Genomic DNA, 112650 nt, shown 5'->3' with positions numbered 1-112650 from the left:
ATTTGGTTACGACGCAACAGCGGAAACCGGGGCGATGTACGGTGACGAGCGCAGCGGGGAAACCGTGCGGTTCACTGATGGCCGGTCCTTTTTCGTACTGGGCAAGAAAGGCTGGCGCGTCTCGGCTGGGGCGTCCGGCACGAAATTCTGGGAATCACCTGAACTGAACTGATCAGCCTGAACAGCTGGCCCCGCCCAGAACACAGAATTTGGCGCAATGGGGATGGTTGAGGTGTACGTCCGCTTCGGCCTCGGCCAGGGTGTGACCCATTTCGAATTCGGGCGCATAAGGTAAAAGTGTGCAGGCCAGAACGGCGGGGCGTTCCGCACCCTTGCGCTTTACCACCATACGGGCGCTGGCGCACATCACGGCGTCGGGTGATTTGTCCAGAATACCCCAGCAAGCTGTGGTGATTTCCGGCACCTCGATGGTTTCGTCCATCTCGGGGAACAGGACCGTCTGGCCCGGGTTTTGGGCGTCAATGTCAAAGCCGTGCTGCTTGAAAAACGCAGCATAGCCAGCGCGGCTTTCCGCGTCGCTGTCACCCCAGACAGTGCGCCCGGCCACGGCCATGTTTAAGCCGTTGTCACGCAGCCACTCCATCCCGGTCACGGTCTTGGCGAAGCTGCCCTTGCCACGTTCTTCGTCATGCAGATCGGAGCAGTAGTGATCGACCGAGATTCGCAGGGTTAGCTTGTTGCCGTAGTCACGCTGCAATTCCAGCAGACCCTCACGCATCTTTCGGCGCATCATTGGTTGCATGGCATTGGTGAGAATCAAAACCTCATACCCACGCTCCAGCGCGGCGCGGGTCATGTCGATCATTTCTGGGTTCATGAATGGTTCGCCACCAGTGAACCCGATTTCCCGAACCGGCCAATTTCGGGCTTCGATTTGATCCAGATAGTACCGCACCTCATCAGCGGTGATATAGACCAGTGCATCGTTGGTCGGGCTGCTTGCGATATAGCAGTTGACACATTCGATATTGCACAAGGTACCGGTGTTGAACCAAAGCGTGTCAGGGTTGCTAAGCGCAACCGAGGCCCGTGTTTGCCCGTCAGCCGTCACCAATGTGTTCTGAAATTTGCCGATATTGGCAATCTGAGAGGCGTTGTCTTTCATTCCGGTATCCGGTTCTTTGCAGTCCTGCTGCTGACTTAGCCTTTCAGACCGAATTAGTTAAGGGTGCCACGGCCGACCTGACAGAGTTTTGATGATGGGAGAAAGTGTAATTTTGTTTGCGCTAACATTGGACATGTCCTCAGGGGTAAGGTAAGGGAAACGCATGGTTTCTCGCGTCATCCCCGTCGACCCGTTCGATCTGGTCATTTTTGGCAGTACCGGCGATCTTGCGCAGCGTAAAATCCTGCCGGCGCTGTTCCGTCGCTATTGTGCCGGACAATGGCCCGAGGATGTTCAGATCATTGGTGCCGCCAGATCGGAATTGGACAGCGATGCGTTTCGGGATGTGGTCGCGCAATCGTTGCGCGAACATGCGCCCGCGCATTGTGCGGATGCCAAGGCATTGAATGCGTTCTTACAACGGGTTGATTATGTCGCGTTAGATGCGCTTACGGATGAGGGGTGGGGTCAGCTTGCAGCGAAGCTCACAATTGATCGGGTACGGGCGTTCTATTTCTCGGTTGGGCCGCGCCTGTTCGGACCGCTGGCCGAACGGATCAAAGCTAATGATCTGGCCACGACCCAGACACGGATCGTTGTCGAAAAACCCTTTGGTCATGATCTGGGCAGCGCGCAGGCGTTGAATGCGACGCTAGCGGCACATTTCTCCGAAGGGCAGATTTACCGGATCGACCATTATCTGGGCAAAGAAACCGTTCAGAACCTGATGGCCGTTCGGTTTGGCAACATGCTTTTCGAACCATTGTGGAACAGTCAGTATGTCGACCACATCCAGATCACCGTGGCCGAATCCGTCGGCATTGACGGGCGCGAAGAGTATTATGAGCGCGCAGGCGCCATGCGTGACATGGTGCAGAACCACCTGATGCAACTGCTCTGCCTGATCGCGATGGAACCGCCGGCCAAGTTCGACCCCGACGCGGTACGGGACGAAAAGCTCAAGGTGATCCGCGCATTGGACCCGGTCGAGCCGCACCACATTGTGCGCGGTCAGTTTGAAGGTGGGCTGAGTGGACGCAGCTATCGGGATACTGTTGGTAATCCACGTTCGACCACGGAAAGCTATGTGGCGCTGCGGGCTCACGTCAGTAACTGGCGGTGGGCGGGTACACCGTTTTATTTGCGCACAGGCAAAAGGCTTGTTGCGCGATCTTCGGTGATCAATGTGATGTTCAAAGACGCGCCGCATTCGATCTTTGGCGCAGATGCCGGGCGCCATGCCAACGTTTTGTCGATCCGCCTGCAGCCGAACGAAGGCATCACGCTGAAGGTGACAATCAAGGAACCGGGGCAGGGTGGGATGCGCCTGGTCGACGTGCCTCTGGACATGAGTTTTGCCGAGGCATTGGGGCCCGAAAACCAGGACCCGCCGGACGCTTATGAGCGTTTGGTGATGGACGTGATCCGCGGCAACCAAACCCTGTTTATGCGCGGAGATGAGGTCGAGGCCGCATGGGCCTGGACCGATCCGATCATCGCGGGCTGGCAGGCGCGCGGGGATGTTCCCAAACCTTATGAAAGCGGCAGCACTGGCCCGGGCGACGCCGAGCTGCTGATGAAACGAGACGGTCGCCGCTGGCAAGGGATAAACCCATGAACATACAGGAATACGCCGACCGGGATATGCTGGCCATCGACGTTGCAAACGTGCTGGCAGGTGAATTGGAATCCGCCTTGCTGCATCACGACTTTGCCTCATTGGCTGTCCCCGGAGGCACGACGCCCGGCCCGATGTTTGATGTTCTGTGCGCGGCGGATTTGGAATGGGACCGGGTGTGGGTTCTGCCCACCGATGAACGCTGTGTGCCGGGTGATCACGACCGCTCGAACGAGCGTCTGATCCGCGAGCGGTTGCTGACAAATCGGGCGTCGGTGGCGCAATATATACCTCTGTATGTGCCGGGGAAGGAGCCCGAAGATGTCTTGCCGGAAATCGAAAGCCTGATCACTCCGATCCGGCCTTTGTCGGTGCTGGTATTGGGAATGGGCGAGGATATGCACACCGCGTCCCTGTTCCCGGGTATGGATGGGCTTGAGGCCGCGTTGGGCGGTCACGCGCGTCCTCTGGCGGTGGCACGGACCGAGGTTCAGCCGGAACCCCGTATCACGCTGACTGCGCCTGTTTTGGATGGTGCCTTGTCAAAACACCTGATCATTTTCGGGAACGCGAAACGGGATGCTTTGGAACGGTCCATGTCCCTGCCACCGGAAGAGGCCCCCATCGCAGCGGTGCTGAGTGGCATGACCGTACACTGGGCGGAGTAGACGCTATGCAACTGGAGACACTCAAAGCACTGGCAGCAGAACGGAAGGGGCAGCCCATTCTGGGTCTGTTCAGTAAGGATGCAAACCGGGCGCAGGGGTATTCGGCCTCAACCGGTGACCTGCTCTTTGATTACTCGAAAACCAGTATTGACGCGGACATCCGTGTCGCTTTGATCGGGCTGTGCGATACGGCGGGTCTGGCGGAACGGCGCGACGCCATGTTCTCGGGTGCCAAGATCAACGAAACCGAAGGGCGCGCGGTATTGCACACGGCGTTGCGTAACCTGGATGGCGGACCAGTTGAGGTCGACGGTCTGGATGTGATGCCTGACGTGCTGGACACGCTGCACCGGATGCGGGTTTTCGCCGAAGAGGTGCGCGGCGGCGCGATTTCCGGGACAGGTGGCAGCTTTACCGACGTCGTGAATATCGGCATCGGCGGCTCGGATCTTGGGCCAGTGATGGCCACGCACGCGTTGGCCCCGTATCACGACGGGCCAAACCTGCACTATGTGTCCAATGTCGATGGTGCGCATATCGCGGATACGCTGCGCCCACTTGACCCGACCCGGACGCTGGTGATTGTCGCATCCAAGACATTCACCACCATTGAAACCATGACCAACGCCCGGACCGCCCGTGCCTGGTTAACGGATGGCGGTGGCGATTGTGGAAAACAGTTCGCAGCCGTGTCGTGTGCGGTAGATAAGACCGATGCCTTTGGTATCGCCCAAGATCACGTATTTGGTTTTGCCGATTGGGTAGGGGGGCGCTATTCGGTCTGGGGGCCGGTTGGGCTACCGGTGATGATCGCCGTCGGTTCGAACGCGTTTGATGCCTTTCTGCGCGGGGGACAGGCGATGGACGTCCATTTCCGCGCTGCTGACTGGATCGAGAACATGCCGGTAATGCTGGCTCTGGTTGGGGTCTGGCACCGCCAGGTTCTGGGATATACCAGCCGCGCGGTTCTGCCCTATGATCAACGGCTGCTGCGTCTTCCCGCCTATTTCCAACAGCTTGAGATGGAGTCGAACGGTAAATCCGTTGCAATGAACGGCAGCGCCTTGACCATGCCTTCGGGGCCTGTGGTTTGGGGTGAACCGGGCACCAATGGCCAGCACGCCTTTTACCAGTTGATCCATCAGGGCACCGATGTGATCCCCTGCGAATTCATGGTGGCCGCCGAAGGGCACGAGCCCGAACTTACCCACCACCACCGCCTTTTGCTGGCCAATTGTCTGGCCCAATCCGAAGCGCTGATGCGCGGCCGGTCGTTGGATGAGGCGCGGCAGCGCATGGCCGAACAAGGGTTGGCCGGTGAGGAACTTGAACGTCAGGCCCGTCATCGTGTGTTCCCGGGCAACCGGCCGTCCTCGACCCTGATTTATCCGAAGCTCACACCGTATATGCTAGGCCAAATCATCGCCTTGTACGAACACCGTGTTTTCGTCGAAGGGGTTCTGCTGGGGATCAATTCGTTCGACCAATGGGGGGTGGAACTGGGCAAGGAATTGGCGACCTCGCTGGGTCCGATAGTGGATGGTGAGGTTAGCACTGACGGCAAGGATGGCTCGACCGCTTCGCTGGTTGCTTATGCGCTAAAACACCGCGATTGAGGGTTCGATTTTACCACCTGCCGCAACGGTAAATCGCATTCTTTTATTGTCAGACAATTAAATGCTTGGCAGGCTCTGCCTAAGGAAAAGCCATATCGCCCGATGTGATTGCGGGCACAAAGTGGCACCGCCATAGGGAGAACGCCCATGCTGGGACAGATGATGACGCAGCCCTTGCTGATCTCGTCGCTAATTGATCACGCCGACCGCTTTCACGGTCAGACTGAGATTTATTCGGTTGAAACCGATGGCACAGTTAGCCATAGCAGTTGGTCGCAAGTGGCAAAAAACGCGCGGAAACTGGCCTCGGCACTGTCCAAGTTGGGATTGGAACCACAGACGCGGATTGCGACGCTGGCTTGGAATAATCGGCGGCATCTTGAGATCTACTATGCCACTTCCGGGGCGGGGTTCGTTTGCCACACCGTCAACCCGCGACTGTTTCCCGAACAGCTGACGTATATCATCAACCATGCACAGGATCGGGTCCTGTTTTTCGACGCAACCTTTATTCCTTTGGTCGCAGCCCTGCACGAGCATTTGCCCGATGTTCAACATTTCGTCCTGATGGGGCCAAGAAACGATGACGCAATTGCGCAGATACCGGGTGTGCAATTTTACGACGATCTGATCGAGACCGGTGAGGCCAGTTTTGAATGGCCGAGCTTTGACGAAAACACTGCATCCGGCCTGTGTTACACATCTGGCACAACCGGCAATCCAAAGGGGGTGTTGTATTCGCATCGCTCCACCGTGCTGCACAGTTTCGGATCGAACACACGCGACGTTATCGGGTTTTCGGCGATGGATGTGGTCATGCCGGTGGTTCCGATGTTCCATGTAAACGCCTGGGGGTCCCCATATGCTTGCGCCATGTCGGGATCGCGGATGGTGTTGCCGGGGCCGGGTTTGCATGGTGAGGCGCTGGTGAATCTGATCGACACTTACGGCGTCACTCTGGCCATGGGCGTGCCGACGATCTGGCAAGGGCTGCTGGCTTTTGCCGAGCAGTCTGGCAGCAAGCTGGCCAGCCTGCAGCGGACGGTGATCGGCGGGGCCGCGTGCCCGCCTTCGATGATCGAAACCTTCCGCGAAACCTATGGTGTCGACACCATCCACGCCTGGGGGATGAGCGAGATGAGTCCGTTGGGGACCGCAAATCACCCTCTGGCCAAGCACTTTGACCTGCCGGAAGACGAGCAGCACGCCATTCGAGAAAGCCAGGGAAGGCCCTGTTATGGTGTCGATCTGAAGATCGTCGACGATGACGGCAATGATCTGCCGCATGACGGCGAAACCCAAGGTGATCTGCTGGTGCGCGGGCCGTGGATTCTGGACAGTTATTTCCAGATGCAAGATGAAGATTTGCTGCGGGATGGCTGGTTTGCCACTGGTGATGTCGCAACGTTGGACTCTGACGGCTATATGACCATCCGCGACCGGTCCAAGGACATCATCAAATCCGGGGGTGAGTGGATCAGTTCGGTCGAGTTAGAGAACATTGCCGTTGCGCATCCCAAATTGGCGACCGCAGCCGTGGTTGGCGTACCGCATCCAAAGTGGGACGAGCGCCCACTGCTGGTGGCCGTACGCGCCGAGGGGGAGGACCCAAGCGAAGAAGAGGTGCTGACATTTTATGACGGCAAAATCGCTAAATGGCAGGTGCCGGACAAGGTGGTGTTTGTGGATGCCTTGCCTCTGAACGCAACGGGTAAGGTTCTGAAACGTAACTTGCGCGCGGAATTCAAGGACGCCTTGGTGGGCTGATCTTAAAAAACGTGGGAAATGGCTCCGGCGGTAGGGATCGAACCTACGACCAATTGATTAACAGTCAACTGCTCTACCGCTGAGCTACGCCGGAACGGTCCGCGCCGTATAGCAACCAGTTTCTGCGGCGTCCAGAGGGCGCATAAGATTTTTCGTCGAAAAATCTTGCGCCGCAAACGACCTTTGGTGATGGGTATTTAAGGTGGGGAGGATTTGGCTCCGGCGGTAGGGATCGAACCTACGACCAATTGATTAACAGTCAACTGCTCTACCGCTGAGCTACGCCGGAACTGAGGGCCGTATAACAATCCCGATTTTTGCCGTCCAGAGGGGAATTCGACGTTTTCGAAAAAAAGTTCCGGCGGCTTAGGTTTGTCTGATGAAACGGGTGTCAGCTGACAGCTTTCCTTCGGAAGTGACCTGAGATTTCCCAATCAGATCAATCAAATGGGCGAAAACATTCCGTTCAGCAGCAGGCAAAAGGGCGGTCGGAGTGTCGACGTAAATTCGCTCGGCCAGTTCTCGGGCCGTACCGGGGTGATCTTCCAGCGCAGACAAAATCTGTGCTTCGCGTGTCAGGCGGTGATTGATCAGCCAGTCCAGCCGCGCTGCGGGATCGGCAATCGGCGCGCCATGCCCGGCGTGAAAGACGGCCCACTCGCGTGAGTCCAGACGATGGCAGGCCGCCATGAAATCCGTCAGGTCACCGTCTGGGGGCGAAACCAGTGAACTGGCCCATCCCATGACGTGATCACCCGTGAAACAGACGTCACCCCAGCCAAGCGCGATGTGATTTCCCAGATGGCCGGGGGTGTGAATCACCTCAAGCTGCCAGCCGTCGCCTGAGATCAAAGCCCCATCCGCAAGTTCGATGTCGGGGCGAAAGTTGGTGTCGATGCCTTCACCGCCACCCACTAAACCGCCCTCGGCCAGTTGAGTCATAACTGCACTACGCCCGGCCTCGGGCCCTCCAAAGGCCATGATCGGTGCTCCTGTACGATCCGCCAAGGGTTGGGCCAGCGGAGAGTGATCCAGATGGCTGTGGGTAACGATGATATGGCTGATCCGCTGTCCGGGTAGTAGTCCCGCCAGAATCGCATCCAGATGTTCATTGCTGAGCGGACCAGGGTCGATCACGGCAAGCTCGCTGCTGCCCACCAGATAAGTGTTGGTCCCGCGATATGTCATTGGGGATGGATTTGGCGCCAGAATACGCCGCAATCCCGGCTGCAGCTCAACCGCCGGGCCGGCGGGCGGATTGAAATCGTCAGGCGCCTGCATTCTGACCTCTTTCTCTTGTCGTAACAGCCCGTTAGGTTTAGCGCATGTCCGCGCTTTGGCTCAAACACTATATGCCGCGCAGCCTCTATGCCCGTGCTGCACTGATCCTGGTCCTGCCGGTGGTCGTGGTGTTGCTGGTGGTGGGGGTCGCGTTCCTGCAAAAACATCTGGAAGACGTCACGGCGCAAATGACACGCGCTGCTTCGCGCGAAGTGATGTTGATCACGGAAGTCATGGAAGAGACGGAAACGCAACAACAGGCGATGGCGGCTGTTCGGCTTGACCTGCAAGCGCTTGAAATGAAGGCCCGGTTTCTGGGCATTAACGACGAACCAAAGGTTGGTCACCGCCGTTGGTACGATTTCATTGCACCCCAGGTAGAGGCCGATCTGCGGGCCTTGCTTCCAGATTTGATTGCGGTTGCCTTGCCCAGCGGACAAGAGGCGCGGCTGTATCTGCAGACGGATCTGGGCATTCTACAGTTGACTTTTGATCGCCGTCGTCTGTCTCCGGTGGCGCCACACCAGTTGATCGTGACAATGGTGTTCTTTGCGGTTGTCATGACCACGATTTCTTTCCTGTATATGCGCAATCAATTGCGTCCGATCACTCGTCTGGCCGAGGCTGCGCAGGCCTTTGGTCGGGGCAGGGTGGTGCCGTATTCTCCTGGTGGTGCCATCGAAGTACGCGCGGCGGGCAGTGCTTTTCTGGATATGCGTGCCCGTATCGAGCGCCAGATGGAGCAGCGCACCATGATGCTGTCGGGGGTCAGTCACGATTTGCGCACACCGCTGACGCGTTTGAAACTTGGCCTTTCGATGTTGCCCGAGGATGAAGCGGCCCCTTTGCAGCAGGATGTCGATGAGATGCAATTGCTGCTGGATGCGTTCCTTGAGTTTTCTCGCGGTGCGGCCGAGGGCGCTCCGGAATCTGTCGATCCGAAGGTGCTGTTGGAGCAAATCGTCAAAGACGCGCGTCGTGCAGGGCATGAGGTCGATTTGATCTCGGTCGAGGGGGAAGGGACGGTCATGTTGCGTCCCACTGCCATACGGCGAGCCGTGGAAAACCTGATTGGAAACGCCGTGCGGTATGGCAATCGCGCGGATGTCAGCCTGTCCATCACACCCAAATCCCTGCGTATCCGGGTCGAGGATGACGGGCCAGGAATTCCACCTGAACAGCGATCCGAAGCGGTCAAACCGTTCGCGCGCCTTGATCCGGCGCGCAATCAGAATCAGGGTACCGGAGTGGGGTTGGGCCTTGCCATCGTTTCAGATATCGCGCGGGCCCATGGGGGCGTGGTGCGTCTGAGCAAAAGTGAGCGGCTGGGCGGCCTCTGCGCTGACATTATCATCGGTCGCTAACGACCCTGTACATGCGCTGCATCACCAGCGGAGTCAGGTACATCGGAATTTGATAGGCCCCGATGAACACCATGATCGGCGCAGTAACCTCGGGCGCTAAAGCCACGAAGAACAGCGCGATATTGCGGTTGCCTGCGATCAGCGACACTGCCGTCGACGCGGCTGTGGGCATACGAAGCCGGGTCAGTCGAAAACAGACGACCTGAACGCCAAAATTGGCCGCGCAGGCGAAGGTAATCCAAAGGAACGCTCGTTTCGGATCGGTCAGGATGACCTCGCTGACTGAGGGCATCAGACCAATGACGAAGAGAGCCAATGTGATGTTGGCAAGGCCTTCGAGCGCACTTTCTGTTGTGGGCGATGGGTCTCGCAACAGCGTTTTGCGAATAGCGACTGCGGTCAGCGTCACCAGCAGGATTGTGATTAGCAGTTTTAACGCGGCCCAAAGCACCGTATCGAATCCGCCCAGTTGCGGCGCGAACCAGAAAACCGGGGCTATGGTCATTGGCAGTACTGCAGTACCGATCACCAAAAGGCGGAGCGCGTATTCAGATGGGTGCCCCATCATCCGACACATATTTGGGCTGCCAGCGATGGAGGGAGCCGCGGTCATGACCAACAAGGCAAACAGGGTGGGGGTGTCGAGCCACCCGCCCAATGCACCGACCGTCAGAACTGTCAGGGGCATCGCAAGCTGTAGACCAAGAACTACCAAGACAACGCGGGGCAGATCACGCAGTGATCCGAATATGCGCGCGGGCTCCATTCGTAGCACGGTGACGAACAGCAACAGCACAACCATCGGCGGCAACAGCGACCGCATCGGTTGCGCCAACCCCGGCAGCAGCAACCCCGACAAAAGGCCCGCCAACAGAACATACGGTCCGTGGCGGGCAGCGATGTGCAGCGGGTTCAAAGGCAGGCTACCCGGTTGGGCCTTGCCGCAGGTTATTCGGTAGCCAAGTGGCCAAATCCGGGAACCAGATCAGGACGAAAACCATAACAACCATGATCAGGAACATCGGAATCGCAGCACGGGCGATATAGCTCATTTCATGATTGGTCATGCCCTGCATCACAAACAGGTTGAACCCGATAGGCGGCGTGATTTGCGCCATTTCGACCACGACGACGATAAAGATACCGAACCAGATCAGGTCGATTCCGGCGTCGCGGATCATAGGCTCGACCACAGCCATGGTCAGCACGACCGAGGAAATGCCATCCAGAAAACACCCAAGGATGATGTAGAACACAAGCAGCACCATCAGCAGTTCGAACCGCGTCAGTTCCCATCCGGCAATCAGATCGGCCAGACCGCGTGGCAGGCCGGTAAAGCCCATCGACAGCGACAGGAAAGCCGCGCCCGCAAGGATCAATGCGATCATCGCGCTGGTGCGAGTGGCCCCCATGAGGCTTTCAGTGAACGTCTTCCAGTTCAACGAACCCTGACCAGCGGCGAGCAACAGCCCTCCGATCACACCAAAGGCGGCGGCCTCGGTCGCGGTGGCATATCCCAGATACATCGAACCGATGACCACGACGATCAACAGGATCACAGGCAGCAAAAAGCGCGAGTTCTTGATCTTCTCGGCAAAGGTCAGTTTGTTTTCCTGGTTCGGGTTCCAGTCCTTGCCGATTTTGGAATAGATCGCGACATAGCCCATGAACATGCAAGCCAGCACCAGACCCGGCAGGATGCCAGCAAAGAACAGCTTGGTAATCGATTCATTGATGGTGACGCCATAAACGATCAGCGTCAGCGAAGGCGGGATCATCAGGCCCAGTGTCGCAGCACCCGTCAGAGTGCCGATGATCATGCGTTCGGGATAATTGCGCTTGCGCAGTTCTGGGATCGACATCTTGCCAACCGTGGTCAGCGTCGCCGCGGACGAGCCCGACACGGCGGCAAAGACCGTACAACCTACGATATTGGTATGCACCAGACCGCCGGGCAGGGGGGCCATCCACGGTGAAAGCCCCTTGAACATGTCTTCGGACAATCGCGTTCGATACAGGATTTCACCCATCCAGATAAACATCGGCAGCGCCGTCAGCGTCCATGAGGACGAGGCTGACCAGATGGTGGTGATCATGACGTCGCCGACGGGGCGAGTAGTGAACAGCTCCATCCCAACCCAGGCGACGCCCATCAGTGCCAGCCCGACCCAGACGCCGGTGCCCAACAGAGTGAATAGAACAAAGAGGAAGAGGATGATGATTGATGCGTTTTCCATGCTCTCACTCTCCGTGGCTTTGATCGGCAAGATCGCGGGTGATGCGGTGATCGCCGCGGAAGATCACGTGAATCAGATGATCAGTCAGGGCGATGGCCAGAATGACCGCGCCGATTAACATGGCCGATTGCGGTATCCAAAGCGCGGTTTTGTCCTGTCCCTGGCTGATATCGTTGAACTTCCAGCTCCAATAAACAAAGCGGTAGGCGTACCAGCAGAAGTACCACATGACGGCCGTGCCGATACCAAAACACCAAATCTCCAGCACCCGGCGAAATTTATCGGGCACCGCATTCAACAGGATCGACACGCGGATATGGCTGCCCCGGTTCAGCGCATTGGCAAAAGCCAGGAATGAGGCCGCGGCCATCGCATACCCGGCATAGTCGGGCGCGCCAGGGAATACCTCGCCGGTCCAACGGGCCAGCATCTGCACCACAATTAGAACCAGTATGGCGATAAGGCTCAACGCCGCTAGTACGCCTGCTGCCAGGTAGATGAAATCCAGTACGGACCGAAGCCCTCGTAACGCTGCCATACTGTCCCCGCTTTTCTTTTGGTTGGATAGAGAACGGGCGGCAGATCGCTGCCGCCCGCGTCCATTTGGTTATTGTTGCGCTTGGAAGGCGTCGACGATGGCTTTGCCTTCGTCCCCGGCGGCCTCGAGCCATTCATTGGTCATGGTGACGCCGATTTCTTTCAACTCGTTGGTCATCTGCTCGGACGCCGGACCAACGGTCATGCCGCCGTCACGCAAGCCTTGCAGGGTGAACCCGGTATATTCCTTGGCCCGCCAGTTCCCCGCATATTCCGCTAGTTCGGCGCAGGCGTTGATGACGTTCTTGTTCGCGTCAGACACGCCCGCCCAGATATCCGAGTTCACCATCACGTAGTTGCGCGGCAGCCAGGCATCTACTTCGTAGAAATAATCCAGGCTTTCCCAAACTTTGCGGTCATACCCGGTTGAGCCAGAAGATACCATGGAATCGGCAACGCCAGTGGCAAAGGCCTGGCTGATCTCGGCCGCTTCGATGGTCACCGGCAGCATTCCGGTCAGCTCGGCCAGACGTGACGTGGCGTTGTTGTACGAGCGGAACTTGATGCCTTTCATGTCAGCGACCGAGTTCACCTCGTCCTTAAAGTACAGCCCCTGCGGCGGCCACGGCACTGCATAAAGCAGCGTTAGGTTCTGTTCGGCCAACAGGTTCTCGATCGAGGGTTTTGCAGCATCCCAAAGCTTGGCGCTGTCGTCAAACGACGTTGCTAGGAAGGGGATCGAGTCAAAGCCGAACAATGCGTTTTCGTTCTGGTGGCCGGACAGCAGACGCTCTCCAATAGGGGCCTGGCCGGTCTGAATTGCGCGTTTGATATCCGCCCCTTTGAACAGGGAACCCGAAGGGTGGGTGACAATCTCGATTTCGCCGCCGGTACCGGTAGTCACGCATTTGGCGAATTCAGCACCTGTGGCCGAATGGAAGTTCGACGCCGAATAGGCCATCGGCATGTCCCATTTTTCAGCAGCGACCGGCAGGGCTGCAGCAGCGGTCAGTGCGGTTGCTGCCATAAGGCTCGTCAGTTTTTTCATTTTAGTCTCCCAGTTGGTATTGATTCTGCCGATGTTGTTCACCGGCTTTGCTAATTTGCGTATCGCGACGGGGCGTAAACGCTGACATCCGTGTTCGGAAGTCTGCCCGCGATCATTTGCGCCAAAAGACGCCCTGTTTTCGGCCCGCCCGTCAGACCGATGTGATGGTGGCCAAAACCCATATACGCGCCGTCAATCCCGGGAACTTCACCGATAACCGGTATCGAATCTGCGGGTGCGGGCCGGTGCCCCATCCATTCCACTTCATCCTTCCATGTCACACCCGGAAAAGCCGCCCGGGCATTCTTGCGCATCAATTCGAACGGCGCCTTCGAGGGTGGCGCGTCCAACCCGCCGAACTCAACAATCCCGGCCAGACGGATGCGACCCTCTAACGGAGTGGCGACGAATTTGCCTGACGCTACCATAACCGGGCTTTTCGGCATCGCGGAAGGTTCCACTAATTCAAGATGATACCCGCGTTCGCTTTCCAGAGGAACAGAAATGCCCAGCTGGTCAGCCAAGGGGCCGGACCAGACCCCCGCCGTTATAATAGCTGTGTCGCATGGGATGGTTGTACCGCCTGCGCGTACACCTGTAACTTTGCCGTTGTTCCGAACCACGTCTTCGACTGCAGCGCGAATAACTTTGCCTCCATTGTCCTCGACATGGGCGGCCAGATCTTTGACATAGCGCCCCGGATCAGTGATGTGGCCATGATCGGCAAGCCGGGCGGCAAACCCGAGGTCTTTGCTGAAAATCGGGTCATAAGCGTGAAAGGCTTCGCCTTCTAATTCGTCCCACGCAAAACCATGCTTGCGCCGGATGTCCCAGCCAAGTGCATCATTCTCAAAATGTTTCCGGTTTTCGTAAAGGAACAGATAGTCGGACGGGACAATCCACTTCTCGGCCCCGGTGCCGTGCGCCAGCGCCTTATGGTCATTCAGGCTATCGCCGACAATAGGCGTCAGCGCAGCAGCAATGCGTTCAACGTCGCTCGCGTTGGCATGTTTCAGATAGCGCAGTAGCCATGGCAACAGCTTGGGCACGTATCCCCATTTCAAGAACAGTGGCTGGGACGAATCAAACAACATCCTCGGGGCCTTTTGCAGCAGCCCCGGAACCGTGACTGGAATGATCGAGCAGGATGCCAGAACTCCGCCATTGCCGTGCGACGTACCCTCGCCAGGTCCAGCCTTGTCGATCAATATGACGTCATGCCCGTCACGTTGCAGCCAGACCGCTGTGGACACGCCAACAATACCGGCACCGATTATGGCAATGGTCTTGCGCTCACTCATGCCGCCACCGCCTTGGCCACGGCATAGTGGTTCAGCTTGTCCAGATCCGGTCGGCCACCAATCCCGGGCATGTCCGGCACGATGACTTGCCCGTTCTGTACCACGAAGGGGTCTTCCAGAATGTCTTCTTTCAGGAAATACGATGCCTGATAGAACTCGCATCCCAGCTTTATTTCGGGTGTTGCAGCGATCATGTGGGTTCCGGCCAGATGCGCCAGACCAGCCTCGAACATATCTCCACCATAGGAGCTGAGCCCATGAGCCGCAGCGATGCGGGCCACAGTCTGACCCCGGCTAAGCCCACCGGACTTCATGATCTTGACCGACACGCCATCGCATATGCCTTCTCGCGCGGCACGCTCCATATCCTCGGGGCCAAACACGCTTTCGTCGGCCAGCAAGGGCAGGTCGATCTGACCTCGCAGTTTGGCCATCATGCCATAGTGATGCGCCCGCACTGGTTGTTCGATGAAATCGGGTTTGAATTGAGCAACATCGCGTACCTGAGCAGGAGCATCCTCGATAGACAGACCTTGATTGTAATCCACGCGCACAGAAAACTCGGGGCAATGTTGCGCCAGATGTTCAAGCCGCATGATGTCGAACGCATGGTCCTTGAACCCGGTCTTCAGCTTGACGATGCGAACCCCGTCCTCGCGCAATTGCTCGAGTAGCGCAATGTCCTGCGCGAAATCAGGATTGGCGATCGAACAACTCAGCGGAATCGAGTCCCGGCATTTGCCACCCATCAGTGCCCAGACCGGCACGCCGCTGATACGCCCTGTCAGATCCAGCAAGGCGGTTTCCAGTGCGGCCTTGGCCTCGGTGCAATGTGCGACCGCATAGGCGACCTTGGCCATGATCCCAGCCCGATCTGCCACACGTGACCCAACAACCAACGGCCGGATATAACGATCCAGCGCTGCGTAAGTTGCTTCGGGTGTACCGGTAAAAACCGACCATGGCGACGCTTCGCCAAATCCTTCTGATCCGCCCTCTGAGGTCAGGCGCAAGATCACAATTTCGCAGCTGCCTTCGACCGAGCCGATTCCATGATCACGCCGTGATGTAACAGGCAGCTCAAGGTGCCAAAGGTCAAACCCTGTGATGGTTTGGTTCAAGTCGGTCATTGGTCCTCCGGTCGTTCGGGGGAACCGTGCCGCGATAGCTATATCATTTCAAATACTATATTGTGGCAAGGGTATCAGAAAAAATGATGTGGGAATGTCAATGTCTTTAAGGTTTCGGCAATTGCAGGCGTTTCACGCGATTATGGAGACGGGAACGGTGACTGGGGCGGCTTCGGTTCTGGGGATATCACAACCCGGGATCAGTAATCTTCTGGCTCAACTAGAACGCGAAGCTCGGCTGCCGCTGTTTGAACGCAACAAGGGCCGTCTGTTGCCAACCCCCGAAGCTGATCTGCTGTATCGCGAGGTAGACACGGTCGTGCGTGGGCTGGATCACGTGGCGCAGGCCGTGACGGATTTGCAGAACAAGCATCCCGGTCAGCTGCAAGTGGCCGCACCGCACATGCTGTCGTTTGGATTCATGCCACGGGAAATCGCGCGCTTCGCCGCCAGCCGCCCCAATCTGTCGGTCAGTTTTCAATCGCAATACTCGTCCAAAATTCAGGAATGGGTGATCTCGGGCCTGTTCGAGGTCGGCATTGTCGAGGTGCCAATTCTACACGATACACTTAATGCTCAGGTGTTCCGCTTTGAGACTGTGGCCACATTTCCCGAAGGCAGCCATTTGGCCCAATACGACGTGCTGACCCCTGAGTTGCTAGAGAACGAGCCCTTTATCGTGATGGGCCCCGAGCATCAGACCTATCGTGGGACACGGGATGTTTTTCAGGCGGCGCACCGGACTTGGCGCACGCAAATTCATACACATCTGTCCGAAAACCTGCTGAGCTTTGTCAAACAGGGCATGGGTGTTGCAGTCATCGACCCATTTACCGTCGCCTTTGATACTGAGCGCGGATATCAGACCCGCCCATTTCGGCCCGCGGTGACGTTGGAACTGGCGATTATCACCGCCAAAGGGCGTCCTTTGTCGACCATCGCGCGAGAGTTTCTGGACCAACTTGTGCCCGCGATGGCGTCTTTTTCCACCAACGCGCATGGCGGCGACAGCGTTTGAATGCCAAGCGCTCAGTTTTTGCCTATTGACCTTTATCCGGTCTGTGCAAACTCTGCCCACGTCGTCGCGTTTCGAATGGCGAACAGACCCCTGCAGAACGTGTCCGGAAATGAAAAGGTTTGAGGAATGATCGCAACTGGTGGCAAATCACTTTACGGCGCATCGGTGGGTATCCTGATGCTGGACGCACGCTTTCCCCGCATTCCCGGCGACATGGGCAACGCGCTGACTTGGCCGTTTCCGGTGCATTTCCGCATTGTCCGGAACGCCTCACCCGATCTGGTGGTGCGTCGTGGAGCGCAGGGGATGCTGGACGCCTTTGTCGATGCCGCGCGCGAGCTGGTTGACGAGGGCGTCGACGGGATCACCACCAATTGCGGGTTCCTGTCGCTGTTTCAGAAAGAGCTGTCTCAGGCGGTCCCGGTGCCCGTTGTCACATCCTCGCTGATGCAGGTCGAAATGGTGAACAAGGTATTGCCTGCGGGCAAACGGGCAGGGGTGCTGACTATCTCGGCCTCGACCCTGACCGAGGCCCATCTGCGCAGCGCACAGGTGCCAGAGGGCACGCCCATCGGCTCGACCGAGGGCGGGCAGGAATTCACGCGCGCGATCTTGGATAATGAACTGACGCTGGACGTAGACAAGGCCCGCGCCGACAATGTCGAGGCCGCCCTGGCGATGAAAGAGGCCCATCCCGACCTCGGCGCGTTGGTGCTGGAATGCACAAACATGTGCCCCTACGCGGCCGATATTCAATCGGCGACGGGGCTGCCGGTGTATTCCATCGTCTCTCTGGTCAGCTGGTTTCAGGCAGGGTTAAGGCCGCCGGTTTACTGAGTGGCTAACGCTGAGCGGCGACGTGTTTTGCATCCATTCAACGCGCTACGTGCCCGTGCAAGTTAAACGATGAATTTCACGCGGATTCGACACCTCGAGTCGGTTTTATTGGCGTAATTGCCGTAGTATATCTTCTTCACTTTGCAGGATATTCTAGTGGCCGGTACCGGCACTTGGAGACGTCATTCGCGCGATCACAGATCACGCGAATGAGATATTGCAGATGATAAGATGATGCAAATTTTTGGTCTAAAGCACCGATCGACCCGTATCCCTTTTGTAATGGGAGGAAGTCATGACCAATAGTTTCGACGTAAAATCGACGTGGGATTCGGTAATGGATGAGACCAAGAACCCACTCAAGAAATACTCTCTATCTACAGCGCATATGCTGATGCAGATGTTGGCGTGGATGTGGAGTGCAATTTTTTCACTTATGATTGGCAGCTATTTCGTTTTCGGAATCACAGCGGTGGGCCACATGCTGCTGATTGGTGGATTGTTTGTAACGTTAGCCGTTTTCCAAAAAGCCGAAGCGGCTGATCCCAAAGAGTGACCTTGCCTCCCCCCAATGATGGGGAGCCATCGTAATCCGGGGCATTTGGTCCAATCCCTGACGTGCTCCGAATAGCCTACACTACCCCAAACTGTCGCCGCGTTGTTTGTAAAGGTACATCTCCGAACAACGCGGTTTTTTTTTAGGGAATGCATGTGAAGGCTCTGCAGTCGAGTATGGCGTTTTGTATCCACTAAACTTGAGACGATTTTTTATCTTATAGTGACGAAATGTTTTTCGCGGTCGGGGATTAGCAATGGACAACACTGTATTATTTTTTTTAGTTGGCATTTTTGTCGTTGGGCTTTTGACGCTCGGTTATTACTCAAGAAGTAGCGGCGCATTGATATCTATTGTGATCGTGATTGGCGTAATTGCCTCGGTAATAGCCTATCTTGGTGGTTATTTTGGTGAGCCTCCAAATTAGAAATCCTACTGAGCATCGAAAGCAGCGAGTGATCCAGCGCCTGCGTTGCCGCGTATCCTTTTTGTCCCTTTAGTCTGGGCAACCCCTGACCAGACTATGGCCCGCGTTGCTCGCCATCCCAGATTTGGGCAACGCGGGCACTGTTAATCCAGTTCCTAAGGTAATCCGCATCGTATTTTTCCCCAACTGCGCTCAGTGTAGGCATTTAAGTATCCTTCAGGTCAGCGCGGGATCTTTGGGTTCTAGGGGTATCTAGCTTCTTGATATGATTGACCGGCCGGGCAAGTGATTTCCGGTCTATCAGTAATACGTGTTGTTCTGGTTCGGTCTCATCCGACTTTGGATCACGCAACAATCAAAGAAACAGCGTTCCCTTGCTTGCCTTCTGAAAACCAGTTTTGCGGTGATTTGGTAGGCCCGGCAGGACTTGAACCCGCAACCAAAGCGTTATGAGCGCTCTGCTCTAACCAATTGAGCTACAGGCCCGCCTGAGCGCTTTGAGTATCACGGTGAACGGCCGCGTCAAGCCTGACCGTTGCAAGATGCCCAACAATCGACTAACCCGCGCGGGAACCATTCATAAGGGGCTGGCCATGACGACGGGCAAGAACGGAATCACCTATGCCGATGCAGGCGTTGATATTGATGCGGGGAACGCTCTGGTCGACCGGATCAAGCCTGCGGCCAAGCGCACCAACCGCTCGGGCGTGATGAGCGGTCTGGGCGGGTTTGGTGCCTTGTTCGATCTGAAAGACGCCGGATATCAGGACCCGATTCTTGTGGGCGCGACCGACGGTGTGGGCACCAAGCTGCGGATTGCCATTGATACCGGTGTGGTCGACGGTGTTGGTATCGACCTGGTGGCAATGTGCGTCAACGACCTGATCTGTCAGGGGGCCGAGCCGCTGTTCTTCCTGGACTATTTCGCCACGGGCAAGCTGGACACCGACACCGCCGCGCGGATCATCGAAGGTATTGCCGAGGGCTGTGTGCAGTCCGGTTGCGCCCTGATCGGCGGTGAGACGGCTGAGATGCCGGGCATGTATCCCGATGGCGATTTCGATCTGGCTGGCTTTTCGGTCGGCGCGATGGAGCGTGGCGCGCATTTGCCTGCGGGTGTGCAGCGGGGCGACGTGCTACTGGGGTTGGCCTCAAACGGGGTGCATTCCAACGGCTATTCGCTGGTGCGCAAGCTGGTTGAAATCTCGGGTCTGGGCTGGGATGCGGCGTCGCCCTTTGGTGACGGGTCACTGGGTGAGGCGCTGCTGACGCCCACACGTCTGTACGTCAAACCTGCGCTGCAGGCGATCCGGGCAGGGGGCGTACACGCGCTGGCCCATATCACCGGCGGCGGTCTGACCGAAAACCTGCCGCGCGTGCTGCCAGAGGGTTTGGGTGCTGAGATCGACCTGAACGCCTGGGACCTGCCGCCCGTCTTCCGCTGGATGGCGGAAACCGGTGGTATCGTCGAGGCCGAGATGCTGAAGACCTTCAACTGCGGCATCGGCATGATTGCCGTCTGCGCCGAAGACAGCGCCGATGAACTGGCCGCTCTGCTGGCCGAGGCCGGAGAAACAGTTGCTCGCATCGGCACCGTGACCGACACGCCCGGCATGGACTATTCGGGCAAACTGTTGTGAGTCACAAGCGCGTCGCCATCCTGATTTCGGGGGGTGGGTCCAACATGGTGTCGCTGGTCGACAGCATGGTCGGCGATCACCCGGCACGCACGTGTCTGGTTCTGTCGAATGACGCTACGGCGGGCGGGCTGAAAAAGGCCGCGGACCGTGGCATCCCGACGGCTGCGGTAGATCACCGCCCCTTCAAGGGCAACCGCGCTGCGTTTGAAGCAGAGCTGCTGAAGCCGTTGGAAGAGGCGCAACCGGATATTGTCTGTCTTGCGGGGTTCATGCGTGTTCTGACCGGTGATTTCGTTTCCCGCTTTCAGGGGCGGATGCTGAATATCCACCCCTCACTGCTGCCGAAATACAAAGGCCTCAACACCCATGCCCGCGCGATCGAGGCCGGGGATGCCGAACATGGATGTTCGGTTCACGAGGTTACGGCAGCGCTGGATGACGGCCCGATCCTGGGGCAGGCGCGGGTAAACATCGAAGCCGGTGACACGCCCGACGTTTTGGCTGCTCGTGTGCTGGTTTGGGAGCATAGACTTTATCCTGCAGTGTTGCGCCGTTACGCCAGTGGCGACCGGACTCCGGTGTTGCTGCCCTGAACGTCCCAGAGTGATTTACACGCGTGTTAAATTCGGCCTATGGTCTGCACTACGGCTAGGTACGGAAGAGACGATCAGCCGAAGAAAACAAGAGCAAGAACAGCACCGCGCATGAAAACCCTGACAACGACGCAAGAGCTGGCCGATTTCTGCAAGGCCGCGGCGGAATATGACTATGTCACCGTAGATACCGAGTTTCTGCGCGAACGGACCTATTATTCAAAGCTTTGCCTGATACAGCTGGCCGTTCCGTCCGATAACGAGGACAGCGCGGTTCTGGTCGATCCGCTGGCTGATGGTTTGTCTCTGGACCCGCTTTATGAGCTGTTCGGCAACGACGATGTGGTCAAGGTCTTCCATGCCGCGCGTCAGGATCTTGAAATTTTCTGGGTCGAAGCCGGTGTCTTTCCGAAACCGCTGTTCGACACGCAAGTTGCAGCAATGGTTTGTGGCTTTGGTGAGCAGGTGGGTTATGAAACGCTGGTGCGCAAGATCTGCAAGCAGGGAGTCGACAAGACCTCGCGGTTTACCGATTGGTCCCGCCGCCCGCTATCCGAGGCGCAAAAGACCTATGCGCTGGCGGATGTCACCCATCTGCGCCAAATCTATGAATATCTCGCAGCGCAATTGCAAAAATCGCAGCGCAGTCATTGGGTGGCAGAGGAGTTGCGCACGCTGACCCATCCTGCGACCTATGACATTCACCCCAAAGATGCATGGAAACGTGTAAAGACCCGGACGAATTCCGCCAAATTTCTGGCCGTGGTGCGGGAATTGGCGCAGTTTCGTGAGGCTTACGCGCAGGAAAACAATGTTCCGCGCAGCCGGGTCTTCAAGGATGATGCGCTGATCGAGCTGGCATCAACCAAGCCCAAATCGCCCTCGGATCTGGGCGGCTCGCGCTTGTTGCTGCGCGAGGCCCGAAAGGGCGCAATTGCCGATGGTATTTTAAGCGCCGTCAAAAAAGGGGTGAATTGCCCTGCGGATCAGCTGCCGCAAGTCGACAACAGCCGGGACAAACTGAAGGTGAACCCGGCGCTGGCGGATTTGCTGCGGGTTTTGCTGAAATCGAAAACCGAAAGCTCTGGCGTGGCAGCCAAACTGATAGCCACCAGCTCGGAATTGGATCAGATTGCAGCGGGTGAGCGGGAACTGCCTGCGATGTCAGGTTGGCGGTTTGAGGTGTTCGGCGAAGACGCCTTGAAACTGTGTGAAGGTAAAATCGCGCTGGCGGCCAAAGGTCAGAACGTCAAAGTTGTATCGCTGTAGCGCCGATTAACGGCGCCGCGATTCCAATGCGTTCTGCTGTCCTACAACCCGCACCAAACGGGTATTTTCCAAGTCTTTTTTGCTGATATTGATGGCGTCGGACACCATTCGAGACCGTTCTGTTCCCGTATTCGTTGCGCGCGCGGGATAGGTTACCCGGAAAGTGAACTCCAAAACGCCGTTCTTCTGGTTTTCTTCACTGTCCACGCGAACCAGTCGGGCGTCATAAGCACCTTGCCGGACTGCCGTCCCCGAGGCGTAGACGATTGCACCGTTCGGGGTCGGCTCAATCCTCAGTTCATCAATCTTGGCGATCGGAACGCTTGTATCCTCAGGGGTCGGTCTTGAGAGCAGTCCACCGCCTTCCCTTGTTTCGGGCACAAGAGCGTTGGCGTCATAGGTCGCTGTTTCCGGCGGCGGGGCTGACGTGCTTGAACCGAACCAGTTGGACGGGTTCACCCGTGACTCGCGCCAGCTGTTGCAGGCAGACAGGGCCAGGGTAGCCACCAAGAGAACAGTAAACGATTTTTGCATGGTCCCAACGTCCAGAGCTGTAAGTCCAGCAATGGGTTATCGCAATTTCTGTTGATTGAAAAGCCGCGTAGGGGGGTGGACAGGCATAGATCGGAGGCATAGTTCACAATTGTGATTGCAACGAAAGGACCGCCGCGACATGGCAACGCCTGCCTTTGAAGAGATCGTCGACGATTTCGAGTTTCTGGAGGACTGGGAAGACCGGTACCGCCACGTCATCGACCAGGGCAAAGCGATGGAGCCGCTGGAGGACGCACTAAAAGTGCCGGCCACCAAGGTCCACGGCTGCGCAAGCCAGGTCTGGTTGCACCCGATCATCGAAGACCGGGTTTTCCGGTTCGACGGGGACAGCGATGCGCTGATCGTACGTGGCCTGATCGCGGTGCTGCGTTCCTTGTATAACGGGTTGCCCGTCAGCGAAGTTCCCAAGGTAGACGCAGGCGGAGAGCTGGCGCGCTTGGGACTGAACGATCACCTGTCCGCACAGCGGTCGAATGGATTGCGGGCAATGATTGATCGTATCCGCGAAGTGGCGCAGGAAAACGCCTGACGCTTTTCAGGCTTTCGGTGTGCGTTTTGCCCAATCGGTCAGGGTGGTTTCCAAATCGCCATAACCGGTCAGGCGACGTTCGAATTCCAAACCCATCCGCTCGGCACATTCACGGGCACGGGCTGTCAGGTCCGGATCGTCAATTTGCGCCTGATAGACCAGCTTGGTATAGTTGCCGAAATACATGCTAAGCAACTCGGGGTGTCGGTCCAGCCCCAGCGGTTTCCACACAAAGGCATCGAACTGCCGGGCCAGAAAATCGGTCAGGTAAAAGGCGGTGGTTTCCTCATCACCATGTGCTTCAAACGCCTGATTTCCTTCGAAGAAGGAATAACAATGGGGGCCTTTGACCATCTCGACACCCAGGTCTTCGCAGGCTTGCTGCAGTAGGCCACCCGTTCCGCAATCGGCATAGACCACAAAGATCTGGTCATAGTCGTCACGGTGTTTGGCGACGGCCTCTTGTACCGCCGGAATGATCTTGTCAGGCTGGATGTGAAAAATCGCGGGCAGGCAGGTCAGCGCCATGTGATCCCAGCCATTGCGTTGCTTCAGGTCCAGAATCTCACGCGCCAGCGCGCCACAGGCCAACAGCAGGATGCGCCCGTGCTCACCGGATTCGTAGCCCTTGGTCGTCAGGCTGGCATCGTCTGGCAATTTATCCTGCTGCATTGGGTGCTTCTCGGATTCTACGCGACTGTCAGTGTAACATAAAAGGCCGCCCGAAACCCGGACGGCCCCAGAATAACCTGCGCGTCCGGTTAACCGGCCAGTTGGTTGTGCTTGCGCGAGACGAAATCCTTGGCGGTTTCAACCGCAACGGCTGCGTCACGGCAATAAGCATCCGCACCGATGGCTTTGCCGAATTCCTCGTTCAGCGGCGCGCCGCCAACCAGAACGATATAGTCTTCGCGTTTACCTTGTTCGACCAGCGTGTCGATCACAACCTTCATGTAAGGCATGGTCGTGGTCAGCAGGGCGGACATGCCCAGAATATCTGGCTCTTCGGTTTCAAGCGCTTCCAGATAGTTTTCAACCGGGTTGTTGATACCGATATCGACCACTTCAAAGCCAGCGCCCTCCATCATCATCGACACAAGGTTCTTGCCGATGTCGTGGATGTCGCCTTTGACTGTACCGATCACCATCTTACCCACGCGCGGTGCGCCGGTTTCGGCCAGCAGCGGCTTGAGGATAAACATACCGCCCTTCATGGCGTTTGCAGCCAACAGAACCTCGGGCACGAAAAGAATACCGTCGCGGAAGTCGTGGCCCACGATGGTCATACCACCGACCAGAGCCTTGGTCAGGATGTCGTAAGGCGTCCATCCGCGTTCAAGCAGGATGTTCACACCTTCTTCGATCTCTTCTTTCAGGCCGTCATAAAGATCGTCGAACATCTGCTCGACAAGTTCGTCGTCATTCAGTTCGGACAGGACGATGTCTTCTTCTTCAGACATGGGGCGTTTCCCTGAGCTGTGCGAGCCATAGGCCCGTGGTGGCATTTTTCCCGTTTTGGCCAAAACGTCGCAGTTTGACTGTGACGATTGCGACCTCAGTCGTTTCGGGACCGACCTATACGTCAAATTTTTGCATCACTCGACAGAATTATCTGCAAGATGATCCTGCATCTGGTTCATTTTACTGGTGGATAACCACACGGTTGATACCTGCGCGGCCTCGAATGCTGTGCTTGCGGGTATTCGGGATTGCCGTTATACCCAATCAAAGGAACATAACGAGAACAAACATGGTTGCACCGCATATTCGCGGCCGAGGAGCCGCCACAAATGCCGCTGGACGGTTCGAACAATTCGACACCATACCTTGTGACGATGGCTGGGATATCGACGAGGACCTGCCGCCTTTGCGAACCGATGTTCGGGACGAGGTCGCCCGCAGCCTTATTACCTATAACCGTTCGCCGGATTTGCCGTTTGATCGCTCGATCAACCCGTATCGCGGGTGTGAGCATGGTTGTGTCTACTGTTTCGCCCGCCCGACCCATGCCTATCTTGGGCTATCGCCGGGGCTGGACTTCGAAACCCGCCTGATCGCACGGCCAAACGCAGCGGATATCCTGCGCAAGGAGTTGTCGGCCAAAGGGTACAAGGTTGCACCCATTGCCTTGGGTACCAACACGGACCCTTACCAACCGATTGAGAAAACCCGCGCGATTACAAGAGGCTGCCTGTCGGTTCTGCAAGAATTCAATCACCCCATCGCCATCGTCACCAAGGGCGCCTTGGTCGAACGGGACTTGGACATCCTGGCGCACATGGCTCAGCAAGGGTTGGTGCGGGTCGGGATATCCCTGACCACTCTGGATGCTAATCTGTCCCGTCGGATGGAGCCGCGCGCGCCCTCACCACAGCGCCGATTGGCCATGATACGCCGCTTGACCGAAGCTGGGGTGCCGGTGCGGGTCATGACGTCTCCCATAGTGCCTGGTCTGACGGATCATGAGTTGGAACACCTGCTTGAGGCGGGGCGTGAGGCGGGCGCGGATGCTGCCAGTTGGATCATGTTGCGCTTGCCGCGTGAAGTATCGACGTTGTGGCAGGAGTGGTTGCAGGATCACGAACCCGCGCGGGCGGAAAAGATCATGTCCAAGCTGCGCGAAATGCACGGGGGCAGGGACTATGACCCGCGCTGGGGCCACCGGATGCGGGGTGAGGGTGAATATGCTGGGTTGATTGCCAAACGGTTTGCCTTGGCGGTCAAGCGCCTAGGCCTTGTAAGGCGGACACCGCCCCTGCGATGCGACCTGTTTGCCCGCCCGGCTCAGATCGGCGATCAGTTGAGCCTACTATGAAAGAAGCCCCGGACGCAGGTCCGGGGCTTAAGCATTTCATCGCTGCAATCAGCGGTTTTCGATATCCACGTAATCACGCATGGTTTCGCCCAGATACAGCTGGCGCGGGCGACCGATTTTGTTCTGTGGATCGGCGATCATCTCTTTCCATTGGCTGACCCAGCCAACGGTGCGCGACAGGGCGAAGATCGGCGTGAACATCGAGGTTGGGAAACCCATCGCCTCGAGGATGATGCCCGAATAGAAGTCGACATTCGGGAACAGCTTTTTCTCGGCGAAATACGGATCTTCCAGCGCTTCTCGCTCAAGCTCTTTGGCGACCTGCAGTTTTGGATTGTCTTCGATGCCCAGTAGATCCAGCACTTCGTCAGCGGATTGCTTCATCACCTTGGCGCGCGGGTCAAAGTTCTTGTAGACGCGGTGGCCAAAGCCCATCAGGCGGAACGGATCATCCTTGTCCTTGGCGCGGGCAATGTATTCAGGGATGCGATCCACTGAACCAATCTCTTCCAGCATCTCCAGACACGCTTGGTTGGCGCCACCATGGGCCGGACCCCACAGACAGGCGATACCGGCCGCGATACAGGCAAACGGGTTCGCACCCGAGCTTGAAGCCAGACGCACGGTCGAGGTCGAAGCGTTCTGTTCATGATCCGCATGCAGGGTAAAGATGCGGTCCATCGCGCGGCTGAGGATTGGGTTAACATCATACTCTTCGGCCGGAACGCTGAAGCACATGCGTAGGAAGTTCGACGCATAGTCCAGGTCGTTGCGCGGATACACGAAGGGCTGACCGGTGTGATACTTGTATGCCCAGGCTGCGATGGTCGGCATCTTGGCGATCAGACGGTGCGACGCAATCTCGCGCTGACGTGGGTCATGAATATCTGTCGAGTCATGATAGAAAGCCGACATTGCACCGACGACGCCAACCATGATTGCCATAGGATGCGCATCGCGACGGAACCCACGATAGAAATACTGCATCTGTTCGTGCATCATGGTGTGGCGAGTGATCGTGGTCTCGAACTTCTCCAGATCTTTTGCGACTGGCAGCTCTCCGTACAGCAACAGGTAGCACACTTCGAGGAAGTGCGATTTCTCGGCCAGTTGGTCGATCGGATAGCCGCGGTGCAACAGTTCACCCTTATCGCCGTCAATATAGGTGATGGTGCTGTCGCAGCTGGCTGTCGAGGTGAAGCCCGGATCATAGGTGAACACACCCGCATCACTGTACAGTTTGCGAATGTCGATCACATCCGGGCCAACGGTTGGCGAGTGAACCGGCAACTCGTAATTTTCACCATGTACGGTAAGAGTGGCTGTTTTTTTGCTGTCGGTCATCGTTGTCCCTTCTTCGTTCATGAGCACGCCGGGTGAGCGGCCTGCGCGCGGTCAGCGGTCACACACTAAAGTGTTGACCGGTCGTAACGAAGCAGCGTTACCTGAATATTAAGCCAGGGTCATTTTGCTGCGTCGGAAAGCCGTGCCAAGGTTTCTTCACGCCCCAGCACAAGCATCATGTCAAACACCGAAGGAGTCACTGCCCGACCCGCCAAAGCCGCCCGCAAGGGCCCAGCCAGCTTGCCGAACTTGATGCCTTTCGCTTCTGCAAAGGCATTGAGGGTTTCCTCCAGTTCGTTCCGCAACCAGCTAGCATTTTGCACATGCGGCGTCAATTCACTTAGTATACCGTCGGATACTGTTTGCAGTGCTTTTGCCGCTTTCTCATCCGGCTCAATCGGGCGGGAAATCAGCGCAAAGTGTGCTTTTTCAAGCAATTCCGGGAAGGTTCGGGCGCGATCCTTCAGACAATACATTGCACGTTCAAGAACACTAGATTGTGTCTGAGTGAGAGCAGGAAGGCCCGCCGCATCCAGATAAGCTTCGATTTCATGCCGCAGCGCAGCATCATCAGACGTCGCGATATGCTGACCGCAGAGATTCTCAAGCTTTTTCAGATCAAAGCGGGCCGGACTTTTGCCGATTCCGTCCAAATCAAACCACTCTTTGGCCTGCTCGTCGGTAAAAAACTCATCGTCGCCGTGGCTCCAGCCCAAACGCGCGAGATAGTTGCGCATGCCAGCGGCAGGATAGCCCATCGCCTGATATTCCTGTGCGCCCAAGGCACCGTGACGCTTCGACAGTTTCTTACCGTCTGGTCCGTGAATCAGCGGGATATGTGCCCATACCGGAACGTCCCAACCCATCGCCTCGTAGATCATCATCTGGCGTGCGGCGTTGTTGAGGTGATCGTCGCCCCGGATCACATGCGTTACGCCCATGTCGTGATCATCCACCACCACAGCCAGCATATAAACCGGTGTTCCGTCCGAGCGCAAAAGGACCATGTCGTCCAGCTGATCGTTGCGAATGGTCACATCCCCCTGCACCTGATCGCGGATCACGGTGGCGCCTTCCTGTGGGGCCTTGATACGGATTACAAAAGGTGCATCAGGATGGGTGGCCGGATCAGCGTCACGCCAAGGGCTGCGAAACAGGGTGGACTTGCCGTCGGTCCGAGCCTGCTCACGAAAGGCTGCAATTTCATCCTGGGTTGAAAAACACTTATAGGCTTTACCTTCGGCCAGAAGCTGGTGAGCGACCTCGGCATGGCGTGTGGCACCCTCAAACTGGCTGATTACATCACCATCGTGATCTAGGCCAAGCCATTCCATGCCTTGCAGAATTGCGGCTGTCGCCTCAGGCGTCGAGCGTTCGCGATCCGTGTCTTCGATCCGCAGCAGGAACTTACCGCCACGACCACGAGCATAGAGCCAGTTGAACAACGCAGTGCGGGCACCGCCGATATGCAAAAAACCGGTGGGCGAGGGGGCGAAACGGGTGACGACCTGATCGGACATTGTGTGGATTAACCTTTTGGTAACCGTGTCGGGCATAGTTTGGCGTCTGTCTAACGAGCCCGAAGGACGGGGGCAACCATGCGTGTTCTGGCACGGGTCGACGCCGCTTTGCTGAACCAGACAGGGTATTTGTTCCAGTGGTCTCCGATTTGTCTGGCAGTTGGCATCGGCCTCTATTTCAGCCTTCGGTTTGAACCGGAATGGCAGGTCTATGCCTGTCTTCTGCTTGGCATCACGTTGCTGGTCTGGGTTGGCCGCACGCGCCGCACTGGCTGGGCTGCGTTGGCAACGGGGGGCGCGATGATCGCGTCCGGTTTTATACTGGCCGGCGCACGAGCCCATACGGTCGCAGAGCCGGTCCTGTCCTGGCGTTACTACGGCCCGATCGAGGGGCGGGTCGTAGCCATGGATCGCTCTGCGTCGGACGCGTTGCGGGTCACGCTGGATCGGGTGCGTATAGGGGATGTGCCCGCAGATCGCAGACCGCAGCGCGTCCGGCTTTCACTGCACGGAGGATCGGTTTCCCTGGCGCCTGGGCAAAGGATCATGACCACCGGGCATCTCTCACCGCCGCAAGGGCCGGTTGAACCCGGAGGGTTTGATTTCCGCCGTCATGCCTGGTTTCAAGGGCTGGGCGCGGTTGGCTATACCCGGGTGCCGGTGATGACCATTGCCCCCGCAACTGACGCGACCGAAGGGGTCCGGGTAACTGCCTGGCGTATGGCCATCTCGGAAAGGGTACGTGCGATCCTGCCTGGTGAGATCGGTGGGTTCGCAGCCGCCGTTACAACCGGAGATCGCAGTGGCATGGGGCAAGAGACGTTAAAATCCCTGCGGGCCTCGAACCTAGCGCATTTGCTGGCGATTTCGGGCCTTCACATGGGGTTGCTGACGGGGTTCGTTTTTCTGGTGTTTCGGTTGGTCTTATCAGCCATTCCTTCAGTGGCCTTAAGGTTGCCCGTCCGCAAGTTGGCGGCAGTTTGTGCGTTGATCGCGGCCGTCCTTTACCTACTGTTGTCCGGGGGCAATGTTGCAACGGAACGCGCTTTCGTCATGGCCAGCGTAATGCTGGGGGCGATCCTGATCGACCGCCGTGCGATTTCTTTGCGGGCCGTGGCCGTGGCTGCCCTAATCGTGTTGATTCTACGGCCAGAAACATTGTTGAGCCCAGGCTTCCAGATGTCCTTTGCTGCCACTACGGCGCTTGTCGCGGTGTTTGGGCTGTTGCGGGACTATGGCCCAATGCCCGGTCCAAAATGGCTGAAACCGGTGACCGGCTTGCTGTTGTCCTCGGCGATTGCAGGGCTTGCGACCGCACCTATCGGGGCGGCGCATTTCAACACGATGTCACACTATGGGTTGCTGGCCAATATGCTCTCGGTCCCGGTAATGGGCACGATTGTGGTGCCCGCCGCCTTTGTCGCGGCATTGCTGGCCCCTTTCGGGCTAGAGGCGGCCGCATTGAATGTCATGGGTCTGGGGTTGGAGTGGATTCTGATCGTTTCAGACAAGGTGTCAAACTTAGATGGCGCGCAAGGCTATGTCGTTAGTCCGCCACATTACGTGTTGCCCATGTTTGCGCTGGGGGCGTTGTGGCTGGCGTTGTGGCAGGGCCGCGCAAAATGGATTGGGATTATCCCGGTTGCGTCCGCATTTTTGTCGTGGGGGCAGGGGCAAAGACCCGAGGTTCTGATCGCGGATTCAGGCGGGTTGGTGGGTGTCATGACTGAACATGGCCGCGCGCTGAGCAAAGAAAAAGGCAGCGGTTTCATCGCTACGGTATGGTTGGAAAACGACGGTGACGGGGTAGATCAGAAGAAGGCGGCCAGCCGCTGGCCTGATGCAGAAAACGCTGTTCAGCGCTTTGATTGGCAGGGCAAGGAAGTGATTCACATCACCGGAAAACGTGCGGCCCAAGGGTTTGAAGAATGCCAATCAAACCAGATCGTGGTGTCTGCAGTTGAGTTGAACCTGAACGGGGATTGCGGTCTTTTCGATCCGAACCGCCTGAAAGAAACCGGAAGCCTGGCGTTTTCAAAAGGACGCATAACAACCAGCCGAGAGGCAATCGGCCGTCGCCTGTGGTCCCCGGCTATCGCCGAGAACCGCAATTTAAAACGGGATCAGTAGCTGCGGATCAGCCCGACCAGCCGTCCCTGCACCTTGACCTTGTCCTCGGGCAGAACGCGGGTTTCATAGGCGGGGTTCGCAGCCTCAAGCGCGATAGCATTGCCACGGCGGAAAAAGCGCTTCAGGGTCGCTTCCTGATCTTCGACCAGAGCCACGACGATATCGCCATTATCGGCAACCCGAGTTTCACGGATCACCACGACATCGCCGTCATTGATACCGGCATCGATCATCGAGTCGCCACGTACCTCAAGCGCGTAATGTTCGCCTTTGCCCGAAACCATGCTGCCCGGGACCGCCACACGGTGCGATACGTGGCTGATCGCTTCAATCGGGACACCAGCTGCGATACGGCCCATGACCGGCAATTCCAAGGCATCTACAGTGACCGGTTCGAAATTCGCCGGGCGGGGACCTTCGGGCCTGTCGCCTTCAATCACGCGAGGTTTGAAAGCGGCTGTTGGTTCGCCGCCGAGACTTTCGGGCAGCTTTACGATCTCAATCGCGCGCGCCCGGTGGGCAAGGCGACGAATAAAGCCACGCTCTTCCAGCGCAGTGATCAGGCGATGAATCCCGGACTTCGACCGTAAATCCAGCGCGGCCTTCATTTCGTCGAAACTGGGCGGAACACCGTCCGCCTGAACGCGTTTGTGGATGAATTCCAACAAATCCAACTGTTTCTTGGTCAGCATTGCTCACACCTCGTCGGTCATGCGTTTTCTTTTGTTCTACGCATGTTCACGTTTTGTGTCAACGGATTTGAGCGTGGCCTATATCGGCAGGAACAGAACCTCATCCCCCGCGGGGCGCGCCTGATCATTCGGCTCACGAACCAAAAGCGCGTTGGCCTGCGCCAGAACGCTGAGAAGCGAGCTGTCCTGATCGGCACAGGCGCGAATGCCATCCTCACCGAGGACAGCTCGCATATAATGTTCGCGTGGGCCGTTTTTGCCGATGGGCTCGGCCAGCTTGGCCTGGCGAAACGGGGTCAGGGCTTGTTCGATGCCCAACATGCGACGCAACATGGGGATCAGGAAGAGATAACCGCAAACCATTGCACTCACGGGATTTCCCGGCAGCCCAACCATCGCTGTGTCACCCAACTGACCCGCCATCAGGGGTTTCCCGGGGCGCATGCGGATTTTGTAGAACGACCGCTCCATCCCCAATTTCTGAGAAACGTCCCCGACCAGATCGTATTCTCCGACCGAGGCACCCCCGATTGTCACGACTAGATCGGCGCCACTTGCCAGCCCAAACGCCGTTTCTAAGGACGCGACAGTGTCGCGCGCGATCGGTAGAATTCGCACATGTGCACCGGCATTCTCTAGCATGGCTTTCAGGCCAAAAGTGTTCGAAGCGATGATTTGATCCGGGCCTGGGATCTCACCGGGCATAACCAGTTCATCTCCGGTCGAAATCAATGCGACCACGGGTTTGCGTCTGACCGGCACTGTTGCAATATTCATTGCTGCCAACAGCGCGACGTCTTCAGGGCGCAAAAGGCGCGGAGCGCTGATCTTGGTGCCGACGGTAAAGTCGACACCTGCAGGTCGGATATTTGTTTTCAGTCCGGGATCGTCGGTGATTGTAAGCAAATCCCCGCGCCGTTCCGTATCTTCTTGAATAACAACGAAATCAGCACCTTCCGGCACCGGAGCGCCGGTAAAGATACGAACGGCCTGACCGGGGCCTACGGTGCCTTCAAAACGACGCCCGGCAGCGGATTCGCCAACTACTTTGAACATGGCGTGTTGTTCGACTTCGGTCGACTTCAGCGCGTAACCATCCATGGAAGAGGCCGAAAATGGCGGTTGATCGCGCGTGGCGCTGAGGTCTTCCGCCAGCACGCGGCCAGCAGATTCGGCAAGCGGAACTGTTTCTGCGTTTAGCGGGGAAACAAGATCAAACAGTAGTGACCGGGCTTCTTCGACTGTAATCATCTCGCCTCGTAACGGCCTGATTTACCGCCATCTTTCAGCAGGACCCGGATGCCGCCGATCTCCATCGCCTTATCGACTGCCTTGGTCATGTCATACACAGTCAGCGCCGCGGTTGAGACCGCAGTCAACGCCTCCATCTCAACCCCGGTCTGGCCTGCGGTCTTGACGGTGGCTTCAATCTGTACGCCCGGCAAATCGGGGTCCAGGGTCAACTCAACCGCAACCTTTGTAACCGGCAAGGGGTGGCAAAGCGGGATAAGGTCGGGTGTTTTCTTCGCTCCCATGATGCCTGCCAGCCGCGCAATACCTAAAACGTCACCCTTCTTGGCGCGTCCTTCTGAAATTAAATCAAAGGTTTTCTTTGCCATCTTGATGTGGCCAGCCGCCACCGCGACGCGGTCAGTAACAGCCTTGTCCGAGACATCGACCATATGGGCCTGTCCCTGCGCGTCGAAATGGGTCAGAGGCATCACATCACTCCGGGGATCAGCGGGTTTGCCAGCAATTGCCGGGTGGCGGCGGTGACATCATCCTGACGCATTAGGCTTTCCCCGATCAGGAAACACCGCGCGCCATAACGGGCGATATCGGCCAGGTCTTCGGGTGTACTCAGACCGCTTTCACAGACAATCGTCCGACCGCCAGGAACCAGTTTCGAAAGGCGGCGTGTAGTATCAAGTGTGGTCTCGAAGGTCTTGAGATTACGGTTATTTATCCCGATCAATAGACTTTTCAGTTGGGTCGCCCGTTCCAGTTCAGCCTCGTCGTGAACTTCGATAAGAACGTCCATCCCCCAGTCAATGGCCGTTTGTTCCAGCTCGGCCGCCTGACCATCTTCGACCGAGGCCATGATGATTAGAATGCAATCGGCACCCAAAGCGCGCGCTTCGACCACCTGATAGGGGTCGTACATGAAATCCTTACGCAGGGCTGGCAGCGACGTTGCTGCGCGTGCCGCGGTTAAGTATTCCTTGGCGCCTTGGAAGCTGGGCGTGTCGGTCAGTACAGACAGACAGGCTGCACCGCCTTCTTCATACGCCTTGGCCAATGCAGGCGGGTCGAAATCGGCGCGGATCAACCCTTTGGAGGGGCTGGCCTTTTTGACCTCGGCGATCAGGCCATACCCCTTGCGGGTCGCTTTCCGCAAGCTTTCGGCAAAGCCGCGCACTTCGGATGCGAACCGTGCCTCACTTTCCAGTGTTTCCAAGGACTTCTCAGCCTTGTCTGCAGCTATTTCTTCCAGCTTATAGGCTTTGATCTTGTCCAGTACCGTCTCGGTCATGCGGTCTCCTGAGTCATGCGGGCTAGTACCGCGATTTTTTCTTTGGCTTTTCCGCTGTCGATGCTTTCGACGGCTTTTTCGACACCATCCCGCAAATCTGTTGCGGCGTCTGCAACCACCAGCGCGGCGGCAGAGTTCAACAGAACCGCATCGCGATAGGCCGAGGGCTGCCCGTCCAGCAGTGCGCGGAAGGCGACAGCATTTTCTTCGGGTGTTCCGCCGATGATATCCTCGAACGGATGAACCGGTAGGCCCGCGTCTTCGGGGTGAAGTTCCACCTCCTTAACGCCACCATCCTCTAGTGCTGCGACCCAACTGATGCCAGTGATGGTCAGCTCATCGGTCCCGTCTGATCCGTGTACCAGCCAGGCGCGGTCAGACCCCAGCAGACCAAGCGTTTCGGCCATTGGGCGTATCAGGTCGCGGCTGAAGGCTCCGGTCAATTGGCGTTTGACGCCCGCAGGGTTCGTCAAAGGGCCGAGAATGTTGAAGATCGTCCGGGTCCCAAGCTCTTGCCGCGAGGGCATGACATGCGCAATGGCTGGGTGGTGCATCGGGGCCATCATAAAGCCGATACCGGCCTCTTTCAAAGCCTTTTCAACTGTTTCCGGGCCAACCATGACGTTGATCCCCAACTGCCCCAAAGCATCCGCTGCCCCGGATTTTGAGCTGAGGTTGCGGTTGCCATGCTTGGCCACGGTGACACCGGCACCAGCGACAACAAATGCCGTGGCGGTTGAGATATTGAGCGTGCCTTTGCCGTCCCCTCCGGTTCCGACGATATCCATTGCACCGTCGGGCGCGGTGACGGCATTGCACTTGGCGCGCATCACGGCGGCGGCCGCGGCGTATTCCTCGACCGTTTCGCCACGGGTGCGCATGGCCATCAGCAGGCCACCGATCTGGCTGGGCGTGGCTTCACCGTCAAACAAGATACCAAAGGCCTGTTCGGCTTCGGCACGGGTCAGAGGCCGATCGGCGGCGGCTCCGATCAGCGGTTTCAGAGCGTCGCTCATGCGGGAACTTTCATCTCAGACAGGAAATTCTTGAGCAGGGCATGACCATGCTCGGAGGCGATGGATTCCGGGTGGAACTGAACGCCGTGAATCGGCAATTCTTTGTGCTGCAGACCCATAATGGTACCGTCTTCCAGCTCTGCCGTGACCTCAAGACAGTCGGGCAGGGTGTTGGGGTCGACCACCAAAGAATGATAGCGGGTCGCCTCAAATGGCGAGGGCAGCCCGGCAAACACACCTTTTCCGGTGTGGTGCATCGTTCCCATTTTGCCATGTACGATTTCGTGGCAGCGGATGACGTCGCCCCCAAAGGCCTGTCCGATAGTCTGATGGCCAAGACAGACTCCCATCAGCGGCGTTTTCGTTTCAGCCGCTGCTTCGGTCAAGGCCAAGCAGATACCGGCCTGATCCGGATCACAGGGGCCGGGGCTGAGCAGGATGCCGGATGGGTTCATGGCCATGGCTTCCTGAACGTCCAAGGCGTCATTCCGCCGAATGACCATCTCGGCGCCAAGTTCGCCTAAATAATGTACCAGGTTGTAGGTAAACGAGTCGTAGTTGTCGATCAGCAGCAGCATTTGGGCACTTGTCTCGGCTTGGGCATTTCGGGCTGGCGATGCAGCCCCGAGCCACGGTATAATGTCGGGACATACATGCTCAGGCTTGCGTGGCAGCGTCAAGGGGACATCCCGTTCTTGGCGCTGCGGCAAGCAAATGCCGCAGCAGACGGCGAACATGTGATCGATGCAGGGCCAAGACGAGAGGCAATTGTTATGGGCGGATTTGTCGGCGGAATGATCGTGGGAACGGTCGCTGTTCTTGTGCTGGGGGCGGTGCTGTCTTTGAACATGCCTTTGACCAGCAAACCGAACGTGGCGGTTTCTGCGCCTGAACCCTCTCTGGCTGATGTCCCGGATACAGTGGCGGACGCCACTGATACCGGGGGTGACCCCGATGTGCTGGACTTGCCACCAACCACACCTGAATCTGTCGGCGAACAGACGGACACGCTGGCTGAATTGTCAGATGTCGAGGTTGAGCCCGATGCCCAGCCCAAAGTCAACCTGGACCCGGCGCAAGTCGATGCGCCCAGCGTTGCTCAATCAGCTCCTGTAATTGCAACCACTGTGGCCCCGGTCGCCCCACAGGCCCCGCCGTTGTCGCAGGTATCCCCAAATGCCGAAGCCTTGCCTGAGGTGTCGCTGGAGGTGCCTGAACCTCAGCCTGAACCGGCCGTCGAACAAGAGCCCGAGGTTGTGGAGGCCGAGCCGAAACCAGAACCCGAGGTTGCCGAGGGGGCTCAGAAATCGGACCCTGTTGTTGCCGACAGTGCAGCACAACCGGAACCCGAGGTCGCCGCAGCCGCCGATCCGGAAACCGAGGAAAACCCATTTGTCGACAGCCCAATCGCCGTAGAAGGTGATGAGGATACAGCACCGCGCAATCTGCCCCGGATCGCGTCGGTTCCGCAAATTGGCGGGGCAAGCGAAGCGACCACAGTCTCGACAGTCGGAACGCGCGTGGTTCCATTGACGGAACGTGATGATGTTATTGAGGTCAGCACAACCAACGTGGCGGCTGCCCTTCCGGGCAAGCCGATCGAGGCTTATGCGGCGGAATTCGAAAACCCCGAATCCAAGCCGTTGATGTCAATCATTCTGATCGACGATGAAGGTGCCTATGGGGCTGAAGCTCTGCATGATTTTCCTTATCCGCTGAGTTTTGCCGTTAGCCCGTCTGATCCGGACGCTGTTGAAAAGATGGCGCGTCACCGCGAAGCCGGGTTCGAAGTTCTGGCTCTTGCTGATCTACACGAAGCCGCCAGCGCGCAGGATGCCGAAGTATCGCTGGCCGTATGGCTCGACACGTTACCGGAAACGGTGGGAATTCTCGAAGGAGTGGATTCGGGCATTCAAGGCAACCGCAAGCTGGCCGACCAGGTGGCCGCGATTGCTGCCGGTACAGGGCGTGGTCTGATCACACAGGACAATGGTCTGAACACTGTCCAAAAACTGGCTGCGCGCAACGGTATTCCATCGGGTGTGATTTTCCGCGATATCGACGGTGCGCGCCAGGACCCCAAGATCATGCGTCGTTTTCTGGACCAAGCGGCATTTCGTGCCGGTCAGGAGGGGACGGTTGTAATGCTGGGCCGTCTGCGCCCTGACACGATCTCGGCTTTGTTGCTGTGGGGGCTTGAAGATCGGGGCAGCCGTGTGGCGATGGCCCCAATCTCTGCAGTGATGATGAAAGAGGTTCAGTAACCTCGGAACAACGAAAACGGCTGGCCCTGAAAGCCCGCCGTTTTTTTATGTGTTGCCCGATCCTGTGAACCGGGACGCATCGGCAGCAGCGCGGCGAATGGCGTTTGATTTATGGACGGTTTCCATAAACTCTGCCTCGGGGTCGCTATCAAAAACAACGCCGCCACCCGCCTGAATATAAAGCTTGTGATCCTTCACGATGGCCGTTCGCAGAGCAATGCACATGTCCATGTCGCCGCCGGCACTGAAATAACCAACGCCGCCGCCATAGATACCGCGCTTTTCAGGCTCCAACTCGTCGATGATCTCCATCGCGCGCACTTTTGGCGCGCCCGAGACGGTGCCAGCAGGCATCCCGGCAAAGAACGCATCCAAGGCGTCTTTGTCTTCGGCCAGCTCTCCGACCACGTTCGACACGATGTGCATCACATGGCTGTAGCGTTCGATGATGAACTCTTCGGTTGGCCGCACCGTTCCGATCTTGGCCACGCGGCCGGTATCGTTGCGGCCCAGGTCCAGCAACATCAAGTGTTCGGCCAGCTCTTTCTTGTCGGCCAGCAGATCGACCTCGTTGGCCTTGTCCTCTTGGGGCGTAGCGCCACGGGGGCGGGTGCCTGCGATGGGGCGGATCGTCACTTCGTCGCCAAAGACACGCACCAGAATTTCTGGGCTGGCACCGACCACCTGAAAGCCGCCAAAGTTGAAATAGAACATGAACGGAGAGGGGTTAGTGCGCCGCAATGACCGATAGAGCGTAAAGGGCGGCAGCGGGAAGTCCTGTGTCCAACGCTGAGCTGGTACCACCTGAAAGATGTCACCTGCGCGGATGTATTCCTTGGCCTTTTCAACCGCTTCCATATAGCCGGATTTGGTGAAATTCGACACCGGAGGCGCGACTTCAGAGGCGTCGCCCAGATCGCGAGTCTCGGCGGGTATGGCGCGTTCTAAATCGCGCACTGCGTCCATCACACGCTCAGCGGCTTGCGCATAGGCAGCCTTGGCGGATTGCCCCTCGGCGACCCAGGCAGGGGAGACGACCGTGACCTCTCCCTTTACACCGTCCAGAACGGCAATGACCGATGGGCGCAGCATAATCGCATCGGGTAGGCCCAGCGGGTCTGGGTTCACATCCGGCAAATACTCTACCAGACGCACCATGTCATACCCAAGATAACCGAACAGCCCTGCGGCAGCTTGAGGCAAATCGTCAGGCAGCTCAATCCGGCTTTCGGCCAGCAGAGCGCGCAGATTGTCCATCGGATTGCCATCCTGAGGCGAAAACGCTTCGGCATCGAACCTGGCCGAGCGGTTCAATTCGGACGTCTCACCCCGGCAGCGCCAGATCAGGTCCGGTTTCATCCCGATGATTGAATAGCGGCCACGCACCTCGCCTCCGGTCACGGATTCCAGCATAAAGGCGTCTTTCTGCGCGCCCGTCAGCTTGAGCATCAGGGACACAGGCGTATCCAGATCGGCTGCCAAGCGGGTGTAAACGACCTGATTTTCGCCAGCCTCATAGGCGCGGGCGAAGCTGTCAAACTCGGGGGTCAAGGCCATGTTCGGTCTCTTTTAATAGCTCGACTGCACGGCGTTCAGCGCGCGTTGGTCAATCACGGGACGGGCGCGGGTCTGCGCGTCGCGCACATAAGCGTCAAAGATGTTCTGGGCCAGCGCCTGATTTAGCTGTGCTTCCAGCGCGGTTTGTACCTGGCGCAGTTCATCAGTTTCGGCGGGCGGTAGCAATTCTTCAAGACGCACGACGAACGCCGTGCCATCGCCAGGAATGACTCGCAGCTCACCAGGCTCCATCTCGAACACCTGACCCATGAAATCTGCCGGCACATCCTCAAGGAAAGCGGTGCGGGTCAGCGCATTTTCAACCCGGAACGGCAAACCGGTGGCGGTGAAATCGCCGTCAGCATTCAGTTGCTCCAGAGCGGAATTTGCATTTTCAGCCAACGCCTTGCCGGTTTCCACCTGCGTCCATGCGGCGGCCACACGATCACGTGCGCTTTCCAGAGGCTCGGGGCGTTGGGGCAGCACCTCGTTCAAACGCAAAGCAAAGATCGAACCATCTTCGAGGAACGCAACCTCGGGGAAATCGCCTTCGTTTACGGCTTCGGCAGCGGCGCGGAAACCGTCATAGGCGGCGACGCCTTCACCGCTTTCGCGGGTCCAGTCGATCTGGCCCAATTCCATTTCGGTCTCGCCGGTCAGTTCTTCCAGCGTTGCACCACCAGCGAGCAGATCGTCAATGTCTTCGGCCTGTGCTTCGATTTGACGACGCGCGCGGTCGGCGGCCAGTTCTTCGCGCAGGGCAGGGGCGGCATCTTCGAACGGCGTGTTGTTTTCGGCCAGCGATCCGTTGATGCGGAACAGCGCGGGGCCGAAGGTCGAGGGCAGCGGGCCAACAACCGCGTCCAGATCGGCGGCAAAGACGGCATCAGCAGCTTCGCCCAGATCTTCGCGGGTGACGTCGCCAAGGTCGATATCGCTCAACTCTAGCTGGCGATCTCGCACGAGGTTTTCGAACGTGGTGCCACCGACCTCAAGCTGCGCAATCGCATGCTGTGCGTCTTCTTCGTTCGGATAAGTCAGACGTTCGACCAGACGTCGCTCGGGCTGATAGAATTCCGAGGCACGCTGATCATAGAGGCGACGCACCGCATCCTCATCAATCTCGACACTGTCCAACAGCATGTCGGGCGACAGAATCGCATAAGTCAGTTGCTTGGTACTGGGCAGGGTGAACTGATCCTGATTCTCATCATAGTAAGTCTGGATCTGCTCATCCGTGGGTGCAGGAACAGGCGATGTCAGGGCGTCGGGCCCGACCGTCGCAACGGTAAAACTGCGGCGTGCGCCGACATAGTCCGTCAGCACTTGCGTCAGAAGCGAAGGCATCTCAACCCCGCTGATCACCGCGTTTTGCACGATGGTGCGCGAGGACTCCTTGCGCAGATCCGATTCGAATTCGGTATCCGTCATGCCAGCCTGTTCCAGCTGGAACTGATAGGCCTCGCGGTCAAACGTGCCGTTGACGCCCTGAAAAGCCGGGATGGCGACGATTTCTTCTTGCAGGTTCTCATCCCCGATCGAAATGCCCAGCTCACCGACTTCGTTGTCCAGCGCGGCCAAAGCGGTCAGGCGCGACAGGGCCAACTGATCCAGACCGAACTCATGCGCCTGCGACATTTGCAAGGGCTGGCCGGTCTGGCTTTCGACCGCGCGAATTTCGCGCTGCAATTCGCGAACGTATTGGTTGATCGAAACCTCTTCGTTCCCAACTTGTGCGACGGTGCGCACGGTGCCGGTCAGGCTTGTTGCGCCAAAGCCCGCAAGGCCCAGCATCAATAGGCCCATGAGAATCCAGACAAAGGTCTTCGATAGGTTTTTCATGCCTGCGGCCATGGTGCCCTCTTAATCTTGTGGCAAGGAACTGCCCTGTCGGTTGCGGCCCTGAATACGACGCGCACCGCCGGGGGGCAAGCTCAGAAGGACAGGGCTTGCAACCGTTCGAACAAATGCTGAATACCGGCGCGGTCGAGATTAGCGAATGCAATGCGCATCTGGCGTTTTCCGGCGGGATCATCCGACGGCATAAACATCGTTCCGGGCAGCAGAAGGATGCCGGCCTCCGCCACCAGACGGCGGGCCAGTTCGTCCGAGGGGATATCGAACGGATGTTCGAAATAGGCGAAATAGGCGCCCAAGCCTAACAGACGCCAACCCTTGTCAGTCAGGTTTGGCAACTGCTCTTGGATAGCCGCGCGGCGATCGAGGATTTCGTCACGCTCTCCGGCGACCCATTGCGACAGGTTCCGCATGCCCCAAAGGGCCGCGAATTGGCCGATCTGACCGGGGCAGATCGCCACCGTATCAAGGAATTTTTCTACCTCGGATAGCAGGTCAGCACCCGTCGCAATGGCACCAATCCGGTGGCCGGTCAGGCGATAGGCTTTGGAAAAGGAATAGAGGTGAACCAGCGTCTTATCCCAGCCGGGCTGCGCGAACAGGTCATGCGGCGGGCCGCTGCGGCTGTCGAAATCGCGATAGGTCTCATCGACCAGCAAGCGCAGACCGTTTTCACGGGCCAGTTCGTAGAACGCGCGCACCAGATCGGCCGGGTATTCCACACCACCCGGGTTGTTCGGCGTCACCAGAGCGATGGCGCGGGTTTTGTCGGTGATCAAAGCGCGGGCGGCATCAGGATTAGGTAACAGATCATCACCGGTCTTCAGGTCAACGGCATGTACCCCGGCCATGTCCAGCCACATTTTGTGATTGAAATACCATGGGGTTGGCAGGATAACCTCATCCCCTTCGTCAGTGATGGCCGAGATTGTGGCGGCGAATGCCTGATTGCAGCCCGAGGTGATTGCGACCTGATCCGGTGCGACCTGGACATCATAGTGCTGACCAATTTGTACCGCCAGTTCGGTGCGCAGATCCGGATTGCCCAGCACGGGCCCATACAGATGGGCCCGATCCTCGGTCACCACAAATTCGGCTATGGCCTGACGCAAGGCCAAAGGGGGCGGATCGACCGGCGCGGCCTGACTGACATTGATCAAAGGCTGGTCGTCAGGGAAATTCGCGCCTTCCAGCCAGCGCCGCGCCTCCATCACCGGAGGGGCGAAGGTGGCGGCGGTGCGTGTCCGGGTCATGCGAGATCCTAGATGTTCAGGAAAAGATCAGTCGGTGCCGCGGTAGGGCTCGACATATTGCAGGGCCATATCCCACGGGAAGAAGATCCACGTATCCTGGCTGACTTCGGTGATGAACGTATCCACCATCGGGCGGCCTTTGGGTTTGGCATAGACAGTGGCAAAATGCGCCTTGGGGTACATCGCACGCACCAGTTCCAGTGTTTTGCCGCTGTCGACCAGATCGTCGATGATCAAAACGCCTTCACCATCACCCATCAGATCGGCATCAGGGGCTTTCAGCACCTCGGCTTCACCTTGTTCCTGATGGTGATAGGACCGCACGCTGATCGTGTCGACGGTGCGTATGTCCAGCTCACGGCTGGCGATCATGGCTGGGGCCATACCACCGCGCGTGATCGCAACAACCGCGCGCCAGGCACCGTCGTCCGGTCCTTGACCATCCAGCCGCCATGCCAGAGCACGGGAATCGCGATGGATTTGGTCCCAACTGATGTGAAAGCCTTTTTCGTGGGGCAGACGGTCCTTGGCGCTCATTGCGTTAACCCTTTTCAACGTCCGGGGCGTCGACGGCTTTCATACCGACGATGTGATACCCCGAATCTACGTGCAGATTTTCGCCCGTGACACCGCTGCTGAGATCGGACAGCAGATACAGCGCCGATTTACCGACATCGTCAATGGTCACGTTGCGGCGCAGGGGCGAGTTATACTCGTTCCACTTCATGATATAGCGGAAGTCACCAATACCGCTGGCGGCCAGCGTCTTGATCGGACCGGCAGAGATCGAGTTCACCCGGATACCGTCTTTGCCCAGATCCTCGGCCAGATATTTGACCGATGCTTCCAGCGCGGCCTTGGCGACACCCATGACGTTATAGTGCGGCATAACCTGCTCGGCACCGTAATAGGTCAGAGTGATTGCACTGCCGCCTTCGGACATCATCTTTTCCGCACGCTGCATGACGGCGGTGAAAGAGTAGACCGAAACATCCATGGTCAGCTTGAAATTCGCCCGGCTGGTATCGACGTACCGACCACGCAGCTCGTTCTTGTCGGAAAAACCAATTGCGTGAACGACGAAGTCCAGCTTGCCCCATTTCTGTTCCAATTCCGAGAACAGAGCATCAATCGAGTCCTCGTCACCCACATCACAGGGAAGAACAATTTCACTGCCCAGCTGCACCGCCAGCGGATCGACCCGCTTTTTTAGGGCATCGCCCTGATAGGAAAAGGCCAATTCGGCCCCGGCATCGGATAAAGCGCGGGCAATGCCCCATGCGATCGATTTATCATTGGCCAGTCCCATGATGAGGCCGCGCTTGCCGGCCATCAACTGATTTGACATGTTTGGTTCTCCGCCTGTCTTCGCGATTTGTTGCGTTGGTTTATGCCATTGGATGCGCTGCATCAAGGCCGCGTACTCTTGCCCGCAGCGGGTTCTCGCCCTAGGGTGGCCAATAATAGTTTCCGGGGGATGGAAATGACCGAGCGTGACGGCATCTTCGCCGGCTCCGATCCGTTTGAAATAGCGGGGCGGTGGCTGGGTGAGGCCAAAGACAGCGAACCGAACGATCCCAATGCAATAGCGTTGGCAACCGTCGATTCTGACGGCATGCCGAACGTGCGTATGGTGCTGTTGAAAGAAATCGAATCCAGCGCTTTCGTATTTTACACCAATTACGAAAGTGCCAAGGCGGCCGAATTGGATTCGGCGGGCAAAGCAGCTTTTGTAATGCATTGGAAATCATTGAGGCGGCAAATCCGTGTTCGTGGTACAATAACCCGGGAAAGCGGGGCGCAAGCCGATGAATATTATGCGTCGCGCTCGCTAAAAAGCCGTCTTGGGGCTTGGGCTTCGAAACAGTCTCAGCCTCTTAGCAGCCGGGCTGCTTTGATGGCAGAAGTTGCAAAGGTGACCGCGAAATTGGGGCCGAACCCACCGCGACCACCGTTCTGGGGCGGGTACAGGTTAGTGCCGAGCGAGATCGAGTTTTGGGCCGATGGTGCATTCCGGTTGCACGACAGGTTTCAGTGGCGCCGGGATCAGGAAGACTCGGCATGGGATGTACAAAGGTTGAATCCATGACATTCGCGTATCGTGAAATGCAACATAAAGGAATCAAAGGATTTTTTCAGCTTGAATTTGCGAGCCAATCCCATACACATCGGACCCTTAACGAACTATTAATTTTCGCGATAGGAATGCTGTGCCGGAAGACCTGAACAATATGTACCGCGTTCGAGGACACGTGAAATGGTTTGACCCCGCTAAGGGGTACGGGTTCGTTGTGTCCGACGAAGGTGGCCCGGATATTCTGTTGCATGTGAACGTGTTACGTAACTTTGGTCAAAGCTCGGTCGCCGATGGCGCCGGGATCGAGATCATGACGCATCGCACTGACCGCGGCGTTCAGGCGGTTGAGGTTGTCAGCGTAGACCCACCGGCGCGCACCGACTCAATGATGTTGGCGGATTTCGCGGAACTTGATCCGGTTGTGATCGCGGAGGCTCCTTTGGAAGCGGCGCGGGTGAAATGGTTCGACAAGGGCAAGGGTTTTGGCTTTGCCAATGTTTTTGGTCGGGACGAAGACGTTTTCCTGCATATCGAGGTGCTGCGCCGATCTGGTCTGGCTGATCTGCAACCAGGCGAAGCGTTGGCGATGCGCGTCATTAATGGCAAACGCGGGCGTATGGCGGCTCAGGTCTTGGCCTGGGAAGCGGCACTGGACGAATAATACCAGATGATCAGACTGTTAACGGTTCTTGCAAGTGTGACAATGCTGTGGGCCGGTAACGTGCTGGCTGCGTGCCAGGTGGATCGTGTCGGGCTGCGGAACGACAAAACTCAGGTCAGTTTCAACGTCGAGCTTGCAATCAGTCCGCAAGACAGGGCGCGTGGATTGATGTTTCGCGAGTCGCTGCCGCAGCGGTCTGGAATGCTGTTCGTGTTCGATCCGCCGCAGCCAGTCGCCTTTTGGATGAGAAACACGCTGATTCCCTTGGACATCATTTTTCTGGATCGTACAGGCGCTGTTGTTCATGTGTATGACAACGCGATTCCCGGGGATGAATCACTGATCGAAGGCGGAGATTCGGTGTATGCAGTCCTGGAAATCAACGCTGGATTGGCGGCGCGTTACCTGATCACCCCAGGAACACAGATGCAGCACGAAATTTTTTCGCAAGGTCCTGCAATTTGGCCCTGTTAGGGCTTTTCAAATCAGAATGGCGACGTTAGGAAGGCGCACGGTCCGGGGCGTGGCGCAGTCTGGTAGCGCACCTGTTTTGGGTACAGGGGGTCGTAGGTTCGAATCCTGCCGCCCCGACCACTTCTTCCTCTTATGTTGGTGAACCACCCATCTTTTGGAACAGCGCGCCCAACGCTTGATCCAGTGCTTTGCTCTCTACGGGAACTTTGACGGCTGGGCCCTGTTTTTGCGGCACATTGAAGAACAATTCGGCATCCACGCGATACCCGGTAGTGTTCTTGGTCGACGTCATGCGCATGACGCTTTTGGGCAGGTCCTGCGGGTAGCCATCATAATTGAGAATCAGAAACGCGGTGGTGTCCGGAGGAAGAAACTCCTGGCACTCAAACACCCGATTCCCCACTTTTTCGAACTTTTCTCCTGGCCCAGCGCACTGAGTCTCAAAGGTGTCAAACAACCGTTCGGGATATGTTTCAAACTGCGCGCTGCGGGTCGGAGGGGGTATATCTTGTGGTGCACAGGCCACGATAAGGGCCATTGCGGGCAGAAATCGAAACGCGGTCATCCACTCTGACACTCTCGATTTTCTATTCTGCACGTTATGCCTCCTGTCTGGCCGCGCGACCGGTGGTGTTGTGATTCTCATTCAGCCTATCCACCTTACAGCGGGATTATCAAATGCTGGTAACTCTGCTGATAAAAACAGTTAATTCTGTTGCGCGATTTTCAAGTGCAGTGCTTTATCCCGTGGATGAACCTGTGGAGGAATCGGAATCCAGCGCCCGCGGACCCTTGGGAACCGTTTGGTCAACAAAAAAGATTTCAAAAATGAATGAAAATGGCGTTGACGATCTATGGCCGAATACGCCAAGTTGTATGGGCCGAAAGACATGCCACTAAATCTGGTAGCATAACCAGGGTAAGGCATAGGGCGAGGGTCGGAAAGCACATCTATTAAACGTGCAACCGTATAAGCGGTTTCGCGCTGTTAAAGACAGCGACCGGTCATTTGCGCCCAATTTTCAGGCATGGCGTGCGGATCGCTGAAATGCATCTGACGCGAACGGACAAGTTGATTGAATCTAGGGCTGCGGACATGAAGATTGACAGGAAATTCACCAAATCGGGGCAAGATGCATACGCAGAACTGGATTTTGTCTCTGCGACATCTGAGATACGGAACCCGGACGGCACCATTGTTTTCCGACTGGATGAAATCGAGATCCCCGCAAAGTGGAGCCAGGTCGCCAGTGATGTCATCGCTCAGAAATACTTTCGTAAGGCTGGCGTTCCGTCGGCTCTGAAAAAGGTCAAGGAAAAGGACGTTCCCGAATTTCTGTGGCGCTCAGTTCCTGCAGAAGGTGCTGAATTCGGTGGCGAAACCTCGTCCAAGCAGGTGTTCGACCGCTTGGCGGGCGCTTGGGCGTATTGGGGTTGGAAGGGCGGCTATTTCTCGACCGAGGAGGATGCGCGCGCTTACTTTGACGAGATGCGTTATATGCTGGCGACTCAGCGCGCCGCACCGAATAGCCCGCAGTGGTTCAACACAGGTCTGCACTGGGCCTACGGAATCGATGGCCCCGCGCAGGGTCACCACTATGTCGATTACAAGACCGGCAAGCTGACCAAATCGAAATCCGCATACGAGCATCCGCAGCCGCACGCGTGCTTCATCCAGTCCGTCGATGATGATCTGGTGAACGAAGGCGGCATCATGGATCTTTGGGTGCGCGAGGCGCGCCTGTTCAAATACGGCTCGGGTACCGGGACCAACTTCAGCCATCTGCGCGCCGAAGGCGAGGCGCTGTCGGGTGGCGGTAAGTCCTCGGGCCTCATGGGCTTTCTCAAGATCGGCGACCGCGCCGCTGGCGCGATCAAATCAGGCGGAACAACCCGTCGAGCAGCAAAGATGGTAATCGTCGATGCTGATCACCCTGACATCGAAAAATTCATCGAATGGAAGGTGATCGAAGAGCAAAAGGTGGCCTCGATCGTTGCCGGATCGAAGATGCACGAGAAGATGCTGAACGGCATTTTCGAGGCCATCCGCAGCTGGGACGGTGCACAGGACGATGCGTATGATCCCAACAAGAATGACAGCCTGAAGAAAGCGGTTCGCGAAGCCAAAAAGGTTGCGATCCCAGAAACTTACATCAAGCGCGTTTTGGATTACGCCAAGCAGGGCCATGACAGTATTGAGTTCCCGACCTATGATACGGATTGGGATTCGGAAGCGTACAGCTCGGTGTCGGGCCAGAACTCGAACAACTCGATCCGTGTGACCAACGCATTCCTGACCGCCGTTGAGAAAGACGCCGATTGGGAATTGATCAACCGCACCGATGGCAAAGTCTCGAAGACCGTCAAGGCGCGGGATCTGTGGGAAAAGGTTGGCCACGCCGCATGGGCTTGCGCCGATCCCGGCATTCAGTTCCACGACACGGTCAACGAATGGCACACGTGCCCTGAAGATGGTGCGATCCGCGGTTCGAATCCGTGCTCGGAGTACATGTTCCTCGATGACACGGCTTGTAACCTGGCGTCGATGAACCTGCTGACCTTCCTGAAGGATGGTGAGTTCCAGGCGGCGGACTATATGCACGCTTCGCGTCTGTGGACACTGACGCTGGAAATCTCGGTGACTATGGCGCAGTTCCCGTCGAAGGAAATCGCGCAACTGTCCTATGACTTCCGTACCTTGGGTCTGGGATATGCCAATATCGGCGGCCTGCTGATGAATATGGGCTACAGTTACGACTCGGATGAGGGGCGCTCGATCTGTGGCGCGCTGACGGCGATCATGACCGGTGTGGCCTATGCAACCTCGGCCGAGATTGCGGGTGAGCTTGGACCTTTCAAGGGGTATGAGCGCAACGCTGAACACATGCTGCGCGTCATCCGCAACCACCGTCGTGCATCGCAAGGCGTGACCGATGGTTATGAAAAACTGGCCGTAAAGCCGGTGCCACTGGACCATGGTAACTGCCCGGACAAGCGTCTGATCGATCTGGCCATGTCCGCTTGGGATGAGGCGCTGAGCCTCGGCGAGAAGAACGGCTACCGGAACGCGCAGGCCACCGTGATTGCGCCCACCGGCACCATCGGTCTGGTGATGGATTGCGACACCACTGGGATCGAGCCTGACTTTGCGCTGGTAAAGTTCAAGAAGCTGGCCGGTGGCGGTTACTTCAAGATCATCAACCGTTCGGTGCCTTCCGCGCTGGAAAAGCTGGGCTATTCCTCGTCGCAGATCGAAGAAATCGTCGGTTATGCGGTTGGTCACGGCACTATCGGCAACGCGCCGGGGATTAACCACACCTCGCTGACCGGTCACGGTTTTGGCCCGAATGAGCTGGCCAAGGTGGACGCCGCGCTAGAAAGCGCCTTTGATATCCGGTTCGTGTTCAATCAGTGGACACTGGGCGAGGATTTCTGCACCGGAGTTCTGGGCATCCCGGCGACCAAGCTGAATGACCCGACTTTCGACCTGCTGCGCCATCTGGGCTTTACCAAGGCGGATATCGACGCGGCGAACGATCATGTCTGCGGAACCATGACGCTGGAAGGCGCGCCGCATCTGAAGGAAGAACACTATTCGATCTTTGACTGCGCCAACCCGTGCGGCAAGAAAGGCAAGCGTTTCCTTGGGGTTGATAGCCACATCACCATGATGGCGGCGGCGCAGAGCTTTATCTCGGGTGCGATCTCGAAGACGATCAATATGCCGAATGACGCGACCATCGAGGATTGCCAAAAGGCTTATGAGCTTTCGTGGTCGCTGGGTGTGAAGGCCAACGCGCTCTATCGCGATGGTTCGAAACTGTCGCAACCGCTGGCAGCGGCGCTGGTCGAGGATGATGACGAGGCAGCCGAAGTGCTGGAAAGCGGCTCGGCGCAGGAAAAGGCCGTCGTTCTGGCCGAAAAGGTGATCGAGAAGGTTGTGGTCAAGGAAATCATCCGCAGCCATCGCGAGAAACTGCCGCATCGCCGCAAGGGCTATACTCAGAAAGCGATCGTGGGCGGCCACAAGGTCTATCTGCGAACCGGTGAATTCGAAGACGGCAAGCTGGGCGAGATATTCATCGATATGCACAAGGAAGGCGCTGGCTTCCGGGCGATGATGAACAACTTTGCCATCGCTGTCTCGGTTGGCTTGCAATATGGTGTGCCGCTGGAAGAGTTCGTCGATGCGTTCACCTTCACCAAGTTCGAACCGGCGGGGATGGTACAGGGCAACGACTCGATCAAGAATGCGACCTCGATCCTGGATTACATCTTCCGCGAACTGGCCGTGTCCTATCTGGACCGAACCGATCTGGCGCACGTGAAGCCCGAAGGTGCAACCTTCGATGATCTGGGCCGGGGCGAGGAAGAGGGTGTCTCAAACGTCTCTGAAATCAGTGAAAGTGCAGCGACTAAGTCTTTGGAAGTGCTGAAACAAATCAGCTCAACCGGGTATCTGCGCAAGCGTCTGCCGCAGGATCTTGTCGTCTTTAACGGCGGTCAGGCCGAGGTGAACGGCATGGCGGAAACCGCCGCATCGTTCGAGGCTCCGGTCGCGGAAACAGCGGTTGCCACAGGCATGGATGCTCGCACCAAAGCCAAGATGCAGGGCTACGAAGGAGACCCGTGCGGCGAATGTGGAAACTATACGCTGGTGCGCAACGGCACCTGCATGAAATGCAACACCTGCGGCGGGACCAGCGGGTGTAGCTAAGACAAACGCCCCGCCAGGCGGGGTGTAGGGACCTGAATTTCCCCTCGGATATTCGGTCCCGACGAATACGGGGCAAGGCATAGCCTGAGACTTACCACTAGGCGTCTTGCTCCACTCGGTCGACATGCCCGTGTCGGCCGGGAACAGGGTGGGGCGGAATATTTGCTCTTTCCCACTCTTTCACGGGGCGGGTGCGCTCGTCCCATGCGCAGTCCAGGCCGCAGGCAAAAAAACACCGGGCGGTCAACGAAATGAGCCTGGAAGGCGAAACTGACAGGGGGCTTCGGCCCCCTTTCTTTTTTCAACCGTGATTGGGAAATTAGGCAGGGTTCTGCCGGATTGTGCATTCCTCATCGGGCAAGACCCGCCGAGACGTGATGGGGGAATTTTGCCCAGCGGCTCGCCGCAGACGCGACTCGGAAAAACACGCAAAGATTGGCGCGAAAGTGGCTTAGTCCCGCAATGCGGGTGACAGCAGCCCGGCGTGCGGTGTTTGTAGGGCTTGTCCGGACGCAAACATGCAAAAAACTCAATCAGGAGGCATCACAATGAAACCGCAAACTCTGGCCGCTATTTCCGCCCTTGCCCTGGGACTGCCGACGCTGGCCGTCGCGCAATCCTCGGCAGATACAAATGGAGACGGCGTTTTGACCATCGAAGAAGTGCAGGCGGTTCTGCCTGAAGTGGACACGGATGGTTTCTCGGCAATGGATGCCAACGGCGACGGCGCGCTGGATGAGGCCGAGATTGCCGTGGCACAGGAAGCAGGATTGCTGCCGCCAACCGACGGCTAACACATTAAAGAAAGCGGCCAGAGGATTTCTGGCCGCTTTTCAGTATCTTATTGGGGAAGGTGAATATTGAATCTGGTCCGAAGTTCAGCATCCAGAAGTGGATCAAAACGCGCCGGGGACGGCATCGACAAGATCTCTTCCTTCCGCTTGATCGCCTTTTCGATCAGATCGGGTTTGCCAAGCTCGGCCCATTCCTTGGGTGAGGTGCGGTCACCGAAAACGGGATATACATAGTCCGCCTGCATCCGGCTTAGCGTGGCATCGGTGCCCAGATAGTGACCCGGCCCGCCAATGCAGACCTCGGCGATTTGGTCCAAGGCCAAGGTTTCGTCAGTCACTTCGATCCCGCGTACGCAGCGCTGTGCCTGACCGATCAGGTCGTCACTGAGAATCAGGCTCTCATGGCAAAAGCCCAGCAACGAGGCATGCATGCCCGCCGCTTCGTATACCATGTTCAAACCTGACAGGCCCGCCATGACGTTGGAACACATCTGCTCCCACCCGGCCTGCATATCGGGCAGCTTCGAGTCCGATGCTCCAGCCGCAGCACCACCCGGCAGGTCATAAAATCGATGCATTTGCGCGCAGCCGGCCGTTAACAGGGCCTGTTCGCCCGAACCGATGGACATCGCACCTGTGCGCAGGTCCAAACCAAATGGCCAAGTGCCAAAAACTGCCGGTGCGCCGGGGCTTACGGCATTTACGTAAACCAGTCCGGCCAGACATTCCGCAGTGGCCTGCGTGATTGCTCCGGCGATGGTTGAAGGCGCGGTCGCGCCTGCCATGCCAGCAGACAATAGCAGAACCGGCATCCCGGCCTTGATGCACTCTTCCATCACTTCGCAACTTTCGGTCGCGAATTTCATCGGGGGCACGACAAAACAGTTCGAATTCGACACGAAGGGCCGCTCACGAAACTTGTCCTCGCCGCCGGCGATCATGTGGAGCATTTCCACCGCAGGGGCAACGTGGCTGGGTTCGGTAAAGGACGTACCGATATGTTTGAAGCTGCCTGAACAGGCGGCGTAGATCGTGTTCAGGTCCATTTCCAGATTGTCCGAGATGTCGCGGCAAACCATGGGGCGCTGAACAAAATGGATGTTTTCTAGCTGTTCGCAAATGCGCGCAGCATCGTGCAGGTCCTGAACGGTCGAGTCGCGGTATTCCCGCCCGTGTACATCCACCATGCTGACGGCAGCACCGGCGGTGCCGTAGTGAACCTTAGTGCCCGACAACTCTAGGTCGGTCTTTCCATCGCGGCTGTACAGGGTAACCGAGCGGTTGGCCTTGGCAATCGTGTCTTCCACCAACGCGCGCGGGAACCGGATGCGACCATCGTCACCCAGGATGCACCCGGCGCCGACCAGGTAGTCGATGCCGCTTGGCGGGGCATCCGCCAGACCAATGGTTTCCAATGCGGTCAAGGCGGCTTCGTGGATGCGCTCGATTTGGGCTTGGGTCAGCACATTGAGAGTGCCGCCTTCCATACCTGCACGGACAGGGCGCAAATGTTCGGGCAGGGCAGTTGCACGGGCAGCACGACGCGCGGCGCGACCGCCGGTGCGGGATGAGGTGCGGGTTTGATCGTTCATGGTTCGGATTCCGATGGGTAATTGGCTGTCAGAAGGGTTGATCTAAGCCTCTGACGGCCGCCCACGTGCCGCACGACCACGATCCGCACCAATGGTGCGGCTGACCAGTCGAATCTTCCAAACGTCGTTTTGCATGCAGGTCCTCACCTATTGACCTGAAGTTTCCCGATGTACCTGATCACAATCTGTTCTGTTTGCGACCTGAGCGCCTAAAAGCGAAGTATTCATGAAGATGTCACACTCTTCTTTTGTCTGCTCAAGTTTTTTTCTTTGGCACCTGAAAATCTGTTATAGTTCCTTCACTTATTTAAGAGTGGTTCGTGATCTCAATTGAAATTTAATGATCATGTACCAAGTTTTTGAGTTAACATGACTTAACCGAACGTCTCTGCGGCGAAAGGTTTTTAGGAGAGATTAATGAAAGCCCTTAAGGCCCTCAGTCTCACAACATTGGTGTCCCTCGCGACCCCGGTATTGGCTGAGGATTGGACCGGGGCTTATGCAGGTTTTAGCTTTGGATATGCAGATGCCGAAGGCCCGAATGGCTCCAGCGGCGATGATCTGACCTTCGCGCCACATATTGGCTATGACCGCGACTTCGGGAATTTTGTTTTGGGCGGCGAGCTTGAATACAATAGCCTGTCTTTGGACTTGGGGCAGGGCGAGGGTTCCCTGGACAGCATGACCCGCCTGAAGCTGCGCGGCGGCTATGATTTTGGCCCGGCTTTGGGCTATGTTGTGATCGGTGCGTCGCGGGTCGATAGCTCAGTCGATAACGATACCGCTGCTGTGTATGGAATTGGCGTGGCCTATCCCATCGGCGACCGCTTTGTCATCAGCGGCGAGGCGTTGCGGCAGGAGTTTGACGATGTCACCCGATCAGATGGCACCCTGGATTCGAATGTCTTTAACCTGCGAACCTCATTCCGGTTCTGACACCCGTTAACTGGCCGCGGCGTGACGACCGGCTATTTCCGTCGCAAATTCGCAAATCGTCGACAAAGCGGACCCGAACCGTTCGTCATCAATGGTCATGGCCACGCGGATATGGCCGGCGGCGGCGGACCCAAAACTCTCACCCGGCATCACGGCAATGGCGTGCGTATCCAGCAGCGCGTTGGCGAATGCTTCTCCGCTGAGTCCCGTGGCGCGGATATCCAGCATCAGGTACATGGCCCCCTGCGCTGGAACCAACCCGACAGTGTTCTGAGCGCTCAGAATACCCACGGCGAGTGCGCGCCGCCTGCGGAACGGCGCAGCGATTTGATCTTCCAGCACGTTACCTGCGTTCAGGGCGAAACTAGCAGCGTCCTGAATAAACCCGGGAACCCCATAGGTCGTATGCGTAGCGAGGTTGATCAGATGCGCGATTACATCCTCTGGCCCAACAATCCATCCACAACGCGAACCCGTCATGGCGTGGGACTTGGACATCGACCCAACCACCAGCGTACGTTCGGTCATACCCGGCAGAGTGCGCGGCGAAATATGTGAGCCTTCCCAGACTTGTGTGTCATAAACCTCATCCGAAATCAGCCAAAGATCCCGCTTGCGGCAGACCTTGGCGATCCCTTCAAGCGTTTGACGGGAATAGACGACCCCGGTGGGGTTGTTTGGTGTGTTGATCAGCAGGGACACCGCGCCATCCGCGACCGCGTCAATCTGCTCGGCACGCGGTTGAAATGCGTCTTCGGCGGTTGTCTGAATCGCCCGCGCTTCCGCTCCGACACCGCGGATCGTACCGGGATAGGTGGCGTAATATGGATCCAGATACAGACCAACATCGCCCGGATCGCAGACTGCAACATGGGCAGCAAACAAGGCGGATTGCCCACCAGGCGTGATCAAAACATTGTTTCTGGTAGTGGGAACTCCGGTGCGCGCCTGCAGCCGGGCGGCCACGGTATCGCGCAGCAAATCCGTGCCGGGCACCATCGCGTATCCGGTGTGGCCTTGCCGTGCCGAAAGGTCCATGGCTTCCAGAATCGATGGGTCGGTTCGGACGTCATGTTCACCAATGGTCAATTCGACTACAGCATAGCCGTCGCTGATCATTCGACGGGCACGATAGAACACGTCCCAACCGTCACTGCCGCCGCCGGTCAGATGAGTAATACGCTGCGACAATTTCATGACCCGCCTCCGTCTGGTGTTCTGCGCCGAAAGGGCCAGAGCCGTTGCAGAATGTCAATTGGCGAAACAGATGGTTGGAACTCAAGGCTTGGCGAAGGGCGGTCGCCGTGATACTGGGACAATATGAACCCGATGACCTGCATCATTATTTGCTGCATTACCTGCTGATACTTCAAGCGGGCCGGTTTCTTTCGTTTTCATCCCTGAGACAAGTTGCTAAGCCCGCGTTAACGCGACCAGCCATGCTGTCTTTAGGAGCCGACCGATGACGACAATCAAACTGCACAACACCCGGACGCGGACGAAAGAGGATTTCGTGCCGATCAGTGCCGACAATGTGCGGATGTATGTCTGTGGGCCCACAGTTTACGACCGCGCCCATCTGGGCAACGCACGGCCTGTAGTGGTGTTCGATGTGCTCTACCGATTGTTGCGACACACCTTTGGTGCGGATCACGTGACTTATGTGCGCAATTTCACGGACGTGGATGACAAGATCAACGCGACCGCGCTGGCACGGCAACAGGCGGGGGCTGAAGGCACGTTGGAGCAGCTGGTTCAGGAACGCTCGAATGAGACCATCGGTTGGTATCTGCACGATATGGGCGCGCTTGGGGCGCTAGAGCCCAATGAGATGCCGCGCGCTACGCAATACATTGCGCAGATGATCGCGATGATCGAAGACCTGATTGCCAAGGGCCATGCTTACGCGGCAGAGGGGCACGTTCTGTTCGCCGTGGACAGTTGGAAAGAACATTACGGCGAATTGTCGGGCCGGTCCGTCGACGACATGATCGCGGGCGCTCGGGTTGAGGTTGCGCCTTACAAGAAAAACCCGATGGATTTCGTGCTGTGGAAACCCTCGACCGATGAATTGCCGGGGTGGGACTCCCCTTGGGGCCGAGGGCGTCCGGGCTGGCACATAGAATGCTCGGCCATGAGCTATGAGCTGTTGGGCGAGAGTTTTGACATCCACGGCGGTGGCAATGACTTGATGTTCCCGCATCATGAGAATGAGATCGCGCAGAGCAAGTGCGCCCATCCGCATGGTGAGTTCGCAAAGGTCTGGCTGCACAATGAAATGCTGCAGGTGGAAGGCAAGAAGATGTCCAAATCTCTGGGCAATTTCTTCACCGTCCATGATCTGCTGGAGCAGGGCGTCCCGGGTGAGGTGATCCGCTTTGTCTTCCTGCAAACCCACTATCGTAAGCCGATGGATTGGACTGAGAAGAAGGCGCGTGAAGCCGAGGCGACGCTGCGCAAGTGGCGGGCGCTGACGTCGGGCATCGAGCCCGCCGCCAGCGCGGCACCTGCAGTTATCGCAGCGCTTAGTGACGACCTGAACACTGCGGGTGCTTTGGCTGAACTCCACCGTTTGGCTGCGGATGGAGATGCCGTTGGTTTGTTGGCCAGCGCACAATTGCTTGGTCTCTTGACCCCCGAGATGGGGGCGTGGGCGGATACCACATCGACGGATTTGTCGGCACATGCGGACCGGTTGGCAGATGCGCGGGTCATTGCGATGCAAAGCAAGGACTTCTCGGAAGTGGACCGTCTCAAAGCCGCTTATCTGGCTGCTGGGCTTGAGGTTCGTATGAGCAAGGATGGTGTCGAACTGGTGCCCGGTGCTGGGTTCGACGCTGCCAAGTTGGAGGGGGTGTGATGACCAAAGACCGCCTCTACCTCTACGACACCACCCTGCGAGACGGGCAACAGACGCAGGGCGTGCAGTTTTCGACCTCTGAGAAGGTGCAGATCGCACAGGCGTTGGACGCGCTGGGTGTCGACTATATCGAAGGCGGTTGGCCGGGCGCGAACCCGACTGACAGCGCGTTTTTCGATGTTGCGCCCAAGACTTCGGCCCGTTTGACCGCATTTGGCATGACTAAGCGGTCGGGCCGGTCTGCTGAAAATGACGATGTTCTGGCCGCGGTGATGAATGCAAACACACAGGCGGTGTGCCTGGTGGGCAAGTCGCATGATTACCATGTGACCCACGCGCTGGGAATTTCGCTGGAAGAAAATGTCGAGAACGTCCGCGCCTCCGTCGCGCATATCGTGGCACAGGGTCGTGAGGCTCTGTTTGACGCCGAGCATTTCTTTGACGGGTACAAGGACAACCCCGGCTATGCGGTTCAGGTGTGTCAGGCGGCCTTGGACGCCGGTGCGCGCTGGGTTGTGCTGTGCGACACCAATGGCGGCGCACTGCCCGCCGAGGTGACGCGGATCGTAACCGGAGTGATTGCCGCCGGATTGCCCGGTGACCGCTTGGGCATTCACACCCACAACGATACCGAAAACGCTGTGGCTTGCTCTCTGGCTGCAGTCGATGCGGGCGCGCGGCAGATACAAGGCACGCTGAACGGGTTGGGTGAGCGATGCGGTAATGCGAATCTAACCGCTCTGATCCCGACTTTGCTGTTGAAGGAGCCCTACGCGTCGGGTTTCGATATTGGTGTTAGTGAGCAAGCTCTGGCCGGTTTGACGCGGGTCAGTCGGATGCTGGACGATATCCTGAACCGGGTGCCCAGCAAGCAATCGGCCTATGTCGGCGCCTCGGCCTTTGCACATAAGGCAGGGCTGCATGCCAGCGCGATCCTCAAGGACCCATCGACTTATGAACATGTCGATCCGGCCTCTGTCGGGAATGCGCGGATCATTCCGATGTCGAACCAGGCGGGGCAGTCGAACCTGCGCAAACGCCTGACCGAGGCCGGTCTGTCCGTCGAAATGGACAACCCGGCGCTGGGGCGCATTCTGGACCGGATCAAGCAGCGCGAGGCCGAGGGGTATTCCTATGACACTGCGCAGGCCAGTTTTGAGCTGCTGGCACGTGATGAGTTGGGGCAGCTGCCCGAGTTCTTTGAGGTCAAGCGCTATAAGGTGACCGTTGAGCGGCGCAAGAACAAGTACAACAAGATGGTCAGCCTATCCGAAGCCGTCGTTGTTGTGAAAGTCGACGGGGAAAAGAAACTGTCGGTTAGCGAGTCTTTGGACGAGGACGGCAGTGACCGGGGGCCGGTGAACGCGCTGGCCAAAGCGCTGGCCAAGGATCTGGGGCAGTATTCGCAGATTTTGTCCGACATGCGTCTGGTCGACTTCAAGGTACGCATCACGCAGGGCGGCACCGAGGCGGTGACCCGCGTGATAATCGACAGCGAAGACGGGCAGGGGCGGCGTTGGTCGACCGTGGGCGTAAGCGCGAACATAGTCGATGCCTCGTTCGAGGCGCTGTTGGACGCGATACAGTGGAAACTGGTGCGCGATTGCGGGTCACAGACGGCGGTGGCCGAGTGAGCGTAGATTTTGATGATGACGTTAAGGCCTGCGCAGCATTGGTGCATCGCGCTGATCCTGACCGGTTCATGGCGGTCATGGCGGCACCCGTTGCGGTACGGCCTAAACTGTTCCCGCTCTATGCGCTGAATGTCGAGGTTGCTCGGGCCCCTTGGGTCACGCAAGAGACAATGATCGCTGAAATGCGCCTGCAATGGTGGCGCGATTCGCTGCAAGAGATTGCCGAAGGTAAGGCGGTGCGCCGGCATGAGGTTGTGACGCCTCTGTCGCAGGTCCTGTCGCCCGATCTGGCGGCTACGTTGGATGAGTATGTGGCCGTAAGGCGTTGGGACATTTACCGTGATCCGTTTGAGGACGAAGCACATTTCGACACCTATATCAACCATAGCGCCGGATCCTTGATGGTCGCAGCCGCGCAGGTTCTGGGTGAAGCGGACGAAGCTGTGCTGCGCGATTTCGGCTATGGCGTAGGGGTGGCGAACTGGTTTCGGGCGATCCCCGATCTTGAGGCGCGTGGTCGTATTCCTTTGCTTGACGGCACGCCTGATGGTGTTCGGTCACTGGCGCAAAAGGCCTTGGACAAACTTCAGCGCGCACGGTCAAACAGTGCAGGTGTTTCAGCAGATGCCCGCCCCGCGCTTTTTGCGGGATGGCAGGCAGAATGGGTTTTGCGGCGAGTCGTGACTCGCCCAGAGCGCGTCGCCGTCGGGGACCTCGCACAGGGTGAAATTCGCCGCAGAGCGTCCTTGATGTGGTCCGTTGCCAGCGGGCGCTGGTAGGCGTCAGACCGTTTCCGGCTCAGAGGGTTTCAGAACCAACCACAGCAGCGCACCACCTGCCAGTGTCAACAGTGGGATCATGGCCAGGTTCACGGCGGTCCAGCCTTCGACTGGTGACCCGCCCGAGCAGTTCATCAACCCACCCGAAGCGAGCGACGCAAGTGTCACGCCCCCAAACACCAGCAGGTCGTTCAGCCCCTGCATCCGCCCACGTTCGTTCACGTCGTGCGACGCAGCCAGCATCGTCGTGGCGCCGATAAAGCCAAAGTTCCAGCCAATGCCCAGCAGGATCAGCGCGATAAAGAAATTGCCCAACTCGACGCCTTGCAAAGCAACCACACCCGCGCCGGCCAGAATGGCGAGACCGAGGGCTACGATTTTTTCGACCCCGAACCGCGCGATCAACTGGCCCGTGAAAAAGCTGGGCACATACATCGCCAGAACATGGCTAGTGACGACATCAGCGGCATCGTTGGCGCTGTAACCGCAACCAACAACCGCAAGCGGGGTCGAGGTCATGACAAGATTCATCAAAGCGTAGGAAACCATCGCACAAATGATCGCCACGGTGATGCGTGGGGTTTTAAGCATTTCAAGCCGGGATCGTCCTTTGGGCGCGTCTTCCTTTGGCTTTTCGGGCGTCGGGATATCGAGGAAGAAAAACAGCACTGACCCAATGACATTCATCGCGATGACAGCCAGATAGGTGCCAAAAAACGGAATCACATATGCGGTCGAGGTCAGTTTGACGATCTGCGGGCCGATGATCGCCGCTGCTAGACCGCCTGCCATGACATATGAAATCGCTTTGGGCCGAAACGCGTCAGACGCCGTATCAGCGGCTGCAAAGCGGTAAAATCCATGCGCGCTCATGTAAATGCCGGTTAGCAGGCTTCCCAGCAGGAAGACCGGGAACGAGCCCAGAAACAACCCATACGCGCCGACCGCCCCGCCGCAAGCTCCCGCAGTAGCACCAACCAGAAACCCGACGCGCCGTCCCCAGCGCTGCATGATCGCCGAGATCGGCGTGGCAGCCAACATTGACCCCAGCACGATGAGCGAAATCGGCAGTGTGGCCAGACACGCGTTTGTAGCCAGTGAATCCCCAGCTAACCCGCCCACGATAAAGAGCATCGGCATCTGTGCGCCCAGTACAGCTTGTGCCGCCACCAAAACGGCGACATTGCGCTTGGCGCGACTGGTGTCGAGGGTTGTCGTCGTTAGTGTCATGCGCCAATGCGTATCTTTGAAAAGCCAGTCGTACAAGCGGGTTGCATCTGCGACAAAGCAACCTACCGTGAGCGCGATATCATTTTCCCGGAGGGCCCATGTCTGTCGGACGCATCATTGAATCACCTGACTGTGTCGCAGAGGGCGCCGAATGGCTGGCCGCGGAATGCCCGCGGATGGCCTGGGCGATGGATCAGACTGGGCCTTTGCCCCTGCGTCGTCGCCCGGACGGGTTTGCCCAACTTCTCAGCGCTATTGTCAGCCAGCAGGTCAGCGTGGCCTCGGCCAATGCGATCTGGAAACGGCTGCAGGATGCCAAGCTCACCGGACCGCGCAAGATCATGTGGGCAACCGATGACGATTTGCGGGCTGTGGGGCTGAGCCGTCAAAAGATACGCTACGCACGCGCGTTGGCTGAGGCGCGTATTGATTACAAAACATTACGCGACGCTTCTAATGCGGATGTCATCGCGACTTTGACCGAGGTGCCGGGGATCGGTGTCTGGACAGCTGAAATATACGCAATGTTCTCTTTGGGGCGCGCCGATGTGATCGCTCCGGGCGATCTGGCGCTGCAAGAGGCAGCGCGCATCCTCTATGACTTGCCCAAACGTCCCACGGACAAAGAACTGCGCCAAATGGCCGAAGCTTGGTCGCCCTGGCGATCGGTTGCGGCGCGTGTGTTGTGGGCCTATTACCGGGTGGCTAAAGAACGAGAAGGGATCAGATGACACGGGTTTTGAATGCGCTCCGAAAAGAGCCGGTTTCAGGCGACACACGCTCGGTCGTTGTGTTCGTGCACGGCTATGGGGCCAATGGGGCCGACCTGCTGGGCTTGGCCGATCCTTTAGGCGAACACTTGCCCGACACGCTTTTTGTCGCCCCCGATGCGCCCGAGCAGATCCCCGGGATGCCAAATGGGTTTCAGTGGTTTCCGATCCCATGGATTGACGGGTCGTCCGAAGAAGAAGCCCGACGAGGAATGGAAATGGCGGTTGAGGATTTCAACGCCTTCCTCGATGCGCTGATGGTGGACGAGGATGTTCTGCCGGAACAGGTTGTATTGTTCGGGTTTTCCCAGGGCACGATGATGAGCCTGCACGTCGCACCGCGTCGCGAGGATCCGGTTGCCGGCATCGTTGCCTTTTCGGGACGGTTGCTAGAACCCGATCTGCTGCCCGACGAGACGGTCAGCCGGATGCCGATTCTGCTGGTTCATGGTGACGTCGATGATGTGGTGCCGCCACAGTCGCTGCCCGCCGCCGCCGAAGCGCTGCAAGAGGCCGGGTTCAAAGAGGTTTACGCTCATGTGATGAAGGGTACCGGCCACGGAATTGCGCCGGACGGCCTGAGTGTCGCGCTGGCCTTCATGCGCGACAAATTGAGCCTGTAGGGATGATCGCGGTCCGCCCCATGATGCCAGAGGATGTGGCCATAGCCTGCCGCATCCTCAATGAGATCATCGAAATCGGGGGCAGCACCGCGTTTGAAATTCCGTTCTCTTACGCGTTGTTCGTTCAAAGCTACCTGGAGGGCGCTGACACAATCTGCGCCCACGTCGCCTTGGACGATCAAGGAGAGGTGGCTGGCTTTCAGTGGCTGGGAATGCAAAACACGTTGCCACAGGATTGCGCCGATATCGCGACCTTCACCAGACGCCATCCTGCGCTGAAAGGGGCAGGCCGGGCCTTGTTCGCGGAAACTTCGAAATTCGCGGCGGCAATGGGGTTTACAGCGATTAATGCAACCATCCGCGCCGATAATGGGATGGGTCTTGGCTACTACGACAAGATGGGGTTTCGAGACTACTCGGTCGCCTATGGCGTGCCACTGCAGGATGGCACGCCGGTTGATAGAATATCTAAAAGGTTTGATCTATCGGCGGGCGCGGCACTCTGAGGGGTCAGCCCCACAAATGCCCTTCGGCAAATTCAACCGAATTGCCTGACGGATCGCGCACGTAAAGAGAGCGTGCGCCGTTTGGCCAGTCAAACTCGGCATCTAAGGGGATATTCCAATCCAGCAGATGTTTGCGCATCGTGTCGATCTCCGCGCGTGTCAGGATCAGACAAACGTGGCCAGGCCCGTGCGCGCCATGGGGGGGAACGGGCAAGTCGGGATTGCCCGGCGGTTTCTCGGTTTCTTCCGCGTTGAACAACAACAAGACTGAACTGCCGATCCGGAAGAATACGTGTCGATCCGTCACGCGCTGGATTTTCTCCAACGCCAGAATCTCTCCATAAAACCGTTCGGCAGCATCCAAGTCGTCGACATAAAGAGCGGCCTCAAGAATGCCGGTTGGTACTGGAATGTCGGGTGTGACTTTCATGCTGTAAGCCTATCACAACATGCAGTTTTTGTCACCGGCGTGGACGACGGTCGCGTTTGTGTTGCGGGGCAGAGTTTAATGTTGGCGTCGGTAGGCTGTCCCATTGGCCTGGCTCAAGCCCCTCTAGCGACCAGTCGCCGATCCGGGCGCGGATCAGACGCAGGGTCGGGTGACCAACGGCAGCTGTCATCCGCCGCACCTGCCGATTGCGGCCCTCGCGGATGGTCAGTTCGATCCAGCAATCGGGCACCGTCTGGCGCACTCTGATCGGCGGATTGCGGGGCCACAGCCCTGGCGGTTCATCCATCAACCGGGCTTTGGCAGGGCGGGTCAGGCCGTCTTTCAGTTCAACCCCGTCTCGCAGGGCTTTCAAGGCAGCGTCATCCGGCAGACCTTCGACCTGAACCCAATAGGTTTTGGTCATCTTGTGTTTTGGGTCCGATATTTGCGCTTGCAGTCGCCCGTTGTCGGTCAGCAGCATCAAGCCTTCGCTGTCCCGATCCAGCCGCCCGGCCGGGTAAACGCCTGGCAGATCGATATAGTCTGACAGAGTGCGGCGGGGCGAATCTGCGTTGGCGCGGTCGGTGAACTGCGGCAGCACATCGAATGGTTTGTTGAAGCGAATGAACCAGGACATGACAAACGCCATAGCTCGCAGGTCAGTGAGGCGCAACCTGTGGATAAGTGTTACGCAGGTGTTACAGATTCGGATTAACCAATCCCCGAGATATTGTGGAAACTCAGGGCTTGTCAGAGATTTAACACGATATATAGTTAAGTTAAGGCCGGGGCGGGTGTTCCCCGCTCTGATGTCAAAAACGGGCAGAGCAGAGCGAGGAGCGATTCTGAGATGGATGGAGACTTCAGGACCGAATTTGTCAGGGAACCCGGTGCGCTCAGGCATCATCCGGCATTGGTTTTGAACGCCGATTATCGCCCCTTATCCTATTACCCGTTATCCCTGTGGCCATGGCAAGAGGCGATCAAGGCTGCTTGGCTGGACAGGGTGGACATAGTGGCTGAATACGACGAAGTCGTCCGAAGCCCCAGTACCGAGATACGAATACCTTCGGTCGTTGTCCTGAAAGATTATGTAAAACCCAGAAAGCGCGTGGCCTTCACGCGCTTTAATTTATTTTTGAGGGACGAATTCCGCTGTCAGTATTGTGGGAGCCGGGGTGATCTGACGTTTGACCATGTGGTACCGCGTGCGGCAGGGGGCGTCACAAGCTGGCAGAATGTCGTGGCGGCCTGCAGCCCGTGCAACCTAAAAAAAGGGTCCAAGTCACTGCGACAGGCAGGGATGACGTTGCGCAAGCCTCCGCGCCAACCGGAATCAGAGGCGTTGCGCAATATTGGGCGCAAGTTCCCTCCGAACCACCTGCATGATAGCTGGATCGACTTTCTCTATTGGGATGCGGAACTGGACGAACTTTAACGAGCGCGCCAGGCTGCGATCCAGACCAGCACCAACACGCCGGACAGGACAGCGTTCCAACCTGCCATCGACAAGCCTAACATCTGCCAGGGGATATCATCGCAACGCACCAGCGGGGCGGACATGATCTGTTCCATCAGATCTTCTGTCGACAGGCCGCCTATGTCACCGGACGTGCAGCTAGACGGGCCTTCCCACCATTTCTGCTCGACCCCCGCGTGAAACACGCCGATTGCAGCCGTCGTTAGGGCCGCAAGCGCGCCCAACAATGGCAACAGCGTTGCCCGTGGCAGGGCCAAAGCCATTGCTCCGATTAGAACAGCGGCGCCATGCGGATAGCGTTGCCAGATACACATTTTGCAAGGCGCCAAGCCGCCGAGGTACTGAAACCCCCACGCCCCAAGCAGAAGTGCCGCAGACCCTGCCGTAGCGATCAGGATCAGAGTGTTTTTGCGAGTCATAGGTATTTCACCACGAAAAATCCGCCGAACAGCAGGATGACGAACAGAGTGAACATAAGGCCCAGCCGCTTCTCGATGAAGGCCCGGATCGGTTCTCCAAAGCCCCAAAGCAGACCGGCAACCATAAAGAACCGCAAGGCACGGGCTAGGATAGAGGTGGCGATGAAAGTTCCCAGCGGCATACCAGTCCAACCGGACATGATCGTAATGACCTTGTAGGGGAAGGGGGTAACCCCAGCCGCAAGTACGGCCCAAAAGCCGAAATCGTTGAAGCGGGTGTTGAACTCTTCCATGGCGTGGGCTTTGCCCATCGACTCGAGAATCGGTTGGCCGAGACTTTCATAAAAGAACGCGCCAATGGCATAGCCCAGCAAGCCCCCCAACACCGAAAAGACCAGTGCGACCGATGCAATCAGCCAAGCCCGCGACGGGCGGGCCAGAATCATGGGAATCATCAAAACATCAGGTGGGATCGGAAAGACCGAACTTTCGATAAAAGCCACGAAGGCCAACGCCCACAATGCATGCGGATGTTCTGCCAGACGAATGGTCCAGTCATAAAGCGATCGCAACATAAGATGCTAAAACCCTGTTCTAACGTAGCGCAAGCCAAACCACGCGTCCGGCAAGGCGTCAAGCATCACCGCGAATACAAACTGGATTTTGGTTGCTTTTTGCCTCTGGACCTTCCCGGTTATGGGCGCTAATCCAATGGTCGTGGCCCAAGTGGCGGAATGGTAGACGCAGGGGATTCAAAATCCCCCGGTAGTGATACCGTGCCGGTTCGAGTCCGGCCTTGGGTACCAAAGTAAAAACAGAGGGTTAGGGAAACCTGCTCTCTGTTTTTTCTTTTTCGGCATTGCGTTTGCACACACTGCCAAATCACATCTATTCGTTTTGGTGACGTTTTGCCTGAGTCTCAGAGTCGGCGGGTTTGGATGCCTTGGGAAAGCCTGTGAAGATCAACCAGATCAGGAATCCGATATATGCGAAAACGACAACATTCAGCATGGTATCAACAAACTGTCCGCTCATGTCCGGTCCTCTCGCGATAGGCTTTTGAACAGGCAGATCACTAGGATCGGTACGATAAAGACGAACGCCATGGCCGAAAGTGCGATGATTGATCTGACCACGGAAATGTCGCCCACCAGAATCATCGCCAGCCCCAGTGCCCCCAAAATAATGCCCCAGATTGTACGGATGCGGGGCGACGGGTTCTCGTCGCCTCCGGTGCCGATCATTGCAAGTGTGAAACCTGCGCTTACGACGCTGGTTACAACGAACAGGAACGCGGCCAAAACAGTGGCGATTTGAGTCACACCGCCCAGTGGGAACTTTGCAAGCAGGGCAAAGGTCGTCGCGTCCAGATTCTCGGCGTTAACGGCGGACAGGGTACCGTCCTGACGCAGAGTGTCGTAGAAACCCAGCCCACCGAAAATACCGAACCACAAGATCGAGAACAGGGTGGGGGCAACGATGACACCAACCAGAAACTCTCGGATCGTGCGCCCGCGTGAGATTCGTGCGATGAAAATGCCCACAAAAGGCGACCAGGCCAACCACCAGATCATATAGTTCAGCGTCCAGCCGTGGAACCAGTCGACGATGATGTCGTCGAAGAATTCAGCTGTAGAGAATCCAGCCGGAAGAACGCCGAAGAGGTAGCGTCCGAAGCCTGACACGATGCCGTCCATCATGAACGACGTGGGTCCAAGGATCAGCAGATAGACCATCATTCCAACCGCAATCAGCATCGCGATATTGGACAGCAGTGACATCCCTTCGCCAAGGTCGCGGCGCAGCGGAATGATGTAAGCTACGCACAGCAAGGCAAAAACGGGCAGGGTTAGCACGCCAGGTGAATCAATCCCGATCAGACCAGCCAGGCCGGTTTGAATCTGGAATACGCCCATCGCCAGCGAACCGGCCAAGCCCACTGCTATCGCAACAATCGAGAGCAGATCGAAAACCCATCCCAGAGATTTGGTCCAGCGGGCCTCACCCAATGTATCGGTTACAGGGGCGCTCAGCAGTAGCGTGCGCCCTCGACGATAGGCAAAATAGGCGATGACCAGGCCGACGATCGCATAGATGGCCCAGGCGTGAAATCCCCAGTTCAGATAGGTGATGAACAAGGCATGACCGGCGGCCATGGGATCGGGGTTGTATTGGCGCAGAACCTCGAAATGGGTCAGGGGTTCGGCTGCGCCGTAAAACAACAGACCAACGCCCATGCCAGCCGCGAAAAGCATGGCGATCCAGGCAGGCGTTGAAAACTCAGGCTCGGCCCCGTCGGGCCCAAGGCGAATGTCGCCAAATCGGGACAAGGCCAGATACAGCGTGACAAACAGCAGGCCGCTGACCTCAAGCATGATGAACCAGCCACGGCTGTTGAACTGCGTGGCCACCGCTGCGGATGCAAGCCGCCCTAGCCCTTGCGGGTCGACTATACCCCAGGCCGCAATCGCTGCGCTGATGGTCAGAGCGATGAAAAGCAACGGGCTGGGGGACGCGGGCTTCATGTTAAACGGCCTTTCCTGACAGTTGCAGAACAAATTCCTTTCCAGCCCTGCGCTTACAGGTGTCTGTGAATGTCGGTTTGACACTAGAGATCACCGAACCGAGTTTCAAAAGAATTGTTCCTGACCACCCAAAAGACCTGTGAGATGGGCATTCTGGGGGGAAAGTTTTGAAAAAGCCCTCAGATATGCGGCGTGGGCGTGTCAGGCCGAGTACGGGGGTTGACAAGTTGAGTATCTGAATGAAACGTCGAAGGTGTTGGGAGATTTTGGAAATTCAGTCGCTTGTGCCTGTTGCAAGACAGGTGCAGTTGGCGTACCGGCAGGTCCCGGATGGGACCGCCAACAGTCTCCCATCCACCAAAAGAATTGGGAGTTCACGAAAATGAAAAACAGCAGCAAGCTTAGCCTCGGCGCGGTCGTCACCGCGGCCCTTATGGCTCCGGCCGCGTATGCAGAGGAATTCATCACAATCGGCACCGGTGGTGTGACCGGTGTGTATTATCCGACAGGCGGCGCGATTTGTCGTCTGGTCAACAAAGGCCGCAAAGAGCACGGCGTGCGCTGCTCGGTCGAATCGACCGGTGGTTCGGTTTACAACATCAACACCATCCGCGAAGGCGAGCTGGAGTTTGGTGTGGCGCAGTCCGACTGGCAGTACCACGCCTTTAACGGCACCTCGAAATTCGAAGAGGCTGGTCCCTTCGAAGGTCTGCGCGCCGTCTTCTCGGTACACCCCGAGCCGTTCACCGTGGTTGCCCGTGCCGATTCCGGCATCACGAACTTTGAAGACATGAAGGGCAAGCGCGTCAACATCGGTAACCCCGGTTCCGGTCAGCGCGGCACCATGGAGGTCCTGCTGGGCGAAATGGGTTGGACCACCGACGATTTCGAACTGGCGACCGAACTGAAAGCAGCTGAACAGTCTGCTGCTCTGTGCGACAACCAGATCGACGCGATGGTTTACACCGTTGGCCACCCCTCGGGTTCGATCCAAGAAGCCACCACCGCGTGTGATTCCGTGCTGGTGAATGTCAGCGGCGACGCCGTGGACAAGCTGGTTGGCGACAACTCGTTCTACCGCACCGCAACCATCCCCGGTGGCATGTATCGCGGTTCCGACGGTGACACCGCAACCTTTGGTGTTGGCGCGACTTTCGTGACCTCGGCAGACGTGTCGGAAGACGCGGTGTATGCAGTTGTCAGCTCGGTCTTTGAAAACTTCGACGACTTCAAAAAGCTGCACCCGGCGTTTGCAAACCTCAAGCCCGAAGAGATGATCGCGGACGGCCTGTCGGCTCCGCTGCATCCGGGTGCCGAGAAGTACTACAAAGAAAAAGGCTGGATTCAGTAAACCAGACTTAAGGCAGGGTGCCCACGGGCGCCCTGCAACCCAAGCCCGTAAAATAACGGGTGGTTCAAAAGGCCAAAAAGGCCGCGACGGGGAGACATTTGCATGAGTTCCGACACACAATCCAATCGTCCGCTATCCGAAGAAGAGCTGCAGGAACTTGTAGCCTCGTCCGATGCGGGTGGGCGTAATCCGGTCGGCAATGTCGGGATTTTTCTGGCCGTTGTGGCGGCGATCTGGTCGATTTTTCAGGTGCTTTTAGCATCTCCTATCGCCAACTATGTGTTGCCGGGCAGCGTCGTGAATAATGCACGTCAGTTTCATCTGGCCTTTGCCATGTTTCTGGCCTTTGCGGCCTATCCAGCGCTGAAGTCCAGCCCGCGTGACTATATCCCGGTTCAGGACTGGATAATGGGGGTCGCTGGCGCGTTTCTTGCGCTATACGGGTACTTCTTCTACGAAAAGATCGTCGATGCGGGCGGTCTTGCGGATGACACCGACAAGTGGGTCGCATTGGCCGGCCTGCTGCTGTTGTTCGAGGCCGCGCGCCGTGCGCTTGGGCCTGCAATGGCCATTATCGCGACGATCTTTCTGGCATATGTGTTCTTTGGCTCATCTGAATGGGTGCCCGAGGTTATCCGCTGGAAAGGCGCAAGCCTGAAAAAGGCCATGAGCCACATGTGGATCACGTCCGAGGGCGTGTTCGGCATCGCCTTGGGTGTTTCCACCAAATTCGTGTTTCTGTTCGTGCTGTTCGGCGCGTTGCTCGATAAGGCCGGGGCGGGGAACTACTTTATCAAGATGGCCTTTGGTGCCCTCGGCCACCTGCGTGGTGGCCCGGCCAAGGCAGCGGTCGTGGGCTCGGCGGCGACCGGCCTGATCTCGGGTTCGTCCATTGCCAACGTGGTTACCACCGGAACCTTCACTATCCCGCTGATGAAGCGCGTCGGGTTCAGCAGTGAACAGGCTGGATCGGTCGAGGTTGCATCCTCAGTGAACGGCCAGATCATGCCGCCTGTGATGGGCGCTGCGGCCTTCCTGATGGTGGAATATGTGGGCATTTCCTATGTCGAGGTGATTACCCACGCGTTCCTGCCAGCGGCGATTTCCTACATCGCGCTCGTCTATATCGTTCATCTTGAAGCGGTGAAGCGGAACATGCCCACATTGGGTGATCGCGACGTCCATCTGGCGCGCACTGTCGTTGGAATGTTGATGTTCTTCCTTGTGTTTGCGGGGCTTTGCTATGGCTCGCAATACCCGGTCGAAGCGGTCACCAGCTGGGTGCCCTCGGCGGCCGGATTGGTCCTGAGCCTGATTGTCTGCGCAGTCTATGTGGTGCTGCTGTATCTGGCGGCTCAGGTGCCGGATCTGGAACCTGATGATCCGAATGCCAAAGAAGTAACGCTGCCGGTTATCGCCGATATCTATAAAGCCGGGCTGCACTATCTGCTGCCGATCATCGTTCTGGTTTATTTCCTGATGATCGAACAGAAATCGCCGGGTTTGTCAGCGTTTTGGGCCACCGCATTACTGTTCGTGATCCTGCTGACTCAAAAGCCCCTCAAGGCGTTGTTCCGAGGGCAGAGTAACCTGAACGCCAGCTTTATCGATGGTGTCGCCGACCTTTGGCAGGGCTTGATTGACGGCGCGCGCAACATGATCGGTATCGCCCTTGCTACCGCGACTGCAGGTGTCATCGTTGGCACGGTTACCCTGACTGGTGTCGGGCAGGTGATGGCCGATCTGGTCGAGTTCCTGTCGGGCGGCAACCTGATCCTGATGCTGGTGATGGTTGGTATCCTAAGCCTGATCCTGGGCATGGGCCTGCCGACCACGGCGAACTACATCGTTGTCAGCTCGCTGATGGCTGGTGTGGTTGTCGAACTAGGCGCGCAGAGCGGCCTGATCGTGCCGCTGATCGCCGTGCACCTGTTCGTTTTCTACTTTGGGATCATGGCGGATGTGACGCCTCCGGTCGGGCTGGCAAGCTTTGCGGCGGCGGCTGTGTCAGGCGGCGATGCGATCAAAACCGGTTTCACCGCGTTCTTCTACAGCCTGCGCACCGTGGCACTTCCGTTTGTGTTCATCTTCAATACGGACCTGCTGTTGATCGACGTCACCTGGGTTGAAGGGATAACCGTCGCGATATTCGCAACCATAGCCATCCTTGTTTTTACTGCGGGGACGATGGGTTATTTCGTGACGCACAGCCGTATTTACGAAAGCGTCGCGCTGATCTTCGTTGCATTTGCGCTGTTCCGGCCCGACTTCTTCATGGATCGGCTTTCACCGCCCTATGCGTCGGTTGAACCGTCGGCATTCGTTGAAACGATCGGGCAAACGCCGCCGGGAACAGAAGTCCGCCTTGTTGTTAGCGGCCCTGATTTTGACACTCTGGAGATGACGGACACTACGGTCGTAGTGCCGGTTGGCAGCGAAGAGGGTGGCGCCGCGCGTGTGGACGCCATGGGCCTGATGCTGATCGAAGAGGACGGTCTGGTCAAACTGGACGAGCCGCTGTTTGGCACCCCGGTCGCGGATGAGTTGGATAACTTCGACTATTACGCGGATGACGCGGTGCGTCTGACCTCGGTCAGCCTGCCATCCAGTCAGCCGCCGAAGCAATTGATTTATATCCCGGCGATGATTCTGCTGGGGCTGATCGCTTTCCTTCAACGCGGCCGCGCCGCCAGACAAGAGGTGCCCGCATGACAAACTCTGTTCTTTGTGCCGTTGATATCAGCAATGGCGATCTGGACGTACATGTGTTGAAGACCGCGGCGTCTTTGGCCGATCAGGATAGCGCGCAGCTGGACGTGGTGACTGTACTGCCAGATTTCGGAGAAAGCTGGGTGTCCGGCTTTTTCCAACCGGATTTCCACGAAAAGGCGCTGGATGAGGCGCATACCAAACTGACCGATATGTGTACGGCAACTTTGGGTGCAGAGCGGAACGAGAGAATCCGCCACGTCGTCGCCACCGGAACAGCCTATCAGGAGATCTTGAAGACCGCTGAAAGCGCGAACAGCGATCTGATCGTGATCGGCGCACACAAACCGGACCTCAAGGACTATCTTCTGGGTCCGAACGCGGCGCGGGTCGTGCGGCATTCCACGGTCTCGGTTTACGTGGTACGCTAGTATCCGGTCATCTCAAGGTAGCCGCGCCCAGAGTGGCTGCCTGAGACCCTTACGGGGCCTTCCCAGTATTCGAACCGCGTCGCCATCCAGGCATCGGGTGTGATCGCCGATACGTCGACCTGCAAATCGCGATCAGGCAATGTCACGCGCCACTGGATGGGCACGTCCCGATCAGCGACTCGTGCCGTATCCAGCGGTGTGAACGAAACGGAGCCATCGGGCAGGGGCGTCGCGGTGCCATCTGCTGTGATCCAAGTGGCCGCTGTGAAATCCCCGCGCCCGCCGCGCAGGCGAAATGCCATCAGCTTATTGCCATCATCAAAGCTGAGCGAGAACCAATCCCATCCGCTTTGATCGGCAGCAAGAGGCTGGCTGGACCACTCACGATCCAACCAGCCCTGACCGGTGACCGCGACATCTCCATCGGGTAGGCGCAGTACACCTTCGGCGTCATAGAAGGGTTGAGAATAGTAATGGCTGGCCTGCCTATCGGCGGACTTGACTGAGTATCCGTCCTCTCCGTGAAACACCAGTGGACCTTGGGCTGTCAGGGTTAGGTCATAGGAAAATTCGGCACCGCTCGCGGACAAGGACAAGGCGCTAGGATCAGGCCCGCGCATATGCCATTCGTCGATCCAGGCCTCGAATGGTTCGGCAGTCACCCCAGCCTGACCGATGCCGCCACGCGACAGGCGTTCGGCAAAATAATGCGCTTCCTCAGTCGTCACAGCAGCGTGGCCCAACCACAGCTGAGGGCTTTGCCAACCTTCGGCCTCGGTCGGTTTCAGGGCGGATCGGAACAAGGTCCATTGAATGCCGTAATCGCGCCCGTCTTCTCCGCTCAGGTTGGCAGTCAGATACCACCACTCAATTCGAAAGGACGGGTGCGGGCCGTGATCTCGCGGAAATTCGAACTGGTAACCTGGTTTGGGGATGTCGAACCCGTCGGCTGACCCGCCCAGCCCGGCATAGCCTTGCGGGTGCAAGGCAGAGGGCAGCAATAGGATCAGGACAAACAGCCAAGCTTTAACGTTCATTGGCAAATACCTTCAGAAGGTCAGCGGGTGGCAAACGCATCAAGCGCAATGCGGGCAGGGCGGCGGCGGCAAAGGCGGCAAGCAGGGTCAGCACAAACAGATAGACCCAATCAGCAGGAAACAGAAACATCGGCAGTCGCCAGCCAAAAGCCTGTACGTTGATAACCGCCAGTAGCGCCCAGGCCAAAACCAACCCAAGTGGCAAGGCAAGCACGGCCGTCAACGCCGCCAGCAGCACACTGCGCAACAACTCTAGCCGTGCCAGTTGCGCGCGTGTCAGCCCCAACGCCCAAACCGGGGCAACCTGCGGCAGCCTCTGGGTCCACAAGGTCAGTAAACTGGTCAGGATAGCAAATCCCGCCACCCCCAGTGTCAACACATTCAATGCGGAAGTCACCACAAAGGTCTTGTCAAAGATCGCCAGCGATTGCGCCTTCATGGCGGCCTGTTGCACGACGGCCCGCCGAGGCAGGTCAAACTGGTCTCCTAGAGCCTGAGTTATTTCGGTGGCGCGCTCGGGTGCAAGGCGGATGCCGAACCTGCGCGTGTCGGCCCCTGGGGCGATTTGGTCAAGCTGCGGCATTGATACGATCGCCTGACCGGTCGGATTGCCGTAGTCCGAATAAACACCTGCCACGGTCAGCGCATGCCCTGCATTCAGCGTCAGTGTATCCCCAGGCCATAAACCCGCACGGCGGGCGAGCTGTTCGTTGATTAAAACGGCCTCACCCGTCAGGACGCGATCCCAGACATCATCTGAAGAGGCGATCAGAGGCCAGTGATCGCGGTAAGTCTGGTGGTCCACAATTCCGTATAAGAACAACGGTCCGGTCTCGTGGATCAGTTCAACGCTGCGGATTGGCAACACGGCGTCCACCTGCGGGCCTAGCCATTGGGCAATCTGTTGACCTTGTTGGTTGTCAGTGGCGGTCACGTAAACCTCGGACGTCAGGCGTTGATCCAACCAGCCAACAAAGGTGAGGCGAAAGCTGGAAACCATGGTTCCGACACCAATATTCGCGGCCAAAGCCAGCAGCAGTGCCATCAAAGCCAAAGACAGACCCGGTAATTGCGCCTGCATATCGGCCCAGACCCATTGTGCGATCGGCCCTCGGGCGCGCCGATGAAAACCCGACAGGGCGAGGGACAGAAGATAGGGCAGAGTCAGTGCCGCTCCGGTGAGAATGCCGCCGACCATCACAAACCCGGCAACCAACCCGTTAAAGGCAAACCCTATGCCAAAGCCACCCCCGATCAAGGCCAGACCGATCAGGCCTGCGCTGCGTTGTCCCAAGGCTGAACCACGCCAAGCTTGAACTCCGGAACCAGTCAGCAAGGGCATGCGCGCCAATCGATACAAGGCGTGGCCACTGGCAAACATTGTGCCCGCTAATGCCATCGCCAACCCCGCCAGCGCCCATTGCGGTTGCAAGGACATTTGCCCGTCGACAGGTGCGCCGTAAAGCCCGCGCAAAGTGGCCGCGACGTCGGGCAGCAGCGCTCCGGCGAGAAAGAACCCAAGGATCAGGCCCAAGGTGCCGCCGATCAGGGCCAACGCGGTCAATTCAGCCATGATCACCCAGATCAAACGCCGCATTGAGACACCCAGAGCCCGTAGGGTGCGGATCATCGCCCTCCGTTGCGCAAAGGCCAGCCCGACGGTGCCATGAACAATAAAAAGACCGACGGCAAAGGACAGCAGTCCAAATGCGGTGAGGTTCAGGTGAAAACTATCCGTCAGACTGGCCGCATCCAACTGCGCCGAAGCTGCGATCCGTTCAAGTTCAGGCGCGATCTCGGATAGCGGTGGTACGTCAAGCGGCTGATCGGGCAGCACTATCATGCGCGAGATCTGCCCGGATTTGTCCAGAAGTGTCTCGGCAGCGCCGATATCGGTCAGGATCAGATCAGGCGGAACAGTGTCAGAGGTTAGAATCGGCGGCAGACCGCTTTGCCCGCGCAGCACCTGTGCAAGATCAGGCGCAGCCAGCAAGCGGCCCGGTGCGGTCAGCATGTCGGCCGGGTCGGGGGGCGTTTCGCTTTGCTCAATCTGGGTCACGGCGGGCAGGGCCGGGTAGGCGACCATGTCAACGCCCATCACCTGTACCGTGCGTCCCGAAATCCGCAGGGGGCCTTCCAAAACAGCTGCCACTTGCCAACCTGCACGGCGCAGCGCGACATAACGCTCAATCGGGATCGGGCCGGACGGGTCGCGCAGCTCATCAAACAGACCCAGCGCAAGCTGATCATTGGCCTCTTGATAGCTGGCGCGCGCCTCGGCATTGATGGCCTGCACCGCCGACCACAGCCCGGTCGCCAAAGCGATGCCAATCAACAGCGTTGCCAGTTGCAGCCAGTGACGTCGCCAATGCGACAGCAATGCCTGAATGATTGCCCCAGTCATGCGATATGGCCACCGGTCAGATGCGCCCGCCGATCCAGACGCGCCGCGATGTCTGGCGAGTGCGTAACTAACAGTAAGGCGGCACCTGTCTCGGCAACTAGCGAGAGCATCAGATCCAGCACGGTCGCGCTGGCGGTTTCGTCTAGATTGCCGGTTGGTTCATCCGCCAGCAACAGCTTTGGCCGGAGGGCCATGGCGCGGCCGATGGCTACGCGCTGTTGTTGACCGCCTGACAGATTTTCAGGATAGCGCGTCAGCAAGTCGGACAAACCAAGCCGTTCAGCCAGTTGCGCGGTCCAGTCGGTGTCTTCACGGTTCGCCAATCGGGCGTGAAATGAGAGGTTCTGAGCGACCGTCAGCGATGGAATCAGATTGAATTGCTGAAACACCAACGACACGCTCTCACGGCGCAATGCGGCCCGACCACGGTCATCCAGCGAAGAAAGGGCGGTGCCGTCCAGCGTAATCTCGCCGCCGTCAAAGCTGTCCAAAGCGGCAGCAAGGTTCAAAAGCGTGCTTTTGCCACTTCCGCTTTCACCGGTCAGAGCCAGCGTCTGACCTTGATCCAGCGTCAGTGACACATCGCGCAACACGGGCCGCCCGCCGGGATAGGATTTCTGGACCTTGTCGATATTCAGCAGCATGCAAACCCCTTGGACAGTGCCTGTCACAATGTGCAACGCCACCCCACAGAGTCCAGCGTCCGGGCGCAATCTTTTGCGATTGTCACAGCCTTGTTCTTTTTTGGTTAAGTCGCCATTGTGTCAGAACTTCTCCGGGCCGGGATACGAGTTTATGACACTAGCGCAGCAGATTGTTTGGGGCAGTATCTATCTGGGGATTTGCTTCCTAATCGAAATCATCCTTTTGACGTGGTGTACGCAGGTCATCCGGCACGCGGTACCCCGGCTTGAGAACACGAAACGGTTTCTTGCCATCGCCGGTCCCATCTGTATCGCGCTAGCATTCATCGTTGCAATTCACACGTTTCAGGTCTGGTTGTGGGCGATCGTCTGGGTGTTGGGGGATGTTCTGCCTGACTGGAATTCGGCCTTGTATTTCTCGTTGGTGACGTTCACCACCCTGGGGTACGGCGACATTGTGTTGGGTGAGCCACTGCGCATATTCGGCGCGTTTGCTTCGGTCACAGGTTTGCTGGCGTTTGGCCTGTCGACGGCATTTATGGTTGCCCTGATGACCCAGGTTTTCAAAGAAGAGCTGATGTCCTAGAGGATGGGTGCGAACAAGCGCGCAAGCGGCGAGCCGAACCGAATATAGCCGGGTTGTTCGGGCAGTTTGCGGGTCAATTCATAACTGTTTTCAAAATCGTCGCGCAGCATTTTGTCCACTGCCTCAGCCGCGCGTTGGTCGAAAAACAGTGCCATGGCTTCGAAATTCAGCCGGAATGATCGGTTGTCCAGATTGGTCGTTCCCACAGCAGCCAGTGTGTCATCGACCACGAATACCTTTTGATGCATGAACCCGTCTGTATACCGAAACACCCGCGCACCGCAGTCGCGGATTTCGTCGAAATATGCGAAGGCAGCCAGCCAGGGCAGGCGGTGGTCAATCACCTCGGGTACAAGGATGCGCACATCGACACCTCGAAGGGCAGCGTGCTGTAAGGCCGTCATGACGTCGATATCAGGCACAAAATAGGGTGAGGCGATCCATATCCTTTCCTTGGCTGCAGTGATGGCCGAGAAAAACATCATCGCACCAGTTTCCGTTTCGTCCCCGGGACCGGTGGCGACCAGCAGGGCATTCATGTCCTGTTCGGATTCTGATCCGGCCCAGTTGAGTTGATCAATCAGATCTTCTTCGTGGGCCCAGTGCCAATCCTCGACAAAAATCAACTGTAATTGACGGACGATATGGCCGGTCATTTTCAGATGTGTGTCGCGCCAATGGCCGAAATTTTTGCTCTGGCCCAGATACTCGACCCCTACATTGTGACCGCCAATAAAGCCCGTTTCACCATCAATGATTACGGTCTTGCGGTGGTTGCGATAGTTCAGCTGAAAGCGATATTGCGGTCCGCGCCGGTCGCGCGGGTTGGCAATCTCGATCCCAGCGGCGCGCAAGGTTTCAAGGTAGGCGGTCGGCAGACCATAACTGCCCACGGAATCGGTCATAAAGCGGACCGAGACACCACGCTCGGCTGCGGCAATCAGTTTGGACTGCAACTGTTTGCCCAGGTCGTCATCGCGGACAATGTAGAACTGGATCAGGATATAACTTTGCGCGGCGTCGATTGCCTCGAAAATGGCATCGAACGTGGCCTTGCCGTCGATCAGCAAATTGGCACCGTTTCCACGCGATACTGGCAGATGCGCCAGAACCTCGAATGGCCGTGCGTTGAACGGCATCGAGCCGGGCTCGGGCATTGAAAAATCTGCAAAGCTTTTGATGCCTTCAACGACGCGTTCGCTGTGTTTTCGCGCAATGCGATACCCGCGAAATCGGTGGTGGCCCAAAAACAAATACATGGGTACGCCGAGCATCGGGGCTGAGATCAGAAACACCACCCAGCCAACCGCGCCCTGCGGTGTTCGGGCGGTCTGCGCCGCCCGTATGGCAAAGACCACAGCCGTCACGTACAGGACGAGGACGGCAGCGGAAACAAGTAATGTCCACATGAGGTTATCGTTCTCTGAGTGCCTTATTCCGACCCAGTGTAGATGCGATTCCAGTCTTGCGCCATATCCACGATGACCCAGCCCATATCGGGGCCTTTGTCCAACCCGTCGACCAGTTTTCCGATCGGGCTTTCACGGTCATAGGCCCATTCTCTTTCAGCGTCGGTGTGATGGATCAGGACGCCCAAACGCGGTCCGTGCCCGGCGGTTGTCCACTCGAGCATGGCAAAGTCCCCGTCCGAATTTCCACCGGCCAGAATGGGGCGCCTGCCAAGGGTGCGTTCGATATTGATCGGCTTGCCTTCCTTGTCGTCTATAAAAGCAATGCCGGGTGCCTTGATGATCGTGGGTTTGCCTTCGGCCGTTTCATAAGTGGTGGCAGTATAGGTGCCCAGTACCTGCTCTGGCGGCACGCCATAGGCGTCCTCGGCAAACACGCGCATGAAATGCAGCCCGCCGCCCGAAACGATGTAAGTGCGGAACCCTTCATCCCTGAGATAGCGTAGCAGTTCCACCATTGGCTGATAAGTCATCTGGTCATAGGGCAGCCCGGTATCGGGGTGACGCGCGGTGTCCAGCCATTTGGTGACCGAGGCCTGAAACTCTTCGACGCTGACCCCGGAATGCGAGGCATTCAGGACTTCGATCAAGGCCTCATGGCCGCCTTCCGCGATGGCCTCCATATCCCCCTTGGCTGCAGCTTCCAGCGTTGGGCTGGTCAGGATCGAAGGATCAGCCGCGGCCATTTCGGCAAGGCGGTCCATGGCGAAGGTCAGTTGGAAATACACCGGCTGTTCCGCCCAAAGCGTCCCGTCATTATCGAACACGGCGATCCGGTCTGCTGGTGTCACGTAATCGGGATTGTCCGGATCGGTGACGGCGTCAACAAAAGCAACAATCTGATCCTTCGACGCAGAGGTTCCCCAACTGGGCAGCGGGTCGGCCAGGGCAATCGACGGGGCCATGAAAACGGCAGCAGCGAGAAGGGCGGTCTTCATGAGAAATTCCTTTTTCTTCAATGTGAAAAGGGCCGCCGTTGAACCGGCGACCCTAAGCTTGCGAGGGGCTTAGTTGTTGGTCGGCGTGACCAGTTTCTCCATCACCTGATCCAGATTAAAGCTTGCCGCTTTCTGGCGTGGCGGGAACTCCTGGAAGGTTTCCAAGAAAGACCCGACATATTGCTGTGCCGGCACCAGGAAATAAGCCCGGTCCAACAGCCAGTCATAGTAGGTGTTGGAGGTCCGATACGCGCGCTCATACGGATCACGACGCAGGTTCACGATCAGAGGAATACGCAGTTCGGTCCAGGGCTCGATCCAGGCGCGCAGGGTGGCCCATGCCTTCTGCTCTAGGAAGATCAGCTTCCAATCGTCAAAACGCAGCGCGGTCAGGTCACCGTCATCCGAGAAATAGAAAATTTCACGTCGGGGGCTTTCCGTGGCCTCACCAGTCAGCAAAGGCAGGATGTTGTAGCCGTCCAGATGCACCTTGTAATCTCGGCCCATGCCGGAGGAGCTATAGCCAGCCTTCAGCTTTTCCTTGATCTCTGGATCACCAGCGACGGCCAGATAGGTCGGCAGCCAGTCCATGTGATGCACGATCTCATTGGTGACCGAACCAGCTTCGATCTGGCCGGGCCAGCGCACCATCGATGGAACGCGCCATCCGCCTTCCCAGTTGGTGTTCTTTTCGCCCCAGAACGGTGTCATGGCAGCATCCGGCCATGTGTTCATGTGCGGTCCGTTGTCGGTGGAATAGTGGACGATCGTGTTGTCTGCGATTCCAAGCTCATCCAGCAGGTCCAGCAACTGCCCTACATGCATGTCATGTTCAATCATGCCCGCAGTGTATTCGTCTGCAACGCCACCAATGATATCGTTCGCTTGCGCGCGCATCTCATCCTTGACGTGGGTGCGGAAATGCATCCGAGTGCCGTTCCACCAGACATAGAAGGGCTGGCCTTGCTCATGGGCTCGCTTGATGAAGTCAATTGCAGCGGCAACGGTCTCTTCGTCTACCGTCTCCATGCGCTTGCGGGTCAGGGGGCCGGTGTCTTCTATGGTGCCGTCCGCCTTGGATTTGATTACACCGCGCGGGCCATACGCTTCGCGGAAGGTGCGCCCATCGGCCAGAACCGCGTCGCCGGGATAGTCTTCATTTTCCGGTTCTTCCTCGGCATTCAGGTGATACAGGTTTCCGAAAAATTCATCAAATCCGTGATTTGTCGGAAGATGCTCATCCTTGTCACCCAGGTGGTTTTTACCAAATTGACCAGTGGCATAGCCGTGGTCCTTCAACAAGCCCGCGATGGTTGGATCTTCGACCTGCATACCCAGATCGGCACCCGGCAATCCAACCTTGGACAACCCGGTCCGGAATACTGATTGCCCCATGATATAGGATGACCGGCCCGCGGTGCAGGATTGCTCGCCATAATAGTCGGTGAAGATCATCCCTTCCTTGGCGACGCGATCGATATTGGGCGTCTGATACCCCATTAAACCCATCGTATAGGCCGAAATATTGGACTGTCCAATATCGTCCCCCCAGATGACCAGGATGTTGGGTTTCTGTTCCTGCGCCCAGGCGGGAATTGCCAACGCAACGGCGAATGTAGCCACAGCAACCCGGCGCAAGCCTCTGCGCCAACTGTATGCAATCGAACGTGGTGGTGACATGATGTACTCCTGATTTGAAAGGGTCGAAAAAACCCGGAGGTGAAAATTAGTTGGAGGCTGGCTGTTTCAGCCAATAAGCTGCCAAGAAATGGTCGATTTCTGAACGGCGTTACATCACCCGTAGGGGAATCGAGCGTGCTCAGGTTAGGCGATCAATGAGATTGAAAACTCATCATATGATGATATTGAAAAATTCTAATGTTTGACAAAGCGAATAATATGAAACTCTTGCAGGGCGGAGGCTGGTTCAGCAAACGTTCCGCCGCATTTCAGCGTGATTTGTTGGAGTGCGGGGTCCCGAAAACCTATGAAGCCTGGGAAACGCTGTATCACCATGGCGATCCGTCCAACGGGGTCTTTGCTGTCCTCAGCGGTGGCGTGCAGATCACCGCTCCGGCGGATGACGGGCAGGAATTCGTTCTGCATCGCGAAGGCGCGGGGTTTTGGGTCGGGGATCTGGCGTTGTTTGCGGATGAACCGCGTCTGATTAGTGTCGTAACGACGCAAGAGACGCACGCGTTGTACTTCCCAAATGGTCGCGTGACCAAGTTGGTTCAGTCCAAGCCTGACTACGTTCGGGACTTTTACGCGCTGACCCACGAGAATATGCAGACCGCCCTTCGGATCATGGCAAACCTGGCGGTCACGGGCAGCGAAAAGAGGTTAGTTCTCAGGCTGCTGCATCTGGATGAAGGCACCTCGAAATGTGATGGATGGATCGTCGTGTCACAGGAAGAATTGGCCGAGATGATCGCTGTGTCACAACCTACTTTGCATCGCAGCCTACACCGCCTTGCTGATTTGGACTTGATTGAACTCGGCTATGGACGGGTGCGGTTGAAGAACAGACAGGCGCTGATCGCGAACTGCCAGACCTAAGCGTTAAGGATTCAGCGGTGGAAGCGGTTGAGCCTGCGATTGTGGGGTTTCTGCAAGTTCCTTCATGGCCGAAATTGCAGCGGACCAATCCGGTGTTTTCTGATTGATATCAGATGCATACCGCGCACATCCAATCCTTGCCAACTGTGCCTCAAGTTCCCGATACCCCTGTGGATCACTGCTGCGGGTTTTCCAGGTTTCCAGCGCTGAATAAGCTGCGGACAGATCATGGGCCTTTAGCGCGCTTTTCAATTCCGCCAGAGCAAGTGCAGGCGATGCGCGATATGCTTGGTGCCGCGCGTCTTTCCAAGTGCGAAAGCGCGGTGTGCCCCAACGCAAAGACGCCCAAAAAACAATTGCCGCCAATCCCAACCAAAGCGCATATTCAACCATCCTGTCCGTCGTCAGAAGGTTCGACCTGGGCGCGGTGAGCGTCAGATCCACACCCGGTACTTCAACTGTCTCGACCGCGTTAGTTGACAGATTGAACCACTGAATAGACACGGGCGCCAGCTGCGCTTGGCCGCCATCTTGGGCAAGGTACACTACCTCGTCGACCCGTTGGCCGGACAGAATACCTCGATCCTCGGTTTCAGTTAAGCGTGGTTCCTTGGGGTAAGGGCGCAGCAGAGGTTCTTGATATTCAGGAATAAGTTTCGGAATAAGGATCGGGCTGGTGCCGGTGATACGTGCTGTTAACCGCCGTGTAATTGCATCTCCGGCCTGCATCTCAGTCACGCCTTCAACCTCTTGCTCCAATTCAAAACCCGTCGCGATGATCAGAGGGTTCAGATTGGCTGCACCGTCTGGGACAACAGCATTGATTGCGATCGGTGAAAGCGGGACCGAGACTTGTATTGGAGCATTCGTTTCAGGGTCGGCAAACGTCACCTTCATGTCGGTGACGCCAAGGCTGATTTGCCCGGCAAGCAGAGGGTAAATGCGATAGCTGCGCTGAACCCCGGACCATGTTTCACCGTTCACGGGCTCACTGACGGGACCTGATGCGCGTTCAGGAAGCCGGACCAACAGGTTTTCCTGTTCCAATGACGGGAAGACGGGAGGAGACGGCATGAACGTAGGAACCAGTACCTTGATGCGCACGATCGCCGGTTGCCCCACGATCACGTCTTCGGTCGGCGTCTCCACCGTCACTTGAGGTTGGATTGCAGTTGTTCCTTGCGAAAGCACTGCGCTGGGGAACAAAAGCAGCAGGAGGAGAAGGCGCTTCATTGCGTTCGCTCCTGATTTTCCAACAAGAACCGATTGCGCAGAAAGTCCTGCATGTCTGTGTCGATGGCGCTGATCCATTGATCCGCGGAAAGGGGCTGGCTGCCGTCGGTTTGGGCTTGAATGGTTGTGTTTTCGCCCCGACCTGCGTCGTTGTCGAATACGGTGTCATCCGCGCCGATACCTGCCTCTTCACCGGTATCAGATTGTTCGCGAGTGGTTTCAACATAGTCCAAAATGGCCGTGGCAACTTCAAGATTATGTTGCGCATCCGGCCAGTTAGGGCGACGCTCTAACGCAGTTTCAAAGGCCGAAATAGCTGGTCTGTATTCCCGGTTTCGGATGCGTGCCATTCCCTCGGCGAAGGCTGCTTCAGGCGTTTTAAGTTCCGCAAAGATCGCCGCGGCCTCGGGGTATTGGCCTGTTTTTAGACGAGCGTAACCTTCGTGATATGGGTCTTCGAACAACTCTGCCGCATCAGCAAAGCGCTTTTGGTTCATGGCGATCTGGCCCTGTTGGTCGGGCGTCAGGAACCAATCGCGCCATCCGTCGGCATTGGCCGGGCCAGACGGTTGAACAAGGAATAGCCCCAGCATGGCCCACCGGATAACCCAACCCCGCCTGAACCAAAGAAGGGACAACAGCGCAGCTGGCCAGGCCAGAATCCACCCTCGGTCTTGCCAATCAAGCCGGTCCTCGTCATCCAGAGCATCGACATAAGCTGTCTGGATTTGCCTCAGCAGTCGCGTGACATCCCGGTCATCAGTTGAAAACGGGACCATTTCGGCGTTTTTCAGGGTGTTGAGCTGAACGATTTCCTGGCTGTCAGGCAGCATAGTCAGAAAAAACATCTGCGATGACGCGGTTTCGAATTCTGGAATCTGCGAGGGGTCTAGATCATCCAGAACAAACAGCACTGCGCCTGGTGTCTGACTTTCATCCAAGATGCTTTGCGCCAGTACTAAAGCGTCTCCTGCGGCATCTCCGGACTTTGGCATCACGGCAGGGGTCAGGCCCTCCAGCAATGGACGCAAGATGTTCGCATCCTCGGTCAGCGGTGCAACTCGGTGAGATGAGCCTGCATAGGCAATCAAAGCGGTCTGTGCGCCAGACCGTGCGTCGATGATATCGGTGATCTTAAATTTCGCCCGTTGCAGGCGCGACGGGGTCAGATCGGTCTCTTCCATGCTGTCGGTAACTTTCAAGGCGATCACCAGGGGGGCCGTATCCGCGATCAGAGGGTTGGGCGCCCGCGTCCAGGTCGGACCAGCAGCGGCCAGCGTGAGTAGAACGGCGACGGTCATGGCAACGTCGATCGGATAGATCCGGCGGTTTGCTTCGGCACCTAACAAAAGTGCTTTAGCCAAATGAGGAGCTATACCAGCAGGCAGGTCAGATAGCCCCTTGTGTTTCGGGCGGATCGCCCACCACAGCACTGCGATTGGGATTAGGAATAGAAGGTAAATTACTCTGATAAAATGAAATTCAGTCACAGCGTCGATCATGTCGCTCTCCTGTGACGTGGTGCGAAATGAAAGCCGGTCGAACTGCAAAGAAAAACGATCAGCGCCATCAGCAACGGGTAATGCGTCAGGCTTTCGCGTGGGCGGTAGCTTTGGGTTTCGACAATTCTGGGGTTCTGCTCATCAATTCTCTGGTATGTGTCGCTCAGCGCGGCCTGATCGTTGGCAAAGAAATACTGGCCACCAGTACGATCCGCGATGGCTTGCAGCGCGTCCAGATCCACACGGTCTTCGCCAGTGGCGTCAGGATCACCAACGCCGATGGTATAAATGACCACACCATTATCCGCAGCGATGGCTGCAGCGTTGGCGGGCGTCATGCGGCTGGACGTATCCGCGCCGTCGCTGAGTACAATCATCAAACGCTGATCTACCTCGCTTGAGTCAAAGATACGTATTCCAAGCCCGATCGCATCACCCAAAGCCGTATTCGGACCCGCCATGCCGACTTGAGTTTGATCCAGGAACCCATTCAAACTATTAAGATCTTCGGTAAATGGTGCCTGTACGAAGGCGCGGGTACCAAAGATAATAAGCGCCATCCGGTCTCCCTGACGCTCGGCAATAAATGCGCGCAACACGTCTTTGACAGCAGCAAGGCGCTGCTTGGGCGCCCCATCTGTGGATTGGAAATCGCGCTGATCCATCGACCCTGAGATGTCGAGAGCCAACACAACGTCCCGCGCAGATTTTTCGACGACAATAGGATCAGCCAGCTTTTCAGGACGAGCAAGGGCTGTAACAAGCAGCAGCCAGATCAAGGTGGTCACGAATGCTTGCAGCATTGACCGCTGTGAGATCATTGACCCCGATTGCGGATCAGCCCCTGCAGCCTCGGCGACATGGCGAAAAAACGGGATGCGAATTGCGCTGGTCTGTTCGCGATGCGGTGGAACAAACCAATAGACCAACAGCGGCAAGGGCAACATCAGAAAAACCCAGGGCGCGGCGAATGAAATCATCTGCGCCCTCCTTCAGGTTTGTGGCTTTGTATCCATACCCGTGCCATATGTGACAGTTCCGGGCTTGATGGGCTTAATCTGTAGGGCCCTTCGAGTAGTAGGCGAGATGCCGAAGAGGAAACCGGCATTTTTTCAGCAGTTTGCTGTAGAAAGTTTAGCCACTCTTGCCCATGCAAACTGGCAACCTTCGCGCGTGGATATGCAACAAGTGCCGTACGGCGTAAAATCTCTGCGACTTTTGCGGGGTCATCGTTCGCGGCTTGTAGATCGGCAAGTGCGGCGCGTCGGTATGCGTTGGATCGCTGATGTCCACGAAACAAATGAAGTCCCACAACAATGACTGCCACTACAACGACTGCAAGAGCCAGCCAACCCCAGGTCTGCGGTGTCATTGGAATTGGTTCGGGCACGGGCGCGGGCACCAGCATGTCGAGAAGCTCGACCAGGGATTTGCCGTCCACCTCGACGCTCATGCCCGTCCTCCGGGATGGCCGAACAATTTCAGCAATTGATCAAGGGCCGGTTCGGACGTTGTCAGCGGGACAATCGGGAAGCCATAGCGCCGTGACCAGAGTTGCAATTGCGCCAACCTATTATCCATTGCAGCCTTGATACGGCTGGACAGGTCCGGGTCGGAACTGTCGAGCTCGATTTGTTTCGTCCCATCCGAAACCGTCATCTTCAAGCCTGCGGTCAGTTGATGCGCACTAGGGTCGGAAATATTGAACAGAATAAGGTCGTTGGATTGCGCTAAGCGGCTCAGCAGGCGTTCTGATGCCCTGTCCAGACCATCGAAATCCGAAAACACACAGATCAACGCGTTGGTATGTGCAATACCGACTGCCTGTCTCAGCACGTCATTCAGCGCGATGGTCGGTTTGGGACGCAAGGACGCGTTCAAATCGCCATTCAACGCAGCGACCGACGATAAGAACCGCGTTAAGGCAGCGGGGCGGCGTTGCGGGCGGTGTTCGGCCAGATCAGTGTCGCCAAAGACGATGCCGCCGACACGGTCACCTTGCGACAGGACGCGATGGGCCGCAATCGCGGCGGCCTCGGCGGCGATGACTGATTTCATATACACTTCGGTACCGAAAAACATCGAAACGCGTTGATCGACCAACAGCAGGGCAGGGCGATCCCGTTCTTCGGTATAGACCCTAACATGAGGTTTTCCGGTGCGCGCCGTCACTTTCCAATCGATAGTCCGTATGTCATCGCCAGGGAGATAGCCGCGCAGTTCTTCGAAATTCAGACCGCGCCCTCGCAGCCGTGACGCATGGCGGCCATTCAGGATTGAGCGCGCAGGTTGTCTCGGCAAAAGGCTGAACGCGCGCGACTTCGCGCCAATCCGCAACAGGTGTTGGGCATCCACATGAATGCGTGGGTCATTAGGATATGTGGCGGTCTGGGCCACGAACTTCTCTCCGATCAATCAGGGCAGCGCCACTAGGCGCAGGATTTCCATTATCACGTCATCCGGTGTTTTGGCGCTTCCTTGCGCTTCAAAGCTAAGCGTGATGCGGTGCCGGAACACGTCGTGGGCAACGGCGCGAATATCCGCGGGGTCCACATAATCGCGTTCATTCATCCAGGCATGCGCGCGTCCGCACTTGTCCAGCGCAAGCGAGGCGCGCGGACTGGCGCCAATTTCAATCCAACTGGCCAACTCATCGCTGAACTTCTCGGGTGTGCGGGTCGCCTGCACCAAATCAGCCATGTATCGATCCATTGCGTCGGAGACATGAATCTGCCCAATCTCAAGCCGTGCCTGAAAAACGGCGTCTTGCGGGATCGGGGTTCGGGTCTTTCTGAAAACGCCGGTCCCGGCGGCGACCTCTTCACCACGCACCAGCCGTATAACCTCAACCTCGTCTTCGACCGGGGGGTAGGTGATCTGAACGTGCATCAGGAACCGATCCATCTGCGCTTCGGGCAGGGGATAAGTGCCCTCTTGCTCAATCGGGTTTTGCGTAGCCATCACGATGAACAAAGGCTCCATTTTGTGTGTGGTGCCTGAAACGGTGACTTGCCGTTCCTCCATCGCCTCCAACAGCGCGGCTTGGACTTTGGCAGGCGCGCGGTTGATTTCATCGGCCAGCACGATGTTGGCAAAGATCGGGCCAGGATCGAACCGGAACGTGCCGCCGTCACTGGTTTGTTGGAATACTTCGGTGCCGGTTACGTCGGATGGCAGCAGATCTGGTGTGAATTGTATCCGGCTGAAATCTGCATCAAGATTGCGCGCCATGGCTTTGACAGCACGAGTTTTTGCCAGACCCGGCAGACCTTCGATCAATAGGTTTCCGTTCGCCAGCAATCCAATTAGCAGCCGGTCAATTACCTCGACTTGCCCGATAATTGACTTGCCCATGCGAGCTTTGAGATCATTTATCTGATTAAGTGCATTCATTTATTTGGTCCAATCGTGGCCAGATGTCAGAAAAAGACATATCAGGGCTGCGCCGAAGCGGAATGGTCAGGAATATTTAATAATGATCGAAGGTTAGCAGCGTTATCGCCACCAATCCACTATGAAATCCGGGCCGCTAATTGTTGCAGGTCGTTTTGCAATTCGGGGCGAATATCGCCGTGGTTCGGCGTGTCGCACAAGGTTTCGAACCAGTGTCGCGGAGGGCGTTTGCCAGCCGCGCGGCTCCAGGTCAGGTCACCCAGCACCGATCGCGCTGTGGCATTCAGTGTCTCGGGTATGTCGATCTTGTTCAGGGTCGCCCAAACGCCGCTCCACAGCCGTGCGACGGACCAGGGGTTATATCCGCCACCGCCCAGGACCAACAGTCGGGGCGCCATATCGCGCAGGTTGGCAACGGTGCGCCAGTGGGCGTTGTTTGACAACGTCAGACGCGACAGCGGGTCCTCGGTCACGGCATCCGCGCCGCATTGCATTACGATGGCCTGTGGTCGAAATGATGCGGTCGCGGGTAGGATAAGTTGATCAATAATGGCATCGAATTCGTCATCATTGAGGTTTCGCCCAACCGGAAGGTTGAACGCGGCCCCACCTGCGTTGTCGGTCAAAGTTCCGCTGAACGGCCAACGCCGCGCTTCGTGAACCGAGATCATGCGAACCTTAGTTGAACCGCGAAAGGCGACCTCGACCCCGTCGCAATGATGCGCATCGATATCAACATAGACGATCCGGTCGAGGCCGTTCTTCAGCAAGGTCAGGATCGCCAAAACCGGGTCGTTCAGATAACAAAACCCGTTGGCGCGGTTCGGCAGGCCGTGATGCGTGCCACCGGCCGGGCTGTAGACGATGCCTCCATCACGGACCAGCTCTGCCCCCAACATTGATCCACCAGCGGCGGTGGCGGGACGTCTGTACATCTCGGTGAATACTGGGTTCGACAATGTGCCCAGCGCGTATTTCGCCCGCGTTTCATCCGATACGGCCTGATCACGCTCAGCCTGTTGCAACGCTTCGATATAATCAGGTGTATGAAATGCGTGAAGTGCAGCAGGTTTTGCGCACGGGCTGACGCGATAGTTCGAACTCGTCAACCACCCCAGCGCCCGGCACAGATCCATGACGGTAGACACGCGCGGAATGGCCAGAGGGTGTTTTGAACCATAGGTCGAGCTGCGATAGATCTCGGATCCGATGAACAGGGGCGCAGGCATCGTCTAGCTAGCGACACCATGGCGGATGTCTTCCCCCAGCCTTCCGTCCAGAGACATCAGGATCGCAATCGGACGCAGGGCTGGAATATGGCTAAAGACGATCAGGATGCAAACGGTGAGCGGCACGCTGAGGAACGCCCCGATCAAACCCCAGATCGTGGTCCAGAACATCAGCGCCAGAATGACCAGAAAGGTGGACATGTTCAGCGAACGTCCCAGCAGCGCGGGGTCCAGAAAGTTGCCGATCAGGAATTGAAGCGTGCCGCAGCCCAAGATGATCATCAGGAATGGTCCGATGCTTTCAAACTGCACTAACGCGATCAGGGATGGGAAGATCACCGCGATGATCGAGCCGATGGACGGGATGAAGTTCAGCGCGAAGGTCAAGACGGCCCAGGTCTCGGCGAATTCCAGTCCAAGTATCTTGAAGACTGAGTAGCTGATGCTTGCTGTGATCAGGCTGATCAGTGTTTTCACCCCGACATAGCGTTGCAGGCTGAACGAGATCGCATCCAGAATGGCAGCGAATTCGATACCCGTTTTGGGATCGCCCGCGGCCAGTTGAATCTTTTTGCGAAAGGCCAATCGTTCGGCCATCAAGAAGGCGACATATAGGCTGATCAGGAAAAACTGGTTCAGCAGGGATGTAGCGCTGCCCAACAGAACGCGCGCGATATAAGACATGTCGATGTTGATCAGGTTGTCGCGGATAAATGTGGTCACGTCATTGCCAACCCAACCGGTGACACGGTTGACCGTCTCGTCGAACTGGTTTTCGTAAGTGCCGATCGTGCGGGCGAATTGGGTGGCCTGACTGCCCAAAATATACATGATCACGAACAACCCGGCCAAAACGACGGTGACACCGGCCACATTGGCCAACCACACCGGCATGCGGGTCAGGGCGATGATCCGGTCGCTCAGTGCGATGATCAGGACATTGACCAGCAAGGCCATTGTCAGCGGGATCAGAAACGCGGAACCAGCGTATAGCCCCAGCACCAGCAGCGTTGCCACAATCGACACGTCGCGCACAACGGAAAGCTTCAGCTTTGTCGGTGTTGTGGTTTCGTCATTGTCCAGTGTCATAGCTTGGCCTGTATCGGGAACTGTCCTTGGCGCGTATAGCGATCCTGCACAGCAGAGCCGGATTATGCAATGCGTCCAAACCTTTGTCTGAGATTATTTGGGTAGTTCGCGGGATTGCCGGTTCTTTGGGTGCCACAGGCAGGTTAGGCTTTGGGAATGAACGCGCGTGTGATTCCTTATTTGAGCCGACCGGTTAGGGCACTTTGGGTGGCTATTGTCCGCTTTGACGCCAAGAACGGCTTCGTCATGAGCAGCCATGTCGCCATGTCTCTAATGTTGGCGCTTTTTCCGTTTGCCCTGTTTACCGTGGCTTTGGCAGGTTCACTGTCACAGGATTACGTCACCGACGAATTGATCGAGCTGATTTTTGGTGCCTGGCCAAAAGATGTGGCCGGGCCGATTGTGGCTGAACTGCGCTCGGTCCTGACGGAATCTGGTTCAGGGGTAATCACTTTGGGCGGTTTGCTGGCGGTGTTTTTTGCCTCAAACGGGGTATTGGCCGTGCGCAAGGCCATGAATCAGGCCTATCACGACCACGACAGCTGGCCGTTTTGGAAAACGCGGCTGTTGTGTCTGGGGCTGGTGATTGTTGGTGGTCTTACATTCATGATCATAGCGGCGGTCGAAGTGGTTCTACCAGTCTATACGCAGTTGGTGTCCGAGAAGACGGATGTGAACGTGTCCGATTGGTTGTCGGTGGATCGTCTGCGCTGGACTTTCACGGTAGCCGTTCCCGCAGGTGTTGTTGTCCTGGCACATCTGGTCTTGCCAACGGGACGGCACAAGCTGCGCCAGATTCTGCCGGGCGTTGTGCTGACGCTTGCCCTTTGGGCTGCGGGAGGTTGGGGGTTTTCGGTTTATATCGCGCAGTTCGCCTCGTACAGCGCCACCTACGCAGGTCTGGCCGGGGCGATGGCCGCGCTGATCTTTCTGTATCTGTGTGCCGCGATGCTGATCCTGGGCGCCGAATACAACGGTGCGTTGATGGATATGCAGGATGAACTGGGCGGGCAGGCGGCGTGAGAACAGCAATTTTTCTTTTCGGGCTGCTGGCACCGTTATTCGCATTTGCTCAATCGCCCGAGTATGTCGGCTCGGACCAATGTATCGCGTGCCACAAGGCTGAGGCCGAGGCCTGGTCTGCATCCCATCACGCTTTGGCCTGGACAAAATTAGAAGATGGGCACGTCGCGGCTGATTTTGATGATACGCGGTTTGATCATGTTGGCATGTCGACAGAGTTCAGTCAGACAGGCGATACGTTGCAGGCCCGCGTGACCGAAAAGGATGGCACTACAACCCTCTACGATCTGCATTCGGTGGTCGGTATTGAACCGTTGCAGCAATACCTGTTCGAAACCGAGTCCGGTCGTTTGCAGAGTTTCGATGTGGTTTGGGATACGGACGAACAACGCTGGTATCACCTCTACCCCGATCAGGATCTTCCGCCGGATGATGGGTTGCACTGGACCGGACCATATAAAAATTGGAATGCCCGGTGCGCCGAATGCCACGCGACAGGGTTTGAAAAGAATTACGATGGGCAGACCCGCAATTACAGCTCAGTTCAGGCTGAGATTGGGGTCGGGTGCGAGGCCTGCCATGGCCCATCCTCGGCCCATATCGACTGGACGCAAGGAAAAAACATCAGCGCTGATCTGAGCGCGTTTGGGTTCACCATGGATTGGGGAAAAGGCCAGACTGAGGCGGAAATCCAGCAATGCGCCGGTTGCCATTCCCGGCGTGAAGCACACGGCGATGGAATCCCGGTGCCGGGAACGCCCTATCATGACGCTTATAACCTGTCGGTGCTACGCCCAGGCCTCTATCACCCTGACGGCCAGATTTTGGACGAGGTCTATGTCTACGGTTCATTCCTGCAGTCCAAGATGTATGCACAGGGTGTCGGTTGTATGAATTGCCACGACCCGCACAGCGCCGAGCTGAAGGCCGAGGGAAATGGCGTGTGTACGCAGTGCCATTCCCCGGCGGGAAATCCAGTTTTCCCGACCCTGACGGCCAATGATTACGATACACCGGCGCATCATCATCACCCGGACGACAGCGCAGGCGCCCAGTGCGTATCCTGTCATATGATCGAGCGGGTATATATGGGTGTCGATTGGCGACGCGATCACAGCTTTCGCATCCCGCGCCCTGATCTGGGGTTGGGGCAGGACGCCTGCACCGATTGTCACCAATCCGAGAATCAAGCCTGGGCCGCGGGACAAATCCAAGGGTGGTTTCCTGACTCCACCCAACGTACTGAACATTTCGGGACGACGTTTCAGGTGGCTCTGACCGGGCAGGCTGACGGGCCAGAAGCTTTGCTGGAAATAGCGACTGACCCGAACATGGCTGGCATCGTGCGCGCCACGGCGGCGTATCTGCTGCAGCCCTTCGCCTCGCCCGAGGTTGCGGCAAAAACGGCACCATTGCTGTCGGACACTAACCCCTTAGTGCGCGCCAACGCAGCACCGTTGCAACGTGAGGCAGCGCTGCCGGAGCGGGTGGGGCGGCTGGAGCCGTTGCTTTCTGATCCGATGCGCAATGTGCGTATTTCGGCAGCCAAAGAGTTCCTGAACATCCCAGCTCAGGCGCTGACGCCAGATCAGCAAACACAAGTGGCGCAGAGCATGGCCGAATGGCAGGGTGCAATTGGGAACCGGCTGGATTTCCCTGAAACCCATCTTGTATTGGGTGGAATGGCGTTGACGTTCCGCAACGCACCTGCGGCTGAGCTAGCCTTTCGCGAAGTTGTCACCCTGGACCCACAGCGCGCCGAGGCCTGGCCGATGTTGGTGCAGTTGGCGCAGATTAATCGTGGGCCACAGGCCGCGCGCACCGTACTGCAAGAGGGGCTAGACATACTGCCCGAAGATCCGGCATTGCTGCAGCTCAAGGCTCAGCTGACCCCGTAAACCGGCATGGCGTGGCCCGGATTTTGCCACGTTCCCGACTAATTATTGGGTTAACCATGGGTCAAGGTAGAAACGCCGCCAGACCCCGAGGTGACCCATGTCTGACAAACCGGTTCACACATCGCAGCTGCAAAATCCTTTGTCCCTGGGCCAGAGGATCGCTGATCTGCAGGCCAGAAAACCAGAATATATCAACCATGGCGAAGCCCTGCTGTTGCAAGGTACAGCTGCCGCGTCGCTGCGCGAGCAGTTCCTGACCGGCGATCGAAGCTGGCTTGATGACTAAGTCAGCCGCGGAATCCCGTGGCGACAACAAATTTCTCGGAACTGTCAGACCGTGACGCAGGGGGCTTTACGTTTGCCACCTTTTCGAACTTTTGCTTCAACAGCTTTTGCAGATCGCCCTCGGCCCCCCCGGCCAAAACCTTGGCGACAAACGTGCCGCCTTCTTCCAGCACGTCGAAGGCAAAATAGGCCGCGGTTTCGCACAGGGCCATGATCCGTAGGTGATCGGTTTGCTTGTGCCCGGACGACGACGCCGCCATATCGGACATCACGACATCTGCCTTGCCGCCCAGCCATGCTTTGACCTTTTCGTCGGCATCATCTTCCATGAAGTCCAGCACATGTGCGTCGGCACCAGCGACCGGTTCAACCTCTTGTAAGTCGACGCCCAGAACGGTCCCAATCCGTTTGCCAGCTCGCTCGCCCAGCGCATTGACGCGTTTAACGGCTACCTGCAGCCAGCCACCGGGCGCACAACCCAGATCGACCACGCGCGCACCGGGAACGAGAAAGCGGAACTTGTCATCCAGTTCCAAAATCTTATAGGCCGCACGTCCGCGATAGCCATCCGCTTGCGCGCGCTTCACATACGGGTCGTTCAACTGCCGCTCAAGCCAACGGGTCGAGCTGAGCTTGCGCCCGCGCGCAGTCTTGACCTTGACCTTCAGGTCGCGCTGTCCGCGGCCCGAGTTGTTTTTGCCACTTGGTGTCTTCGCCATTAGAACGGTCCGTCTTCCAATACACCGTCCGCACTCATCTGCGCATAAAGCAGGCCTTCGCGCAGCCCACGATCCGCCACGGAAAGGCGGTCAGTGGGCCAGCAGCGAAGCAATGCCTGCAAAATGGCTGAGCCGGACATGATCAGGGCCTGCCGGTCATCGCCGATACGCGGATCTCGCCGCCGCCCCAGTGGGCCGAGTTCTAAGTATCCCCGTATGACTTTGTCAATCTGATCGCTGGTCATGCGCAAACCGTCCACTTTGGTCCGGTCATAACGCTTTAGCCCCAGATGCGAGGCGGCCACGGTCGTTACCGTGCCGCTAGTACCGACAATCTGAAACCCTTCGCGGGCCTGTTCGTCCTTGTAAGGGGCAAAATCGGCCAGGTTTTCTTCAAAAAACCAGCTCATCAGCGCGAAACGAGCCGAGTCGTCTTCGACATCATTGAATTGGTCACGCAGAGTGGCCACCCCCAACGGAACGCTGATCCAATCCACCACTTTTGCTGCCGGGAAAGGGCTATCGGCTGTATGAAACCCGTGGTGCAGCCGCATAATCGCCGCCGGACGGTCCCGACGCGGTACGGAAGAGACGTCGATCCACACCAACTCGGTCGAACCGCCGCCGATATCTACGACCAATAGCTGTTCGGTCTTGGTCGATACCAGCGGCGCGCACGAGATCACGGCCAGGCGGGCCTCTTCCTCGGGCTGGATGATTTCCAGAGTCAGGCCTGTCTCGCGTTTTACCTGCCGGATGAAGTCGCGTGAATTCTTGGCGCGCCGACAGGCCTCGGTCGCGACCAGGCGCATCCGTTTGACCTTGTTTCGCTTCAGTTTCTGCTGACAGATGCGCAGTGCCTGAATGGTGCGCGCCATCGACGACCGAGACAGCCGTCCGGTCCGTTCCAGCCCCGCGCCCAGTTGCACGGATTTGGAAAAGCTGTCTACCACATGAAACCCGCTACCCTTGGGTTGGGCTATCAACATGCGGCAGCTATTTGTTCCCAGATCCAGCGCCGCATATAACGCATCTGGATCGGGTCTTGCCGGCGCGGGGCTTTCGACCGCCTTGGGGAACGCGCCCGCACCTTTGGGACGCTTGGGCGCCATCTTCAACGCCCTCCGATTTTCGAGTTACCCCGACCATAGGTCGGCCAAATGTTTCGTGCAAGACGCTCATTAAAGTGATGAGTATTTTGATGTGCGCATTTGCGCGAGAATTGAGTACAAGCGCCGTATCCTGTGGGGGACAAAAACGTCGTTTGAAAGACTGCTTGTGTCGAAAATCGACCGACTTTGACCCATATAGAAGTCTAGAACCGATCCATCTGGTTAGGAGGAATCAACGGCAATGCCTGACGTCACCATCGTATACTGGCGCGATATTCCCGCCCAAGTCATCGTCGGCAAAGGCCGTCGTGGCGCAAAGCGGCAGTTGGAGGAGCGGTTCGAACAAGCCATCGACCGGGCTGCGATGAAAGTGAACGCCAAGGACAGCGATGCCTATCTGGCCGAGTGGCGCAAGGCCGAACCCTTTGCTGTCGAGGGCGACCCGTCTGAGATTGCCGAGGCCGAGGCCGTGCGTTTGGAAACGGAATACGATCAGGACCGCATCAAGGCTCTGATCGCCAATGACGGTTGGGCATGAGCCCAAAATCTATATGGGAGGCCGCAATGGCTTTGCTGAACTTCAAGAAACGTGATGCGGTCGAAAACGGCCCTGTGAATCCGACCGTCGAAGCCTTTTTGCAAGGCTATTCGATCGAGGTGATGCCGCGCACCGCCGAAAAGGTCGAAGATTTCCGCGCGCTGTTGCCCGAAGGCACCCGCGTCTACATCGCCCATATTGAGGGCACGCCCATCGAAGATATGGTCAAGACCGCCAAGCGGATCGCCGACGAAGGTTATCCCGTGATGCCCCATTTCCCGGCGCGGATCATCAAGGATGCGGCCACGTTGGAAAACTGGATCTCGATGTATCAGGGCGAAGCGGGCGTTGATCAAGCGCTGTTGCTGGCCGGTGGTGTCGCCAATCCGCACGGTGATTTCGACAGCTCGATGCAACTGCTGGAATCCGGCCTGTTCGACAAGGCAGGCTTCAAGCGTCTGCACGTGGCGGGCCACCCCGAGGGCAACAAGGACATCGACCCGGACGGCTCGACCAAGAATGTCGACGACGCGCTGCGTTGGAAACAGAAATTCTCGGAAACAACCGATGCGGAAATGGCTCTGGCAACCCAGTTTGCCTTTGACGCCAAGCCGATCATCGCATGGGCCGACAGCCTGAAAGAAGCCGGCATCGACCTGCCGATCCATATCGGCATCGCGGGCCCGGCCAAGCTGCAGACCTTGATCAAATTCGCCATCGCCTGCGGTGTTGGCCCGTCGCTGAAGGTTCTGCAAAAGCGCGCCATGGATGTCTCGAAGCTCTTGCTGCCGTATGAACCGACCGATGTTGTGACTGAGCTGGCCAACCACAAAGCGGCCAACCCGGATTTCAACATCACCAACGTACACTTCTTCCCGCTTGGCGGCATCAAGACCAACGCCAACTGGGCGATCAATAACGGCGGCGCTTCGGCAAAGCCTGCAAACGCTTAAGGAACGGACATGACCCGTACAGTCGTAGAATCAAAAACAAAAACAGCCGTCCTGGGATTTGACGAACCGTTTTGCGTCATCGGTGAGCGGATCAACCCGACCGGTCGTAAAAAGCTGGCTGCAGAGCTGGAAGCGGGCGATTTCTCAACCGTTGAGAAAGACGCCATCGCACAGGTCGCCGCAGGGGCCACCGTGTTGGATATCAACGCAGGCGTTGTCTACAACTCGAACCCCAACCCGAACGAGACCGAGCCGCCGCTGATGCGCAAGATTGTCGAGCTGGTACAGGGGCTGGTCGATGTGCCGCTGTGCGTTGACTCCTCAGTTCCCGGCGCTTTGGAAGCGGGTTTGGAAGCCGCGGAAGGTCGTCCACTGCTGAACTCGGTCACGGGCGAAGAAGAGCGGTTGGAAATGGTTCTGCCGCTGGTCAAAAAGTACAACGTTCCAGTCGTTGCGATCTCGAACGACGATACCGGTATTTCCGAAGATCCCGATGTGCGGTTCGAGGTTGCCAAAAAGATCGTCGAGCGTGCCGCTGATTTCGGCATCCCGGCCCATGACATCGTCGTTGACCCGCTGGTTATGCCTATCGGTGCGATGGCAACCGCAGGCCAGCAGGTGTTCGCTCTGGTCCGTCGCCTGCGCGAAGAACTGGGCGTGAACACCACTTGCGGTGCGTCCAACATCTCGTTCGGTCTGCCGAACCGTCACGGCATCAATAACGCGTTCCTGCCGATGGCAATGGGCGCTGGCATGACCTCGGCGATTATGAACCCGGTCGCCTTGCCGGTGACGCAGAAAAAGATTGCCGAGAAGAAAGAGGCCGTCACAGCCGCTGGCATCATCTTGCCCGAAGGCATGGATGACGAGGCTTTCGTCCAGATGTTTGGTCTGGGTTCGACCAAGCCGCGCGCTGGTAAAGAGATGGAGGCCATTCGTGCCGCCAACCTGCTGACCAACAACGACCCGCATGGCGGTGAGTGGATCAGATTCAACAAAGCGCCGGACGAAGCTGGGGCCGCAGGCGCTGCTGGTGGCCGTCGCGGTGGTGGTCGTCGTCGCCGCGCGTCCTGAACCGGACACCAAATACAGTGAAAAGGCTGGGCCTCGCGCCCAGCCTTTTTCGTTTTTGATACCAATCAAGGCTAAGGCGAGGGTGGCGGGTCAGACTGATTGGGACAGATGACGAAGGACCTGCGCAATCATGACCCGACATCACCCCCCAAAGCTCGCCGAAGCGGACTTGAACCTGAAATTGGGCAAGCAGAGCTATTTCAAGAAACTGGCCGAGTTGCAGGCGCAGTTGGCGCTGATCCAACAGGCGTTTCTGTTTCACGGAACCAAGGGCGTGCTGATCTTTGAAGGATGGGATGCGGCAGGCAAGGGCGGCACGATCCGACGGATCAGTCAGGCTCTGGATCCGCGCAGTTTCAAAGTGTGGCCGATTGGGGCGCCCCGAAACTATTATCTGAACCGTCACTACCTATTGCGGTTTTGGGAGAGGTTGCCACCTCAAGGCGCGATCTCTGCTTTTGATCGCAGTTGGTATGGCCGGGTGCTGGTCGAACGGATCGAGAAGTTCACCCCGGAAGAGCGCTGGCGCGCAGCCTATCGCGAGATCAACGATTTCGAACGCATGCTGGTGGATGACGGCACCCGCATCGTAAAGCTGTTCTTTCACATTTCTCAGCAAGAACAGATGGAGCGGTTCACCGAACGCCTACGCAACCCGATGAAGCGGTGGAAACTGACCTATGAGGACTTTCGCAATCGCGAACGATGGGCCGAAGCAGAAGTTGCCGTAGATGAAATGTTGGCCCGTACCTCAACCGATGTCGCGCCATGGTATGTGATCCCTGCCAACAACAAGAAATATGCAAGAATCAAAGCAATGCAGGCAATTGTTGACGCGTTTTCGAAAGATATCGACCTGAACCCGCAGCATCTGGATCAGCGCACGCTGGATGCGGCATGCGAGGTGCTGGATGTGGATCAATCCCTGATCGACGACCTGCGTGCCCGGACCGAGTAAAATGGGAGCAGAGATGGAAAGACGCTTGCGGTTAATCAATCGCTGGTGCTATTCAGCGCCACGCGGCGGGTATGATGTAATGGTAGCCTGTCAGCTTCCCAAGCTGAACGCGCGGGTTCGATTCCCGCTACCCGCTCCAATCACTCAGATTTTCGCGCCTGAAACAGGTTGATCAAAGCTGGGATTTCGACCGTGTTTTCAGACGCATACGGTTGAAATGCCTTTGTAATTCCTTGTTGGATATTCAATACGTCCCCGGCATCCCCTTCAAAATAGGCGATCAGACGGGCCGCCGGACCGATACGTGTACACAAGGTTGCGCAATCCTCGATCGTTCCGCGAATGCGCAGTAAGACAGGTACTTGTTCGACACGAATATCGGTCAGGCCAGCCTGGTCCAGTAGGCCAGAGACCCGTTCGTGGTCATGAAAGGCCAATGGGCCGGGGGCGTTTCGATCCATTACAGGTGGGTTGCCCAGTCGGGCACATGCGATGATATGCGGTGTCTTGAACCAGGGATTTCCGTCTAATGGTCCCCAAGCGGCAAAGGTCATCTGACCATCCGGCTTCAACGCACGTGCCATGTTGGCAAAGGCAGCGACCGTGTCTTCAAAAAACATCACCCCAAAACGCGAGATCATTGCGTCGCGGTCTGCCTCGACAAACCGGTGGGTCTGAGCATCGGCATGTTGGAGGTCGATGTTTAACAATCCTTTTTCGATGGCCCGTTGCCCCGCGCGGTCCAGAAATGGCTGCGAGAAGTCCGCCGCCAGTACGTGACCGCTTTCGCCTACGAACTCTGCCGCCCTGACGCTGCTTGCACCGGTGCCGCAGCCGATATCCAGCACCCGCATGCCGGGTTGTAGCCCGGCTCGGTCTAGGACTAGATCAAGAACCGGTGCCAACATTTCATCCATCTGCTCTTCAAAGGTGAGCCAATTGGCGCCAGAGGGAGAATTGCTCCAGAATTCGGCCTGTTCTTCGTTCGCTGCTTGCATGATCGCCTCCCTCAGGTGACGCGACTATGACCGGCGTCGGCGTCGGCGACCAGACTTTTCATCGGCCCCTCCGGCCGAGTTGAAGGTTGGTGAGGGCAGGGTGACTACCTGCGACAGCTCCGGGAACGGATCGGTTTTGTGCGGGATAGCGTTTGCGGCGACGAAATGATCCTGGAACTTGGGTTCAATTGCGGTTTCAACCTTGGTGATCTCGCGCACGACGCGCTCGATTTCCGACCGGGCGGTGATGTTGCACAGCGCAATCCGCGCACCGGTGCCCGCCGCATTGCCCGCGCTTGAGACCTTGTCCAGCGGCGCGTCGGGGATCATGCCCAGAACCATCGCGTGTTTGGTCGAAATATGCGCACCGAAGGCTCCGGCCAGTACCACGCGATCCACTTTATCGACCTCCATGACATCCATCAGTAGGCGCGCACCGGCATAAAGCGCGGATTTGGCCAGCTGGATGGCACGGATATCGCCTTGGGTCACGGTTATGCGCGGGCCGCCCTCGGCGCTGGCGTCATGGATCAGGTAGGCTTGGGTGCGGCCTTCGGGCACGCAGCGCGTGGTGCCAGTTTGCTCGGCCGACCCGATTAGACCGCTTTCATCCAGCAACCCGGCGATGCGCATTTCAGCGACCGCCTCGATGATGCCCGAACCACAGATGCCGGTGATACCGGTGGTGGCAACGTCCTGATCGAAGCCATCTTCGTCAGACCATTTCTCGGAACCAATAATGCGGAAGCGGGGTTCCTTGGTAACGGGGTCGATCTCGATCCTTTCAATGGCTCCGGGGGCGGCCCTTTGGCCGGAACTGATCTGCGCGCCCTCGAATGCAGGACCCGTGGGCGATGAACAAGCCAGAACGCGGCTGGTGTTGCCCAGCAGAATCTCGGCGTTGGTGCCGACATCGACGATCAGAACGAGGTCTTCGGATTTTCCGGGCTCCTCGGACAGGGCAACGGCGGCACAGTCGGCGCCGACATGACCCGCGATGCAGGGCAGGATATAGACCTGCGCGCGTGGGTTCATTTTCGTCAGGTCCATCTCACGCGCGGGCAGAGACATGCTTTCCGACGTGGCCAGAGCAAACGGCGCCTGACCAAGTTCAACCGGGTCCAGCCCCAGCAGTAGATGGTGCATGACCGGGTTGCAGACGAATACGGTTTCGACGATCAGGTCCGCGTCAATCCCGGCCTCTTCGGCAATCGAGGTGGACAGGTCATTGATCGCCTCGCGCACGGCTTTTGTCATTTCCTGATCGCCGCCGGGGTTCATCATCGAATATGACACGCGGCTCATCAGATCTTCGCCAAAGCGGATCTGTGGATTCATCAGACCCGATGATGCCTTGACCTCACCTGTTTCCAGATCGGTCAGGTGGGCGGCAATGGTGGTTGAGCCAAGGTCAATAGCCAGCCCATACAACCCGCTTTCATGCAGGCCGGGCCAGATTTCAATGACCTTCGCGACCGAATCCTTGTGCCCTTTGTGAACAGCAACGGTAACTTCCCATTTACCTTTGCGCAGAACGGGCTGCAGCTTGGACATCAGCGACAGATCGGCTGTGACGGCATCGATGTGCCACTGTTCGCGCAAGGCACGCTCCAGCCGCTCCAGATCGCCGGTGGGTGAGTGCATATCGGGCTCTTCCACCACCACAAAATACAGCCGGGTTGCCGGGTCCATGGTGATGGCGCGCGCGGTGGCAGCCTTGCGGACGACCTGCCGGTGTACCTGGCTTTCAGGTGGTACGTCGATCACGATGTCGCCCTGAACCGTCGCCTGACAGCCCAGACGACGACCGGTTTTCAACCCGCGCTTGTCGTCGTAACGCTGTTCGACCGCGTTCCATTCGCTCAGCGCGTCGTCGGATACAGTCACGCCGTGCTTGGGAAACTCTCCATAGCTGGGCGTGATCTGGCATTTCGAACAGATCCCGCGCCCGCCACAGACCGAATCCAGGTCGACGCCCAACTGCCGGGCAGCGGTCAGAACCGGGGTGCCGACGGGGAAATGCCCGCGTTTGCCCGAGGGGGTAAAGACAACAAGGGGATCGGTGGTCATATCTGGCCTGCCTTTTTGTATTCGCGCGTTTGCCGGCAAGATATGGGTTTGTGCGCAAAGGGAAAGGGCATTCCGCGGCACGTTTTGGATAATGAACGTCGTTTTTTACTGTGGTAGCGGCTTGCGGGGGAAAACTAGTTTAGGTCAGGGGCTTTTCCTTGGGATGAATCCATGTAATAGGGTCACCGCCAAACGGGCTTTTGCATGAGGTTAGCAGATGCAGATTCGTGAGGCACTTACCTTTGACGACGTACTCTTGGTTCCGGGGGCATCGACGGTGCTGCCTGCGACGGCGGACACGACCACGCGCGTGACCCGTGAGATTACCATGAACATCCCGCTGCTCAGCTCGGCCATGGACACGGTGACCGAGGCGCGCATGGCCATTGCCATGGCTCAGGCCGGTGGCATTGGCGTTATTCATAAGAACCTGACAACCGAAGAACAGGCCCGCGAAGTGCGGCGGGTCAAGCGGTTTGAATCCGGCATTGTGTATAACCCGGTGACCCTGCGCGCGGATCAGACGCTGGCAGATGCGCAGGCGCTGGTGCAGCGTTACAACTTTACTGGTTTTCCGGTGATTGATGACCAAGGTCGCGTCGTTGGTATCGTGACAAACCGTGACATGCGTTTTGCGACCTCGGATGATACGCCGATCAAGGCGATGATGACCTCGGACAATCTGGCGATGCTGAAAGAGCCCGCCGATCTGGAAGAGGCCAAAAGCCTGATGCGAGCCCGTCGGATCGAAAAGCTGCTGGTGGTCGATGGCGAGGGCAAGCTGACCGGCCTGCTGACGTTGAAGGACACCGAACAAGCGGTGCTGAATCCAACGGCCTGCAAGGACCGCCTGGGCCGTTTGCGTGTGGCTGCGGCGACCTCGGTCGGGGATGCCGGGTTTGAACGGTCTGAGCAACTGGTGGATTCCGGTGTCGACATCATCGTGGTCGATACCGCGCATGGTCATTCGCAAGGGGTTCTGGACGCAGTGAAGCGTGTCAAGACGCTGTCAAATGAGGTTCAGATCATTGCGGGTAACGTGGCAACGGGTGAAGCGACCAAGGCACTTATCGATGCCGGCGCGGATGCGATCAAGGTTGGTATCGGGCCGGGGTCGATCTGCACCACGCGGATGGTTGCCGGGGTCGGGGTGCCTCAGCTGACAGCGATCATGGATTGCGCTTCGGCCGCCGGAGATGTTCCGGTGATTGCGGATGGTGGCATCAAATTCTCGGGCGATTTCGCCAAGGCGATTGCGGCGGGCGCATCCTGTGCGATGGTCGGCTCGATGATCGCGGGCACCGATGAAAGCCCGGGAGAAGTGATCCTGTATCAGGGCCGTTCATTCAAATCCTATCGCGGCATGGGCAGCCTGGGCGCGATGGCGCGCGGCTCGGCAGATCGGTATTTCCAGAAGGATGCGGCCAACGACAAACTGGTGCCCGAAGGGATCGAAGGGCAGGTGCCTTACAAAGGGTCGGCCAGCGCGGTGGTCCACCAATTGGTTGGCGGTTTGCGCGCGGCGATGGGCTATACCGGTTGTGCGACAGTTGAAGAAATGCGCAAGAACTGCAATTTCGTCAAAATCACTGGTGCAGGCCTGAAAGAAAGCCACGTGCATGACGTGCAGATCACCCGTGAAAGCCCGAACTACCGGGTGATGTAATTGTATCCAATGCGTAATGCGGCGTCCGGATCAGGGCGCCGTTTTGCATTTTCAGCGCATCTTTACGCGCCAAGACAACAGCATCGGAAAACACTATGACCCCGGCCGCTCGTATTCAGGCATCGATTGAAATCCTTGACCAGATTCTGTCGGGTATGCCCGTCGAGAAGTCTCTGACCAACTGGGCGCGACGCAGCCGGTTTGCCGGGTCCAAGGATCGTGCTGCGGTTCGTGATCATGTGTTTGATGCGTTGCGGTGTCAGCGGTCCTATGCGGCGCTGGGTGGTGCTGACACTGGCCGAGGTTTGATGATCGGTGCGCTTCGCGCCTCTGGCGAACGGCCGGAGGATTTGTTCACAGGCGCCCGTCACGCGCCCGCGGTTTTATCTGAGTGTGAGGTCAGGCGTGATTTTCGTTCGGATGCCGAGTCTTTGGACATTCCCGAATGGCTCTGGCCCAGATTTCAGTCCTCGCTGGGGGATCAGGCGGTTGCCGTCGCGCGGGCGCTGCAACACCGCGCGCCGGTGCATCTGCGTGTTAATCTTGTCAAAACGGATGTAGCTTTCGCAAGCAAATCGCTAGCAGCTGAAGACATAACAGCCGCCCCGCATCCAACTTGCGAAACAGCCTTGGAAGTGACCCAAGGCGCGCGCAAGATCGCCCAAAGCCGGACCTATGCAACGGGGTTGGTCGAACTTCAGGACGCCGCCAGTCAGGCCGTTGTGGCCGCTTTGAATCTGCGCCCGGGGATGCGGGTTCTGGACTATTGCACAGGTGGGGGTGGTAAGTCGTTGGCCCTGGCCGCGCATCAGGGGGTCGAGGTGTTTGCGCATGATGTAAACGCAGGCCGGATGCGCGACCTGCCTGCGCGCGCGGAACGTGCGGGGGCGCGGATTCAGATCGTGTCCACGGACCAACTCGAACAGCAAAAGCCGTTTGATGTCATTCTCGCGGATGCGCCATGTTCGGGCAGCGGGTCGTGGCGACGTGCTCCTGCGGGCAAGTGGGCGCTAACCGAAAGTCGCTTGCAGGAGCTTACCGGAATTCAATCGACCATTCTGGATAAGTTATCGACAATGGTCGCGCCGGGCGGTGTCTTGGCCTATGCGACGTGTTCCATGTTGGAGGATGAAAACGGCGCTGTCGTCGCCTCCTTTCTGCGCGCCAATCCAGAGTGGTCCGAGGCATTTCGCAAAACGTGGCTTGTTTCGCACGGAGCTGATGGTTTCTTCACTGCACACTTGACGCGATAGTGCGTCAGAGCATAGCAACTTTAGGGAGAGTATCCGGTTTCGCTTAATCGGACATTAACCTTATTTGGGCTGACTACGCCAAAGCCTATCGACTTGAGTTGTTTATGACTGACACTACGGAAGTATTCGCCGATCCGTCTGACCACAAAACCCCATCCGGCCTGCGACTTGCCTCTTTGGTTGTCATCGGTGCGCTTCTAAGCCTGACGCCGGTTTTAGGGCTGTTGCCCGACGTTTGGCATACAGGCTTCATGGTTGCGGGCGTATCCCTTCTGGCCGCTTCGTTTCTGGTGGTTCTTCGGGGGAAGATCACGGACTATTTGGCGCAGCAGGCGGTGAAAACCATGGCCGTTTTCGCAGAGCAAGATCTGTTTCCCTGCGTGATTGCGAACGCCCAAGGCGAAATTCTGGCCGCCAACCCTGAGGCACGCGCGCAGTTTCAGGCCTTTGCAGGCAGTCGGTTAGAGCAATGCCTGAAATCCCTGTTCGCGAACCCTCCGGCTATTTTGCTTCGACTGCAGTCATCGGCTGAAATTTATGGCAAAGCCCGAGAAGACATTGTGACCGTAGGGTCAACGATCCCGGTTTCAGTGTTCAACGTTGGTCAGGGTCGGTTTTGCTGGCGTTTTCATCTGGATACGCCAGGACAGTGGGACGAGGTCAACATCCCGGTTCTGACCGAGGGGCGCAACGGCACTTTGCTGCGGGTGAATGATGCAGCGGCGCATATGCTGGGGCAGAGGCCGGACGCGCTGAACGAAGTGCTCACGAGCGATTCTCTTACGCAGGGTGAAATTGTACAGGTTCAGACAACAAGGGGTGCGGTTTCAGCCATTGTATGCGAACTCGGCTGGTCCGGCACTGTGCGAAACCTGCTTGTGTTGCCTGTGGCGCAGGACCGGCAAGCCAGCAGTGGTACATCCTTTGCCGATTTGCCAGTGCCGATTATGCGCCTTGCCCCCGATGGTCGTATTCTCGAGGCGAACCGGCTGGCGGTAAAGTTGATCGGCGATATCGAGCCCGACGAAACCAATGTCGATCAGATCATGCAAGGGCTGGGGCATCCAATCTTGGATTGGTTGGGGCGGACCGCCTCACAAGAACCCACGATGCGGTCCGAGTTTCTGCGTCTGACTCGCCAGGACAAAGAGATTTTTGTTCAGGTCACCTTAAACCGTGTGGTGAACAACGGGCAGGTCTGCCTGATTGCGGTGTTGAATGACGCTACTGAACTCAAAACGCTTGAGGCACAGTTCGTGCAGGGTCAGAAAATGCAGGCGGTGGGCCAGTTGGCCGGTGGCGTAGCCCATGATTTCAACAATTTGCTGACAGCCATTTCCGGGCATTGCGACCTGCTGCTCTTGCGGCACGACCAAAATGACCCGAATTACGGCGATCTGGTTCAGATCAACCAGAATGCCAACAGGGCTGCGGCTCTGGTCAGTCAGCTGCTGGCGTTTTCGCGCAAACAAACCTTGCAGCCCGAGGTGCTGGACCTGCGCGATACGATCTCGGATCTGATCCACCTGCTGAACCGGTTGGTGGGCGAAAAAGTGCGTCTGATACTCAGCCATGATCCGGTTCTGAAACCCGTCCGGGCGGACAAAAGGCAGCTAGAGCAGGTGCTGATGAACCTAGTTGTGAACGCGCGCGACGCCATGCCGGATGGCGGCGAGATTCGGATTGAGACCGAGGTGGTCGTGCTGAGCCAACCCTTCACACGCGACCGTGCCACGGTTCAGCCGGGGGAATACGTGACCGTCAAGGTAATCGACAGCGGCACTGGTATCCCGGCAGACAAGCTGCAAAAGGTATTTGAGCCGTTCTATACGACCAAGCGCACTGGCGAAGGTACGGGGTTGGGCTTGTCCACGGTCTATGGAATCGTCAAGCAAACGGGCGGGTTCATTTTTGTCGACAGCCTTCCGGGACATGGAACTGAGTTCATTGTCTACCTTCCGGTGTCCGCCGCGCCTCAGGAAGTTCAGCAAGAGGCGTTGCCCGCGGTCGAAACGCAAAGCGCTCGGCAGGGCGAGGGTGTTGTGCTGTTGGTTGAAGACGAAGCCCCTGTGCGTGCCTTTGCAACACGCGCATTAAGGTTGAAGGGCTACACCGTTCTTGAGGCCGGGTCGGCAGAAGAGGCACTGCGCTTGCTTGAGGACGGGGCGTTGAATGTCGATGTTTTTGTCACCGATGTGGTCATGCCCGGGATGGATGGGCCAACCTGGGTGCGTCAGGCGATGAAAACGCGTCCGGATGTACGGGTGATCTTCATGTCTGGCTATACCGAAGGGGCCTTTGGTGATTCCGTGCCGGAAATCGCGCATTCGGCCTTCTTGCCGAAACCATTCTCATTGAATGAGCTGACCGAAGCGGTGTTTCAACAGATTAACTGACCAAATCAAAGTGCAGCGTCGTGGCATATGAACTCGGCGTCGTGGCATTTTCGAAATTTTCGCTCGGTTTCAGGTGACAGGGCAAGCTCACGTCGGGGTGAGACATTTTCCTGCTGCAGGTTAATCTGCATGTTCAGACGATCCTGAAGGAAGTTCAAAATCTTATCCTGATTTTCGTATTTGAAGACATGGCTTGCACCAAAACCGTTGCTTCGGGTGCGGAAAAACTGACTTTGGCTGCCCACATCCGCGAAATCGGGGCGCGGAGATTTCATATAGGCCTGCACAAAATCGTCAAAGGATATGTCACGAGTTGAATGTGGATGCCCGACCCGGTCATAGCGGCTGCGGAAACGGTACCAACTGCCCAGCCAGTCGATCGGTTCGCGTACGACGGCCATGATCTCCATTTCGGTGTCGTACATCTTTCGAAAAATGTTCTGAAAAAAGCGGTCATAGCGCCGCACAGGAGCGTGTTTCAGATCCGGTGGACCGGTTACGACAAAATCGGCGCGCTCGCGCAGGGCTGAGTGATAGGCCGTGCTGCCGGTCTTTGGAACAGCCAGAAACGCAAGGCGTTCCTTATAGAAAACAAGCATTTATTTGCCTTTTGCCGATCTTTGTTACGGGTGCAGATTGGCGTAAACGACTCTTTAACACAATTGCCCAACAGTAAGCATTGTAAGTTTTGGTTGAAATGTTCTCTTTTTGGTCCCATAAGGAACAAGAGGCGAACAAAGCAGCGATTGCCGCCCGTTCAAGGGTGTGACAAAAGGGAAGGCGACAGGACAATGGCGGATCTTCTGACGATGAGCGACAAGAAAAACGCAGACAAGCAAAAGGCGCTCGACAGCGCGCTGGCCCAGATCGAACGCCAGTTCGGCAAGGGCTCGATCATGAAGCTGGGCGAGGATTCCAAGCAGGACATCGAGGCCAGCTCGACCGGCTCTCTGGGTCTGGATATTGCTCTGGGGATTGGCGGCCTACCGATGGGCCGGATCGTTGAAATTTACGGGCCAGAAAGCTCTGGTAAGACGACGCTGACATTGCACTGCATTGCCGAACAGCAAAAGCGTGGTGGTGTTTGCGCCTTTGTTGACGCGGAACATGCGCTGGACCCGCAATATGCGCGCAAGCTGGGCGTCGATCTGGATGAGTTGCTAATCTCACAGCCCGACACCGGCGAACAGGCGCTAGAGATTACCGATACGTTGGTGCGCTCGGGTGCGGTGAACATGGTTGTCGTCGACTCTGTTGCGGCTTTGACGCCGAAATCCGAGTTGGAAGGCGACATGGGTGACAGCAATGTCGGCGTTCAAGCCCGTTTGATGAGCCAGGCGATGCGTAAACTGACCGGTTCAATCAGCCGCTCGAATTGTATGGTCATCTTCATCAACCAGATTCGGATGAAAATCGGTGTGATGTTCGGCAGCCCGGAAACCACGACCGGTGGTAACGCGCTGAAATTCTACAGCTCGGTCCGCCTGGATATCCGCCGCATCGGTGCAATCAAGGATCGCGATGAGGTTGTGGGCAACCAGACCCGCGTCAAAGTGGTCAAGAACAAGGTGGCGCCGCCCTTCAAGCAGGTGGAATTCGACATCATGTATGGCGAAGGCATCAGCAAGATGGGTGAACTGCTGGATCTGGGCGTCAAGGCTGGCGTGGTCGAAAAGTCGGGCTCGTGGTTCAGCTATGGCGACGAACGGATCGGGCAGGGGCGAGAGAATGCCAAGCAATACCTGCGCGACAACAGCCGCGCCGCGCTTGAGATTGAAGACAAGATTCGCGCAGCACACGGCCTGGATTTCGACATGCCGCCCGGCGCGACTGAGGATGATGATATCCTCGAGGCATAAACGCTCGCTGACGGGAACGGAAAAAATTCCGCGTCACACAGCCAGTGCTTAGAAAATCCGAAACAAGGCGGTCCATCGGGGTCGCCTTGTTTCGTTCTGCGAGTCCAACGCTGTGGACTATCCGCAGGGACAGGGATAAACCCGTTTTGACACAATATGATTGCGCGCCGAGAGAGCCTTATGCCCACGCTGAATGATATCCGATCAACCTTTCTGAACTACTTTGACAAGCAGGGGCACGAAGTGGTGCCGTCCAGCCCTCTGGTCCCGCGCAACGACCCAACCTTGATGTTCGTGAACTCGGGGATGGTGCAGTTCAAAAACCTGTTTACCGGTGTGGAAACCCGCGACTATCAGCGTGCGACCACCGCTCAGAAATGTGTGCGCGCGGGCGGCAAGCACAACGATCTGGACAATGTGGGCTATACCGCACGGCACCACACGTTCTTTGAAATGCTGGGGAATTTCTCGTTCGGTGATTATTTCAAACCCGAGGCAATCCCGTTTGCCTGGGAGTTGATCACTAAGGAATTCGGTGTCGACAAGAACCGCCTGCTGACCACTGTCTATCACACCGATGATGAGGCGTTTGAAATCTGGAAGAAGGTTGGTGTGCCAGAAGACCGGATCATCCGTATCGCCACCAATGACAACTTCTGGCAGATGGGCCCCACCGGCCCGTGCGGTCCGTGTACCGAGATTTTCTATGATCATGGCGATCACATATGGGGTGGCCCTCCCGGATCAGCCGAGGAAGACGGCGACCGGTTCATTGAAATCTGGAACATCGTTTTCATGCAGAACGAGCAGTTCGAAGACGGCTCGATGGTCGAACTCGACATGCAGTCGATCGACACCGGCATGGGGCTGGAGCGGATTGGGGCGCTGCTGCAAGGAAGCCATGACAACTATGACACCGATCTGTTCAAAACCCTGATCGAGGCGTCGGCGGATGCCACGGGCGTTGATCCTTATGGTGATCAGAACGTGCATCACCGGGTGATTGCAGATCACCTGCGTTCGACGTCGTTCCTGATCGCAGATGGCGTGATGCCGTCGAATGACGGGCGAGGCTACGTTCTGCGGCGGATCATGCGCCGCGCCATGCGTCACGCGCATTTGCTGGGCGCGAAAGACCCGGTCATGCACCGGTTGGTGCCCGCGCTGGTGCAACTGATGGGCGCGCAATATACCGAGCTTGGTCAGGCGCAAGCTCTGATCGAAGAGACGCTGCTGCTGGAAGAAACCCGCTTTAAACAGACGCTGGATCGCGGTCTTAAGCTGTTGGATGATGAGGTCTCTGGCCTGCCTGAAGGCAGTGCATTGTCTGGTGAAGCGGCGTTCAAGCTGTATGACACTTACGGTTTCCCACTGGATTTAACGCAAGATGCATTGCGTGAAAAAGGCCGGACTGTGGATACGGACGGGTTCGATGCGGCCATGGCCGAGCAAAAAGCCAAGGCCCGCGCCGCTTGGGCCGGGTCCGGTGAGTCAGCGGATCAGGCCGTTTGGTTTGACGTTCTGGATGCAGCGGGCTCCACCGATTTTCTGGGTTACGACACCGAAAAAGCCGAAGGGCAGGTGGCAGCTCTGGTGGTTGATGGCGCTTTGGTCGACAAGATTGAAAAGGGCGGCTCGGGATGGGTTGTCGTGAACCAGACGCCTTTCTATGGCGAAGCTGGTGGTCAGGTTGGGGACACAGGGGAAATTCGGCGTCTTGAGAACCTGCAAGACGTGGCGCAGGTCGAAGACACGCGCAAGTTTGCAGAAGGTAAGGTTTATGCGCATCGGGTCACGGTAAGTCAGGGTACTTTGTCTAAGGGCGATGCTGTTGAGCTTGAGGTTGATCATGCCCGTCGAACAGCGATCCGGGCCAACCATTCGGCCACGCACTTGCTGCACGAGGCGCTCCGCGAAACGCTGGGTGATCACGTGGCACAGCGCGGTTCGCTGAATGCCTCAGACCGGCTGCGTTTCGATTTCAGCCATTCCAAGGCGCTCAGCCACGATGAGATTCAAAAGATTGAACGTGAGGTGAATGAATTCATCCGCCAGAACTCGACTGTTGAAACACGGGTCATGACGCCCGACGATGCGCGCGAACTAGGTGCGCAGGCGCTGTTTGGTGAGAAATACGGTGACGAAGTCCGGGTTGTGTCGATGGGCAAAGCTCAGACAGGCAAGGGTCATGACGGCGACACATGGTCCATCGAACTGTGTGGGGGCACGCATGTGCGTCAGACCGGTGATATCGGCACGTTTGTTGTACTGGGTGACAGTGCCAGCAGTGCCGGTGTGCGCCGGATCGAGGCGCTGACTGGGGATGAGGCATTTCGGCATCTGTCCGCACAAGATCAGCGGCTGGGTCAGATTGCTTCGGAATTGAAAGCGCAGCCGGATGATGTGGTCACCCGGGTCAAGTCTCTGCTGGATGAACGCAAAGCTTTGCAAAACGAGGTTGCTCAGTTGCGCCGTGATCTGGCGATGGCCGGTGGTGCAGGGCAGGGCGGCGGAGCCGAAGCACGTGACGTGAACGGTGTGCCTTTCCTGGCGCAGGCGCTGAGCGGAGTTTCCGGCAAGGATCTACCTGCATTGATTGACGAACACAAAAGCCGTCTGGGCTCGGGCGCGGTGCTGTTGATTGCGGATGCCGGTGGCAAGGCTGCCGTGGCTGCTGGTGTAACATCGGACCTGACCGACAAGGTTTCAGCCGTTGATTTGGTACGGGCTGCAGTGGTCGAACTGGGTGGCAAGGGTGGCGGCGGACGCCCGGACATGGCGCAGGGCGGTGGCCGGGATGCGTCAAATTCAGAAGCGGCAATCAAAGCCGCAGAACAAGTTTTGGGAGGATAAAATGCCGGCACTTTGGATTGCCCACGTGACCGTGACAGACAACGAGGCCTATGGCAAATATGCTGAACTGGCAGGGCCGGCGCTTGCCAAGCACGGGGGCTCGTTCATCGCACGTGCTGGACGGTATGTGCAGCTTGAAGGGAAAGAGCGCCCACGCAATGTTGTTGCCCGTTTCCCCTCGGTCGAGGCCGCAGTGGAATGCTACAATTCACCCGAATATCAACAGGCGCTGGACCATGCACGCGGGGCTAGTGAACGTGAATTGTTGATTGTCGAGACCACTGAATAAAGCTCGACCGCCAAAGATTGGCCAACTTCTGGTTGTGTAAGCGGAATTCAGCCAATGGATGAGCCAGGCAACTTGATGAGTCGTCTGGCTTTTTTGACATCGCAATATTTCTATATATTACAGTTATTTGCCTTCAATAACTTGCGCTAAGTTAACCTTACGTAACTTTTGGATTGTGGCCGAGCCCTCACAATTCTTGCCTGAAATGGTCAAAATGCGGAACGAATTTCCGCCTCTTTTTCCTTGCAACTTCACCTCAGATTGCGCAAACGACCCCGTCTACTGATAGTTAAGCTAAACGATCTACGGTCCTGTTTGTCCGCAATTGCGAGGATGAATAATGGTCGAGGAACAGGCATGAAGCTGTTGAGCAATGAACTCAGAGATGTATCTGCACGGTTGACTTCATCAATTGGTCGACTGGTTGCTGTATCCGCATTGGCGTTAGGAACTTTGGGTGTTGGCACCGATGCACAAGCAACCGAGGGACGCTTTATACAGATTGCAGCCGTGTCGCCGCCGCCGTCAGGCGCTCGGCAATTGTGCCGTCAATACAGTTGGGCGTGTTCGACCAAAGCAACTGTGTCCATGTCCAGCCAGAAAGAGATGCAGATTATTCAGCGCGTAAATCGTCAAGTGAATGCGACGACACGCGCGGTAACAGATCGGTCGCAATATCGGACCGCGGAAAGATGGGCCTTGCCGACCTCTCGTGGTGGAGATTGCGAAGATTTTGCGCTGCTTAAGAAACGCGATTTAATTCGGGCGGGGGTTGATCCCAGTAAATTGCTGATCGCGACTGTGTTAGATGCAAGGCGCAATTCACATGCCGTGCTTGTCTATCGCTCGGCAGCCGGGGACTTGGTTTTGGACAACCTAACCAATCAAATCAAACCGTGGGCCGCCACGCAATATCTGTTCCTTCGCATGCAAAACCCCAGGAAACCCAGCGGTTGGGTCGGCGTTTACGGTCGTAGCTGAGACTTTTTCCATTTCCCCTCGGGCTTGAGGGAAAAAAGGGCGGCCCTGAGGTCGCCCTTTGTGCATTCCATAGGTTTTAGCTTGGTCTGACCATTCAATCCGAATCTAAGGACGCAAGTCAGATGCAGCTGTTCGGTTAAAACGTTCCACCACTGCCGGGGCCGCCAGCGTTTCCACCAGAAGCGCCGCCTGTGCTGCCGCCATTACCGTTGCCGCCGCCGCCACCACCTTGGCCGTTATTGCTGCCGCCATTGCCGGTGCCCGGTCCTGAACCACCGTTGTTGCCGCCGCCATTACCGCTGTTTCCGGCGTTCCCGTTCCCATTGCCCGGGCCACCATTATTGCCGCCGTTGCCACTGCCGCCATCGGTGCCGCCGCCATTGCTGCCGCCGTTCCCGGAACCGCCACCGCCATTGCCGCTACCGCCACCTTGGCCATTATTGCTGCCGCCATTACCGGTGCCCGGTCCTGAACCACCGTTGTTGCCGCCGCCATTACCGCTGTTTCCGGCGTTCCCGTTCCCATTGCCCGGGCCACCATTATTGC

103 protein-coding genes and 6 tRNA genes (1 of these 109 only partly in view) are annotated in these 112650 nt (G+C 57.4%); 52 read left to right on the top strand and 57 right to left on the bottom strand.

The window, feature by feature from the left end:
• On the top strand, positions 1-172 hold the final stretch of the coding sequence (locus ACR0M2_RS05905) for a lipid-binding SYLF domain-containing protein (RefSeq protein WP_480704275.1). The gene continues 524 nt to the left of window position 1, outside the view; the window shows 172 of its 696 coding nt (coding positions 525-696); its start codon lies off the left edge, out of view; its stop codon occupies positions 170-172.
• On the opposite strand, the gene ACR0M2_RS05900 is transcribed toward ACR0M2_RS05905, so the two are convergent.
• The gene (locus ACR0M2_RS05900) at positions 173-1126 is read right to left on the bottom strand and encodes a radical SAM protein (protein ID WP_170549131.1); all 954 of its coding nucleotides are present in this window, start codon (positions 1124-1126) and stop codon (positions 173-175) included.
• 163 nt (positions 1127-1289) lie between these two features.
• Between ACR0M2_RS05900 and zwf the strand changes: the two genes are divergently transcribed.
• The 4 genes from zwf to ACR0M2_RS05880 all read left to right on the top strand — a co-directional run bounded on the left by zwf (position 1290) and on the right by ACR0M2_RS05880 (position 6795).
• The gene (zwf, locus tag ACR0M2_RS05895; RefSeq protein ID WP_170348855.1) at positions 1290-2744 is read left to right on the top strand and encodes a glucose-6-phosphate dehydrogenase; all 1455 of its coding nucleotides are present in this window, start codon (positions 1290-1292) and stop codon (positions 2742-2744) included.
• Positions 2741-3412 (top strand): 6-phosphogluconolactonase, encoded by a 672-nt coding sequence (pgl, locus tag ACR0M2_RS05890; protein WP_170348854.1) that lies wholly within the window; start codon positions 2741-2743, stop codon positions 3410-3412. Before zwf ends, pgl begins: the two co-directional genes overlap by 4 nt.
• Before the next feature lie 5 nt (positions 3413-3417).
• Positions 3418-5028 (top strand): glucose-6-phosphate isomerase, encoded by a 1611-nt coding sequence (gene pgi / locus ACR0M2_RS05885; protein WP_480704274.1) that lies wholly within the window; start codon positions 3418-3420, stop codon positions 5026-5028.
• 147 nt (positions 5029-5175) lie between these two features.
• Complete coding sequence (locus tag ACR0M2_RS05880; protein ID WP_480704273.1) at positions 5176-6795, top strand: long-chain-fatty-acid--CoA ligase; 1620 nt, start codon at positions 5176-5178, stop codon at positions 6793-6795.
• Between the two features lie 19 nt (positions 6796-6814).
• Here the strand turns inward: ACR0M2_RS05880 and ACR0M2_RS05875 are convergent.
• The 3 genes from ACR0M2_RS05875 to ACR0M2_RS05865 form a co-directional block, all read right to left on the bottom strand.
• Positions 6815-6889: transfer RNA gene (locus ACR0M2_RS05875), tRNA-Asn, on the bottom strand.
• Between the two features lie 120 nt (positions 6890-7009).
• A tRNA-Asn gene (locus ACR0M2_RS05870) sits at positions 7010-7084 on the bottom strand.
• Positions 7085-7161: 77 nt separating this feature from the next.
• Complete coding sequence (locus tag ACR0M2_RS05865; RefSeq protein ID WP_480704272.1) at positions 7162-8076, bottom strand: MBL fold metallo-hydrolase; 915 nt, start codon at positions 8074-8076, stop codon at positions 7162-7164.
• Positions 8077-8120: 44 nt separating this feature from the next.
• Here ACR0M2_RS05865 and ACR0M2_RS05860 point away from each other — a divergent pair, with 44 nt between their 5' ends.
• Positions 8121-9440, top strand: coding sequence for an ATP-binding protein (locus tag ACR0M2_RS05860; protein WP_480704271.1), 1320 nt, complete (start codon positions 8121-8123; stop codon positions 9438-9440).
• Here the strand turns inward: ACR0M2_RS05860 and ACR0M2_RS05855 are convergent.
• From ACR0M2_RS05855 to ACR0M2_RS05830, 6 genes are all read right to left on the bottom strand, one after another.
• Positions 9427-10356, bottom strand: coding sequence for a hypothetical protein (locus tag ACR0M2_RS05855; protein WP_480646845.1), 930 nt, complete (start codon positions 10354-10356; stop codon positions 9427-9429). The two genes, ACR0M2_RS05860 and ACR0M2_RS05855, sit on opposite strands and share 14 nt — an antisense overlap.
• A gap of 7 nt (positions 10357-10363) precedes the next feature.
• Positions 10364-11677, bottom strand: coding sequence for a TRAP transporter large permease (locus ACR0M2_RS05850; RefSeq protein WP_170348848.1), 1314 nt, complete (start codon positions 11675-11677; stop codon positions 10364-10366).
• A gap of 4 nt (positions 11678-11681) precedes the next feature.
• Positions 11682-12215, bottom strand: coding sequence for a TRAP transporter small permease (locus ACR0M2_RS05845; protein ID WP_170348847.1), 534 nt, complete (start codon positions 12213-12215; stop codon positions 11682-11684).
• A gap of 69 nt (positions 12216-12284) precedes the next feature.
• Complete coding sequence (locus ACR0M2_RS05840; RefSeq protein ID WP_480704270.1) at positions 12285-13262, bottom strand: TRAP transporter substrate-binding protein; 978 nt, start codon at positions 13260-13262, stop codon at positions 12285-12287.
• A gap of 50 nt (positions 13263-13312) precedes the next feature.
• Positions 13313-14563, bottom strand: a complete 1251-nt coding sequence (locus ACR0M2_RS05835) for an NAD(P)/FAD-dependent oxidoreductase (RefSeq protein WP_480704269.1) — start codon at positions 14561-14563, stop codon at positions 13313-13315.
• Positions 14560-15693 carry an enolase C-terminal domain-like protein gene (locus ACR0M2_RS05830; protein WP_480704268.1) on the bottom strand — a complete coding sequence of 378 codons (1134 nt, stop codon included), beginning with the start codon at positions 15691-15693 and terminating at the stop codon, positions 14560-14562. Before ACR0M2_RS05830 ends, ACR0M2_RS05835 begins: the two co-directional genes overlap by 4 nt.
• 100 nt (positions 15694-15793) lie before the next feature.
• Between ACR0M2_RS05830 and ACR0M2_RS05825 the strand changes: the two genes are divergently transcribed.
• The 4 genes from ACR0M2_RS05825 (at position 15794) to ACR0M2_RS05810 (ending at position 18531) form a co-directional block, all read left to right on the top strand.
• Entirely contained in the window at positions 15794-16711 is a 918-nt protein-coding gene (locus tag ACR0M2_RS05825) for a LysR family transcriptional regulator (RefSeq protein ID WP_170348843.1), read from the top strand.
• A 126-nt stretch (positions 16712-16837) separates the two neighbouring features.
• Positions 16838-17548: an aspartate/glutamate racemase family protein gene (locus tag ACR0M2_RS05820; protein ID WP_170348842.1), complete on the top strand. Its 711-nt coding sequence runs from the start codon at positions 16838-16840 to the stop codon at positions 17546-17548.
• Positions 17549-17843: 295 nt separating this feature from the next.
• A complete protein-coding gene (locus tag ACR0M2_RS05815; RefSeq protein ID WP_170348841.1) occupies positions 17844-18104 on the top strand; it encodes a hypothetical protein in 261 nt (86 codons plus the stop codon).
• Positions 18105-18360: 256 nt separating this feature from the next.
• Positions 18361-18531, top strand: a complete 171-nt coding sequence (locus ACR0M2_RS05810; RefSeq protein ID WP_480704267.1) for a hypothetical protein — start codon at positions 18361-18363, stop codon at positions 18529-18531.
• 409 nt (positions 18532-18940) lie between these two features.
• Here the strand turns inward: ACR0M2_RS05810 and ACR0M2_RS05805 are convergent.
• A tRNA-Ile gene (locus ACR0M2_RS05805) sits at positions 18941-19017 on the bottom strand.
• A gap of 107 nt (positions 19018-19124) precedes the next feature.
• On the opposite strand from ACR0M2_RS05805, the gene purM reads away from it, so the two are divergent.
• The 3 genes from purM (at position 19125) to rnd (ending at position 22033) form a co-directional block, all read left to right on the top strand.
• A complete protein-coding gene (purM, locus tag ACR0M2_RS05800) occupies positions 19125-20171 on the top strand; it encodes a phosphoribosylformylglycinamidine cyclo-ligase (RefSeq protein WP_170358659.1) in 1047 nt (348 codons plus the stop codon).
• A complete protein-coding gene (gene purN / locus ACR0M2_RS05795) occupies positions 20168-20764 on the top strand; it encodes a phosphoribosylglycinamide formyltransferase (RefSeq protein WP_170358656.1) in 597 nt (198 codons plus the stop codon). The genes purM and purN overlap by 4 nt, the downstream gene beginning before the upstream one ends.
• A gap of 111 nt (positions 20765-20875) precedes the next feature.
• Positions 20876-22033: a ribonuclease D gene (gene rnd, locus ACR0M2_RS05790; RefSeq protein ID WP_170358654.1), complete on the top strand. Its 1158-nt coding sequence runs from the start codon at positions 20876-20878 to the stop codon at positions 22031-22033.
• 6 nt (positions 22034-22039) lie between these two features.
• Here rnd and ACR0M2_RS05785 read toward each other — a convergent pair whose 3' ends face one another.
• Positions 22040-22567, bottom strand: coding sequence for a hypothetical protein (locus ACR0M2_RS05785; protein WP_170358651.1), 528 nt, complete (start codon positions 22565-22567; stop codon positions 22040-22042).
• Positions 22568-22706: 139 nt separating this feature from the next.
• Here ACR0M2_RS05785 and ACR0M2_RS05780 point away from each other — a divergent pair, with 139 nt between their 5' ends.
• The gene (locus ACR0M2_RS05780; protein WP_226688397.1) at positions 22707-23117 is read left to right on the top strand and encodes a SufE family protein; all 411 of its coding nucleotides are present in this window, start codon (positions 22707-22709) and stop codon (positions 23115-23117) included.
• Between the two features lie 6 nt (positions 23118-23123).
• Here ACR0M2_RS05780 and ACR0M2_RS05775 read toward each other — a convergent pair whose 3' ends face one another.
• Positions 23124-23789 carry a DUF1638 domain-containing protein gene (locus ACR0M2_RS05775; protein ID WP_170375489.1) on the bottom strand — a complete coding sequence of 222 codons (666 nt, stop codon included), beginning with the start codon at positions 23787-23789 and terminating at the stop codon, positions 23124-23126.
• An 89-nt stretch (positions 23790-23878) separates the two neighbouring features.
• Positions 23879-24577 (bottom strand): corrinoid protein, encoded by a 699-nt coding sequence (locus ACR0M2_RS05770; RefSeq protein ID WP_170348833.1) that lies wholly within the window; start codon positions 24575-24577, stop codon positions 23879-23881.
• 290 nt (positions 24578-24867) lie between these two features.
• Here ACR0M2_RS05770 and ACR0M2_RS05765 point away from each other — a divergent pair, with 290 nt between their 5' ends.
• Positions 24868-25932: a PA0069 family radical SAM protein gene (locus ACR0M2_RS05765; RefSeq protein ID WP_480704266.1), complete on the top strand. Its 1065-nt coding sequence runs from the start codon at positions 24868-24870 to the stop codon at positions 25930-25932.
• Between the two features lie 48 nt (positions 25933-25980).
• On the opposite strand, the gene gltA is transcribed toward ACR0M2_RS05765, so the two are convergent.
• On the bottom strand, positions 25981-27276 hold the full coding sequence (gene gltA, locus ACR0M2_RS05760) for a citrate synthase (protein ID WP_170348831.1): 1296 nt from the start codon (positions 27274-27276) through the stop codon (positions 25981-25983).
• A 119-nt stretch (positions 27277-27395) separates the two neighbouring features.
• The gene (gltX, locus tag ACR0M2_RS05755; protein ID WP_480704532.1) at positions 27396-28796 is read right to left on the bottom strand and encodes a glutamate--tRNA ligase; all 1401 of its coding nucleotides are present in this window, start codon (positions 28794-28796) and stop codon (positions 27396-27398) included.
• 78 nt (positions 28797-28874) lie between these two features.
• Between gltX and ACR0M2_RS05750 the strand changes: the two genes are divergently transcribed.
• Positions 28875-30926 carry a ComEC/Rec2 family competence protein gene (locus tag ACR0M2_RS05750; protein ID WP_480704265.1) on the top strand — a complete coding sequence of 684 codons (2052 nt, stop codon included), beginning with the start codon at positions 28875-28877 and terminating at the stop codon, positions 30924-30926.
• Here ACR0M2_RS05750 and lexA read toward each other — a convergent pair.
• The 6 genes from lexA to ACR0M2_RS05720 form a co-directional block, all read right to left on the bottom strand.
• Entirely contained in the window at positions 30920-31618 is a 699-nt protein-coding gene (lexA, locus tag ACR0M2_RS05745; RefSeq protein WP_170348829.1) for a transcriptional repressor LexA, read from the bottom strand. The genes ACR0M2_RS05750 and lexA overlap by 7 nt on opposite strands.
• A 78-nt stretch (positions 31619-31696) precedes the next feature.
• Positions 31697-32869: a molybdopterin molybdotransferase MoeA gene (locus tag ACR0M2_RS05740; RefSeq protein WP_480704264.1), complete on the bottom strand. Its 1173-nt coding sequence runs from the start codon at positions 32867-32869 to the stop codon at positions 31697-31699.
• Complete coding sequence (gene moaC, locus ACR0M2_RS05735) at positions 32866-33339, bottom strand: cyclic pyranopterin monophosphate synthase MoaC (RefSeq protein ID WP_480704263.1); 474 nt, start codon at positions 33337-33339, stop codon at positions 32866-32868. Before moaC ends, ACR0M2_RS05740 begins: the two co-directional genes overlap by 4 nt.
• Entirely contained in the window at positions 33339-34151 is an 813-nt protein-coding gene (gene trpC, locus ACR0M2_RS05730) for an indole-3-glycerol phosphate synthase TrpC (RefSeq protein ID WP_480704262.1), read from the bottom strand. Before trpC ends, moaC begins: the two co-directional genes overlap by 1 nt.
• Entirely contained in the window at positions 34148-35167 is a 1020-nt protein-coding gene (gene trpD, locus ACR0M2_RS05725; protein ID WP_170348825.1) for an anthranilate phosphoribosyltransferase, read from the bottom strand. The genes trpC and trpD overlap by 4 nt, the downstream gene beginning before the upstream one ends.
• Entirely contained in the window at positions 35164-35745 is a 582-nt protein-coding gene (locus ACR0M2_RS05720) for an anthranilate synthase component II (RefSeq protein WP_170358634.1), read from the bottom strand. The genes trpD and ACR0M2_RS05720 overlap by 4 nt, the downstream gene beginning before the upstream one ends.
• Before the next feature lie 75 nt (positions 35746-35820).
• On the opposite strand from ACR0M2_RS05720, the gene ACR0M2_RS05715 reads away from it, so the two are divergent.
• Positions 35821-37431: a divergent polysaccharide deacetylase family protein gene (locus ACR0M2_RS05715; protein WP_480704261.1), complete on the top strand. Its 1611-nt coding sequence runs from the start codon at positions 35821-35823 to the stop codon at positions 37429-37431.
• Positions 37432-37476: 45 nt separating this feature from the next.
• Here the strand turns inward: ACR0M2_RS05715 and trpE are convergent, their stop codons facing one another.
• The 5 genes from trpE to fabI all read right to left on the bottom strand — a co-directional run bounded on the left by trpE (position 37477) and on the right by fabI (position 43446).
• Complete coding sequence (gene trpE, locus ACR0M2_RS05710; RefSeq protein ID WP_480704260.1) at positions 37477-38988, bottom strand: anthranilate synthase component I; 1512 nt, start codon at positions 38986-38988, stop codon at positions 37477-37479.
• Positions 38989-39000: 12 nt separating this feature from the next.
• Positions 39001-40842, bottom strand: a complete 1842-nt coding sequence (locus tag ACR0M2_RS05705; RefSeq protein WP_170348822.1) for a peptidyl-prolyl cis-trans isomerase — start codon at positions 40840-40842, stop codon at positions 39001-39003.
• Positions 40843-40922: 80 nt separating this feature from the next.
• A complete protein-coding gene (locus ACR0M2_RS05700) occupies positions 40923-42098 on the bottom strand; it encodes an aminotransferase (RefSeq protein ID WP_480704259.1) in 1176 nt (391 codons plus the stop codon).
• Positions 42099-42125: 27 nt separating this feature from the next.
• Positions 42126-42635: a xanthine phosphoribosyltransferase gene (gene gpt, locus ACR0M2_RS05695; RefSeq protein ID WP_170348820.1), complete on the bottom strand. Its 510-nt coding sequence runs from the start codon at positions 42633-42635 to the stop codon at positions 42126-42128.
• Between the two features lie 4 nt (positions 42636-42639).
• Entirely contained in the window at positions 42640-43446 is an 807-nt protein-coding gene (gene fabI, locus ACR0M2_RS05690) for an enoyl-ACP reductase FabI (RefSeq protein WP_480704258.1), read from the bottom strand.
• Between the two features lie 135 nt (positions 43447-43581).
• On the opposite strand from fabI, the gene pdxH reads away from it, so the two are divergent.
• From pdxH to ACR0M2_RS05670, 4 genes are all read left to right on the top strand, one after another.
• Entirely contained in the window at positions 43582-44187 is a 606-nt protein-coding gene (gene pdxH / locus ACR0M2_RS05685; protein WP_480704257.1) for a pyridoxamine 5'-phosphate oxidase, read from the top strand.
• A 142-nt stretch (positions 44188-44329) separates the two neighbouring features.
• Positions 44330-44836, top strand: a complete 507-nt coding sequence (locus tag ACR0M2_RS05680; protein WP_174818762.1) for a cold-shock protein — start codon at positions 44330-44332, stop codon at positions 44834-44836.
• 6 nt (positions 44837-44842) lie between these two features.
• Complete coding sequence (locus tag ACR0M2_RS05675) at positions 44843-45310, top strand: DUF192 domain-containing protein (RefSeq protein ID WP_480704256.1); 468 nt, start codon at positions 44843-44845, stop codon at positions 45308-45310.
• Positions 45311-45353: 43 nt separating this feature from the next.
• Positions 45354-45430, top strand: a tRNA-Pro gene (locus tag ACR0M2_RS05670).
• A gap of 10 nt (positions 45431-45440) precedes the next feature.
• Here ACR0M2_RS05670 and ACR0M2_RS05665 read toward each other — a convergent pair.
• On the bottom strand, positions 45441-45875 hold the full coding sequence (locus ACR0M2_RS05665) for a hypothetical protein (protein ID WP_480704254.1): 435 nt from the start codon (positions 45873-45875) through the stop codon (positions 45441-45443).
• A gap of 531 nt (positions 45876-46406) precedes the next feature.
• Between ACR0M2_RS05665 and ACR0M2_RS05660 the strand changes: the two genes are divergently transcribed.
• Entirely contained in the window at positions 46407-50027 is a 3621-nt protein-coding gene (locus tag ACR0M2_RS05660) for a vitamin B12-dependent ribonucleotide reductase (RefSeq protein WP_480704253.1), read from the top strand.
• 548 nt (positions 50028-50575) lie between these two features.
• Positions 50576-50821 (top strand): EF-hand domain-containing protein, encoded by a 246-nt coding sequence (locus ACR0M2_RS05655; protein ID WP_170358611.1) that lies wholly within the window; start codon positions 50576-50578, stop codon positions 50819-50821.
• 47 nt (positions 50822-50868) lie between these two features.
• Here the strand turns inward: ACR0M2_RS05655 and ACR0M2_RS05650 are convergent, their stop codons facing one another.
• Positions 50869-52413, bottom strand: coding sequence for a trimethylamine methyltransferase family protein (locus ACR0M2_RS05650; protein WP_170514375.1), 1545 nt, complete (start codon positions 52411-52413; stop codon positions 50869-50871).
• A gap of 417 nt (positions 52414-52830) precedes the next feature.
• Here ACR0M2_RS05650 and ACR0M2_RS05645 point away from each other — a divergent pair, with 417 nt between their 5' ends.
• Entirely contained in the window at positions 52831-53349 is a 519-nt protein-coding gene (locus ACR0M2_RS05645; RefSeq protein ID WP_170375467.1) for an outer membrane protein, read from the top strand.
• Positions 53350-53355: 6 nt separating this feature from the next.
• Here ACR0M2_RS05645 and ACR0M2_RS05640 read toward each other — a convergent pair whose 3' ends face one another.
• Complete coding sequence (locus ACR0M2_RS05640) at positions 53356-54546, bottom strand: pyridoxal phosphate-dependent aminotransferase (RefSeq protein WP_170375465.1); 1191 nt, start codon at positions 54544-54546, stop codon at positions 53356-53358.
• Positions 54547-54811: 265 nt separating this feature from the next.
• Here ACR0M2_RS05640 and cysS point away from each other — a divergent pair, with 265 nt between their 5' ends.
• Genes cysS through ACR0M2_RS05625 form a run of 3 tightly spaced genes read left to right on the top strand, consistent with a single transcriptional unit; the run spans position 54812 to position 58622 of the window.
• The gene (gene cysS, locus ACR0M2_RS05635; RefSeq protein WP_480704252.1) at positions 54812-56209 is read left to right on the top strand and encodes a cysteine--tRNA ligase; all 1398 of its coding nucleotides are present in this window, start codon (positions 54812-54814) and stop codon (positions 56207-56209) included.
• Positions 56209-57843 carry a citramalate synthase gene (cimA, locus tag ACR0M2_RS05630; protein ID WP_480704250.1) on the top strand — a complete coding sequence of 545 codons (1635 nt, stop codon included), beginning with the start codon at positions 56209-56211 and terminating at the stop codon, positions 57841-57843. Before cysS ends, cimA begins: the two co-directional genes overlap by 1 nt.
• The gene (locus ACR0M2_RS05625) at positions 57840-58622 is read left to right on the top strand and encodes a squalene/phytoene synthase family protein (RefSeq protein WP_480704249.1); all 783 of its coding nucleotides are present in this window, start codon (positions 57840-57842) and stop codon (positions 58620-58622) included. The genes cimA and ACR0M2_RS05625 overlap by 4 nt, the downstream gene beginning before the upstream one ends.
• Before the next feature lie 3 nt (positions 58623-58625).
• On the opposite strand, the gene ACR0M2_RS05620 is transcribed toward ACR0M2_RS05625, so the two are convergent.
• Positions 58626-59852: an MFS transporter gene (locus ACR0M2_RS05620; protein WP_480704248.1), complete on the bottom strand. Its 1227-nt coding sequence runs from the start codon at positions 59850-59852 to the stop codon at positions 58626-58628.
• 98 nt (positions 59853-59950) lie between these two features.
• On the opposite strand from ACR0M2_RS05620, the gene ACR0M2_RS05615 reads away from it, so the two are divergent.
• From ACR0M2_RS05615 to ACR0M2_RS05605, 3 genes are read left to right on the top strand one after another with little or no spacing between them, the layout of a single operon-like run.
• Complete coding sequence (locus ACR0M2_RS05615) at positions 59951-60583, top strand: DNA-3-methyladenine glycosylase family protein (protein WP_170348806.1); 633 nt, start codon at positions 59951-59953, stop codon at positions 60581-60583.
• Positions 60580-61245: an alpha/beta hydrolase gene (locus ACR0M2_RS05610; RefSeq protein ID WP_170348805.1), complete on the top strand. Its 666-nt coding sequence runs from the start codon at positions 60580-60582 to the stop codon at positions 61243-61245. Before ACR0M2_RS05615 ends, ACR0M2_RS05610 begins: the two co-directional genes overlap by 4 nt.
• Positions 61246-61247: 2 nt before the next feature.
• Positions 61248-61751, top strand: coding sequence for an N-acetyltransferase family protein (locus tag ACR0M2_RS05605; protein ID WP_480704246.1), 504 nt, complete (start codon positions 61248-61250; stop codon positions 61749-61751).
• 4 nt (positions 61752-61755) lie between these two features.
• Here the strand turns inward: ACR0M2_RS05605 and ACR0M2_RS05600 are convergent, their stop codons facing one another.
• Together ACR0M2_RS05600 and ACR0M2_RS05595 are read right to left on the bottom strand one after the other, a co-directional pair.
• A complete protein-coding gene (locus tag ACR0M2_RS05600; protein ID WP_170348803.1) occupies positions 61756-62181 on the bottom strand; it encodes a VOC family protein in 426 nt (141 codons plus the stop codon).
• Between the two features lie 31 nt (positions 62182-62212).
• A complete protein-coding gene (locus tag ACR0M2_RS05595) occupies positions 62213-62818 on the bottom strand; it encodes a pseudouridine synthase (protein ID WP_480704245.1) in 606 nt (201 codons plus the stop codon).
• A 213-nt stretch (positions 62819-63031) separates the two neighbouring features.
• On the opposite strand from ACR0M2_RS05595, the gene ACR0M2_RS05590 reads away from it, so the two are divergent.
• The gene (locus tag ACR0M2_RS05590) at positions 63032-63619 is read left to right on the top strand and encodes an HNH endonuclease (protein WP_170348801.1); all 588 of its coding nucleotides are present in this window, start codon (positions 63032-63034) and stop codon (positions 63617-63619) included.
• Here ACR0M2_RS05590 and ACR0M2_RS05585 read toward each other — a convergent pair.
• Both ACR0M2_RS05585 and ACR0M2_RS05580 read right to left on the bottom strand, forming a co-directional pair.
• Positions 63616-64080, bottom strand: coding sequence for a disulfide bond formation protein B (locus ACR0M2_RS05585; protein ID WP_170348800.1), 465 nt, complete (start codon positions 64078-64080; stop codon positions 63616-63618). The genes ACR0M2_RS05590 and ACR0M2_RS05585 overlap by 4 nt on opposite strands.
• Positions 64077-64655, bottom strand: a complete 579-nt coding sequence (locus tag ACR0M2_RS05580) for a YqaA family protein (RefSeq protein ID WP_170348799.1) — start codon at positions 64653-64655, stop codon at positions 64077-64079. The genes ACR0M2_RS05585 and ACR0M2_RS05580 overlap by 4 nt, the downstream gene beginning before the upstream one ends.
• Positions 64656-64800: 145 nt before the next feature.
• Here ACR0M2_RS05580 and ACR0M2_RS05575 point away from each other — a divergent pair.
• Positions 64801-64886 (top strand) — tRNA-Leu (locus ACR0M2_RS05575).
• An 82-nt stretch (positions 64887-64968) separates the two neighbouring features.
• Here the strand turns inward: ACR0M2_RS05575 and ACR0M2_RS05570 are convergent.
• Both ACR0M2_RS05570 and ACR0M2_RS05565 read right to left on the bottom strand, forming a co-directional pair.
• Positions 64969-65115, bottom strand: a complete 147-nt coding sequence (locus ACR0M2_RS05570; protein WP_170394203.1) for a hypothetical protein — start codon at positions 65113-65115, stop codon at positions 64969-64971.
• Positions 65112-66605 carry a BCCT family transporter gene (locus tag ACR0M2_RS05565; protein ID WP_480704244.1) on the bottom strand — a complete coding sequence of 498 codons (1494 nt, stop codon included), beginning with the start codon at positions 66603-66605 and terminating at the stop codon, positions 65112-65114. The genes ACR0M2_RS05570 and ACR0M2_RS05565 overlap by 4 nt, the downstream gene beginning before the upstream one ends.
• Positions 66606-66987: 382 nt before the next feature.
• On the opposite strand from ACR0M2_RS05565, the gene ACR0M2_RS05560 reads away from it, so the two are divergent.
• The 3 genes from ACR0M2_RS05560 (at position 66988) to ACR0M2_RS05550 (ending at position 71096) form a co-directional block, all read left to right on the top strand.
• Entirely contained in the window at positions 66988-67956 is a 969-nt protein-coding gene (locus ACR0M2_RS05560; protein WP_170348796.1) for a TAXI family TRAP transporter solute-binding subunit, read from the top strand.
• Positions 67957-68058: 102 nt separating this feature from the next.
• The gene (locus ACR0M2_RS05555) at positions 68059-70668 is read left to right on the top strand and encodes a TRAP transporter permease (RefSeq protein WP_480704243.1); all 2610 of its coding nucleotides are present in this window, start codon (positions 68059-68061) and stop codon (positions 70666-70668) included.
• Positions 70665-71096, top strand: coding sequence for a universal stress protein (locus ACR0M2_RS05550; protein WP_480687958.1), 432 nt, complete (start codon positions 70665-70667; stop codon positions 71094-71096). The genes ACR0M2_RS05555 and ACR0M2_RS05550 overlap by 4 nt, the downstream gene beginning before the upstream one ends.
• Here ACR0M2_RS05550 and ACR0M2_RS05545 read toward each other — a convergent pair.
• The 3 genes from ACR0M2_RS05545 to ACR0M2_RS05535 are packed head-to-tail and all read right to left on the bottom strand — an operon-like array spanning position 71093 to position 75181.
• Positions 71093-72133, bottom strand: a complete 1041-nt coding sequence (locus ACR0M2_RS05545) for a lipocalin-like domain-containing protein (protein WP_480704242.1) — start codon at positions 72131-72133, stop codon at positions 71093-71095. The two genes, ACR0M2_RS05550 and ACR0M2_RS05545, sit on opposite strands and share 4 nt — an antisense overlap.
• Positions 72123-74537 carry an FtsX-like permease family protein gene (locus ACR0M2_RS05540; protein WP_480704241.1) on the bottom strand — a complete coding sequence of 805 codons (2415 nt, stop codon included), beginning with the start codon at positions 74535-74537 and terminating at the stop codon, positions 72123-72125. Before ACR0M2_RS05540 ends, ACR0M2_RS05545 begins: the two co-directional genes overlap by 11 nt.
• A complete protein-coding gene (locus ACR0M2_RS05535; RefSeq protein WP_480704239.1) occupies positions 74534-75181 on the bottom strand; it encodes an ABC transporter ATP-binding protein in 648 nt (215 codons plus the stop codon). The genes ACR0M2_RS05540 and ACR0M2_RS05535 overlap by 4 nt, the downstream gene beginning before the upstream one ends.
• Before the next feature lie 151 nt (positions 75182-75332).
• Here ACR0M2_RS05535 and ACR0M2_RS05530 point away from each other — a divergent pair, with 151 nt between their 5' ends.
• Entirely contained in the window at positions 75333-75767 is a 435-nt protein-coding gene (locus ACR0M2_RS05530) for an ion channel (RefSeq protein ID WP_170348790.1), read from the top strand.
• Here ACR0M2_RS05530 and cls read toward each other — a convergent pair.
• The 3 genes from cls to ACR0M2_RS05515 all read right to left on the bottom strand — a co-directional run bounded on the left by cls (position 75764) and on the right by ACR0M2_RS05515 (position 79854).
• Complete coding sequence (gene cls, locus ACR0M2_RS05525; RefSeq protein ID WP_480704238.1) at positions 75764-77176, bottom strand: cardiolipin synthase; 1413 nt, start codon at positions 77174-77176, stop codon at positions 75764-75766. The genes ACR0M2_RS05530 and cls overlap by 4 nt on opposite strands.
• Before the next feature lie 23 nt (positions 77177-77199).
• The gene (locus ACR0M2_RS05520) at positions 77200-78174 is read right to left on the bottom strand and encodes an HAD family hydrolase (RefSeq protein ID WP_170375439.1); all 975 of its coding nucleotides are present in this window, start codon (positions 78172-78174) and stop codon (positions 77200-77202) included.
• Between the two features lie 69 nt (positions 78175-78243).
• The gene (locus tag ACR0M2_RS05515; RefSeq protein ID WP_174820415.1) at positions 78244-79854 is read right to left on the bottom strand and encodes an arylsulfatase; all 1611 of its coding nucleotides are present in this window, start codon (positions 79852-79854) and stop codon (positions 78244-78246) included.
• A gap of 219 nt (positions 79855-80073) precedes the next feature.
• On the opposite strand from ACR0M2_RS05515, the gene ACR0M2_RS05510 reads away from it, so the two are divergent.
• Positions 80074-80733 carry a Crp/Fnr family transcriptional regulator gene (locus ACR0M2_RS05510; RefSeq protein WP_254429480.1) on the top strand — a complete coding sequence of 220 codons (660 nt, stop codon included), beginning with the start codon at positions 80074-80076 and terminating at the stop codon, positions 80731-80733.
• 3 nt (positions 80734-80736) lie between these two features.
• Here ACR0M2_RS05510 and ACR0M2_RS05505 read toward each other — a convergent pair whose 3' ends face one another.
• From ACR0M2_RS05505 to ACR0M2_RS05470, 8 genes are all read right to left on the bottom strand, one after another.
• Complete coding sequence (locus tag ACR0M2_RS05505) at positions 80737-81966, bottom strand: hypothetical protein (RefSeq protein ID WP_480704237.1); 1230 nt, start codon at positions 81964-81966, stop codon at positions 80737-80739.
• Positions 81963-83468: a VWA domain-containing protein gene (locus tag ACR0M2_RS05500; protein WP_480704236.1), complete on the bottom strand. Its 1506-nt coding sequence runs from the start codon at positions 83466-83468 to the stop codon at positions 81963-81965. Before ACR0M2_RS05500 ends, ACR0M2_RS05505 begins: the two co-directional genes overlap by 4 nt.
• Positions 83465-84448: a vWA domain-containing protein gene (locus ACR0M2_RS05495; protein ID WP_480704235.1), complete on the bottom strand. Its 984-nt coding sequence runs from the start codon at positions 84446-84448 to the stop codon at positions 83465-83467. Before ACR0M2_RS05495 ends, ACR0M2_RS05500 begins: the two co-directional genes overlap by 4 nt.
• Complete coding sequence (locus ACR0M2_RS05490; protein WP_480704233.1) at positions 84445-84921, bottom strand: DUF4381 domain-containing protein; 477 nt, start codon at positions 84919-84921, stop codon at positions 84445-84447. Before ACR0M2_RS05490 ends, ACR0M2_RS05495 begins: the two co-directional genes overlap by 4 nt.
• Positions 84918-85865 carry a DUF58 domain-containing protein gene (locus ACR0M2_RS05485; RefSeq protein ID WP_480704232.1) on the bottom strand — a complete coding sequence of 316 codons (948 nt, stop codon included), beginning with the start codon at positions 85863-85865 and terminating at the stop codon, positions 84918-84920. Before ACR0M2_RS05485 ends, ACR0M2_RS05490 begins: the two co-directional genes overlap by 4 nt.
• 18 nt (positions 85866-85883) lie before the next feature.
• A complete protein-coding gene (locus ACR0M2_RS05480; RefSeq protein ID WP_425080602.1) occupies positions 85884-86861 on the bottom strand; it encodes an AAA family ATPase in 978 nt (325 codons plus the stop codon).
• A 119-nt stretch (positions 86862-86980) separates the two neighbouring features.
• Positions 86981-88090: an acetoin utilization protein AcuC gene (locus ACR0M2_RS05475; RefSeq protein WP_480636708.1), complete on the bottom strand. Its 1110-nt coding sequence runs from the start codon at positions 88088-88090 to the stop codon at positions 86981-86983.
• Positions 88091-88093: 3 nt separating this feature from the next.
• Entirely contained in the window at positions 88094-89179 is a 1086-nt protein-coding gene (locus ACR0M2_RS05470) for an AI-2E family transporter (protein WP_170348779.1), read from the bottom strand.
• Positions 89180-89335: 156 nt separating this feature from the next.
• Between ACR0M2_RS05470 and ACR0M2_RS05465 the strand changes: the two genes are divergently transcribed.
• From ACR0M2_RS05465 to ACR0M2_RS05455, 3 genes are all read left to right on the top strand, one after another.
• Positions 89336-90202: a YihY/virulence factor BrkB family protein gene (locus ACR0M2_RS05465; RefSeq protein WP_480704231.1), complete on the top strand. Its 867-nt coding sequence runs from the start codon at positions 89336-89338 to the stop codon at positions 90200-90202.
• The gene (locus ACR0M2_RS05460; RefSeq protein ID WP_480704230.1) at positions 90199-92100 is read left to right on the top strand and encodes a multiheme c-type cytochrome; all 1902 of its coding nucleotides are present in this window, start codon (positions 90199-90201) and stop codon (positions 92098-92100) included. The genes ACR0M2_RS05465 and ACR0M2_RS05460 overlap by 4 nt, the downstream gene beginning before the upstream one ends.
• Before the next feature lie 97 nt (positions 92101-92197).
• Positions 92198-92386 (top strand): hypothetical protein, encoded by a 189-nt coding sequence (locus ACR0M2_RS05455; protein ID WP_480704229.1) that lies wholly within the window; start codon positions 92198-92200, stop codon positions 92384-92386.
• 1 nt (position 92387) lies between these two features.
• Here the strand turns inward: ACR0M2_RS05455 and ACR0M2_RS05450 are convergent, their stop codons facing one another.
• Positions 92388-93104 (bottom strand): RlmE family RNA methyltransferase, encoded by a 717-nt coding sequence (locus ACR0M2_RS05450; RefSeq protein ID WP_480704228.1) that lies wholly within the window; start codon positions 93102-93104, stop codon positions 92388-92390.
• Positions 93104-94216 carry a Ppx/GppA phosphatase family protein gene (locus ACR0M2_RS05445; RefSeq protein ID WP_170358558.1) on the bottom strand — a complete coding sequence of 371 codons (1113 nt, stop codon included), beginning with the start codon at positions 94214-94216 and terminating at the stop codon, positions 93104-93106. The genes ACR0M2_RS05450 and ACR0M2_RS05445 overlap by 1 nt, the downstream gene beginning before the upstream one ends.
• Positions 94217-94457: 241 nt before the next feature.
• Between ACR0M2_RS05445 and ACR0M2_RS05440 the strand changes: the two genes are divergently transcribed.
• From ACR0M2_RS05440 to ACR0M2_RS05420, 5 genes are all read left to right on the top strand, one after another.
• Positions 94458-94754 (top strand): virulence factor, encoded by a 297-nt coding sequence (locus ACR0M2_RS05440; protein ID WP_170324990.1) that lies wholly within the window; start codon positions 94458-94460, stop codon positions 94752-94754.
• Between the two features lie 26 nt (positions 94755-94780).
• A complete protein-coding gene (locus tag ACR0M2_RS05435; protein WP_170409947.1) occupies positions 94781-95707 on the top strand; it encodes a methylenetetrahydrofolate reductase in 927 nt (308 codons plus the stop codon).
• A 9-nt stretch (positions 95708-95716) separates the two neighbouring features.
• Positions 95717-96781 (top strand): methyltetrahydrofolate cobalamin methyltransferase, encoded by a 1065-nt coding sequence (locus tag ACR0M2_RS05430; protein WP_170348771.1) that lies wholly within the window; start codon positions 95717-95719, stop codon positions 96779-96781.
• A gap of 130 nt (positions 96782-96911) precedes the next feature.
• Positions 96912-97739 carry a polyphosphate kinase 2 family protein gene (locus ACR0M2_RS05425; protein ID WP_480704226.1) on the top strand — a complete coding sequence of 276 codons (828 nt, stop codon included), beginning with the start codon at positions 96912-96914 and terminating at the stop codon, positions 97737-97739.
• A 65-nt stretch (positions 97740-97804) separates the two neighbouring features.
• Positions 97805-97878: transfer RNA gene (locus tag ACR0M2_RS05420), tRNA-Gly, on the top strand.
• A gap of 1 nt (position 97879) precedes the next feature.
• Here the strand turns inward: ACR0M2_RS05420 and ACR0M2_RS05415 are convergent.
• Both ACR0M2_RS05415 and ACR0M2_RS05410 read right to left on the bottom strand, forming a co-directional pair.
• A complete protein-coding gene (locus ACR0M2_RS05415; RefSeq protein WP_480704225.1) occupies positions 97880-98737 on the bottom strand; it encodes a class I SAM-dependent methyltransferase in 858 nt (285 codons plus the stop codon).
• A gap of 24 nt (positions 98738-98761) precedes the next feature.
• A complete protein-coding gene (locus ACR0M2_RS05410) occupies positions 98762-100807 on the bottom strand; it encodes an ASKHA domain-containing protein (RefSeq protein WP_480704224.1) in 2046 nt (681 codons plus the stop codon).
• Between the two features lie 217 nt (positions 100808-101024).
• On the opposite strand from ACR0M2_RS05410, the gene guaB reads away from it, so the two are divergent.
• The 3 genes from guaB (at position 101025) to ACR0M2_RS05395 (ending at position 106122) form a co-directional block, all read left to right on the top strand.
• Positions 101025-102473, top strand: coding sequence for an IMP dehydrogenase (guaB, locus tag ACR0M2_RS05405; protein ID WP_170348767.1), 1449 nt, complete (start codon positions 101025-101027; stop codon positions 102471-102473).
• 95 nt (positions 102474-102568) lie between these two features.
• Complete coding sequence (locus ACR0M2_RS05400) at positions 102569-103726, top strand: RsmB/NOP family class I SAM-dependent RNA methyltransferase (protein ID WP_480704223.1); 1158 nt, start codon at positions 102569-102571, stop codon at positions 103724-103726.
• Between the two features lie 104 nt (positions 103727-103830).
• A complete protein-coding gene (locus ACR0M2_RS05395; protein ID WP_480704222.1) occupies positions 103831-106122 on the top strand; it encodes a hybrid sensor histidine kinase/response regulator in 2292 nt (763 codons plus the stop codon).
• Between the two features lie 5 nt (positions 106123-106127).
• On the opposite strand, the gene ACR0M2_RS05390 is transcribed toward ACR0M2_RS05395, so the two are convergent.
• Positions 106128-106721, bottom strand: a complete 594-nt coding sequence (locus ACR0M2_RS05390; RefSeq protein WP_480704221.1) for a sulfotransferase family 2 domain-containing protein — start codon at positions 106719-106721, stop codon at positions 106128-106130.
• A gap of 192 nt (positions 106722-106913) precedes the next feature.
• Here ACR0M2_RS05390 and recA point away from each other — a divergent pair, with 192 nt between their 5' ends.
• From recA to ACR0M2_RS05370, 4 genes are all read left to right on the top strand, one after another.
• A complete protein-coding gene (gene recA / locus ACR0M2_RS05385) occupies positions 106914-107981 on the top strand; it encodes a recombinase RecA (RefSeq protein ID WP_170358541.1) in 1068 nt (355 codons plus the stop codon).
• Positions 107982-108161: 180 nt separating this feature from the next.
• Positions 108162-110834 carry an alanine--tRNA ligase gene (gene alaS, locus ACR0M2_RS05380; RefSeq protein ID WP_480704220.1) on the top strand — a complete coding sequence of 891 codons (2673 nt, stop codon included), beginning with the start codon at positions 108162-108164 and terminating at the stop codon, positions 110832-110834.
• 1 nt (position 110835) lies between these two features.
• Positions 110836-111123, top strand: a complete 288-nt coding sequence (locus ACR0M2_RS05375; protein ID WP_170348761.1) for a DUF1330 domain-containing protein — start codon at positions 110836-110838, stop codon at positions 111121-111123.
• Between the two features lie 357 nt (positions 111124-111480).
• Entirely contained in the window at positions 111481-112104 is a 624-nt protein-coding gene (locus ACR0M2_RS05370; RefSeq protein WP_170548971.1) for a transglutaminase-like cysteine peptidase, read from the top strand.
• 136 nt (positions 112105-112240) lie between these two features.
• Here ACR0M2_RS05370 and ACR0M2_RS05365 read toward each other — a convergent pair.
• Positions 112241-112650, bottom strand: a 410-nt coding sequence (locus ACR0M2_RS05365) for a hypothetical protein (RefSeq protein WP_480704219.1), incomplete at its 5' end; no start/stop codon positions are given.

This window comes from Ruegeria sp. BE10 (genome assembly GCF_056538905.1).
Note: the sequence above shows the minus strand (reverse complement) of the source record. Positions and strands in the feature narration are given on the sequence as shown.

Excerpts from the sequence above, each read along its gene's own strand:
- ACR0M2_RS05615 (WP_170348806.1), top strand. The coding sequence starts at position 59,951 with ATGTCTGTCGGACGCATCATTGAATCACCTGACTGTGTCGCAGAGGGC.
- ACR0M2_RS05645 (WP_170375467.1), top strand. The coding sequence starts at position 52,831 with ATGAAAGCCCTTAAGGCCCTCAGTCTCACAACATTGGTGTCCCTCGCG.
- ACR0M2_RS05900 (WP_170549131.1), bottom strand. The coding sequence starts at position 1,126 with ATGAAAGACAACGCCTCTCAGATTGCCAATATCGGCAAATTTCAGAAC.
- trpD (WP_170348825.1), bottom strand. The coding sequence starts at position 35,167 with ATGAGCGACGCTCTGAAACCGCTGATCGGAGCCGCCGCCGATCGGCCT.
- ACR0M2_RS05555 (WP_480704243.1), top strand. The coding sequence starts at position 68,059 with ATGAGTTCCGACACACAATCCAATCGTCCGCTATCCGAAGAAGAGCTG.
- ACR0M2_RS05665 (WP_480704254.1), bottom strand. The coding sequence starts at position 45,875 with ATGACCGCGTTTCGATTTCTGCCCGCAATGGCCCTTATCGTGGCCTGT.
- ACR0M2_RS05865 (WP_480704272.1), bottom strand. The coding sequence starts at position 8,076 with ATGCAGGCGCCTGACGATTTCAATCCGCCCGCCGGCCCGGCGGTTGAG.
- ACR0M2_RS05530 (WP_170348790.1), top strand. The coding sequence starts at position 75,333 with ATGACACTAGCGCAGCAGATTGTTTGGGGCAGTATCTATCTGGGGATT.
- ACR0M2_RS05510 (WP_254429480.1), top strand. The coding sequence starts at position 80,074 with ATGAAACTCTTGCAGGGCGGAGGCTGGTTCAGCAAACGTTCCGCCGCA.
- ACR0M2_RS05765 (WP_480704266.1), top strand. The coding sequence starts at position 24,868 with ATGGTTGCACCGCATATTCGCGGCCGAGGAGCCGCCACAAATGCCGCT.
- ACR0M2_RS05490 (WP_480704233.1), bottom strand. The coding sequence starts at position 84,921 with ATGAGCGTCGAGGTGGACGGCAAATCCCTGGTCGAGCTTCTCGACATG.
- lexA (WP_170348829.1), bottom strand. The coding sequence starts at position 31,618 with ATGCTGACCAAGAAACAGTTGGATTTGTTGGAATTCATCCACAAACGC.
- cimA (WP_480704250.1), top strand. The coding sequence starts at position 56,209 with ATGACCAAAGACCGCCTCTACCTCTACGACACCACCCTGCGAGACGGG.
- ACR0M2_RS05830 (WP_480704268.1), bottom strand. The coding sequence starts at position 15,693 with ATGACCGACTTGAACCAAACCATCACAGGGTTTGACCTTTGGCACCTT.
- ACR0M2_RS05415 (WP_480704225.1), bottom strand. The coding sequence starts at position 98,737 with ATGCAAGCAGCGAACGAAGAACAGGCCGAATTCTGGAGCAATTCTCCC.
- fabI (WP_480704258.1), bottom strand. The coding sequence starts at position 43,446 with ATGTCAAATCAGTTGATGGCCGGCAAGCGCGGCCTCATCATGGGACTG.
- ACR0M2_RS05545 (WP_480704242.1), bottom strand. The coding sequence starts at position 72,133 with ATGAACGTTAAAGCTTGGCTGTTTGTCCTGATCCTATTGCTGCCCTCT.
- ACR0M2_RS05785 (WP_170358651.1), bottom strand. The coding sequence starts at position 22,567 with ATGCAAAAATCGTTTACTGTTCTCTTGGTGGCTACCCTGGCCCTGTCT.
- ACR0M2_RS05390 (WP_480704221.1), bottom strand. The coding sequence starts at position 106,721 with ATGCTTGTTTTCTATAAGGAACGCCTTGCGTTTCTGGCTGTTCCAAAG.
- ACR0M2_RS05720 (WP_170358634.1), bottom strand. The coding sequence starts at position 35,745 with ATGCTGCTGCTGATCGACAACTACGACTCGTTTACCTACAACCTGGTA.
- pdxH (WP_480704257.1), top strand. The coding sequence starts at position 43,582 with ATGACCGAGCGTGACGGCATCTTCGCCGGCTCCGATCCGTTTGAAATA.
- ACR0M2_RS05700 (WP_480704259.1), bottom strand. The coding sequence starts at position 42,098 with ATGACCCGGACACGCACCGCCGCCACCTTCGCCCCTCCGGTGATGGAG.
- ACR0M2_RS05860 (WP_480704271.1), top strand. The coding sequence starts at position 8,121 with ATGTCCGCGCTTTGGCTCAAACACTATATGCCGCGCAGCCTCTATGCC.
- ACR0M2_RS05370 (WP_170548971.1), top strand. The coding sequence starts at position 111,481 with ATGAAGCTGTTGAGCAATGAACTCAGAGATGTATCTGCACGGTTGACT.
- ACR0M2_RS05640 (WP_170375465.1), bottom strand. The coding sequence starts at position 54,546 with ATGAAATTGTCGCAGCGTATTACTCATCTGACCGGCGGCGGCAGTGAC.
- ACR0M2_RS05570 (WP_170394203.1), bottom strand. The coding sequence starts at position 65,115 with ATGAGCGGACAGTTTGTTGATACCATGCTGAATGTTGTCGTTTTCGCA.
- ACR0M2_RS05605 (WP_480704246.1), top strand. The coding sequence starts at position 61,248 with ATGATCGCGGTCCGCCCCATGATGCCAGAGGATGTGGCCATAGCCTGC.
- ACR0M2_RS05400 (WP_480704223.1), top strand. The coding sequence starts at position 102,569 with ATGACCCCGGCCGCTCGTATTCAGGCATCGATTGAAATCCTTGACCAG.
- trpC (WP_480704262.1), bottom strand. The coding sequence starts at position 34,151 with ATGACCGAGACGGTACTGGACAAGATCAAAGCCTATAAGCTGGAAGAA.
- ACR0M2_RS05610 (WP_170348805.1), top strand. The coding sequence starts at position 60,580 with ATGACACGGGTTTTGAATGCGCTCCGAAAAGAGCCGGTTTCAGGCGAC.
- ACR0M2_RS05505 (WP_480704237.1), bottom strand. The coding sequence starts at position 81,966 with ATGAAGCGCCTTCTCCTCCTGCTGCTTTTGTTCCCCAGCGCAGTGCTT.
- ACR0M2_RS05435 (WP_170409947.1), top strand. The coding sequence starts at position 94,781 with ATGGCTTTGCTGAACTTCAAGAAACGTGATGCGGTCGAAAACGGCCCT.
- ACR0M2_RS05540 (WP_480704241.1), bottom strand. The coding sequence starts at position 74,537 with ATGACTGGGGCAATCATTCAGGCATTGCTGTCGCATTGGCGACGTCAC.
- ACR0M2_RS05565 (WP_480704244.1), bottom strand. The coding sequence starts at position 66,605 with ATGAAGCCCGCGTCCCCCAGCCCGTTGCTTTTCATCGCTCTGACCATC.
- ACR0M2_RS05680 (WP_174818762.1), top strand. The coding sequence starts at position 44,330 with ATGTACCGCGTTCGAGGACACGTGAAATGGTTTGACCCCGCTAAGGGG.
- ACR0M2_RS05500 (WP_480704236.1), bottom strand. The coding sequence starts at position 83,468 with ATGATCGACGCTGTGACTGAATTTCATTTTATCAGAGTAATTTACCTT.
- ACR0M2_RS05845 (WP_170348847.1), bottom strand. The coding sequence starts at position 12,215 with ATGGCAGCGTTACGAGGGCTTCGGTCCGTACTGGATTTCATCTACCTG.
- pgi (WP_480704274.1), top strand. The coding sequence starts at position 3,418 with ATGCAACTGGAGACACTCAAAGCACTGGCAGCAGAACGGAAGGGGCAG.
- ACR0M2_RS05470 (WP_170348779.1), bottom strand. The coding sequence starts at position 89,179 with ATGACACTGGACAATGACGAAACCACAACACCGACAAAGCTGAAGCTT.
- ACR0M2_RS05595 (WP_480704245.1), bottom strand. The coding sequence starts at position 62,818 with ATGTCCTGGTTCATTCGCTTCAACAAACCATTCGATGTGCTGCCGCAG.
- ACR0M2_RS05780 (WP_226688397.1), top strand. The coding sequence starts at position 22,707 with ATGGCAACGCCTGCCTTTGAAGAGATCGTCGACGATTTCGAGTTTCTG.
- ACR0M2_RS05715 (WP_480704261.1), top strand. The coding sequence starts at position 35,821 with ATGCTCAGGCTTGCGTGGCAGCGTCAAGGGGACATCCCGTTCTTGGCG.
- ACR0M2_RS05475 (WP_480636708.1), bottom strand. The coding sequence starts at position 88,090 with ATGCCTGCGCCCCTGTTCATCGGATCCGAGATCTATCGCAGCTCGACC.
- ACR0M2_RS05425 (WP_480704226.1), top strand. The coding sequence starts at position 96,912 with ATGACCCGACATCACCCCCCAAAGCTCGCCGAAGCGGACTTGAACCTG.
- ACR0M2_RS05430 (WP_170348771.1), top strand. The coding sequence starts at position 95,717 with ATGACCCGTACAGTCGTAGAATCAAAAACAAAAACAGCCGTCCTGGGA.
- ACR0M2_RS05515 (WP_174820415.1), bottom strand. The coding sequence starts at position 79,854 with ATGTCACCACCACGTTCGATTGCATACAGTTGGCGCAGAGGCTTGCGC.
- ACR0M2_RS05600 (WP_170348803.1), bottom strand. The coding sequence starts at position 62,181 with ATGAAAGTCACACCCGACATTCCAGTACCAACCGGCATTCTTGAGGCC.
- ACR0M2_RS05375 (WP_170348761.1), top strand. The coding sequence starts at position 110,836 with ATGCCGGCACTTTGGATTGCCCACGTGACCGTGACAGACAACGAGGCC.
- ACR0M2_RS05660 (WP_480704253.1), top strand. The coding sequence starts at position 46,407 with ATGAAGATTGACAGGAAATTCACCAAATCGGGGCAAGATGCATACGCA.
- ACR0M2_RS05620 (WP_480704248.1), bottom strand. The coding sequence starts at position 59,852 with ATGACACTAACGACGACAACCCTCGACACCAGTCGCGCCAAGCGCAAT.
- ACR0M2_RS05810 (WP_480704267.1), top strand. The coding sequence starts at position 18,361 with ATGGACAACACTGTATTATTTTTTTTAGTTGGCATTTTTGTCGTTGGG.
- zwf (WP_170348855.1), top strand. The coding sequence starts at position 1,290 with ATGGTTTCTCGCGTCATCCCCGTCGACCCGTTCGATCTGGTCATTTTT.
- ACR0M2_RS05825 (WP_170348843.1), top strand. The coding sequence starts at position 15,794 with ATGTCTTTAAGGTTTCGGCAATTGCAGGCGTTTCACGCGATTATGGAG.
- cls (WP_480704238.1), bottom strand. The coding sequence starts at position 77,176 with ATGTGGACATTACTTGTTTCCGCTGCCGTCCTCGTCCTGTACGTGACG.
- ACR0M2_RS05650 (WP_170514375.1), bottom strand. The coding sequence starts at position 52,413 with ATGAACGATCAAACCCGCACCTCATCCCGCACCGGCGGTCGCGCCGCG.
- alaS (WP_480704220.1), top strand. The coding sequence starts at position 108,162 with ATGCCCACGCTGAATGATATCCGATCAACCTTTCTGAACTACTTTGAC.
- ACR0M2_RS05590 (WP_170348801.1), top strand. The coding sequence starts at position 63,032 with ATGGATGGAGACTTCAGGACCGAATTTGTCAGGGAACCCGGTGCGCTC.
- gltX (WP_480704532.1), bottom strand. The coding sequence starts at position 28,796 with ATGTCCGATCAGGTCGTCACCCGTTTCGCCCCCTCGCCCACCGGTTTT.
- ACR0M2_RS05740 (WP_480704264.1), bottom strand. The coding sequence starts at position 32,869 with ATGATTACAGTCGAAGAAGCCCGGTCACTACTGTTTGATCTTGTTTCC.
- ACR0M2_RS05395 (WP_480704222.1), top strand. The coding sequence starts at position 103,831 with ATGACTGACACTACGGAAGTATTCGCCGATCCGTCTGACCACAAAACC.
- ACR0M2_RS05770 (WP_170348833.1), bottom strand. The coding sequence starts at position 24,577 with ATGTCTGAAGAAGAAGACATCGTCCTGTCCGAACTGAATGACGACGAA.
- ACR0M2_RS05840 (WP_480704270.1), bottom strand. The coding sequence starts at position 13,262 with ATGAAAAAACTGACGAGCCTTATGGCAGCAACCGCACTGACCGCTGCT.
- ACR0M2_RS05815 (WP_170348841.1), top strand. The coding sequence starts at position 17,844 with ATGACCAATAGTTTCGACGTAAAATCGACGTGGGATTCGGTAATGGAT.
- rnd (WP_170358654.1), top strand. The coding sequence starts at position 20,876 with ATGAAAACCCTGACAACGACGCAAGAGCTGGCCGATTTCTGCAAGGCC.
- gpt (WP_170348820.1), bottom strand. The coding sequence starts at position 42,635 with ATGAGCGCCAAGGACCGTCTGCCCCACGAAAAAGGCTTTCACATCAGT.
- ACR0M2_RS05450 (WP_480704228.1), bottom strand. The coding sequence starts at position 93,104 with ATGGCGAAGACACCAAGTGGCAAAAACAACTCGGGCCGCGGACAGCGC.
- pgl (WP_170348854.1), top strand. The coding sequence starts at position 2,741 with ATGAACATACAGGAATACGCCGACCGGGATATGCTGGCCATCGACGTT.
- ACR0M2_RS05535 (WP_480704239.1), bottom strand. The coding sequence starts at position 75,181 with ATGCTGCTGAATATCGACAAGGTCCAGAAATCCTATCCCGGCGGGCGG.
- ACR0M2_RS05880 (WP_480704273.1), top strand. The coding sequence starts at position 5,176 with ATGCTGGGACAGATGATGACGCAGCCCTTGCTGATCTCGTCGCTAATT.
- ACR0M2_RS05480 (WP_425080602.1), bottom strand. The coding sequence starts at position 86,861 with ATGAATGCACTTAATCAGATAAATGATCTCAAAGCTCGCATGGGCAAG.
- ACR0M2_RS05580 (WP_170348799.1), bottom strand. The coding sequence starts at position 64,655 with ATGTTGCGATCGCTTTATGACTGGACCATTCGTCTGGCAGAACATCCG.
- ACR0M2_RS05495 (WP_480704235.1), bottom strand. The coding sequence starts at position 84,448 with ATGATTTCATTCGCCGCGCCCTGGGTTTTTCTGATGTTGCCCTTGCCG.
- ACR0M2_RS05655 (WP_170358611.1), top strand. The coding sequence starts at position 50,576 with ATGAAACCGCAAACTCTGGCCGCTATTTCCGCCCTTGCCCTGGGACTG.
- purM (WP_170358659.1), top strand. The coding sequence starts at position 19,125 with ATGACGACGGGCAAGAACGGAATCACCTATGCCGATGCAGGCGTTGAT.
- ACR0M2_RS05675 (WP_480704256.1), top strand. The coding sequence starts at position 44,843 with ATGATCAGACTGTTAACGGTTCTTGCAAGTGTGACAATGCTGTGGGCC.
- guaB (WP_170348767.1), top strand. The coding sequence starts at position 101,025 with ATGCAGATTCGTGAGGCACTTACCTTTGACGACGTACTCTTGGTTCCG.
- ACR0M2_RS05585 (WP_170348800.1), bottom strand. The coding sequence starts at position 64,080 with ATGACTCGCAAAAACACTCTGATCCTGATCGCTACGGCAGGGTCTGCG.
- gltA (WP_170348831.1), bottom strand. The coding sequence starts at position 27,276 with ATGACCGACAGCAAAAAAACAGCCACTCTTACCGTACATGGTGAAAAT.
- recA (WP_170358541.1), top strand. The coding sequence starts at position 106,914 with ATGGCGGATCTTCTGACGATGAGCGACAAGAAAAACGCAGACAAGCAA.
- ACR0M2_RS05455 (WP_480704229.1), top strand. The coding sequence starts at position 92,198 with ATGTCTGACAAACCGGTTCACACATCGCAGCTGCAAAATCCTTTGTCC.
- ACR0M2_RS05705 (WP_170348822.1), bottom strand. The coding sequence starts at position 40,842 with ATGGCCGCAGGCATGAAAAACCTATCGAAGACCTTTGTCTGGATTCTC.
- ACR0M2_RS05445 (WP_170358558.1), bottom strand. The coding sequence starts at position 94,216 with ATGGCGCCCAAGCGTCCCAAAGGTGCGGGCGCGTTCCCCAAGGCGGTC.
- ACR0M2_RS05820 (WP_170348842.1), top strand. The coding sequence starts at position 16,838 with ATGATCGCAACTGGTGGCAAATCACTTTACGGCGCATCGGTGGGTATC.
- ACR0M2_RS05520 (WP_170375439.1), bottom strand. The coding sequence starts at position 78,174 with ATGAAGACCGCCCTTCTCGCTGCTGCCGTTTTCATGGCCCCGTCGATT.
- ACR0M2_RS05550 (WP_480687958.1), top strand. The coding sequence starts at position 70,665 with ATGACAAACTCTGTTCTTTGTGCCGTTGATATCAGCAATGGCGATCTG.
- ACR0M2_RS05850 (WP_170348848.1), bottom strand. The coding sequence starts at position 11,677 with ATGGAAAACGCATCAATCATCATCCTCTTCCTCTTTGTTCTATTCACT.
- ACR0M2_RS05835 (WP_480704269.1), bottom strand. The coding sequence starts at position 14,563 with ATGAGTGAGCGCAAGACCATTGCCATAATCGGTGCCGGTATTGTTGGC.
- ACR0M2_RS05440 (WP_170324990.1), top strand. The coding sequence starts at position 94,458 with ATGCCTGACGTCACCATCGTATACTGGCGCGATATTCCCGCCCAAGTC.
- trpE (WP_480704260.1), bottom strand. The coding sequence starts at position 38,988 with ATGGCCTTGACCCCCGAGTTTGACAGCTTCGCCCGCGCCTATGAGGCT.
- ACR0M2_RS05750 (WP_480704265.1), top strand. The coding sequence starts at position 28,875 with ATGCGTGTTCTGGCACGGGTCGACGCCGCTTTGCTGAACCAGACAGGG.
- ACR0M2_RS05775 (WP_170375489.1), bottom strand. The coding sequence starts at position 23,789 with ATGCAGCAGGATAAATTGCCAGACGATGCCAGCCTGACGACCAAGGGC.
- ACR0M2_RS05560 (WP_170348796.1), top strand. The coding sequence starts at position 66,988 with ATGAAAAACAGCAGCAAGCTTAGCCTCGGCGCGGTCGTCACCGCGGCC.
- moaC (WP_480704263.1), bottom strand. The coding sequence starts at position 33,339 with ATGCCTCTGACCCATTTCGACGCGCAGGGACAGGCCCATATGGTCGAT.
- ACR0M2_RS05465 (WP_480704231.1), top strand. The coding sequence starts at position 89,336 with ATGAACGCGCGTGTGATTCCTTATTTGAGCCGACCGGTTAGGGCACTT.
- ACR0M2_RS05410 (WP_480704224.1), bottom strand. The coding sequence starts at position 100,807 with ATGACCACCGATCCCCTTGTTGTCTTTACCCCCTCGGGCAAACGCGGG.
- cysS (WP_480704252.1), top strand. The coding sequence starts at position 54,812 with ATGACGACAATCAAACTGCACAACACCCGGACGCGGACGAAAGAGGAT.